This window comes from Asprobacillus argus (genome assembly GCF_032248395.1).
Lineage (GTDB): Bacteria > Bacteroidota > Bacteroidia > Flavobacteriales > Flavobacteriaceae > Polaribacter > Polaribacter argus.
Window position 1 is genome coordinate 173,015 of record NZ_JAVTTO010000005.1, and the last position, 94,082, is coordinate 267,096.

A 94,082-nucleotide genomic window follows, 5' to 3' on the forward strand; every position below is an offset into this window, starting at 1 on the left:
ATTCCTGAAGACTCCAGTGCCACAATCAGCACCAACGTATAAATGAAGTACTTTATAAAAGAAAAAACGGATCTAAACTTTCCTTTGTTCTGTTCATCTAATTTACTATTTACTATTTTACGCACTAGTTTTAATAACCAGTTTGTAAGCAGCATAATAAAAATGATAATCAGAATGGTTCTTACATCTAGATGTATATTTTCACCTATCTTGAAAGAATAGTCTAAAAACTCATTTAGTTTTTTCAAGTCCTAGTATTTTAACCACTTATACAAATCTTTATAGGTAGGTTTCTTTCCGTACATTAAGATTCCAACTCTGTAGATCTTTGCAGCAAACCATACCATGAATGTAAAGGTAAGCAATAATAATGCCATTGAAATCGCTAATTCATACCACGAAACTCCGAACGGAACTCTCATAAGCATTACTATCGGTGATGTAAATGGAATATATGAGAATATGGTTGAAATAGGTCCATGTGGATCATTGATCACAGTAGCAAAACCAACATATACACCTAATATTAAAGGTAGCATAATTGGCAACATAAATTGCTGTGTATCTGTTTCATTATCTACAGCAGCACCAACCGCCGCAAATAAAGAACTGTATAACATAAATCCTCCTAAGAAATAGAAAATGAATAGTACAAATAGTTTCAATAAAGGTAGTCGTAAGATCTCCTGAATGATCAATTCCATTTTTCCTCCTGAGGCTTGTTTCATAGTCTCTAGTTGTTCTGCCGATTGCATTTCGCTCATATCGACACCAAAAACAGCAGACGCAACAATAGATATTATCAGCAATAATACTCCCCAAATAAAGAATTGTAATAATCCGGCAGAAGCATTTCCTATAATCTTACCAAGCATTAACTGAAATGGTTTCACAGAAGACACGATGATCTCAATAATTCTACTAGTTTTTTCTTCAATAACACTTCGCATTACGGAAGTTCCATAGATCATCACAAACATCATTAATAAATATCCTGCAATGGCTCCGACTCCTATCTTTAATCCGTTATTTAATTTTGAAGATTCTTCTCCAGAGAAATTAATCATTTTAATTTCAGCCGATATTCTAGAAGCCTTTATTTTCTCAAGATCCATTCCGAAATTGGTCAATTTCACATTACGCAACTTACGCTCAATTTTGCCTTCAATATTATCCATAATAGACAATCCTGGTGTCTCTTTAGAGTAGTACTCTATAGAACCAGCCAACACCTCTAAACTATCGATCTTAGGAATAAATAATACACCATCAAATTCACCATCCTCTACTTTCTTCTTAGAAGACTCTATCCCTTGATCTGTATAATCTATATACTTGACAGTCTTTGTACTTTTAAAACTGTCATCAGAAAATAATTGTGAATTATCTACATATATAATGTTCTTAACCTTTTCATCATTTTTCTTCATTAAGAAAAAGACCAATGCTCCCATTCCCACCATGATTAGTGGACTTAAGAAGGTCATCATGATGAATGATTTATTTTTTACTTTCGCGTTAAATTCTCTTTTAACAATTAACTTTAGCTTTCCCATGATCTTAACTGTTTTTACCTATTGCTTGAATAAAAATATCATTTGCATTAGGGATCAATTCCACAAAATGCTGCACCTGTCCCTTACCAGACAAATACCCTAATAAATCGTTGGCCGAATTTCCTTCTGTCAGTTTAACATTCAAACACAACTCATCACTTAATAGCTTAAAATCAGCTGGAGATACATCAAACTTTTCTCTTAAAGTAGCTTCTACTTCCTTCGCGTTATCTGTATCCAATCCAACCTGAAAAGTATTGGTTCTAAACTCCCTCTTAATATCAATTAATCTACCATCCAAAATCTTATTTGACTTATCAATTAAAGCAATATCATCACAAAGCTCCTCAACGGATTCCATTCTGTGTGTAGAAAATATAATAGTAGCGCCTTCGTCTCTTAATTGTAAGATCTCATTTGCTATCAATTGTGCATTAATAGGATCAAAACCAGAAAACGGTTCATCAAAAATCAATAACTTAGGTTGATGCATAACCGTTACAATAAACTGGACTTTTTGAGCCATCCCCTTGGAAAGCTCTTCTATTTTCTTACCCCACCAGGCAGAGATATCAAACTTCTCAAACCAGTACTTTAACCTTTTTTTTGCCTCAGCTTTACTCAAGCCTTTTAATTGCGCTAAATACAATGCCTGCTCTCCTACTTTCATACTTTTGTACAAACCTCTTTCTTCAGGTAAATAACCTATATCTTCTATATGTTTAGGCTGTAAAGCTTCTCCATCTAGGACAATAGATCCACTATCTGGCAATGTGATTTGGTTAATAATACGAATAAGCGAGGTTTTTCCTGCTCCATTTGGACCTAGCAGTCCAAAAACACTTCCCTTGGGTATTTGAAGTGATACATTGTTTAATGCAGTAAAGTCTCCATACTTCTTTACTACATTATTAATTTCTAATAAATTCCCCATATAGTTTAGTTGATTTTTAATTCGTTCTTCAAGCGTAACAAACTTACTGTTTTAACATTAGTATTCATAATAAAAATTTGTTACAGATTTTCAGGCATTAATTACTCTTTTCTAGATAAACTCTTAAGAAATTATTAAAAAATACTATGCATGCATAATTTTTTTACTTATTTATTATGCACGCATAATAAATTTTTATATCTTTGATGCAATGGACAAAAACAAATCAATTGATCATCAATTAAGAGCGACATGGCAAGCGGTAGCAAAACTCTACAATGAGCAAGCTGCCAAGCATGATAGCACGATGGCCACCGCCTTTGTATTGCTTAATATTGATTATGAAAACGGTACTCCTTCTACTGCTTTAGGGCCACTTATGGGTATGGAGCCCACAAGTCTTTCCAGGATTTTGAAGAGTATGGAAGATAAGGGGGCTATCCGAAGAGAGAAGAACCCAGAAGATGGTAGAAGCGTAATTATCAAACTCACAGATTATGGAAAAGAGATGCGAGAGGTATCTAAAGAATCTGTGATCGTTTTTAATACTAAAATTAGAGAACATATAACTGATGAAGAAATGGAAGCATTCTTCAAAGTAACCTCTACTATAAACAAACTTATAGCTGACAAAATGATTTATCAGGACGATAAAATCGATAAAAAAGCTGTGTAAACAAATCAAAACAAATGACTAGAAGAATTAAAAAAGTAGCAATTATTGGCTCCGGTATTATGGGAAGCGGTATTGCTTGTCACTTTGCTAACATTGGTGTAGAAGTTCTTTTATTGGATATTGTTCCAAGAGAGCTAAATGATAAAGAGAAAGCAAAGGGATTAACTTTAGAAGACAAGGTAGTTCGGAACCGTTTAGTTAATGATGCATTAACTGCTTCGTTAAAATCAAAACCATCTCCTATTTATAATATAAAATTTGCCAATAGGATCACTACAGGTAATATAGATGATGATCTTCATATGATCAAAGATGTTGATTGGGTGATGGAAGTAGTTGTAGAACGATTGGATATTAAAAAACAAGTTTTTGAGAAAATAGAAAAATATAGAACACCTGGAACATTGATTACATCGAATACTTCAGGGATTCCAATCAAATTTATGAATGAAGGAAGAAGCGAAGACTTTCAGCAACATTTTGCGGTAACACACTTCTTTAACCCACCTCGATATTTAAAACTTTTTGAAGTGGTACCTGGTCCAAAGTGCAAACAGGATGTGGTTGATTTTTTAATGGTGTATGGCGATAAGTTTCTAGGAAAAACTTCGGTGCTTGCTAAAGACACTCCTGCATTTATTGGAAATAGAATTGGAATATTTGGCATCATGAGTTTATTCCATGTTGTAAAAGAAATGGGACTGACCATTGAAGAAGTAGACAAATTAACGGGACCAGTTATCGGTAGACCAAAGTCGGCCACTTTTAGAACTATAGATGTAGTAGGGTTAGATACCTTGGTACATACAGCTAATGGTGTAAAAGACAATTGCCCGAATGATGAAATGAGAGATCAATTTGTGATTCCTGATTTTGTCAATACCATGATGGAAAATAAATGGTTGGGAAGTAAAACGAAGCAAGGGTTTTATAAGAAAGTTGTCAATGATGGAAAAAAGGAAATTCTTTCTTTAGATCTAAACACTTTGGAGTATCGTACCAAGCAACGCGCCAAGTTTGCAACATTAGAATTGACCAAAACAATAGACAATGTAATTGATCGCTTTAAAGTATTGGTAGGCGGAAAAGATAAAGCTGGAGAATTCTATAGAAAAAGCTTTGCAGCGATGTTTGCCTATGTTCAAAATAGAATTCCTGAAATTTCGGATGAACTATACCGAATTGACGATGCGTTAAAAGCAGGATTTGGTTGGGAACATGGTCCTTTCGAAATCTGGGATGCTATCGGTGTAGAAAAAGGAATTGAAATGATGAAAGCTGAAGGAAAAGAACCTGCAGCTTGGGTGTTGGAAATGTTGGAAAAAGGGTCTAACTCGTTTTATTCAGTGAAAGAAGGCGCAACGCATTATTATGATATTCCTTCAAAAACACAAACAAAGAAACCTGGACAAGATGCATTTATCATCTTAGATAATATTAGAGAGTCGAAAGCAGTCTTCAAAAATTCTGGAGTTGTGGTCGAAGATCTCGGAGATGGAATTTTAAATGTAGAGTTCCAATCAAAAATGAATACAATTGGTGGGGATGTATTAGCTGGCTTGAATAAAGCCATCGATATGGCAGAAAAAGATTACCAGGGACTTGTCGTTGGTAATCAAGCTGCCAACTTCTCTGTAGGTGCCAATATCGGTATGATCTTTATGATGGCTGTAGAACAGGAATATGACGAATTGAACATGGCGATCAAATATTTTCAAGATACCATGATGCGCATGCGTTATTCATCGATTCCAACAGTTGCTGCCCCTCATGGGATGGCTTTAGGTGGAGGATGTGAATTATCTATGCATGCAGACAAAGTAGTAGCCGCAGCTGAAACCTATATTGGGTTGGTCGAATTTGGTGTTGGTGTAATTCCCGGTGGTGGTGGATCTAAGGAGTTCGCTTTAAGATCCGCAGACTCATTTAGAAAAGGAGATGTAGAATTAAATGTATTGCAAGAGAATTTTCTAACTATTGGTATGGCCAAAGTAGCAACTTCTGCTTATGAGGCTTTTGATCTGGGCATTTTACAAAAAGGAAAAGATGTTGTGGTTGTAAATAAAGATCGTCAGATAGCACAAGCTAAAAAACATGCGCTGTTGATGGCAGAAGCTGGATATACGCAACCTCCTGCAAGAAAAGACATTAAGGTTCTTGGTAAACAAGCTTTAGGAATGTTCTTGGTAGGTACGGACGCTATGGAAGCAAGTCACTATATCTCAGAACACGATAAGAAGATCGCTAATAAATTGGCCTATGTTATGGCAGGTGGAGATTTATCCGAACCTACCAAAGTTACCGAACAGTATCTCTTAGATATTGAACGTGAAGCGTTTTTAAGTTTAACTACGGAACGTAAAACTTTAGAGCGTATACAACACATGTTAAAAACTGGTAAACCTTTACGCAACTAAAAGTCGCGTAAGTATTGAGATATTAGCACTAAGTAGTTAGAAAATGCACAAAGTAGAAAATTTAAAGATGTGGCAGAAGTCAATTAAGTTGACAAAAGCTGTGTATACTTTAATTTCTGATGTATCTCCTGATGAAAAGTATGGTTTAAAATCTCAAATAAAAAGAAGTGCAGTTTCTATTCCTTCTAATATTGCCGAAGGAGCAGGAAGAAATTCTCAGAAAGAATTCCAACACTTTTTAAGTATTGCAAACGGTTCATCTTATGAATTACAAACGCAATTAATATTATTAGTCGAATTAAACTTAGTTGATAAAAACAAAGTACAACCAGTAATTGAGTTGTGTATTGAAATTCAGAAAATGAATTACTCATTTCAGAAAACATTAAAACCTCAATACTAAAGCCTCAATACTCAATACTACAAAAAATATGAAGACAGCATATATAGTAAAAGGATATAGAACAGCAGTAGGAAAAGCTCCAAAAGGATTATTCCGTTTTAAAAGAACAGATGAATTGGCAGCTGAAACCATTCAACATATGATGAAGGAACTTCCGCAACTGGATGTAAAACGAATTGATGATGTTATAGTAGGAAATGCTATGCCAGAAGGTTCTCAAGGTTTAAATATGGCTCGCTTAATCTCTTTAATGGGATTGAATAGTGTAGATGTCCCCGGCGTTACCGTAAATAGATTTTGCTCATCAGGATTAGAAACCATTGCCATGGCAGCAGCCAAAATTCAGGCTGGAATGGCCGAGTGTATTATTGCAGGTGGAGCAGAAAGCATGAGTGCAGTTCCAATGACCGGGTATAAAACAGAATTGAATTATGACCTTGTAAACTCAGGGCATGAAGACTATTACTGGGGAATGGGAAATACAGCAGAAGCTGTTGCCAATCAGTTTAAAGTATCTAGAGAAGATCAAGATGAATTTGCATATCATTCTCATATGAAAGCGCTAAAAGCGCAAGCTGAAAATCGTTTTCAGGATCAGATTGCTCCCATTACGGTAAATCAAACGTATTTAGATGCAAACGGAAAGAAAGCAACAAAAAGCTATACGGTTACTAAAGATGAAGGCCCGAGAGCTGGAACGAGCACAGCTGTATTAAATAAATTACGCCCAGTATTTGCTGCTGGTGGAAGTGTGACAGCTGGAAATTCATCCCAAATGAGTGATGGAGCTGCCTTTGTTATGGTCATGAGTGAGGATATGGTGAAGGAATTAAATTTAGAACCTATCGCTCGCCTGGTGAACTACGCTGCTGCTGGTGTAGAACCAAGGATTATGGGAATTGGACCAGTTGCAGCCATTCCAAAAGCGTTAAAACAAGCAGGATTAAAACAAGACGATATTGATTTGATTGAACTAAATGAGGCTTTTGCTTCTCAATCATTAGCTGTAATGCGCGAGTTAGATCTAAATCAAGATATCGTAAATGTAAATGGAGGCGCAATAGCATTAGGGCATCCTTTAGGATGTACTGGAGCAAAATTATCTGTTCAGCTCTTCGATGAGATGCGTAGACGTGAACTAAAAAATAAATATGGTATGGTTACTATGTGTGTTGGAACAGGACAAGGAGCAGCAGGCATTTTTGAATTTCTCAATTAAATTCTAAATGTGAAATTTTAAATGTTTGATTGTCATGAAAAAAGAAAATATAGTTCTGGATAAAAGTTTTGAATTTGCACTCATTATTATTGATTTATTCAGAAGATTAAAAGAGGAAAAAGAATTTATCATTTCTAAACAATTGTTAAGAAGTGGAACAAGTATCGGGGCTAATATACAAGAAGCAACAGCTGCTTTTTCAAGAAAAGATTTTGTACATAAAATGTCAATATCATCAAAGGAAGCTAGAGAAACTAGATATTGGTTACGGTTATTGGATAAATCAAAATTAACAAGTATAGATGTTGGTCAGCACTTAGAAAAAGTTGAGAATTTAATTAAAATACTCACCAAGATTGTAAAGACATCTCAAGAAAACAAATAGTAATTCAAAATTTAGATTTTAGAATTAAAAATTAAAGAACATGGAAACAATGAACAAAGAAATTTTACGCGGAGGACAATTCTTGGTAAAAGAATCAAATTGTGAGGATATATTTACTCCAGAAGATTTTTCTGAGGAGCAACAAATGATGAAGGAAGCGGTAAAGGAGTTTAACGATCGTGAGATTATTCCACATAAAGAACGCTTCGAAAAGAAAGATTATGCTTTAACAGAAGAAGTAATGAAGAAAGCTGGAGAGCTAGGTTTCTTAGGTGTTTCAGTTCCTGAAGAATATGGAGGTTTAGGAATGGGATTTGTTTCTACCATGTTAGTTTGTGAGTATATCTCTAGTGGTACTGGGTCTTTTAGTACTGCCTTTGGGGCGCATACTGGAATAGGAACCATGCCTATTACTTTATACGGAAATGAAGAACAAAAGAAAAAGTATGTGCCAAAATTAGCTTCTGGCGAATGGATGGGTGCTTATTGTTTGACAGAACCAACGGCTGGGTCAGATGCTAATTCTGGAAAGACGACAGCAACGCTTACCGAAGATGGGAAATCATATAAGATCAATGGTCAAAAAATGTGGATTTCCAATGCTGGTTTTTGTGATATAATGATTGTATTTGCAAGAATTGAGGACGACAAGAACATTACTGGATTCATCATTGAAAATGATTCGAATAATGGAATCACTATGGGTGAAGAAGAGCATAAACTAGGAATTAGAGCATCTTCTACACGTCAGGTTTTCTTTAGCGAGACCCTTGTACCTGTAGAGAATATGTTATCTGTAAGAGGTGGTGGATTTAAAATTGCCATGAATGCGTTAAATGTAGGACGTATTAAATTGGCTGGAGCTTGTTTAGACTCTCAAAGAAGAGTATTAAATCATGCTGTTAACTATGCTAATGAACGTAAACAGTTTAAAACACCTATTTCCGATTTTGGTGCAATCAAATACAAGTTGGCAGAAATGGCGACAAGTGCCTATGCAGGAGAGTCTGCTTCTTATAGAGCGGCAAAAAATATTGAAGATAGGATTAACTTACGAATGGCTGATGGAAATTCGCATCAGGAAGCTGAGCTAAAAGGTGTAGAAGAATATGCCATTGAATGTTCTATCTTAAAAGTAGCAGTTTCTGAAGACGTACAAAATTGTGCTGACGAAGGAATTCAAATTTTTGGTGGTATGGGGTTCTCAGAGGAAACACCTATGGAATCTGCTTGGAGAGATGCTCGTATTGCTAGAATCTATGAAGGCACAAATGAGATAAACAGAATCCTTTCCGTAGGAATGCTGCTTAAAAAAGCCATGAAAGGACATGTAGATTTATTAAACCCTGCGATGAAAGTTGCAGATGAATTGATGGGTATCCCTTCTTTTGATATGCCAGACTATTCAGAATTGTTTTCTGAAGAAAAAGACATGATCGATAAATTAAAGAAGGTCTTTTTAATGGTTGCAGGTTCTGCAGTGCAGAAATTTGGGCCTGAGTTAGAAGATCATCAACAATTATTAATGGCAGCGGCAGATATCTTGATCGAGATCTATATGGCGGAGTCTACCATTTTAAGAACTGAGAAAAATGCCAAACGTTTTGGTGAAGAGGCGCAAGAGGGGCAAATTGCCATGGCAAGATTATACCTATACAATGCAGTAGACATTATCAATAAAAAAGGAAAAGAAGGTATTGTTTCTTTTGCTGAAGGCGATGAGCAGCGTATGATGTTAATGGGATTAAAGCGTTTTACCAAATATGCAAATCAACCTAATGTGGTTGCACTGCGTAATGTGATAGCTGAAAAAGTAAAAGCAGAAAATAAGTACTGCTTCTAGATGATATATAAAATTTTCTTCAACTTAATAGGTTTTAGAATTTAGTTGTTTGTTTAAAAACCGTCATTTATTTGACGGTTTTTTTTTTGATTTCATTTTAAGGTGTATTTTTATGCGCTATAAAACGTAACTCAAGTTTTTCGTTGTCCATATGAAACAACTAAATCCATCTATAAAACATCATATTGCTATTGGAGTTCTTCTTTGTCTTTGGAGTTTCCTGTTTGCTTTTTTTGTTCGACCTTTTGAACATGGCACCATGGATTTGCAAGTTTGGATTCGCGTAAGTGTTGGTTTCAGTTTAGCTTCGTTATTTTCATATATAGTGGTCGCTATCTATCAAAAAATAGTATATCAGAAAATAGTCAAATGGAACAACGCTCTTGAAGTAAGTACGTATATTCTATTTTACCTTTTATATACGATCATTACATATACCTACTACAAAAGTGATATCATTCGGGGTAATTATGAGTTTTCTCAATTTTTTACTGATATTATTATCAATATTGCCTTGGTAGTAACTCCAATCATTTTCTTGTTAAGAAGGTATGCCATCAAATTGATTCCTAAAAAAGAAGAGTTTGTTACTATTAAAGGAGACAATAAAATGGACTTCTTAAAAATTAAAAAAGACGAATTGATCTGTGTTTCAAACTCACAGAACTATGTTGAGATTTTCTTCTTGGATAATGATCAACTCAAAACAAAACTGATTCGTAGTTCCTTGAAAAAAATCCAATATGAATTTGACTTTCTTATTCAAATTCACCGTTCGCATTTAATCAATCCATCACACTTTAAATCGTGGAAAGATTCAGTCACCATTTCTCTTACTCAAATTGAACTTCCAGTTTCGAAAAACTATAAAAACAGGTTACTTTCATTATAAATTTCATACCTGAAATCGGCTATTTTATACCACAAACTATCAATTGCACCCAAAAAGATAGTCTTTATACCTTGATCACATAATTGTAATTAAGTGTATTGATTTGATCTTATGTTTGGTCTCATCAATATAAAACTTAATCTCATGAAAAAGCTTGCTTGGATCGTTTTTGGAGCCTTATCTATACTTATTAGCTTCTATCCTTTTACCTATTATTTAGCAGACGAACCTGTTGCATTATTATTATCAAAATCAGCAGAATTGTTAAGCAGTAATGTGTACAATATTTTCTTTTATACACACATTACCTTTGGAGGAATTGCCTTACTAATTGGCTGGTTACAATTCAGTAAAAAATTGAGAAGAAAATACATGAACCTTCATAGATGGATTGGAAAAATCTATGTAGTCGCTGTTTTATTAAGTGGTCCGGCTGGATTCTACATTGCTTTCCATGCCACAGGAGGGCTTTCTCCGATATTGGGATTCTCCATAGGCGCTCTTATTTGGGTACTTCTTACAACGCTGGGTTATACTACTATAAGAAAAGGGAATGTAGAAGCTCACAAAAAATGGATGATGTACAGTTATGCTGGAACTTTTGGCGCTGTGACTTTACGTCTTTGGTTACCCATCCTGATCCTTATTTTTGGAAACTTCACGGAAGCTTACCAAGTAGTAGCCTGGCTAAGCTGGGTTCCAAACCTGATTGTTGTCTATCTGATTCTAAACAAGAAAGAAGTTCTTATTTCTCTCTATAGAAAGCTTCATATTAAAAAAGTCATTATCACAACAACTGTTTTGGCTGGAATAACATTCCTCCTTTCTTTCGCCAGTCCACAAACTTGGTTTTATCAAGCACCCAGTTTTAAAGGAAATCCTTTAGAAAAAGTGACTTCTTTAAATGGCTCCAGTTTTACTCAAGATAAGCTAAATGAGGTAGCGCAGTATCTCAAAGAAGAGTCTGAAACCACCAGTATGATGGTACTTGAAAATGGTAAAATTGTTTTTGAATATGGAGATGTTTCTGAGATCAGTTATCTCGCTTCTGCTCGCAAGAGTATTTTAAGTATGCTGTATGGGAAATATGTAGACAATGGTATGATTGATCTACAAGAAACAATTGGCAGTATAGGTCTTGATGAGGACGATGGATTATTACCTATAGAAAAACAGGCCACTGTAGAACATTTAATCACGGCGAGATCAGGGGTCTTTCATCCTGCTGCCAATGGAGGTGCTGATCTAAATAATATTAAAGAAAGAGGAAGTAAAAAGCCTGGCGAATATTTTGTGTATAACAATTGGGACTTTAACGCTGCGGGCTATATTTTGGAGAAGAAATCTGGCAATAGTGTATATCAAGAACTAGAACAGCAATTAGCAATTCCGTTAGGGTTTGAAGATTGGAATATTGAAAATCAATCGACATCAGTAAATGAAAAAAAATCGCGATACCCTGCACATCATATGCATCTTTCCACTCGAGATTTGGCTAAAATTGGACAACTGATGCTACAAGAAGGTTCTTGGAAAGGTAAACAGTTGATCTCTAAAAAATGGATTCAAAAAACGACCACTACAGTGACACCCATAGATACTGTAAATGCAAGATATGGAATAGATCCATCAACTCCCATGCAAAGAGCATATAGCTATATGTGGTGGCCATTTGAGCGATTTTACGATAATCCCGACTTTGACGGAGCTTATACAGCATCTGGTGCCTTCGGACATTTTATTACGATCATTCCCAAACGAAATGTTGTCATTGTACACAAAACCACAAGAGATCTTTTAACCTTAGCCGGATTCTCTAATAGAAAAAACACTCCAAAATGGCGTTACTGGTGGATCCTTAGAAATTTAATGTTGAATAGAAAAAGTATTTCCGAATTAGCAGAAGAAAAATCTGCAACTGAAATTATAGAATTCATCAAGACTGAGTACAATAATAAAGATTCCGAATATGCCATTTCTGAACGCCTTATTAATGAATATGGTTTAAAATTAGCAGAAGAATTGAAGCATGAAGACGCTATTAAATTCTACGAATTGAACCTAATTCTATATCCTAGTCATGGTTATTTTACACATCGAATCTATAAGTATTATGGACAAAGCCTTATGGCATTAGGGAGAAATACTGAAGCATTAGCAGCTTTTGAGAAAGCTTTAGAGTTCGACCCGGGAAACAGAATGGTATCTGGGATACTATCGAAGTTAAAATACTAGATATAAACGGTTGCAAATCATTATCCATATAATTATGAGAATTAAGAAAGAAGCGGTTCTTTTTTTATTGGTACTCAGTATCCAATTTAGTGCCGCTTTTTGTTCTTGTCGCAATTATAATCCTCAAAAAAAAACTCTCGAGACCAAATATTTTGAGAGGAATCATTCATTAATCACAAATAAAATTTTAATTAACACACATTATGAAAAGAACAAAACTCGCTAGAAGAATAATTTTTATCCTTTTTGCTATTATCGCGCTAACCACATTTACTTTTTGCTCTAGTCCACAAGACTGGTTCTATAAAGGCCCAGCTTTTAAGGGAACTGCCTTTGAGAAAAAGCAAAATTTACAAAACACAGGATATACAAAAGACAGTCTAAAAAAATTTACTAAATACTTAAGAAAGAGCTATCATACCACAAGTATGTTGGTCTTGCAAGGTGGAAAAGTCATTTATGAATACGGAAATACATCTAAAATCAATTACCTAGCTTCTTGTAGGAAAAGTATACTTGCCATGTTGTATGGAAAATACGTAGAAAATGGCACCATTGATCTAAACGAAACTATAGGTAGTATAGGCATTGATGAAGATGATGGATTATTACCCATAGAAAAGCAGGCTACTGTTGATCATATTATCACTGCCCGTTCTGGCGTATTTCATATTCCTTCCAATGGTGGTTACGATATAAATAATATAAAGAAAAGAGGGAGTGTTCAGCCTGGCGAATACTTCGTGTACAATAACTGGGACTTTAATGTTGGAGGATATATTCTTGAAAAAAAATCTGGCCATACTATATATGAAGAAATTGAAGAGCAATTGGCTATCCCTTTAGGTTTTCAAGATTGGCACATTAAAAATCAAAAGAAATCAAAGAAGAATGAAAAGTCCAGATATCAAGCTTTCCACATCTATATTTCTACTAGAGATATGGCTAAAATTGGACAACTTATGTTGAATAAAGGGCGATGGGATGGCAAGCAATTGATCTCAAAAGAATGGATTGAAAAAATTACGTCAACCATAACACCGCTCGATGTAGTAAATCAGCGATATGGATTAACGGAAGAATCTCCAGTACAACTGTCTTATGGGTATATGTGGTGGCTTTTCGAACAGTTTTACGACAACCCTGATTTTGAAGGTGCATATACTGCTACTGGTTGGGGAGGTCAGTTTATTACGGTGATTCCAAAACTGAATATGGTAATTGCTCATAAAACCAGAGTAGATTTACTAACTATTTTTGGCTGGGCCAATCATAATGTTTCTGATCCTGAGTATTATTCTATGCTGAACGAATTTATTGCCATAAAAAAATAAAAAAAGAGGTTGCCATTGGCAGCCTCTTTTTTTTATTTTAATCTACGCTTTTTTATTATTTCGATCGAATAATCACATCTCCGTGAAAATTCTTAAATAAGATTTCTGCGCCTCCTCCATTTATAGAGCCTGTCACCCATTTTTCAACCTTCACTCTATATGCATTTCCTCTACTCGATTCTCCTTTGGTAATTTTAGCTTTAGAAGGTTTTGTTTTTAAATCGAAGTCTGTATATACTTCTCCTCTATCTGACTTGATCTTTATATCAGCTTTGATCGTCTTTGGAAACGTAACATCTATATCACCATTCAAATTACTAAAAGCCATCGCAACTCCTGGTGTCACTTTTGCAAAGCTTATGGTTATTCCTCCATTTAGAGTATCGGCGCTTACCGATCCACTTATTTCTTTCAAAGTTATCTTTCCATTCTTATTGCTAACATCCATCACGCCATTTACATTTTCAACATAAATATCCCCATTATTGATCGTAGATATTTTTAAAGAAAAATTACGTGGTACTTGAATTTCAAAATCGGTGGTAATTTGAACTGGTGTCGATATTCTAACAACGTTATCATACTCAGTAGCCGTAAACTCCAAAGAATTATTCGATATTCTCTTTAAACCTGTTTTGCTTTTTTTGTTTCCATGATAATTGTAATGATCATTCGTTTTTCTTCTGGTCCCTTTCACAATCACTTCTTTACCAGAATACCCTTTTACACTAATCGAACCATTAATGATTCCCATTTTTAAAAGTCCTGTTTTCGCTGGGTTGGACAATGGAACTTTTATAGTTTCTTGAGCTGTTACATTTACAGTAAGTAAGAACAGCATACTTATAATTACTACTTTTATATTCTTTGTGTTCATGATTTTATTTTTTTACGATTGCGTCTCCGTTTAATTGATTAAAGTGTAAATGCACACTTCCCTTTCCTATTTTAAAATGTCTATTTGAGTTTACTTTATACTTTGTTCCTTTATTTCTTCGCTCCTTTAATTTATTGATTTTTGGTACAGCTTTTTCTACATCAAAATTGGTATAAAATCCACCATTCATAGTTTTATAACTGATCGTGGCATCTAAGCCATCTTTAAACTTAATATTGATATCTCCATTTATAGAACTATACCAACTTTCTTCTGTAGGATTATTAGCATAACTAATATTGATGTCCTTGTTAATTGCATCCACATCTGTTTTTCCCGACACATTCTTAAGATCAATAGCGCCATTAATGTTACGAACGATCAACAATTTTCCATGCACATTCTCTACCATTATGTTTCCATTGTTCACAGCTTTTACATCGATACTTGTGTTCTTTGGTATTTTTATCTTAAAATCTAACCGATACTTATACATTCGTTTAGACCTATGCTTATAATTTCTACGATAATTATAACTAAACTCTCTATGATCAAAACTTCCTGTCTTTAGATTAAAGTGAGAATAAGGAGAGTCCAAGTACACATAAATAGCATTGTCTTTTTTTGCTGATTTGATTCCAATTTCTTCCTTTCCTAATGCTAGATCCTTTTGTTCATCGGCTTGAATAGTTTTAATTACCTCTACTTGAACGGTGCTTCCGTTATACCCTACCACATCGATAGATCCATATACATTATCCACTACCAGGATATTTTCAGCTGAATTTGTTTCAAATTTTAGTTCTTTCCGAATCGTTTCGGTGCTTTTTAACTTTTTATCTTTCTGATATCGCTGCGCTGATACTGTGACCGCACAAGCGAGCATTATTATTGTTATTAATTTTAAAAATTTCATAATTCTGGGTTTTGATGCCTGCCTTCCGCAGGCAGGAATGACTTATTTATCTCTGTAAAAAGCGACCTAGGATTTGCCATTTACATCAACCTTATTTACATTCGGAATCAAATAATACTTTGTATACTTTCTTCCATTTTTTGTTTCGCGTTTGTATTTACATCTTTTTCCTTGATCAATTCTTTTAACGGTTTTACAGCCTTTTTTTCTTGTAAAACTACCATGAGGTCTGCTAGTTCTATTTGCACCAAAGGTGAACTCTGATGAATAATAGAAGACACTAAACCTTCTCGTACTAAAGGAATATCCGTATAGTTCTTTAGCGCTTCGATAGCCGACAATCGAACATTTACATTATCATCATTATTCAAAGTAGAAAACAATGCTTTTATAATAGTTTCTGTAACCGTATTTAACTTTCCAACTTCATTTACGGCTTGCAGTCTTTTATTTGCCGAAGGCTGATCTAATAAAGTTAATACCAATTCAGATCTTACTTTTTCGGTTTCTTTCTTCGCAATTTCAACAGAATCTTTGGCTGAACTATTTCCAATATTCAACCCATTCCCAATAAAAAAGCCGGCTACTAAAATTGCTAAGGTGTATGCCAATTGCTTTGGAAAGTTTCCAAAAAGCAACGTTTCAATACTCTTAAAAACCGATTCTTTTTGTGTTCTTTTTTCCTGCGCATTTAACATGGTATAAAACTTAACATCCATTGCCGATGTTGGTGTTGGAATTTCTTCTTCGGCCCCTGCCCAAAATACTTTTGAAGCTTCAAACTCTTCTTGATGTTGAGAGTTTTCACTTAAAAATTGCTCAAACTCTATATGCTTCTCCTCAGTTAAATTCCCTGATAAATAATCTACAATTACTTCTTTAAATTCTGTATACTCCATATCTATCTCTTTTCTAATGTTAGAAAAATTCCTTTTAAATCGTTCAATGCTCTATGTACTTTTAATCTAGCATTTCCTTCTGTACAACCTATGATCTCTCCTACTTCTCTATATTTTAATTCTTTAAACTTGCTTAGCACAATCAACTCTTTCTTGTCAGGCGGTAATAATGCTAAGGCCTTCCTTAACATAATTGTATCTTCTCGTTCGATGATCGCGCCCTGCACATCGTCTCCTCCACTAATAGCATACCCCACATCATCAATATCTCTATGCATATACTTTTTACTTTTTTTAAAGCTATCATAGCTCGCATTCCTCGCTATTTGAAATAACCATACTACAAATTTGCTCTCCTCTGTATAGGTATGTTTGTATTTCAATATCTTCATAAAAACATTCTGCACAAGGTCTTCGCTTAATCCAGCATCTTTGTTCATTTGATAAAAGAATCCAAAGAGTCTTTTTTTATAGCGCTCGTATAGCAATCCCAACTTCTGGGTTTCTCCTGCTTTTACACTTAGCATTAATGAATTGTCCGATAGTGTATCCAATATTATATTGTTGGTTGGTTAGATTTGAACAGATATACTGTAACATTTTAAAAACGTTACAAATTAGTTCTTTTATTTTTTAATTAGCGCTAACATTTTCCTTGCATTGCCATTTGTACCTCCTAATTCTATAGCTTTCTTATAATTTACAAGCGCTTTTTTATTCTGATAATCTCTATAATAGGATTCCCCTAAACTATCAAATGCATTTGCCGAACTTGGAAACTGTTGCGTATTAAATGTAAACACTTGAATTGCTTTCTCAATCCTTTTCTGATTTATCAATTGATAGCCTACATCGTTTACAAGGTTTTCAAAATTTAATTGTGCATACTCCTCTTTATTCTTCAAATGTACATACACGGTTTCAAATGCATTGATATCATCTTCTACACTTACTTGCAAAAGAGTTTCAAAAGCTTTATTTGCGACGTTCACAATATCACTATTAATAATACTGGCAATATGATCGATTATATTTTCTATGTTATAATAATTTCCTAAACCGTTGGATAGAAAAATGATACTCAGATTATCGTCGGGAAAGATCCTATACGCTGTAACGAGTGACCCTGAAAAGCCATAAGAATCATGCCTGTTAACAATATGTTTATCCCAACCATAGACAAATCTCTTATTCGACGCCGTATATGAAAACACCTCCCACATCTCGTCTAATGTTTCTTTATTGATTAATTCACCTGATTTTAACTTCTTATCCCAATCAATAAAAGCATTTATGGTAATATTCAATCCATTGGCCGCAAACATATATCTTCCTTTTAAAGAAGAGTGATCTATTTGTATAGTACCAGTTTCAAATGGAAAATAAGGAGTTACTCTGTTAGGCACAATTTCTTTAGAATTAGATGAAAAGAATATTTCTTCGTTTGCTCCGTCGAACTGATTCTTAATAATAAAATCTTCGAGCGATTCACCAGAAACCTTTTCAATGATCAATTGTAACAACCAAAAATTTGTCTGATTGTATGCATATTTTTCTCCTGGATCAAAGAGCTTCTCTTTACTAAAAACCAGTTCTTTTGCTTCTTTCTCTGTAAGTTTCTCCATCCTATTATAAGGAGCCATATCCGGTATCCCAGAAGAATGAGTTAGTAAATGTTTTATTTTAATGGTGTTCCAGGAAAGAGGTAAATCTGGTACATATTTTCCTATCGCATCTTCCAAGGATAATTTCTCTTTTTCAATCAATTGAAAAACGGCAACGGCAACGATCGGTTTTGTTAGCGAATACACCCTAAAAATAGACTGATCTAGTACAGAGCTGTTGTGTTCAATATTAGCCTTTCCAAATGTTTCTTTATACAGGACTTCTTCATCTTTAATAATCGCAAGAGAAACACCAGGTATTTCATGTCTTTTTTGAAGATGTTTGATGTAGCTATCAATTTTTTCTTTTTGCTTGTTGCTTAAAGGGACCGGCGAAACTTTGCCACAGGATGATGCTATAATACAAAGTAGCAGATATCCAAAAAAACGGGCCTTTGTTGGTGTAAATGTTCTCATTGTTTGTGTTTTAACAAACAGGTTAACAGTGCTTATCCAAAAGTGTTACAAAAAAAAAGAGATTGCTTTCGCAATCTCTTTATATATTATGTTAAGAATTCTTTATACTAAAGCTCCTAAGTAACGTTCCGCATCTAGCGCTGCCATGCAACCCGTTCCTGCTGCGGTAACCGCTTGTCTATATTCTTTATCCTGTACATCTCCAGCAGCGAATACTCCAGGTACATTTGTTTTTGTAGACTTTCCTTCAGTAATCAAGTATCCAGTTTCGTCCATATCTAAAACACCTTTAAAAAGATTCGTATTTGGTGTATGTCCAATAGCAACAAATACACCAGTTACTGGAATCTCTTTTTTATCACCAGTTTGATTATTAAATACTCTTACGCCTTCTACTACTTGTTCTCCAAGTACCTCATCAATCTCCGTATTGAATAACACTTCAATGTTCTCAGTCCTATTTACACGATGCTGCATTGCTTTTGAAGCTCTCATGTAGTCTTTACGTACCAATATGGTTACTTTCTTACAGATATTTGCTAAATAAGTAGCTTCTTCAGCAGCTGTATCTCCAGCTCCTACAACCACTACATCTTGATTCTTATAAAAGAAACCATCACAGGTTGCACAAGCCGAAACTCCTCCTCCAATTAATCTTTGTTCGCTTTCAATTCCCAGATATTTAGCTGTAGCACCGGTTGAAATAACAATCGTTTCAGCTTCAAGTTCTTTAGATCCATCAACAACCACTTTATGTATTCCTCCTACCTCTTTAGAAAGATCCACACTAGTAACCATTCCAAATCGTACCTCAGTACCAAAACGTTCAGCTTGTTTCTTTAGATCTTCCATCATGGCAGTTCCATCTGTACCATTTGCATATCCTGGAAAGTTATCTACTTCTGTAGTAGTCGTTAACTGTCCTCCCATTTGCATCCCAGTATACATTACTGGTTTCATATCTGCTCTTGCTGCGTAAATAGCAGCCGTATAACCTGCTGGTCCTGAGCCAATAATTAAGCACTTTATTCTTTCAATTGTGTCTGACATTATACTCTAAATTTTTACGAATACAAATGTAATTTTTTTTGATGTGTTCTGCGTTGATATCGGATATATTTTAACAATTAAATAATAGAGAAATCTAATTCAAAAACTGTAAGGCTTTCTGCAACTGATTTGAACTACTTTCCAGATTTTAATCGTACAATCCCCACATGTTCGACTCCCACATAGATATAACCGTCATTGCCTTGTTCAATAGCCCTAACTCTTCCTATGCCATTTAATAGTCTTTCTTCTTTGATTACCTTTCCATTCTTTAATATACAACGAGTAACATATCCAAATTTTAAAGAACCAACTAAAAGGTCTCCTTTCATTTTCGGATATTTATTACTATTTACAAAAGCCATTCCGCTAGGGGCTATTGATGGAGTCCAATGGTGTAATGGATCTTCCATTCCTTTGATGGATGTCTTATTCGTAAATTTTGACCCACTATAATTGATACCAAAACTCGCTTTTGGCCAACCATAATTCTTACCCGCTTTTATGATATTGATTTCATCCCCTCCTCTTGGACCATGTTCATGCGTCCAAATTTCGCCAGTAAAAGGATTTAGTTCCATTCCTTGTGGATTTCTATGACCATAACTGTACACCGCCTTTTTAGCGCCAGAAATAGCAACAAAGGGATTATCTTTTGGAATACGACCATCATCATGCAATCGATAGATCTTTCCTCCATCTCTAGAGAGGTCTTGTGGGTTTACATCTCTGTTCCCTCTATCTCCAATACTAAAGTACAGATAGCCTTCTTTATCAAAGGCAATTCTGGACCCAAAATGTTGACCCGCACGCGTATTGGGCGTCCCTTTATATAGCAATTTCTTTTGTGATAACATACCGTCTTTAAATACCGCTCTCATCAAAGCAGTATTACCACCTCCTCCTCCCGCTGATGAGACATATGTAAAATAAATGTAGTTGTTCTTCTCAAAATTTGGATGCAATTCTATGTCCATTAGACCTCCTTGCCCTTGTGTTTTCATTCTGGGTAGTCCATTAACCACCGTTTTCTTACCATTTTTAAAATGAACGATTCTCCCATGTTTTTCCGTAATTAGCATAGAATTATCTGGTAAAAAAGTGAACCCCCAAGGAATTCTCAATCCAGAAACTATTACTTCATAGTCATTTTCTTTTACTCTATTTTGACTTACAAAGGATGTCCCTATAAATAAGATACATAAGGTTCCTGTAAAAAGAAGTTTGCGCTGTTTTTTCATAAAAATGACATTAAATAGATTTCATTTCTGTTATAAAGTTCTATTATAAACTGTACATATCCAAATTTAATACTTGTAGTTTAAAAAATGGACATACAATTCAATACATAATCTTATCATTTCACTACATTTTCTTTTGACTAACTCGTATTTAATACTAGCTTCGATGCACTACTAAAAACTTACCACAATGAAAAAAATAATAATTGTTTTGTTACTGTTAAACACAACCAGTCTATTTGCTCAATCTGAAAAGGATAAAAATAAGGTTAGAAGAGCCTGTTTAAACTATATAGATGGCTTCTATGAAGGAGATACGTTAAAAATAATCAATAGCATTTCCCCGTCGTTATATAAGTTCGGTTATTGGAAAAACAAGAAAACAGGAAAGTATCGTGCAGATGGAAAGATGACCTTTCAACAAGCTTTAAACTATTCTAAAGGTGTACTTAAAACAAAGAAATTTGCTCCAAAAAGTGCTCCTAGAAAGGTAGAGATTTTGGACATCTCAAACCATATCGCTTCCACTAAAATAACTGCTTGGTGGGGAGTAGATTATATGCTTCTAGCGAGAGAAGGTGATAAATGGATGATACGACAGGTTCTTTGGGAAGGTCCATTAGACAAAAAGAAAAAAAAGAAGTAAAATTTGTACACCAACCTCTGGGTTAATTCTTCATTTAAAATATTGTGTAATCTTTTCGTTAAATAAAAAGATTATAGTAAATTTGCAGTCCGATTTTATCGGGGTGTAGCGTAGCCCGGTCATCGCGCCTCGTTTGGGACGAGGAGGTCGCAGGTTCGAATCCTGCCACCCCGACAAAAGCCAGCAATTTTTGCTGGCTTTTTCTTGTTAAAAATTGTATCTCTAAATGTATTTTAACCACCAGTAATTTTTCCTTGATTTATAATTATTATACCACCTACATAAAAAGTAAAAGAAAATAACAATAGCCACCCAAACTACATAAAGTCTTAATAACGAAGGTTGATAATATTCAGGCCAATTCTTCGGTCCTCCAGAGTTTGCCAAATCAAACCATGCTCCTTCAGTAATTCTAAAATAGAGCATCGAAGAAAAATGGATTACAGGGAAATGTAATATGTAAAAGAAAAAAGGTACTCTTCCAAAAACTTTTAAAAAGTCAAACAGTTTTGTTTTCCATTTCTCAAACAGGATAAGCAAAAGGAAGGAAGGTCCTAATGTCATTAGCAAGAAAAGTAAAGAAGGAGGGTATTTTTGTGTGTTTAGAAAGTCCATAAATGTAAACAATCCGCTTTTTTGAGTTTCCCATGCTCCCGTATCTCCGTATATATTACTTAACCTTAGCACAGTAAATAGAAGGATGGATCCTATACCCAGCCACCAAAGCCATTTTATTCGCTTTTCAGAACTCCAGGTCATGACTTGACCAAATACGAATCCAGCTGCCATAACACCTATCCATGGTAGTATGGGGTACACAACATACATTCCAAAACTATTATCTGAAACAAAAGGAATCCAACCTTGCTCATGAAAGATCTTCCAAAACCAATCAAAGCTTCCCAAATCATTTGGCGTAATTGAATTTAGCAAGTTGTGCCCAAATATGATCAACATTGAAACGATCAATAACATTTTATTCGAAAGTCTAATTAACAACGCCATGGCAATCATGGCAACACCAATAGCCCATATCACCTGTAAAAAGAATCCCCAACTATTCCAGATCATTTTCCAACTCCAGGCCCAATTGATAATAATCACCTCCACAAGGATCAACCATAAACCTCTTTTTACCAAAAAAAGGCTTACCTGGTTTTTATCTTTCACTTTTTGCAAATACAAATAGATCGATGTACCCGCTAAGAATACAAAAACAGGAGCACAAAAGTGCGTAATGAATCTAGTGAAAAAATAGCCCGAACTTGTTTCTGCAATGTTTTCAGGAGCAAAAGGTTCTAGGGCCCACATATCTCGGATATGATCGACAGCCATCAGGATAATGACCAAACCTCGTAAGATATCAATTGATGATATTCTTTTTCTTGTACTTTTTAAAGCGATAGTTGATTCCATATGTTTTGGTTGTATTCCATAAATGTAAGAGATGCAGCGCATTATAAATCTTAATTTTAACTTAAAATTATGAGAAGGCACTTTTCAGAACTTCTATGCGTCCCGATGTAATCACTTATGTATATGTCTTTTTTTATCATCTTAAAGTTATAAAAATTTAACATTAGTTTTGTTTAACCATATGATTGATTTCGTTAAACGTTTCGTATCTTTATAGTGTAATATTTAAACATCATGGCAACAAAGAAAAGCACTTCGAAAAATGACATCATTTCATGGTATATGGAACATGTTTTAGAAAAGAGTCAACAACCAGCATCTGTATTTAGTTTTGCAAAAGAGAATGACTTTCCTGAGTCTGATTTTTACAAGTACTTTGCGTCATTTGAAGCGCTAGAAAAAGGCGTTTTTAAAGCATTTTTTGATAACACCATTTCAGTTTTAGATACGTCAGAAGAGTATCAAAACTTCGATGCAAGAAACAAGTTATTGATGTTCTATTTTACTTTTTTCGAAAACTTAACTGCAAACAGGAGTTATGTTGTGCATGTACTTGGAAGTAAGAAAGACTTAAGGTCTTTAAAAGCTTTATCTGAGCTCAGAAAAAGTTATGTTCATTACATAAATCACCTTCCGATAGAGACAGTTGAATTAAAGCAAGAACAACTAGAAAAGATTCAAAAGAAGAGTATGCAAGAGTCAGCATGGATCCAATTACTCATAACACTTAAATTTTGGTTAGATGATATTTCTCCTTCATTTGAGAAAACAGACATTTTTATCGAAAAGTCTATCAATACAGGTTTTGATATTATAGATGTGGCTCCTTTAAAAAGCATCATCGATCTTGGGAAATTCTTATTCAAAGAAAAAGTTCAACTGTAATACACGACCATGAAAACTATAGACAAAATACCTACATCTAAAATTCAAAGAGCCTCTAAACTTGTGCAAACCGGCGCCAAAGTTGGTGTAAACTATTTAAAGTACTACGGAAATAGAATTACAAAGACCGAAGAAGACGCAAAAGAACAGTTAAACCTAGATAATGCAGAAGATATTTATGACGGACTAAAACAACTCAAAGGAAGTGCTTTAAAAGTTGCTCAGATGCTAAGTATGGAAAAGAGCATCTTACCACAAGCCTACGTAGAAAAATTCTCTTTAGCTCAGTTTTCGGTACCACCATTGTCTCCGCCATTAGTATTGAAAACATTTAAAAAGTACTTTGGGAAACATCCTAGTGAAATGTTCGATACTTTTAATGTGACATCAGTCAATGCAGCAAGTATTGGACAAGTTCATAAAGCTGAAAAATACGGCAAAGAATTAGCCGTTAAAATTCAATACCCTGGAGTAGCAGAAAGTATTGCTTCTGACTTGGCTCTTGTAAAACCAATAGCTATTAAAATGTTTAATATTAGAGGGAAAGATTCTGATAAATATTTTAAAGAAATCGAAGAAAAGCTGGTCGAAGAAACGAACTATATTTTGGAGGTAGCACAAAGTCAGGAAATTGTGGATAAATGTGCACATATTCCAAACCTTCGCTTTCCCAAATATTACCCTGAACTGTCCTCTGATAGAATTATCACCATGGATTGGATGAAAGGAGAGCACCTTTCAGAATTTACGAATCACAATACCAACCAAAAGCTGTCTAACAAATTAGGACAAGCGCTATGGGATTTTTATATGCATCAAATTCATAACCTGAAAAAAGTGCATGCCGATCCTCATCCTGGTAATTTCTTAATTTCAAAGGAAGGAGAACTAATAGCACTGGATTTTGGATGTATGAAAACAATTCCAAATAGTTTTTACATTCCATATTTTGAACTCGCCTCTAAAGAAAACCTAAAGGACCCAGAGTTTTTCTCAAAGAAATTGTATGAACTTGAAATCCTAAGAGAGGATGACACACCAGAAGAGATTACATTTTTTACAAATATGTTTCACGAATTGCTAAGCCTATTTACACAACCATTTAATACTGAAACTTTCGATTTCTCTGACCCAGTATTTTTTAACCAAATAGCCGAGTTGGGAGAACGATATAGTAAGAATACTGAGTTGCGTAAAATGAATGGCAATAGAGGATCTAAACATTTTATCTATATCAACAGGACCTTTTTTGGATTGTATAATTTGATGTTTGATCTAAAAGCAAAAGATGTTAAAATTAAAAACTTTAACAAATATTAAGTAACATCTCGCAACGTTAAGCTACTAATAGATAGGTTGCTAGCAACCTGTAAATGCATTTTTGATTAAATTGTAATGTTTTGTTAATTTTTGTTTAATCTTTTTGTTTTATTGTTAAACATTTTATATATTTGAGTATGAAGTCTTTAAGGAAATTGCTTTTATTTCGACTATAATAAACGGAAATACCATAAAGATAACTTATAGGATTATAAAAAATAAATAATACTATACCACTCTATTTCGAAAAATAATCAGTGCTTTGCATTAAGATTGGAGTACTTAAAGACAGCACTAAAAAAAGACAACATGAGTATAGATACTGTAGTACCTCAAAAAAAACGTAGTATAGAAGCGAGAATTGAAAGATTTTCGATAGATGAAATAGGAGACGATCATTTATATACCGGATTAGAAACACCCATGAAGGTGGACGCTTTTGATACTTCTGACGAAGAAAAAAAGAAAAAAATAGCCTTTCACTTTGCAAAAATCATGGATGTAATGGGCTTAGATTTAACAGATGATTCCCTACAAGGAACACCAGAAAGGGTAGCCAAGATGTATATTGAAGAAATATTTTCTGGTTTAAACCCTAATAATAAGCCTAAAGTTGCGTTATTTGACAACAAATACCAATACAATCAGATGTTGGTAGAAAAAAATATAACGTTTTACTCGAATTGTGAACATCATTTTGTTCCAATTATTGGTAAAGCACATGTGGCGTATGTATCTTCAGGAAAAGTCATTGGGCTTTCTAAATTAAATAGAATAGTTCAGTATTTTGCCAAGAGACCACAAGTTCAGGAGCGGTTGACCAACCAAATTGCAAATGAACTAAAAACAATATTAGATACAGAAAATGTGGCAGTTATTATAGATGCTAAACATTTATGTGTATCTTCCAGAGGAATTAAAGATGATACATCATCTACAGTTACCTCTTATTATGGTGGTATTTTCAACACACCATCTAAGATTAATGAATTGTTAAATCATATAAATAATTAGTATATGGATATTATAGAAAAAGCTTTAGAATTTGAGAACAGAAAGCACAAGTTTGTTACAACTAGTGACCGTATCTTAGCTTCAAGAGAAGTTAAAGGATTGATTCTTTCTTTAAACGAAATCTATAAGGAAACAAAAGATGCTGACCTTATGGATATTATGAAGAGACTTACTGTTATTAAGCAAAAAATAGAAAAAAGACTGAAGGGTAGACCTACAGCGGCTTAGAAATAAGTTACATTCAAAATACATCAATTAGCGCAGATTGCTGTGCTAATTGATTCTTTTAAATAGAAGTATCTATTTAGCAATAGTTCCCTCAACATTTTATTACAGCACTCATTTAAGTAATACACTATGTCTTCTATTTACGAAATACCTATTAACACCCTACAAGGAAAACCAATACACTTATCAGATTTTAAAGGCAAAAACATGCTTTTTGTAAATGTCGCCTCAAAATGTGGATTTACTCCGCAATATAAAGGGCTCCAGGAACTTCATAATTTTTATAAAGACTCATTGGTACTGATTGGCGTGCCTTGTAACCAATTTGGCAAACAAGAACCAGGAAATGCCAACGAGATACAAAATTTCTGTGAAATCAATTACGGTGTTACCTTTCTAATGACTGAAAAAATAGAGGTAAAAGGTAAAGATCAGCACCCTCTTTATGCTTGGCTGACTTCAAAGTCCGAAAATGGTAGAAAAAGCTCTTCTGTAAAATGGAACTTTCAAAAATACCTTATAGGAAAAGAAGGAGAGTTTATAGATTATTTTTACTCTATGACAAATCCAACAAGTAAAAAAATCACCAAGCACTTAATTTAGTCCATGAAAAAATTCACGCTCCTACTTCTATTTTTGCTTATTAATTTTGGTGGGTTGGCTTTGGGTAGTTGGCTAATGAATAACGGCCCTGAAACATCATGGTATCAAGATTTAAGTAAAGCCCCGTGGACACCTCCGGGGTGGGTTTTTGGTGCGGCCTGGACGACCATTATGCTCTGTTTTTCAATATATCTGTCCGAATTATTTAAAAATCATTATTCTTTAACTGCTTTACGTTTTTTTATTGCGCAAGTGATTTTAAACGTTGGCTGGAATTATGTCTTTTTTAATCAGTACGAAATCGCTGGCGGACTTATTGTTATTATACTTTTAACATCATTGATCTTTTATTTCTTTTTCACATTTAAAAAAGATGTTAAGAACTATAGCTATCTACTACTTCCATACATGATCTGGTTGTGTATAGCAACCTCTTTAAATCTATACATTCTAATTCATAACTAATCATGAAAATTTACAGGTTGCACAAAAAACAAAATCTTCCCATAACTCTAGATCAAGCATGGGAGTTTTTATCAGATCCTAAGAATCTAAAAACCATCACTCCAGATTATATGAGTTTTGATATTTTATCAGGCATTGATCGCCCTATGTACGCAGGACAAATCATTCAATATATTGTTACGCCTGTACTAGGTATCAAAACCAAGTGGGTTACGGAGATAACTCATATAGTAGATAAACATTACTTTGTAGATGAACAACGTTTTGGCCCCTATGCACTATGGCACCATAAACACTTTATAAAAGAGATTGATAGGGGCGTAGAAATGGAAGACATAATAGATTACAAAGTTCCTTTTGGAATACTTGGAAGACTGGTTCATCCAATTTTAGTAAAACCTAAATTGAAGGAAATATTTGCATATAGACAGAAAAAACTCGTTGAACTATTTGGGGAATATAAATAACACTATGGAAAACGTTGTTGTTTTTTGGTTTCGCAGAGACTTGAGATTAGATGATAATACAGCTTTATTCCATGCATTAAACTCTGGAATACCTGTATTACCCATCTTCATTTTTGATCCAGATATTCTATCTAAGCTACCAAAAGATGACGCACGTGTAACTTTTATTTATGAGACATTAGATCAATTAAATAGAACTCTTAAAAAGCAAGGTAAAGCTATTGCTATATACCATGGTACCCCTTTGAAAATTTTTAACGAGATTTTAAAAGAACATGATGTTTCTGCAATTTACACGAACCATGATTACGAGCCTTACGCTAAAGAAAGAGATAATAGTATTCGAGAATTCTCTCGATCTAGATCTATTAATTTTCACTCTTTCAAAGATCAAGTAATTTTTGAAAAAAACGAGGTAGTAAAACCTAATGGCACTCCTTATGTTGTGTACACGCCTTATTCAAAAAAATGGCTCGAGAAATATCAGATGACGACTCCTAAAACTAACACATCTGCCAACATGATCGAGCATTTTCTTACTTCCAAAGACAATCCTCAAGTATCATTACAAGATCTTGGTTTTACACCCTCGAAAGTAAAAGTAGCATCTTTTCATTTAGATTCTCTTTTGATAGATGAATATGAAGCAACTCGAAATTTCCCAGCCTTAGATCAAACTTCTAAATTAGGGACACATCTGCGTTTTGGAACCGTAAGTATTCGAAGAATTGTCGCTAAAGCGGCTAAACAATATAATAGCACTTTCTTAAAAGAACTGATTTGGAGGGAGTTTTTTATGCAAATACTTTGGCACTTTCCGCAGACAACAGACACCTGTTTTAGACCAAAATACGAACGACTAGAATGGAGGAATAACGAAGAAGAGTTCAAAAAATGGTGCGAAGGAATGACTGGTTATCCTTTGGTAGATGCAGGAATGCGTCAATTAAATCAGACCGGTTTTATGCACAACAGGGTTCGGATGCTAGTAGGGAGTTTTCTCTGTAAACATTTGTTGATTGATTGGCGTTGGGGGGAAGCATATTTTGCCGAGAAACTACATGATTACGAAATGGCCAGCAATGTTGGAAATTGGCAATGGGTAGCTGGATGTGGCGTGGATGCCGCTCCTTATTTTAGAATTTTTAACCCGACTACGCACATTCAAAAGTTCGATAAAAACCTGGTCTATATAAAAAAATGGGTGCCAGAATTCCAAGAATTTACCTATCCCCCTCCAATGGTAGAACATACATTTGCCAGAGAGCGTTGTTTAAAAATGTATAAAGAAGCTTTGTCTTAAAATCTTTGCAATTTAAAACAGGTCGATTATATTTGTCTCACCAATTCGGGATGTAGCTTAGTCCGGTTAAAGTGCTGGTCTGGGGGACCAGAGATCGGAGGTTCGAATCCTCTCATCCCGACAACCTAAAGCCATGAAGTTCTCGTAGAAAGTTTACTTTCTTAAGAGAGCTTTTTTAGTTTTAGTTAAATTAAAGCCTTGCTTTAATTTGCAACGTACTTATGGAGGATCATGAAATAATTCTCTCATTTCGACAAAAAAACATCTTTTTTGCTTCTTTTTTTTATTCTAAAATTTATATTTGCACGGTCAAAAGCCGATGTAGCTCAGCTGGCTAGAGCAGCTGATTTGTAATCAGCAGGTCGTGGGTTCGAGTCCCTCCATCGGCTCTTTAAAGCTCCTTTATATAAAGGAGCTTTCTTTTATCCATAGAATCCCCTTTATTTTTGCTAAATTTGTATCCACTTATTCGTCAAATTAATTACTCAACGCATGCTTATAATTGGAATAGCTGGAGGTACTGGAAGCGGGAAAACCACCGTAGTAAATCAAATTATTAATGAATTACCTGCAGATGAAGTTTGTGTGCTCTCACAGGACTCCTATTACAAAGCTACTAATGATCTTAGTTACGAAGAACGAACCCGGATCAATTTTGACCACCCAAGAGCAATCGATTTCGATCTGATCATTCAACATTTAAAAGATTTAAAAGATGATAAGGTAATTGACCAGCCGATCTATTCTTTCGTTACGCATAACAGAACTAAGGATACTATTTCTACGCACCCAAGAAAAGTGGTCATTGTGGAAGGTATTTTAATTTTTAATAGCGAGGAGTTGCGTAATTTATTTGACATTAAAATATTTGTACATGCCGATGCTGATGAACGATTGATTAGAAGGGTACGCCGAGATATTTCAGAAAGAGGTAGAGATATTGATGAAGTTTTAAATAGATATCAAGATACTTTAAAACCTATGCATCAACAATTTATTGAACCTACAAAGAATTTTGCCGATATTATCATTCCTAACGACAGGTATAATACGGTAGCCATAGATATCGTTAGAACAGTAATCAACGAGAGGTTATAATATGACTCTAAAACAAATAAAGAAACATATCGTTTTTAAGATCCTTACGAATAAGTATGTCTTAATATTGATCATTTTCTTTGTTTGGATGTTCTTCTTTGACGAGAATTATTATTTAAATAAAGAGTTCGACAAAGAGATCAAAGATTTAGAGAACATCAATGCCTTTTACACAAATAAAACACAAAAGAACAATAAAGAGATCAACAGTCTTAAAGACAGCTCTCAACTAGAAAAATTTGCTCGAGAGCAGTATTTATTGAAAAGAAAGAACGAAGACGTTTATATCATAGAACCTGATACTATTAAAAAGTAATGAGCCATTATTTATTTGAAGAATTTTCGCCTGTTTCGCCCGCTGCTTGGAAACAAAAGATTCAAGTTGACCTAAAAGGCTTGGATTATAATGAAACTTTATTGCATACATCAAGCGAAGGTATTGTTATCAAACCTTTCTATACCAGCGAAGATCGATCAGACTCAAAAATAACGGTCCCTCAAAAAGGGTTTAACATCTGTCAGTCTATTTTTATTGATGATGAACACATAGCAAACACCTTGGCTAAAGATGCTCTAAAAAGGGGCGCCAATGCTATTCAGTTTATCGCAAATCGAAAATTTGATTACAAGCAAGTACTTCAAAATATTGAGATCGAAAACACGTTGATCTATTTCAAACTTCAATTTTTAGATACATCTTTTATCGTTGAACTTTCTGAGCATAGTACATCTAACAACATTTATTTTCAACTAGATATTGTTGGGAATCTAGCAAGAACTGGTAATTGGTATACGAACTTACAGGAAGATTTCTCTAAACTTGAAGAAGTAGTACAAAAAGTTGACAATGCTATCATGGTAGACCTTAGTTTGTACCAAAATGCCGGAGCAAACATTGTTCAGCAACTTGCTTATACATTGGCACATGCCAACGAGTACCTTAATAAATTTTCAGAAGTATCTGCACGCAATATACATTTCACATTTTCAGTTGGAAGTAACTATTTCTTTGAAATAGCAAAGATAAGAGCATTTCGCCTTCTTTGGGATTCCTTGGTTTCCGCATATGGAATTTCGAATGTAACACCACATATTTTTACGCAACCCAGTATTCGAAATAAAACATTATACGATTATAATGTAAATATGCTGAGAACGACGAGTGAATCTATGAGTGCTATTCTAGGAAGCTCTGATACAGTGTCTAATATAACTTATGACGCTTTGTATCACAAATCAAATGAGTTTGGAGAACGTATTTCTAGAAATCAATTATTGATTTTACAACAAGAAAGTTATTTGGCTGAGGCACAAGATTTTGCTGAAGGAGCTTATTATATTGAAAAGATAACGAGTCAGTTAGCTGAAAAATCATTAGATTTACTAAAGAAGATAGAAAAAAAAGGAGGCTTTTTGAAACTCCTGAAAGAAGGTACTATTCAAAAAAAGATCAATGAAAGTGCCAATAAAGAACAAGAAAAATTCAATTCAAAAGAAATAGTCTTATTAGGATCGAATGTATTGCCTAATGATAAGGATAGTATGAAAGATGATTTAGAAATCTATCCATTTTTGAAAAAGAAACACATAAAAACGCTAATCTCCCCCATATTAATTAAGCGTCTTTCTGAATCTTATGAGTCAGAACGACTTAACTTAGAAAATAATAGGATAGATGAACCGAAGCCCGAGAAAAATTGAAAAGTTAAAGAGAGAACAAAAATCTAAAAAAGCAGCCATCAAGAAATTACGGAAAAGAAGATTTAATGATTTGTTTATAATTATTATGCCACTCCTCATTTTGGTAGTGGTTTTAGAAAATTATATTATTGGTTTCTTTTCAAGTAGTAAAACATTTATTTATTTTTTTGTTGCTTGTCTTATAATTATAGTGGGAATATATTTATTGATCATAAAATTGAAGATCGATAAAATTCAAAAACGAGTAGATATTATAAGTGAAGATTTATATAAACTGATGAAGTTAGATTCGAAGAAAAAGATATGACGCGAAAAAGCATAGACCATATAACACTTAAAAAGCAAAAAACCTCTTCAAAAAAGTTTAAGCATGAGGATTTTGTTGCTGGAATTGCGCCAAACCTTCGTGGTCCCTACTCAACCATGTATGTGAGGAGACCATGGACTATCAGACAATATGCGGGATTTTCGACCGCAGAGGAGAGCAACGCTTTTTATCGCAGAAATTTGGCTGCCGGTCAAAAAGGACTGTCTGTTGCTTTTGATCTGGCAACGCATAGAGGTTATGATTCCGATCATGAACGAGTACAAGGTGATGTAGGTAAAGCGGGGGTTGCCATTGATTCAGTAGAAGATATGAAAATTCTATTTGATCAGATTCCCTTAGATAAGATGTCCGTGTCTATGACTATGAATGGCGCAGTATTACCAATTCTGGCCTTTTATATAGTAGCAGCGGAAGAACAAGGCGTTCGTCAAGAACAACTCTCGGGTACGATTCAAAATGATATACTAAAGGAGTTTATGGTGCGAAACACGTATATCTATCCTCCAACTCCTTCAATGAAAATTATTGCTGACATCTTTAAGTTTACCAGTAATCATATGCCTAAGTTCAACTCTATTTCTATCTCTGGGTATCACATGCAAGAAGCTGGAGCCACTCCTGAGATCGAACTAGCATATACACTAGCCGACGGTTTAGAGTATATTAAAAAAGGACTAGAAGCGGGAATGGACATCGATAGTTTTGCACCACGTTTATCATTCTTTTGGGCCATTGGTATGGATCATTTTAAAGAGATCGCAAAACTGAGAGCAGGAAGAATGTTATGGGCAAAATTAGTACGCCAGTTTAATCCAAAGAATCAAAAATCTTTAGCCTTAAGAACACACTGTCAAACCAGTGGATGGAGTTTAACGGAGCAAGATCCGTTTAACAATGTAGCAAGAACAACCATAGAAGCTATGGCTGCTGTATTTGGCGGCACGCAGAGTTTGCACACAAATGCCCTAGACGAAGCCATTGCCTTGCCAACAGATTTTTCTGCTAGAATTGCGCGTAACACACAAATTTACTTGCAGCAAGAAACACATATTACCAAAACAGTAGATCCATGGGCCGGTAGTTACCATGTAGAACAACTTACCGAAGATATTACAAACAAAGCTTGGGAACTGATTCAAGAAGTAGAAGAGTTGGGTGGTATGACCAAAGCCATTGAAAAAGGCATTCCAAAAATGCGGATCGAAGAAGCAGCAGCTAAAAAGCAGGCAAAGATCGATAGTGGACAAGATGTAATTGTTGGTGTTAATAAATATCAATTAGCGCAAGAAGATCGATTGCATATTTTGGAGGTGGATAATGAAGCCGTTAGAATTAGTCAAGTAGAAAGGTTGCACCATGTAAAATCAAAAAGAAATGCTGCACGCGTTGTTCAATCTTTACAAGATCTGACGGATTGTGCAAAGTCAGGTGAAGGAAATTTATTAGATTTGGCGGTAAGAGCGGCAAGAGAAAGAGCTACGTTGGGTGAAATTTCAGATGCACTTGAAACCATATTTGGAAGGCATAAAGCTGTTCATAAAACCATTTCCGGAGTGTATAGTAAAGAAATAAAAGACGATAAATTATTTAAAGAGGCTACTGAGTTAGCAGATAAATTTGCTGAATTAGAAGGAAGAAGGCCTCGTATTATGATTGCAAAACTAGGACAAGATGGTCACGATAGAGGTGCTAAAGTAGTAGCTACCGGGTATGCTGACCTTGGTTTTGATGTTGATATTGGACCTCTTTTCCAAACTCCGAAAGAAGCTGCAAAACAAGCTATAGAGAACGATGTTCATATTTTAGGAATCTCTTCTTTGGCAGCAGGCCATAAAACATTAGTACCTCAAGTAATGGCAGAACTGAAAAGCTATGGTCGTGAAGACATCATGGTTATTGTTGGGGGTGTTATTCCTGCACAAGACTATCAATTTTTATTTGACGCAGGAGCCGTGGGTGTGTTTGGACCGGGGACTAAGATTGCTCAGGCAGCTATTGACATGATTACAATTTTAATTGATTCTGTAGTAGATTCTTAGTATCTTTTCAGCAAGAAACTGACAATCACATGAATAAAAGACTTACACTCGTTGTATTGATTCTTTTTGTCACCTCATTTTCATATGGACAAAAAGGACTTTCAAAAAACAAAAAAGCACTATTAACATCTATACAAAAGCATCAGACTGCACTTATTAAAATTAGTGATGAAATCTGGAGTTTGGCGGAAACCGCTTTTGAAGAAACACAGTCTTCGGAAATACTAGCAAGTTATGCGGAAAAACAAGGTTTTAAAGTAGAACGAGGTGTTGCCGAAATGCCTACTGCATTTGTTGCTACATATGGATCTGGTTCACCTGTAATAAGTATTTTAGGCGAATTTGATGCCTTACCAGGAATTTCTCAAAAAGCACAACCCACCAAGAATCCTTTAATAGAAGGGGGAAACGGCCATGGCTGTGGCCATAACTTATTTGGCGCTGGAAGTCTAGGAGCGGCGGTTGCTATCAAAGAATTGATTCAATCTGGAAAGATCAAAGGAACTGTGAAGTTCTTTGGCACACCATCTGAAGAAAAATTCTTTGGAAAAATATGGATGGTAAATGCAGGGCTATGGGACGACGTTGATGTCAATATCAGCTGGCATCCATCAGCAAAAACAGAAGCAGATGTGCAAAGTTCATTAGCTCTAATTGATTTTAAAGTTGAATTCTACGGTCAAGCAGCACATGCAGCTGCCGACCCATGGAATGGAAGAAGTGCTTCAGACGCTCTTGAGCTATATACTTCAGGAATCAATTATTATAGAGAGCATGTAAAGCCGACAGTACGTATGCATTATCACATTCAAGATGGCGGACAAGTAGTTAATGTTGTACCTGATTATGCTCGTCTTTGGGTTAGAGTAAGAGACACCAAACGATCTGGAATGATGCCAGTATATGAGCGTGTGAAAGAAATGGCAAAGGGAGCTGCGATTATGGCAAATGTTGATTATAAAGTATCCTTGATTTCAGGAATTTATGAAGTATTAGTAAATCGAGAAGGAGGAAAAATCATGCAGCAGAATTTAGAGTTACTAGGGCCCATTCAATATACTAATGAGGAAATTGCTTTCGGAAAAAAGATACAAGAAGTAACCAATAAGGAACAGGTAGGTATGGATATTACCATTAAACCGCTACAAGAAACCAGAGAAAACCCTGGAGGAGGGTCTACAGATGTTGGCGATGTAAGTTGGAACGTTGCTAATATTAACCTTGTAGTAACCACAGCTCCAAAGGATACGCCATGGCATTCGTGGGCTGTAGTTGCGTGTGGCGGAATGAGCATCGGTCATAAAGGTATGTTGCATGCATCTAAAGCTATGTCTATGACCATGTTGGATCTCTTTGAAAATCCGGACCTAGTACAAAAAGTAAAAGCAGAATATAAGAAGCGTAAAGGTAGTACTGTTTACAAAGCGATCATTCCAGAGGGACCACCTCCAATCCCATCTCAAAAAAAGTAAAAAATTCAACCCTCATCACACTCCTTGTAATGAGGGTTTTTTACATCTAAAAAATACTTTTCTTTAGCGTTTAATGCGTAAATTTGCGATACTTTTTAATTCCACTTTTTTCAGATGAAAAAAATCTTAGATACACTCTACTCTACTCGTTTAATGGCCGTTCTATTTTTTGTATTTGCAATAGCCATGGGAATAGCTACTTTTATAGAAAATGATTACGGAACGCAAACATCCAAAGCACTGGTATACAACACCTGGTGGTTTGAAGCGATCATGGTTTTCTTTGTAATTAACTTCTTTGGAAATATTTTTAGATACCGTTTACATAAAAAGGAAAAATGGCCTGTATTGATGTTTCATTTATCCTTTATTTTCATCCTTTTAGGTGCTGGGGTTACTAGATATATTGGTTACGAGGGCATCATGCTGATCAATGAGGGAGAAACAACTAATAAATTCCTCTCAGAAACAACGTATTTAAACGTGGTTGTTGATGACAATAAGCAACAAAAAATATATTTTCCTAAGGTATTACTATCTGCCTGGGGAAAGAATACCTGGAGCTATAACAGCGAATTTAAGGGAAAAGACTTTTCGATAAAATTAAGAGAATACATTCCTTGGGCAAAAGAAGAATTTGTCGAAGATGAAAATGGCATTGAACACCTTTTTGTAGTGGAGTCTTCTAGTGGTAGTCGACATGAGCATTATATCGAAAAAGGTACCATTCAGAATATTCATGGAATTTTGGTAGGGTACGACGTTCCAAATAACAACGCAAACATAAATATTAAAAGTGTAAATGATACGCTAAGAATACTCACCAAAAATGATGGTGATTTTCAAATAATGGCTACGCAGCAAAAGGGCATTGTAAAAAAAGATAGTCTACAGGCATTCAACCTAAGAGCCTTGTACAAGGTTGCTGGATTACCATTCGTTGTGCCACAACCTCCAGTAAAAGGGGCCAAACAAACGGTTAGGGGACCAAAAGACAATAAGAAATTTGATCAACTGGTTTTAGATGTAACTGTGGGCGGCGAAACAAAATCTATTGATGTCGTAGGAGGTAAATTCAATTCAGAAGGAACCAAAGAACTTACTGTTGGAAACCTAAATTTTAGAATGTTATACGGCTCAAGAATTTTAGAAACTCCTTTTAACGTGAAATTAAATGATTTTCAATTAGAGAAATATCCAGGGTCAGAAAGCGCTGCTTCCTATGCCAGTGAAGTTACTGTTATTGACCCTAAAGAAACATTTGATTATCGTATCTATATGAATCATATTTTGGATCATAAAGGATATAAATTTTTCCAGTCCAGTTATGATTTATCTGGTCCGGTAGAACAGACGCATTTATCGGTAAATCACGATTTTTGGGGCACGTTGATCACCTATATTGGGTATTCGTTCCTATATTTTGGATTGATTTGCATTTTCTTTGCCAAGCATACACGTTTTGATTTCCTTAAAAAGAACTTGGTGAAAATTAGAAAGAAAAAGGCCGCACTATCTTTAATTACCTTCCTTACTCTGGGAGGTTTAGTTTCTGCTCAGGAACACAACAGTCATACAACACACACGATGACCGAGCAACAGATAGACTCTATTCTAGAGGCAAATATTGTTGATCTAGAGCATGCTGAAGCTTTTAATAAACTTGTGGTTCAGGATGTGGGAGGTCGTATGAAACCACTGCATACTTTTTCATCAGAACTCTTGCGTAAGGTAAGCAAGTCGGAAACTTTTAAAGGTATGGAACCTAGTCAGGTGGTGCTTTCCATTTTAGAAAACCCAAAATTTTGGTTCGAAGTTCCTATTATTTATCTGGAAAGAGGGAATACGCAGGTACGAGAAATTTTAGGTATCGATAAAGATGCACAATATGCGCGTTTATCCGATTTTTTCACTCCGACGGGAGCTTCTAAAATAGGTCCTTATGTAGAAGAGGCCCAAAAGGAAAAGATTCAAAGTAAATTTCAAAAAGACGTGATCAAAATCGATAGACGTGTCGGTTTATTATATCAAGCTATCGGAGGAAGTATCTTTAGGTTCTATCCTGTTCCAGGTGATGAAAACAACACTTGGGTTTCTAGACTAGAAGCACCCAGAGCCAATATTACTGGGAAAGATTCTGTTTTTGTTAGAGATGCTTTCCCAATTTACCAACGTATTTTGTATAATGCCAAACGAACTAAAGATTATAGTAGTGCCAATGAAACACTCGGTTATTTAATAGGTTTTCAAAAAAAATATGGCGCAGCAGTATATCCTTCTGAAGAAAAGATTGACCTCGAAATTCGATACAACAAAGCAAGGATTTTTGTGCAATTGTCTAAGTACTATGGATTAGTAAGTGTGTTCTTGATCATCTTTGTGATCATGCAAATATTCTTTGATAAAAAAGCCCTGAACTATTTAATCAAAGGGCTTATTGGAATTATTGTGCTATTGTTCGCATTGCATATAGCCGGTTTAGGCAGTAGATGGTATATTAGTGGAAACGCCCCGTGGAGTAATGCGTATGAATCTATTATTTATGTAGCATTTGCAGTGATGCTTTTCGGTTTGTATGTAGGAAGGAAATCGGCGTTAACCATTGGCGCTGCAGCGTTCTTAACAGCTACGATCCTCGCATTTGCCCATCAAAACTGGTTAGACCCTGAAATTGCGAACCTACAACCTGTGTTAAATTCATGGTGGTTATTAGTGCACGTATCTATTATTGTGGCAAGCTACGGGCCTTTTGCATTAGCCATGATCTTAGGTATTGTATCTCTATTATTAATGATCTTTACTACAGCAAAGAACAAACAAAAGATGGACCTAAATATTAAAGAGTTAACCATTATTAACGAGATGGCTATGACCATTGGCTTAGTGATGTTAACCATTGGAAACTTTCTTGGTGGTATGTGGGCTAATGAAAGTTGGGGTAGATATTGGGGTTGGGACCCAAAAGAAACATGGGCGCTGATTTCTATCATGATCTATGCTTTTGTGCTACACATGCGTTTAGTCTCTGGTTTAAGAGGTAAGTATACCTATAACCTTTGGTCTATAATTGCATTTGCTTCTATCATGATGACCTATTTTGGCGTAAACTTCTATCTGTCTGGATTACATTCGTATGCAAGTGGAGATAAAGTGATTACACCTAATTCTGTATTTTACTCTATTGGATTTGTGCTCATCTTAGGAGTTTTTGCATGGTTTAAGCATAAAAAATATTATAAAAATTAAGAGAAAAGCGTACTTTTGTACTCCCTAAACCACTTCTATATATAAAGTGGTCTGAATTAAAAATTTACATATGTTTCATAAAAATATAAAATTAGTTTTAGCAGTATTAATATTCGCTTGGTCTGTATACGAATTCTATCAGGGCAATATTATGAACGGAATCTCTATCTTATTATTAGCTGGGATTTTTGTTTTGCTATACTTTAAAAACGAATTTATTCTACTTGCCTTTTTACAATTGAGAAAGCAAAATTTTGCTGGCGCTCAAAAATGGTTAGGATATATTAAAAACCCTACCGCTGCACTTACAAGAAAACAAGAAGGTTATTATAATTACTTGCATGGGATCATGTTAAGTCAAACCAACATAACACAAGCGGAAAAATATTTACGTAAAGCTGTTCGTTTAGGCTTAGCAATGAATCATGATCTTGCTATGGCTAAATTACAGCTCGCAGGAATTGCCATGACCAAAAGACGTAAGCGTGAGGCAACCAACTTAATGGCGGAAGCTAAGAAGTTAGACAAACACGGAATGTTGAAAGAGCAGATGCAAATGATGAAGCAGCAAATGAAACGAATCTAAATATGTTTTATTTAAGACATTACAAAACCGTTATATTTTTTAAAAGTATAGCGGTTTTTTAATATATATCTCCAATAATTGAAATAACACCTACCACTAGCAGTATCAGAATTCCCAAATATAAATACAATCTGCCCATAGGATCACCTTTCACCAAAGCTTCTTCTTCCATGTCGCTTTTTCTAACCGCATAAAACCCTACTAATGACAGCAGTATCATTAGGATTCCTGTAAGCATTATTTAATCCTAGTAATGGTAAGGTCAGGGTTGTATTGTAGTATAAATAACCCGTTATTATCAGAAGTGGCAAAGAGTTTTTTACTAAACTCAAATTTACTCTCCAAACGATATGAAATACCCTCCTTAAAAGTGTCTTTTAAATTATTTCCAGAGGCCAATCGCATTAATATATCATATGTTATGTCGAAGCCTTTGGTTGCATAATACGACGGAAAGGCATTATTCTTTTCCTCATATTGCTTGTTAAATACCTGAGCTGCGACTGATGTATCATCTACATAAATATCAGAAGTATAGGTAAATCCTAGTTTTGCCAACTTATCATTATCTATCTTATCATAGGTATTGGATTTGTCACAAGCAAATATTTTAATCACCGTATCTTCTGGTAAGACCTGCATTTCAGGTTCGTCCTTTTTCTTTTTTAGATTATCCTTTCTATCACCATCCTCTTCTTCATCTTCTTCTGTTGGTAAGCTGATCAAGCTATTGATCGCATCCGAAGCAATGGCGCTCTTGTCCGTCGCTAAAATCACCCAGTTTCCTACTTCCGCTTTTAAGGAATTAATAATATAATCTTTACGAATAAAGCCATTTGCAGCATGAATAATCTTTGCTTCGCCGATGGAATCATTCCGTAACAAAAACGATCTAATCTGGTTAGCATTTCTTCTTGAAATTGCTGTACTATCTCCAATGATTAAAATATTCTCGTTCGTATATGAAGTATCTATGTGCTTTAACAACACTTCTTGATGTACCGACTTGTCGGCATATGTTTTTATCAGCTTAGACGAAGAAAAGTCTTTTTGGCTTCTTGAATAGACTGGAAATACAACTTCGGTGCGCACTCTATTCGCAAGAATTGCTGCTTCATCAGAGTATAACGGCCCTATGATAACGTCATTATCATCCAGATCATTATCATTTAAGATCTCTCGTATCTTCGAATTCTTTTTTCCCGTGTCGAACAAAGACACATCGATAGTAACACCTTGACTTCTAAGAGAGTCGATAGCCACCTCAGCTCCTAAGTAAAAATCAGTAGTAATATTTGCTAGTCGATTAGTGGCAAAAATATCCTGTGCTTCTATAGTGTCAAATTCCACTGCTCTAAAAGGAAGTAAAATGGCCAACCTTAATGCAGCCCCGATTTGCACAGTATCTTGATAAAAGATTACCTCATCTTCATCTGTAACAGGTTTGATCTTGATGATCATGCCCAATTTCAGTCCTTCAGAAAGTTCGGGATTCAACTCTTTTAAAGAGTTTTCTGAAACATTATAATATCGTGTTAAGTTATAATAGGTATCTCCTTTTTTAACTGTGTGCAGTACAAATTGTTTCTTAAGTTCCTCAAGGTTTACCTTCAAAGAATCAATCTCCACAGGATCACTAACTCCAATAGTATCTTTTTTTACAGGAATTGTAGTAAAATCTTTATTTGGTATAATAATTACGGTATTAGGTCGTGGCCTTCTACTTACATCAGGATTTAAACGCAATAAATCTTTTGTTTTCATATCCAGTCGCTTAGCGATTACCTTCATGGTCTCGCCTTTCTTTACCGTATATGAAATATATTTTTTTTGCTGCCCACAAGATGTTGCGATGCATAAAATAAAAAAGACTACAAAGAGTTTAAATCTTCTCATAAATTATTCCCATTCAATTGTTGCTGGTGGTTTAGAGCTAATGTCATATACAACTCTATTTACACCTTTCACTTTATTTATAATATTGTTCGACGTTTTCTGTAAAAACTCATAAGGTAAATTCACCCAATCAGCCGTCATTCCATCTGTACTTTCTACCGCACGTAAAGCTACTACTTTTTCATAAGTTCTTTCGTCTCCCATTACTCCTACCGAGTTTACTGGTAGTAACATTGCTCCAGCCTGCCATACTTTATTGTACAATCCGTGTTCTTTCAATCCATCAATAAAGATCGCATCTACCTCTTGCAATATTCGTACTTTCTCTTCATCTACATCACCTAAGATTCTGATTGCCAATCCAGGACCTGGGAAAGGGTGTCTTCCTAACAGCTCTTTATCAATTCCCATAGATGCTCCTACTCTTCTTACTTCATCTTTAAAGATCATGCGCAACGGCTCCACAATCTTTAACTTCATAAAATCTGGTAATCCACCTACGTTGTGATGGCTTTTGATTTTTGCCGAAGGTCCTCCGTTAACAGATACAGATTCAATGACATCAGGATAAATGGTTCCTTGCGCTAGCCATGTCACATTTTCAATCTTATGGGCTTCATCATCGAACACTTCGATAAACGCATTTCCAATCGCTTTACGTTTCTTTTCTGGGTCTTTCTCACCAGCTAAGGCTTTCATAAATCGTGCCGAAGCATCTACTCCTTTTACGTTCAATCCCATTCCCTCATACTGCTTCAATACACTTTCGAATTCATTCTTTCGAAGTAATCCATTATTTACAAAGATGCAATACAAGTTTTTCCCGATGGCTTTGTTTAATAAAACAGCAGCTACACTCGAATCTACTCCTCCTGATAAACCTAAAACGACTTTATCGTCTCCTAATTGTGCTTTTAAGTTGGCTACCGTAGTTTCTGCAAAAGAATTTGGTGTCCAGGTTTGTGCTACTCCTGCAATCTTAACTAAAAAATTCTCCAATATTTGTTTTCCATCTGTCGAATGATATACTTCAGGGTGGAACTGAATCGCGTATGTTTCTTCTCCTTCTATTTTATAAGCTGCATTTTCTACATCGTTGGTGCTTGCCAAATGAACAGCATTTTCTGGTAATTCCTTAATTGTATCGGAATGACTCATCCAAACTTGACTTCCAACAGATACTCCTTCAAAAAAACGCTCTCCGTCTTTTATAAAGGACAAATTCGCTCTTCCATATTCTCTAGTATTAGATGGCGCTACTTTACCTCCTGAAAAATGCGCTAAATATTGTGCTCCATAGCAAACACCCAATAGCGGCTTTTTTCCTCTGATCATTGAAAGATCGGGGTGTGGTGCATCGTCCGACCTAACAGAGAATGGGCTCCCTGAGAGAATCACGGCTTTAAAATTGTCAATATTCGTTGGTAATTTGTAATAAGGATGAATTTCACAGTAGATGTTTAATTCCCTTACTCTTCTCGCAATTAACTGGGTATATTGCGATCCAAAATCTAAAATAAGTACGTTGTGTTGTTGCATGTGCAAAAATAGTACTTCAATTTAAATTTGAAACATTTGTAAACAGAAATTTTACAGCTTTTTAATATCTATACACTACAGCATTTATATTCATTCCAGCGCCCACAGATGCTAAGATGATCACATCTCCTTTTTCTACCTTTTGATCTGTGATTTTGTTCTTTAAAACTAAATCTAATAGTGTAGGTACCGTGGCAACAGAACTATTTCCTAGTTTATGAATACTCATGGGCATGATTCCCTCAGGGATCGGTTTCTTGTATAGTCTGAAAAAACGCTTGATAATTGCTTCGTCCATTTTCTCATTTGCTTGATGGATAAACACTTTTTTTACCTCATCAATCGAAATACCACTTTTGTCTAATGCTGCTTTCATTGCATCCGGGACATTATTTAAGGCAAACTCATATATTTTACGCCCGTGCATTTTTATATAGCGTACATCTGGATCTTCATTCTTGTCAAAAGAGTTTCCAAAAAACAAATGGTAGGCTTCCTCTTTTGCAAATGTTTGTGTTGCATGACTTATAATTCCCGAATCTGTCCCTTCTTTTAATTCAACAATACAGGCCCCAGCTCCATCACTATAGATCATAGAATCACGATCGTGTTTATCCAGCACTCTAGAAAGCGTTTCTGCTCCAATTACTAATGCCTTTTTTGCCATTCCAGATCGTATAAATGCATTGGCTTGAATAACACCCTCTACCCAACCTGGGCAACCAAATAAGATGTCATATGCCACACAATTAGGATTTTCAATTCCCAATCTATACTTAACACGTGTTGCCAAACTTGGTAAGATATCACTTTGAATTGCAGCGCTTTTTACATCTCCAAAATTATGTGCTAGAATAATATAGTCTAGTTCTTCCGGGTCAATTCCTGCATCTTCAATGGCCTTTAAAGCGGCAAAATAACCTAAATCCGAGGTATTGTATTCTGTCTTAGCATATCGCCTTTCTTCAATACCAGTAATAGACTTGAATTTCTCAATAATAACCTCATTGTCATGTGTAAAATCCGTTCCGTCCGAATTCAAGAAACGATGGTCTCTAAATTTTCCGTTCTCTTTTCTTATTTCAGGGATATAAGTTCCTGTTCCCGTGATAACTGATGAAAACATAATCTTTTTATTTAGTTAAGCTAGTTAACGACAAATGAACAAGTTTTCATACATCTATCCTACCCTTTCTGGGAGATTTTTCAAATTTTTATGGATTTATTAAAATTTTTAACTTTTACTAAGAATTCAAGGGAATTTTCTTAAAAAGATAAGAATATGATAATCTATAAATAAGAGGCATCAAATGAAAAGGGAAGTAACGAAACAACAGATTCAGTTTTTACAATTTTGCCTGTTTCTCCCATGAAAATAATCTCCATAGGTTCTTTTTGATTTACCTCATATTCCAACATGGTCTGTCGGCAAGCACCACACGGTCCTACTGGCTTATCTACTTTTGTATTTTGGGAAGTTGCAGTGATTGCTATTTTTTTTATTTTCACTCCAGGATAGCTCGCACCAGCTCGCCAGATAACCACTCTTTCTGCGCACATTCCAGATGGATATGCTGCATTCTCCTGATTGCTTCCTAAAATTACTTGATCGTTTTCTAACAATAATGCAGCTCCTACTCTAAATTTAGAGTATGGAGCGTACGAATTATGTGTTGCTTTTAATGCTTCAGCTAGTAAACCTCTATCTTCTTCTGAAAGTTCTGAAAGGTTTTCATAGACAACTGCTGAAGTAGATATGTTAATTTTCTTCATGTAATCAATGTCAAGAAAACTAAGGTACTAATAATCTTCATATATCTCTCCTAAATCGAAAGATAATGAGAAACGTAGTGAGTTCTCTAATGGGTTATTTACATCAGAAGAATTGATTAAGTAAGATAGGTCGATATTTAAAGCATTTGTTTTGAAACCTGCTCCTAATGTAAAATATTGACGATTTCCTTTTAACTCGCTCTCATGAAAATATCCTGCTCTTAATGCAAAGGCATTGTTATATAAGTATTCTGCTCCTAAAGCATATGTAAACTCCTTTAATTCTTCACTTAATCCTCCTGGTGCATCACCAAATGATTGGAAAATACCAGCTACCCAACCTACATTATCATCCTTACCATCGATAATAGCTCCTGTGTTATCTCTTGTTGGCGGTGTTGGTACTAATAATTTTGTAAATTCAAGATTTACCCCAATTACATTATAGTCATCTAAGATAAAATCGAATCCACCTCCAAATTTCAAGTTTGTCGGAATAAAATCTTCTTCTCCAGGCACATAAGAAACCTTAGGGCCAATATTGGCAATATTAAAACCTATCCTATATCGACCGTTAAACGTTCCATAATTTTCTTCTTCGGATTGATAATACCCAGAAACGTCTACTCCAAAGGAGTTGATCGGTTGTAAGTTCGATGTAGTTCCTGTAAAGGCAAGGTTTGATCTAAAATATCTAAGGCTAACTCCCATTGAAAAAGTTTCACTCAATTTTAAAGCGTACGTTCCCGATAAGGCAAATTCATTTGGATTAATGGTACCTGTAGGATTTCCCACATTATCCGTAAGATCTACTTGACCTAAAGAGAAGTATCTAAACTCTGCTCCCCAGGCAGAAGTCTCACTAAATCGGTTAATATAAGATGCTCCTCCAATAAAGATATCATCCGTAAGGTTACGCAACCATGGCGAGTAATTTACTCCTATTTGTATTTGTCTTGAGCTAAATGCTATTTTGGAAGGATTATGGAATAATGAATTTGCATCTGCAGACGTAGATACTCCAACATCACCCATACCACCTGCTCTCGCATCTGGCACAATTAATAAAAAGGGGGTTGCCGTTGTTATTCCATTTGTTGTTTGTGCATTTGCCTTTGACAAAAACATAACACACACTACAAGGTAAAATCCTAGTTTTCTCATACTTAATTCGTTCAGTTGGTTTTACAAATATCTAATAATTATTGAAGTATTACTAATTTTTCATATTTCTCAGCAATCAAATTACTTGTGGTTGACTTTACAATTAATTTGTATACGTATACTCCTTTTCCTATTTTATTTCCGAAATCGTCTAGACCATTCCAGGTTATATTTCTTGATAAATTCCCTGTTGTTTGTACACTTCTATTGATCGTTTTAATCAATTTACCAGAAACGGTAAATACTTGAACTTGCACTTCTAAGGGTTCATTTGGCTTGTTATGATTAAACCAAAATTCTGTGTAATTTACAAAAGGATTTGGATAATTTAATACATTCTCCAAATTTAAAATTGCATCACTCACCACCACAAAGTTCAACGTAGCTTCAGATGAATTATTGTAAGTATCCCATGCTTTTAATTTTAGAGTATGTGGCCCTACTTCTAAATTTCGAAGCTTATAGGTAACTCTACCTTTTGTAAAATCATTAAGCTCTGTTTCATAAAAGTCATTCAGTACGATCGGATTGGCTTCATCTCCATCTAGAATCGCAACAATATCATGATCTACAGCTGTTACTGAGGTGTTGATACCACTTTCATCTGACAGCACGGCTATTAAATTCGGTGATGTATTCGTATTTCCCCCATCAATAAACGATTCATCGTTCATGAACAATTTGATCTCTGGTCCTACATCATCTACGGGAGCATTTTCGTTGATTCCACCAACTACTACATCTAAATTATAACCTGCCTTATCTATAGCCTGATTCGTTGCATAAAAACTTAATTTCCCTTTTCCATACGCTATTCGCACATCTTTAGGGACTATAAAATCAAAGCTGAATGCTCCGTTCTCTACTGTAGCTTTTCCTGTAAATAATTTACTTTCCTGAGAGTCAAATGTCATGAATACTCCAAAGCCATCATTATCTAAAGTGGTTTTATCAATAGGTTTGTCATAAACTGTCGTTGACAAGGTTCCATTAAAATCGGTTAGTATTTGATTTGCATTATCTGTAACGACTCCTTCAAAACTTACTCTTGAAAGTGCTTTCAGAGTATCTAAAGACTGCGTCACATCTATACCGTTCATTCTGGTTATACGCACATTAGGTTCAGGAATAGCCAATCGCATAGCAGGGTCACCTAAGTAATAAATAAAGAACTTTTGAAAGTTTGAAAATTCATTTTTTGCTTTCGATAAAGATTCGGCTATAGTGAGGTCTTGATCTTCAAATTCTAACAATATTCGAATCAGGTCTTCATTGAAGTTCTGTCCGACGCTTATAAATACTTCTCTTGTCGTGGTAATCATACTCACCGCCCCACCTTGGGTGTTTTTAAACGTTAATTCACCTGCAGTTTCTCTATTAGGATTGTCAAATCGTGTAAACTCGCACGTAATCGTAATTAAAAGTGGGAGCGTATTTTCATTAAAAAATGATTGTATTTGTGGTCTTTCTAGAATTCTTTCACTGGCAAAGCCATCTTCCCCTCCATGCCCAAAATAGTCCAATACCAACGTTCCTCTTTCAATACTATTTGTTATCGCGTTGTTTACATCTGGATATCGCTCTCCTCCAGATGAGTTTTGTTGTGTAAAAGCATCTGCATAGATCTTGTTTACATTAAAAACAGGTTTATTTCTTTTAATGGAATCAGCAATGCGTTCCACTCCAGTTTGAATAGGTATATCTGATGTTTCATCAATATCATCGGAAAGTAATGTAATTACATTTCTCCAGTTACCTAAGGATTGTTCTGCGTAATAGCTTAAGATCTTATCTACAATTTCCTTCGCTTCTTGAATTGTAGATACAGGTATCCTACCCGTAGCAACATCAACAGTATGAGCACTAACCATTCCTCCCTCTACTGGATCCAACATTGCAAAGTAGTCATCAGATACATACGAATTTGCTAAATTGAAACTTTCGACCGACTCATACACCGGAACAATATTGTTATTACTGATTAACCTATCTTTATAATCATAGGAACTATCTCCAAAAAAACAGACATATTTCAATTTTTTATCAGCAGTTGTATTTGTCGTATAGATTCTTCTGATAAGGTCCCGTATTCCCGTGATATCTTTTGACCCTGAAGAGAATTCATTATAAATCTCATCCACTATCACCACTTTCGTGGTATAATTTGAGTTCGTCTGATGATAGTCCGCCAACCTTTGAGCCTCCCCAGAAAGTTCTGCGCTGGTAATAATTAGGTAATTAATATCTTGTAGAGCATGCAAATTCTGATTCGTTACCAATCCATTTGTTAAAGCTTCGGGAGTATAAAAATCAGATTGATTTACTACGATATATTCTTTAAGTGTACCTCCACTTTCCTTAAACACAAAATCGGTTCCAGTGGACTGATTTGCAACGCTGCTTGGGTTTATAGGATCGGTAACGTCCCAAAGTTGAAAAATGTTTGACGCATTATTTATTTGGTATTCTACAATATCCGTGGTATTGGCAGCGTCAAAACTTCTAAATGAAAATTGACTCTGATCCACCGTTAAATTTTTCTTTCCTTTAACTTCAATATAATCCAAATATGCTTTTGCTGAAGGATTCCCCCCATTATTGTAACGAATTGTGACAGATATATTCTCGGTATTCGTCGTAAGTGTGGCAGTTCTATCGGATGCATAAGCTAATGTAAGACCAGAAGGATTAACAGCCGTGTACGTAAGTGTATATAGGTTTTGTCCATTGACCGTTACATCCATAGACGATGTTAATGATGATATAGCTACTCCCCTTACTTTAACAGATATACTCTGTGTTATATCAAGTCCATTAAATGGTATTACAAATGTCCGTTCATTTTCAATACTAAAATCCTCACCAAACCATTGTCTTCCCGCAGCAAATAAGTTGACTTCTTCTTTTTCGTAAAAAGTATAATCATCGAAGGTATTAATTTGTAATGCTGCAGTTCCTGTAATCGGAGTTGCTCCAGAGATCCTTTTTCCATCCTGATTATCGACTTTTATAAAGTAGTACGCTTTATCTGAATATATGTTTTGTCTATGGGTTGCAGTATTAGTTCCAGGATTCACTAACCAATCGTGTGGACCCTTCGCATAAAAAAGAATAAAATCATTATTATTGAAAACTCCATCATCTTCACCTTCTATATATATAGCATTCTCTTGCAGATCTTCATACCTAAAATCACTATTTACTTCTGGCAATAAGTTTCCTCCGTTACCATATATATGTATTTTTTTGGGATTTAAATTATTTGTTGAAACACCTATTTGCCGTAATAAATTCGCATCAATTCTAAATACTCCTGTTGTATCAACCGAAAATTTATACCACGTACCATCAGATAGAACAGCATCGGAGTTTTGAGAATACCCTATAAATGACCCTGTGAGGCAAATAAAAATCAGTAGTTTTTCCTTCATAATACTTACCCAAATAACGGAAATAAAAAATAAATATTTTAATCTCTTGGCTTTTAAATTATACTAAAAATTAAAAGTATACGTTAAATTATTATTCAACGAAAATTGATGTTTATAAAAAACTCAAATGACGTTGCATAATTTCAATTTTGTTGTAAATTGCAAAGCTGAATCAAAACCCTAACGTTTTAGATAAAATATGAGAAACTTAGTAAAAGTTACAATTTTTTCAACTGCAGTTATCCTGATGACTAGCTGTAATTTTAAAAGTAAAAGTAAATCGTCCTTAACTGGGTGGAATTTCAATGATCCGAAGTATGGAAATTTCTTGAATGGAGATTCTTTTAAGGGACAAAAAACTCCAGAAGGAATGGTGGCTGTAGAAGGTGGTACTTTTACAATGGGACAGGTACAAGATGATGTAATGTTTGATTGGAATACAACACCTAAGCAAATGCACATTCGTTCATTTTATATGGATGAAACTGAAGTTACAAATGAAGAGTATCATTTATACTTACAGGTTACAAAACAAGTATTTCCGCCAGAAGACGAAAAATACAAGCACATATACAATGCAGCATTACCAGATACATTGGTGTGGAGAAAGAGTTTAGGTAATACTGATCTATTAATAGAGAATTACTTGAGACACCCAGCATATAAAGATTACCCGGTAGTTGGTGTTAGTTGGTTACAAGCTGTACAATATTGTAAGTGGAGAACCAACGCAGTAAACATGAAAACTTTAATAGATAAAGGGATCATGAGTAATGTACTTGCAGCGGATACTATTCGTAATTTCTTTGATACAGATGTATATCTAGAAAATCCTTATGCTTTATTTGAAGGTGATTCTGCAGCATACAAAAAAGGACTTCCAGTAAAGAAAATTCGTAAGAAAGGGGAGCCTAAGCCTGTAAAAGGTTCTTTCACAGGAAGACATGTTACTTCTTCTGACGGTGTATTAACACAGAAATTTAGATTACCAACGGAAGCTGAGTGGGAATATGCGGCAAAAGCAGTTGTTGAGAATAGAGAATATAATACCGTTAGAGGTAGAAAAAAATATGCTTGGAATGGCAAATATACTAGAGACAAGTCTCAGAGATATAAAGGAGATCAATTAGCAAACTTTAAGCAAGGTAATGGAGATTATAGTGGTGTTGCTGGCTGGAGTTCTGATGGTTCGGATATTCCAATTAGAGTAAAATCGTATCCTCCAAATGCATTTGGTTTATATGATATGTCTGGAAACGTATCCGAGTGGGTATCTGATGTATATAGACAAATTATAGATACAGAGGCAAATGATTTCAACTATTTTAGAGGAAACTATTATACTAAGAAATTAATTGATAAAGACGGAAAAGTAGTATTTGTGGGTGGTGAAGGTGCTCCTCAAGTTGCTTATGACACTTTGCCTAATGGCAAGATTGTTCCAAAAGAATTACCAGGTACTATTAAGTACATACCAATTACAAAGGAAGAAGCTTATTTCAGCGGTGACTATAGTAAAGCCGATAACTTAGGTAAAAATGATGGAGATTCAAATTCATCTAGAATTTATGATCTCGATGAAGATGATAGAACGGCAACTAAATCCAGAATGTATAACTCACCTCTTAAACCAACAGTTGAAAGAGATACATTAACAGGTAGAATGGTTAAAAAGTATGACGACGCAAAACGTTTCACTTTGATTAGTGATCAGTCAAGAGTTTATAAAGGTGGTGCTTGGAGTGATAGAGAATATTGGCTAGATCCTGCTCAAAGAAGATTTATGTTAGAGTATATGACCACGTATGATATTGGTTTTAGATGTGCAACAGATATTGTTGGTCCATTGGCTTACAAAAAGAGAAGAGCTAGAAACCCTGCAAGATAACATTCATTTCGAATTACAATAGAGCCTCATTGCTATAAACAATGAGGTTTTTTTATATTTATTAAATGAAAATAGAACAACTATATAACCTATATAAGAAGCATTATCAAGTAGATACAGATACACGAAAAATAAGGCCTAATAGTATCTATTTTGCCCTTAAGGGAAAGAACTTTAATGGCAATGCATTTGCTAAAGAGGCTATTAAAAAAGGGGCTTCTTATTGTATTGTTGATGAACAAGAATATGCGAATGACGAGAATATTATACTGGTCGAGGATGTATTGACTACATTGCAAGAGTTAGCAAAATACCATCGTAATCAATTCACATTCCCCGTATTAGCATTAACGGGTAGTAACGGTAAAACCACCTCCAAAGAACTAATAAATTGTGTTTTGAGCAAAAAATTTAAAACAGGTGCTACTTTTGGAAACCTCAACAATCATATAGGTGTTCCTTTGACCCTCTTATCATTCGACGCTAGCACAGAATTTGGTATTGTTGAAATGGGAGCAAATCACCTTAACGAGATAGCTTTTCTTAGCAATATTGCCAAACCAGATTTTGGGTATATCACAAACTTTGGTAAAGCACATCTTGAGGGGTTTGGAAGTGTAGAAGGCGTTATAAAAGGAAAATCTGAGCTTTATCAATTTATAGGAAACAACAAAAAGAAAGTTTTTGTCAATCCTAACGATAAAAAGCAGCTAAACTTAACAAAATATCTGGACACTATATTTTTTGACAAAACTATAGTTTTAAAAAGTGCAACCCCTTTTCTTACTATTGCTTTTGAGAATATTGAGATTCAGAGTAACCTTATTGGCGATTATAATTTTGACAATATAGCTTGTGCGATAACCATTGGGAACTATTTCGGAGTAAAAACTCTTGATATAAAAGAGGCTATTGCGTCCTATGTTCCCACAAATAATAGGTCTCAAATCATAGAAACTACTCAAAACAAAATTATTTTGGATGCTTATAATGCAAATCCTACGAGTGTCGAAGCGGCTTTAAAAAGTTTTTCTAACCTGGAGGACACTCATAAAGTTGTCGTTTTAGGTGATATGTTTGAGCTGGGTCAAGAAGCGGCAACAGAGCATCAAAAAATCGCTGACATGGCATCTTCCCTTGATCTTGATCTGTTGTTCTTTGTGGGTGAAAATTTTGAAAAAATAAAAGGCAATTACGTCACTTTCAATACTATTGAAGATCTAAAAGATTATTTAGCAGCATTAGAGATTAGCGGTGCGATAATCCTTATAAAAGGTTCTAGAGGTATGGCATTAGAGCGCCTTTTAACTATTATTAATTGATATGATTTCTATGAAATTCCAACAAGTTGTCTATGGGTCTTTGTATGATATCGGTTATCTTTAGCCCATTCTTCTTTGCTATTTTTTCCAGAATGTCTCTAAAATAAAAAGCTATGGATCCTATAAAATAAATAGGCGTCCCTTCGATTGGGTTAAAAGGAAGTATTCGAAACTTAAAGAACTCTTGAAATCCTTTTTTGATTATTTTCTTGATATACTTATCGTCCTTAAACTCGAACATGAACTTTGCAAAAGATGCTAAATACATATTAGGGTTGGGCTGTCTATAAAGGTTAAATTTAATATAATCGGCATCGAGGTTGAATTGACTATTAAACTCTTGAGAAATTCTCTTAGGCATTTTATTATAGTAAAAATCTCGTATAAGCTGTTTGCCAAAATGATTACCACTTGCTTCGTCCATGAGACTATAACCTAATGACGCTACTTTCATGTGCATCTTTTCACCGTCAAAATAACAGCTATTAGACCCAGTTCCTAAAATACAAACAATAGCAGGTTCTTTACCCGAAGCTGCATACACCGCAGCTAACATATCTTCAGAAATGGTGATAGCAGCATTTGTAAAAATTGTACTCATTACATCATTTAGAATAGCAACAGGTTTGGGAGTACCACACCCCGCACCGTAAAAATGAATCTGTTCAACCTCATCTTTAATATTAATCAATTGGAACATATTAACGATCCTATTGGTCAATTCTTCTTTAGCAACTACAGCTGGGTTCAACCCTAACGTCCGCACTCTAAAAATCTCCTTTTTATCAGAATCTAGTGCAATCCAATCTGCTTTTGTTGACCCTCCATCAGCTATTAATATCATTGTGTTTTTTTAATGTTAAGCCAAATATATCATAACAATTTAGGATATACAATAAATTAAATTTTCTCAATCGTTTTCGTATAAAAATATTTTAAAATAATTAAAAAATGTATGTTTGTATAAATTAATGAATTGTGATTTTTAAGAAAAAAAAACAGCCCATTATAGATTTATTTGACGACAACTTTGTCGATATACACTCTCATCTACTTCCTGGCATAGACGATGGTGCAAAAAGTATTAACAACTCAATTGAGTTAATACAGAAAATGCATTCCTTCGGGATTAAAAATTTCATTACTACACCTCACGTTCTGGGCGATTTATACCCTAACTCCACAGAAACTATAAAAGAAAAACTCTTAATTATACAGAAGGAACTGGCTAATAGAGGAATGAATGATGTTGCAATAAGAGCATCTGCTGAGTATATGATGGATGAACAATTTTCGGACAGATTAGAAGCCGGTGATATTCTTCCTTTAAAGGACAATCTTATTCTTGTCGAAATGTCCTACTTTAACGCTCCTTTGAATTTATATGATATATTATTCGAAATACAATTAAAAGGCTATAAACCTATTTTGGCACATCCTGAACGTTATAACTTCTATCATCAAGAATTTGCCAATTATTACAAACTCAAAAAAGCAGGGTGCTTATTTCAGCTTAATATATTATCTCTAACGGATCATTACGGAAAAGGTGTGAGGAAGATCAGTGAAAAATTGTTAAACCTAGGTATGTATGATTTTGTTGGAACTGACACGCATCATATAGGGCATCTGATTTTACTAGAAAAAATAAATAATAGCAAGGCAGACAGGGCCAAGCTTCTTGAGTTGTTTAATAAAAATAATTTCTTTATTTAAGCGTGTTATCTTCAATAATCTTTGCTAATTCTTTTGCTAATACTTTGTGAGCTGCATGATTCCAATGCCCTCTTTTATTAGTTACATTCCAATAATTTGGATCAAAAACATTCTTAGTTTGCAATTTTAATGTTTCACCAAGGTCGTAATACTTGAAACCCTTATTCTTTAAAGCTCCTGTAAAGGATTGTGGAAGCGCTATACTATCTCTATTAATAAATATTGCCTTACTGGGATCTATAAAATCCAAAATCCCTATAGATCTCTTTACTTGTTTCAGTTCATCACTTGTTAAACTATTCGTTTCTTGACTAGCCTTTTTTGGGTCACGCTGACCAAATTTACCAAACAATAACCCCATATAATCATTTTTCAAGCGCTTCCGAGCGATATTGGTCATATTCAATAAAGCAGAGTTTTGAATTGCTTTTTTAGATATCATGAATGCTCTTAGCTCCTCTTTGTTATAATTTACATCTATTATTGGGGAACCACTAATCGTATCGATCATTAACTTAGGTAAGAGAGGATCATTATTTTTTGCTGTTAAGTCTTCTAGAGAAATAAAATAAAATATCTTGTCTGGATTAAAATTCTCTACATATACTTTTTGATATATATACATATCGGGAAAAACAAATCCACTGCGACCCATATTTAATATCTCATACTTTCTATCATCTAAATCATTATTAAGTAAGTCTTCAGCCAATTTTCCAAAATAGTCCCTGCTAAACACTTGTAATGATTCTACAAATGAATCTCCAACTAGAGCAATTCTGACTAAATTATCCCTTTTTTTAATTTCTACAGAATTACCTAGAAAACCATGCTCATTATAACTTACAACACCAAAACCTTCATTAAAATAAACAAAATCCATATTCTTTCTCTTCGCTCTACCTAATTCATCAACAAACTCGGTAGATGAAACCTGGCCTAAATTTGAAGACCTCACAAAGAACTCACATACCAACAAAACCAGTACGGAACTAATTATAAAATATATAGTTTCTTTAAAAAATCTCATTGCTAGAATTGAAAATAAATAAACGGTAATGGATCTACTTGGACCATATAAATAACTGATACTACAAATAACGCAAATAGAATTCCCAACTTAATTCCATTCGATCTTATATCTAATATAAATGTATGTTTTTGTGTTCGGTATTCAACAGTATCTAAAAACAATGTCATGAGTGTATATGCGAGAACAATTGATAAAAACAACATCGAATTATCACTACTTTCCCAAAAAGCCATTTTTCTAAAAAACACCTTAACAGTAGCAAAATCAGTAGCTCTGAAGAACAACCAAGTTAAAAGCACCAACAAATACGTTCCAAAAATATTTAAAACATCTTTAACACTAAATTTTTTCAAATTAACACTTTGCACTTTCCTTCCCTTGAGCATCAGCTTATGAACAATTAAATAAAGTCCGTGCAGTCCTCCCCATATAACAAAATTCCAACTCGCACCATGCCATAATCCGCCTAATAGCATTGTAAGCATTAAATTACGATACATTTTTGTCTTCCCATTTCTATTACCTCCCAAAGAAAAGTATAAATAGTCCTTTAACCAAGAAGAGAGCGAGATATGCCATCTTCTCCAAAATTCAGTAATACTTGTAGATAAATAGGGTTGCTCAAAATTCTTCATTAATTCTATACCCAGTAGTTTTGCTGTTCCTCGAGCTATTTTGCTATACCCAGAAAAATCTGCATAAATTTGTATTGAGAATAAAAAAAGTGCCGCTAAAACCTCACCTGAACTGTAGGTTTCAATATTTCCAAATATATGATCCACGTATCTACCCGATGTATCACCTATCATAACCTTCCTGAACAATCCCATAACTATGAGCACGACTCCTTCCTTCATTTGCAAAAGGTTAATCTTACCTTTATTCTTTGACAGTTGAGGTAGTAAACTAGCTGCCCTTTCTATCGGACCCGCCACTAATTGCGGAAAGAAAGAGACAAACAATGCAAAATCGACAAAATTATCAGTTGGCTTTAATTTTCTTCTATATACATCTATGGTATAAGATAATGTTTGAAAGGTATAAAAAGATATACCTACTGGTAACAATATGTTTAAATGTAGAAAATCTAATTCGACTCCTAGGTCAGAAGATAACGACTGAAAACTATCAATAAAAAAATTAAAATATTTGAAAAAGAATAAGATTCCGAGGTTAGCAAAAAGACTAATCCCTAAAAAGAATCTTCTCTTTTTCTCAACATTGCTAGTAGCTAATGCCTTGGCTACAAAAAAATCTATTATGGTAGAAATTAGAAGTAACGAGCAAAATCTCCAGTCCCAATAGCCATAGAAAAAGTAACTGGCCAATACTAGAAAAATATGCTTTATTCTTTTGTTTGGAAGTGCATAATACAATGGCACTACCACACCTAGAAAAATGAAAAATATAATCGAGTTAAATAGCATTAGTATTTCTAATGTATGGGTAAAAGGTTACTTAAATATTTTCTTATACCATGGTTTTTCTTTTTCCGAAAGATCTCCATAACCATAACCATAACCATAACCATAACCATAGCCATAGCCTCCATAACCATAACCTCTTTTCGCGTTGGTATCGTTCAACACAATGGCCATGTTTGGCAGCCTTTTATTCGCATAAAGATCGTTAGGCACGGCCAGTAATCTTTTATCTAAATAATTTGCTCTAACTACATATAAGAAAGAATCTGAATATTTAGCTATCAGCAGCGTATCGGTAACTAGGTTCACTGGCGCAGTATCAACAACAATCACGTCATATTGCTTCTTCAACTCCGTAAACAATGCATCTACTCTATCCGACAATAATAGTTCTGCAGGATTCGGTGGAACAACTCCTGAAGAAATGATATCTAAGCCTTCTATCTGAGGTATTGTAAATTTCAATTCGTCTAAGGATAGATCGTTATTAGTAATATAGTTAGTTACACCTTTTCTATTTGGTATCTCTAAATACTCTGTAATCTTCGGAGCTCTTAAATCCATACCTAGGAGCAATACTTTTTTCCCTGAAAGAGCTAATCCAGAAGCCAAGTTAATTGAGACAAAAGATTTACCTTCTCCACTAGTTGTAGAAGTAATAAATATAGACTTGCAGCTATTAGTATTATTTGCAAGCATAAAATCCAAGTTCGTTCTTATAAGCCTGAATGCTTCCGCAGTACTTGTTCTTATATTCGTTCCGATAACAATTTTCTCCTTACTTAATGAGTTTGGAATATCTCCAATGAACGGTACTTTTAATTGCTCCTCTATATCCCTTCTTGAATGTATTTTAGTATCTATCAAATTAAATATGTAGATCGCTAGCACAGGAAGTAAAAATCCTAGTAAAAAAGATGCAAAATAAATGAAGTTTTTATTAGGTGATACAGGGCTATTGGTACCATATGCCAAGTCTATAATCTTCGCATTCGGGACAGCAACAGCCAAGGAAATATCAGCTTCTTCCCTTTTCTTTAACAAGTAAGAATATAGCTCTGCTATAATTTTTTGCTGCCTAATAATATCAATGATTTTCCTTTCCGCTCTGGGGATAGCCTTTATCTTTCCAAGCATCTTGTTTTTTTCACTCTCCAGCTGGCTTTTAGAAAGTGTTAATGACCCTTGATAATTTAATAGACCTTCTTTTAACCCTGAGCCTATTTGAGAGATTTGATATTCTATATTTTGAATCACTGGGTTTTTACTTGTTGCCGTTTCCAGTAATTTCTTTCTTCTTAAAACTAAAGTATTATAATCACTGATAGAAGTATTAATCGGTTCGCTCTCTATCATGATCGCAGGAATAATTTTAAATTTATCTTCTGAAGATGCTAAATTCTGATTAATTGAATTTATCATTCCTATTTTCCCATCAATCTCCGATATCTTTTTATCAGTTTCAGCTATATTTTCTAAAAATAATTGAGACTCTACACTTATGTTGGTAAAATTATTATCCAGTTTAAAATCCTCTATATCATCATCCACAGAAGACAGGTCTTTTGTTATTTTTGTTAGCCTTATTCCAATAAATTCTTTTGTTTTTTTTGCTACTTCATTCTTATCATTTATAGCATCTTGATTATACTGAAAAACCAGATCGTTTAAAAAATCTACCGCTCTTTGCTTGACTCTATCTCTTAAACTAATTCTAAGTACACTGGCATTCTTACTTACCGGAGAAATTCCAACTCTAGCCCTATAGCGATCAATAACTCTATCTATTCGACTTAAACTAATAAGTACCTCACTGTATTTTGACAGGTCATTCTTATCAATAACAAACCTTCCGAAACTACTTTCAATAGTGTCTCCAAAATTATACTGTCTAAAGTTCTGTTTCAGGTTATCATACAATCTATATTCAGTATTTGATACAATCGAAACGACAAAGGATGTGTCTGTTGCATAAAAGTTTTCATCTTTATCCAAAAAAGTAACAAAAACAGGTGATTTTTTATATACGTCCTGCTTTTTTATTCTTCCTTCAGACAAAAAATTAACATTTAGATCTAATTTTTTTATTACTTCGGATACGATTTGTCTAGACTTGATTACTTCAACTTCATTATCTATCCTTTTATTAGAACTACTTAAAATTCCAATATCCTTGAAAGCTGCTAACTCTTCCGACAGACCATTTTTTCTCTCATTCTTTATCATAATTACAGTCGTTGCACTATACTCAGGATGTGTATATCGCAGATATAAATATCCTAAAACCGTAAAAACAATAACACTTAGAAAGATCCATTTCCAATGAACTAAGTACTTCTCAATTTCTGATCGTAAACTTATATGGTTTTCGTTAAATTCGTTATAAGCTTGTTCTTGATTAGTTTTCATCATAATTATCTAGAAAGAATTGCCAATAATGATATTAAAATTGAGCCTATAGAGACAAATAGACCTGTATTCTGATTGTAAGATGCAGATTGCATTTTTGCCTTATTTGGTTTCACATACACCAAGTCGTTCTGCTGTAAATAATATACTGGAGAAGAAAAGACTTCATTGGATAAGAGATTAACATTATATATCTTTTTTACCCCTCCTTCTTCTCTTGTGACCTTTATGGAGTCCCTAACTCCAGATATATTTAAGTCTCCTGCTAACCCAATTGCTTCCATAATACTGATTCTCTCATTAGGAACGTTATATACTCCAGGTCTAATAACATCTCCCAGCACAGTAATCTTAAAATTTGTGATTCTTATATTAACACTAGGATCTTTTACATATTCAGGATCTAGCTTATCTTTTATTAAGGATATACCTTGCTCTTTAGTTAATCCCCCTATTTTAATATTTCCCAAAATAGGTAATACTATCTCTCCCTTACTATCTATCAGATACAGCTGTTGTTGAGGTGTTCCTATTGGGTTATTTGTAGTATTCGAAAAAGCAACAGCAGATAAATTAAACGGTTTAACTGCTTCATCATCTTTCGCGCTGATTATAATTTCTAATAAATCATCTGCTTTAAAAGTTGTTTTATAATTATTTGACACATTTTCTTGATCAATGGCACCATTCTGAAAATAGACAATCTTCTTCTTTGACACGCATGATGACAAAAAAAATAATACCAAAACAACAGAAATGTAATTAGAGCAAGTTCTTATCATGTTATATATTTTTGTGCGAAAATACAATTTTTATTTATTCTTTGAATTAATTAATATTCTAATTATGCATGGACTTACAAGGGGTTTACAAACCAAACACATCATAAAAGACATTTGTCCAAAACAGCGCTAACACGATATAATTCGCTATCAGTTAAATTTGAAGAGGACGGTAAGCAAAATCCTCTTTTAAACAAATCATCGGCGAATCCATTTCCATAGTAAATGGGATCTTCTAAAAATGGTTGTTTGTGCAAAGGGAACCATAAATTTCTATACTCTATGTTTTCCAATTGGAACAGTTCAATAATATTGGATTTTACTCTTTCAAAATCTTTTCCGACTATTGTCACGCAACTTAACCAAAAGTTTGAAAAAAAGTCATTTCCAGTCTCTTGTTGCAGTTTAAACACATCTTTGTTTAAAGTTTTTTGATAATAAGTATTGTTCTTTCTTCTTTGCTCCACCCTTTTTTCAAGGGTGCGAAACTGCGCAACCCCCATAGCCCCAAGAATATTACTCATTCTGTAGTTATATCCTATATCAACATGCTTATTGGAATTATCCAAATCTTTTGCTTGAGATGCATACATAATGGCATTTTTTTGTTCTCTTTCATTATTACAAATCAGCATGCCTCCTGAAGACGTTGTTATTATCTTATTCCCGTTAAAAGAATAAATACCCAAATGACCTAGCGTTCCACACTTTTGTTTCTTGTATGATGAACCCAGTGCTTCAGCAGCATCCTCTATAACAGGTATATTATACCTTTTTGAAATCTCTAAAAGTTTGTTCCATTTAGCGGGCATTCCATATGAGTCTACAACGACAATTGCTTTAGGTCTTTTCCCTTTCTTAATCCTATCAATTAAAGCTTCTTCAAGAAAATCAGGGCACATGTTCCATGTGTCTTCTTCACTATCTATAAATACAGGAACCGCCTTAAGGTATAAAATTGGATTCACAGTAGCGGCAAATGAAGAAGTTTGACACAATACCTCATCTCCCTCCGAAACTCCTATTAAAATTAAGGCCATATGCAATGCCGACGTTCCTGAATTCAGTGCTACTGTTCGCTTGTTAGCTCCGATGTATTTTTCCATCAAAGATTCAAACTCATCAATAAAATGCCCCTTAGTGGTAATCCAATTGGTAGTAATCGCTTTTTTGATGTACAATTCTTCTTCCCCATTCATATGAGGCTTACTTATATAAATCCTATCCTCCATAAAAAATAGTTTTAAGCATATACCCAATATCTTTTCCTAAACTATACTCTCTAATATATCTCTTATTTATCTCCACCTTTTTTTTCCATAAGAATGCCTGATCTATATGTAACGAGGCGTCCTTTAACATATTTTCTTCATTTCTGTATTCTAATGATGCTGGGCCAGTTATTCCAGGTTTAACAGATAAAATTATACGATCCTCTCCTTTCAATTTATCAGCATATCCTTTAATATCTGGTCTAGGCCCCACAAAGCTCATATCTCCTCTAAGAACATTAAGCAGTTGTGGTAATTCATCCAGTTTACGTTTACGTAAAAATGTGCCAACGGTACTGGCTTTACCACCCTTGATAGTAAAAGTTCTTAATTTAAAAATATTAAAGGGTTTTGAATGTATTCCGATTCGTTCCTGAACAAAAATCCCAGAAGATCTTGTATCTATGGCTGCAATAATTACTAACACAAGGATCGGTATGATTAATAAAAAAATGAGCAATAGACTTAAGAAAAAATCTAGTACTCTTTTAATAATTTTCTGGTTTTTAGACAAAGGAATATATTAATTACTTCTAGCTCCCTTTATAAAAACATTCTTAAGTGATAAGTATAAATATCTCAAATCAGTCTTTACCGGAGATTTTTGATATGCCTTTAAATAACGCATCTCAGAATCCATTATTTCATCCATAGTTTTTGGAAGGTCCGCGTAAAACGGTGGAATAAACCCAGGTTTCACCTTTACTCTTTCTTCCTGTAATTCTGTAGAATAAAGACCAAAAAAGTGAGGACTTAATGGTCGCACTCCGACAAGTTTCATATCTCCTTTTAAGATATTTACTATCATTGGAATCTCATCAATCCAAAACTTCCTAAAAATTCTTCCTTCAGGAGAAATTCTAAAGTCATCCTTTATTTTACCCCCTTCTTGAAGCTTGTTTTTACTGTAAATATACTCCTGTAAATACTCCGAAAAAGGATGCATTGTTCGAAGTTTGTAAACATTAAATCTTTTATTATTCTTTCCTATTCTATTCAGTCTAATAATTGGCCCGTATGAAGGATCATTATCAAATACTGGTTCCTCAACCTTCTTTGCAATAAAATATTGTGAATTCTCAATAGTTTTTTCGTCAACAATTTCAAAACCACAAGAATATAACCTTCCATAAGTCTCAGCTCTAGATAATACCCTACCCTTTCCCTTGGTCAAGTAAAAGTATATTTTTTTCGTCAAGCCTAGTTTGGGGAATACTCTTGTAAAAAGCGTATCAAAAAAGTATATAAAATAATTAATAACGGGCGGATACTTCTCCAATAAAGCTCTTCTTCTGTTCGGATACGTTTCTACAGTACCAAAAAACAATCCTGAATTAGGCAATCTAGAATTAATAGATTCGAAAAACTTATTTATATATCTAGCATCGTTAATTTTCTTCAAATTAATTATGTTAGAGACACTATTCTCTTCCAATTTATCTATATTAAATCTAGTTGCAGTAGATGTAATAAAAGTTTGCTTTTGAGCTATATCAAAATTCTTATTGATAAATGCTAAAACTTCCTTATTATTAATTTCATTCAAGATAAGCTTCTCAATTTCCTTCTTATCACTGGGGTGTGACCTGAGAACTTTGAGTAAAGGCTCTTCCTTTTTCTTTACATACGGGAGTTTGGTAAGTAGTTTTTTCTCCATTTTTTTTCTTTGTTTCTTGCAATTCAATCATAACTTTGAAACAAATATATTAAAAATTACTAAAGGAAGTACGATTTTACTTTTACTTAAAGATATTAAATAGTTCAATTAACCTAAACTTATAAGATGTATAACCTCCAAGTTTTCAATCAAATAAATAGAAAATACCAAGTGACAATCCTGGTAAAATATCACTATTACCTTGATAAATATCCCACCCTGATATAGCAGAAAGATCTATTGTCAGATTAAAGTTCTTAGTTACGGAAATACTATTTATCAATCCTAAAACAGAATAGATATTGGAGCGGTCGTAATCATGATTGTAAAAATAGCCTCCTCCGATATGCCCTATTAATTTATATTTTCTTTCTTTCTTTGTTTTGGAAAATAAATTCCTTATATCGATAAGAGCTTCTCCAAAATAAAAATCATAATATCGCCTTCTTTCGTGGCTTATTGTGTTGAAATATCTTCCTTGGTAACCTACTCTTGCTCCAAAAGTAGGACTGATCCACCTTCCAAAAGACACCCTCTGAAGTGCCGAATAATTTGAGTCCACAAAATCTTCGCTTTTAATTCCCGACATTTGTATTCCTAGATCAATACTAGCAAACCATCGGGCATTAAACTTCTCAACATCAATCTCCTGAGAGTTTACGATAGCAATACTTCCTAGAAAAAGAAATAATAAAAAGCGCTTCAATATAAAGGGTTTCATCTAAATTATTATTAAAATAGTCTTTTCATTTTATTTACTTCTGAAATTGTATCTCTAAAATCTAGGCCTATAATTTCTAAATACCACTTAAGCGAATTGTATCTAGGCCTATTCTCTTCATAGACCAAATTCAATGCATCTTCTCTTGTTAACATACCCTCTCTAACCTGATTACTTCTAAAGGTATCATTTTCACTAAAACCAGCGACCAATGTATATACGTAATTATAAAAGCTTGCTGTACCATCACCTATTCTCCATGTTGAGTTTGTATCAATAGAAGTTTCCCATTTGTAATCGTTGATAATAATATCTTCTATCGTTTTTTCGTCCCATTGCATATAATCAAACAAATGGTAATAGTCTTTCTTAGGAGCAACATAGCGAGAGGCAAACGACCCTAAGGAGTCCAACATGGACTGATTAAAATACCCTGGGCTCTTAATTAGATTTTTCCCGACAAATCCAAACAGTTTTAGCTGATTTTTTACTGATAATGAATAGATTTTGTCTTTCTCAAATTGAGGTGCCAATCCTCCAAATCCAGTTTTAAAGTCTGTATTTTCTAAATGATTAATCCCCCAAATATTCAATTTTATTCCGGTTTGCTTCTTTACTTTATCTGCATAATAAAAGAAGAACTTATCTCCCGCCATAAATAGTGGAATCATTCCAAGATCCGGTTTCTTTAACCAAGCTTTTATGTTCTTTCTAATATTGGCTCTTTTCCAATGTATATCTGCGGCCACAATAATATTCTCTACTCCCAATTCTCCACAAATTCTGGCAATATTTCTCCTTGCTAGATCAGTTACCATTCCCCAGTCATACGTAAATGCAATAGGATTCAAGCCAAGCTCTTTTTTAATAATATGCATTACATACATACTATCTCTACCACCGCTAAATGGCACCAGACAATCTGGCGAACCATCTTTACTTCTATAAGGTTCTACCAAAGCTTTCAATTCATCTAATGGCCTTGCTTGGTTCTTTTTCTTATAATTCTTACAATAGTTACATTCTCCTTTTTCGTCAAACTCTATAAACGGAAATGTTTCCGGCAATATGCAGGTTGTGCATCTTTTCAATTTCTTGATCTCATCCATTGGATAAATAAGCATTTCCTGGTCTTTTGCTGCTTCAGAGCTTAAATGAATGCTATTGAGATCTAAAACCGTAGATATTTGCTTCTTTCGAGACTTTTCGCCATGAACATGTATACTCCTCTTATTGCCCAAGTATTCTGTATCTCCTTTACTATCATTAATTTCAGAAAAGAGCTTCTTTTCAAACTTGAACGAGTTTAGGTCAACAGTAAAAATTTGATTTGCTTTAAGTTGAAATAATTCAAATTCTCCTATCTTACTTTCAATCTGTAGTTTTTTCAACAACCCATTAAGCATTGCTCTTTCCGAAGCGAAAAACACAATATCTTTATTATTATGAAGCACATATAAGGAGCCATTGTTTGTTGTTAAAACAAACTTTTCTATATCAGCAAAGGTCATGGCTAAAGAAGCTGTTCCGAACACCTTATTTACCGTTTTACAAACAGAGCTTTCTAGCGAAAATCCCTTGTTCAATTCGTTTCTGATTAATGATGGCAATACCTCTGTATCAATTTCATCTGCTCTAACTAATTCTGGATGTTCTTCCCACAACTCATCAACATTGACTACAATTCCATTATGAATACAAATAATATCATTTTTTATAACAGGTTGATTATTGGCATCCTCCAATTGAGTTCCATTGGTAACTAATCTAGCATGACCAAAAGCCAATTTATAATTGTCATTGTTCTTCTTACTGAATATATTCTTAAGGTTTTCCTCTACTCTATCTCTTTTAAGAAGTTCATTAGCAGGAATTGGGCCTTTCACTATTTCAAAACTATTTTTATCGTGATTTATAGTACATAAACCTGATGAATCTTTGCCTCGTGTTTCTGAAAGTTTTGCTAAAGCCTTTAAAGATTTAGTTAAAAATCTATTATCGTAGTGAGATTCTTTCTTAGTTATTACTCCAAATATTCCACACATATTAATACTACTAGTTAGTTCGAAAATAGTTTTGCGCAAATAAACTCAGCCGCCCTTCCTTTTCCAAAAATCGAAGGAAATTTTACTTTCTTATCTGCCGCAAAGGTATTATAAGTTTCTAGAATCTTATCATAATTTGCCGAAACTAATTTTGCCATACCAGTTTCTAAAATTTCTATCCATTCTGTTTCTGGTCTAAGAATAACACAAGGCTTATTAAAAAAATAAGCTTCCTTCTGTACTCCACCAGAATCAGTGATTACCATCTTAGCATTTTTCTCGAGGGCAATCATGTCTAAAAATGAAACCGGAGGTATCAATAGCAGCCCTTCATGCTCAATCACTTTTTTACAAAAATCCTCATCGGCTAATTCTTGTAATTTATTCTTAGTTCTTGGATGTAAAGGCAATACTACTTTCCTTTCCTTCGCTATTTCCATTAAGGCTTTAAATATAGCGGTAAGACTCTCTTCATGATCAGTATTGTGATCTCTGTGAATTGTAGCCAATACAAATGCATCAGAAACAAGATTATGATCTTCTAAAATAGTAGATCTGCTACTGGCCATCTGGGCAAAGTGCAAAGAGTTGTCATACATTATATCTCCGCAATGAAAAATTCCTGGATTATCTGGAGTAAAGGTTTTTTCATTCTCCTCACTAAAACCCTCTCTTACAAGATTATCATAGCCTGTTCTCGTTGGAGAAAACAAAAATGTGGAAAGATGGTCACAAACTATTCGGTTTATCTCTTCTGGCATTCTTCGGTTAAATGACCTAAGACCTGCTTCAATATGCACAATAGGAATATTTAATTTAGATGCGGCTGTTGCACCAGCTAAGGTAGAATTAGTATCTCCATATAGTAAAACATAGTCAGGCTGTTCTTTTAGAACTATTTCTTCAATACCTTCAATCATTCTTGCTGTTTGTACTCCATGGGAGCCAGATCCTACATTGAGATTATAGTCCGGTCTTGGAATATTCAACTCGGTAAAAAATACCTCAGACATATTGGAATCATAGTGTTGCCCGGTATGAACTATAATTTCTTTAATTCTATCTACATAATTGTTCGCGATTTCCCTGCTAATCGCAGCAGCTTTAATAATTTGTGGCCTAGCACCTATAATAGTCACTACTTTCATATTCTCTTTCTTTTTGTAATAGTCTATAAGAACTCTATTTAAAGATTTTATATTTTACAATAATTCGTTTAACAACATTCTTAGATTTGATCAGGATTTTATTGAAAAAATACTTTACGCCAGGATCGAAAAAAGTATCGGGATGCGCATTGATCATTATCTTATTTGGTAATTTGTTAGTCTGGAGCATTTCCATTAAATGTGCAGTACCTTCAATAGGAATATCAAACTTTGTTTTAACCTTATCTCGCACACTAACACTAGTATTGTTCCATCCCCAACCGTTATCAGAAATATAGAAAACTTCATCATAATCTATATCAAAGCTGGTCGCTCCTATAATTCCAAAATCTTTATAATCATACTTTTCCCAAATCTTTTTGTTATCCCATTTGGACATTGGGCTTCCATGCATACAAATAGTTTCTGCTTTGGCAAATTTCCTTATCATCTTCAAGCCGTTCTCAAAGTGTTTTATGGCTTTGTCATAATTCCCTTTCACCAATGTAAGATCTTCATAATGATATGCCACTTCATGACCTAAATCATGTACCTCTTGTATTACATCTTCCTTATATACTGATGAAATAATTCTAAAATAATACGTAGATTTTACCCCTATTTCATGTTCCATTCTAGCCATTTTAAGCGTGTTAGATGGATATCTATCTACGTCATGTCTAAGAATTAAAACCTTGTCAGGTACATTTTCATTGGTTAGATAATCATGTACTGTGGTAATGGCATATCCATTACTTAAAAAAGTCTGTAACAACTCAATAAAAGAATCATAACTAAATTCCTTACTTTTCATAATTATCCAATATTTTGTACATTATATTCATTAGCTCTTCTTGAGCGATTTTGCTTCTATCTACTTGGTTTGATTTTTCACTTGCATTCTGTACATAATCATAAATCTCCTCAACATCCCTAGATTTGAACTCCCAACCTTTATCCTGCATTATCTTATCAACTGTCAAAAAAACCTTTCCTGGGAAAAAACTAACTGATGGTTTTCCTAAAAGTGCAGCTTCCCTTGCAAAAGTCCCCGCCCCCGTTAACATGGCATCTGTATAATTACAAACATCTAGGCCATTTAATGGTTTTTCGGGAATAAAAATATTATCATACCCATCTGCATAACTCTTTTCTTCAGGATATCTTGGAAGAAAAAGAATATTATATCCTTTAAATTTTTCAAATAAATCAATTACAATGGTTTCTGAATCTAAAGGTACATATGATGCTTTTAAATTTTCAGGACGTATCGTGATAAAATCTTTAAATGGTAAGATATCTAGGAAGTTAGGATCAGGCACATAATCCGCTATATAAATATCTTCTTTGAAGCCATCAAACTTATTAATTTGACTCGTCTTTATTCTATATTTTTCTTCTAACTTACTAGAGTCAAAATAAGATGGAAAAATAAAATCAGTGCCAAATTTATACGCCGGCACCTTAAAAGAAATATCATTATCGCTAAAAACTATCGCAGGTTTTCTTCTTAATTTGCTTATGGTGGCTGTAGTGTTACCACCTAAAGAAAAACTTATATCGAATTTGGGGACCTTAATAAGTAGTGTTATGATTCTAGAAACTAGACCTATTACTTTTTTTATCCTATTTTTCCCTTTATGAGTACCAATAACCATCGTTTCTATGCCATAATGTTTCAACATAGGGACAGTCTCAAAAACATCTCTGGAAGTCAATATTAGTTCGTGGTCCTTTTCAAGTCTTTTTATGATCGGTAACAATACATTTACATGCGGTGTATTGTCAAAATCAATCCAGATCTTCATGTGCTTCTTCTTTTTTAAAATACTTTATGACCTTGGCTGGTGTTCCTACGGCTACGCAATAGGGAGGTATATCTTTTGTTACTACAGAACCTGCGCCAACAACAGCTCCTTCTCCAACAGTAACACCTGGCATTATTATGGCTCCTATACCTATATGAGCCCCATCCTTTATTTCTACTTTACCAGATTTAAACGGACAGTCCATAGCATACATTCCTGGTTTATACTTGGATAAATCTCTTTGATGTGTAAGAATCATAACCCCTTGAGTAATGGCCACTCCCTTACCTATAGTTACTAATGATGGCTCAGTGTCATCAATAACAACGTATCTCGAAATATGTCCTTTTTTTCCAACCTTAACACCTCGTAGTTTGTGAAGAAATACCGTAATGTGGTAAGGAAAAGTAAAAAATGCAATATTCTGCAGTGTTTTACTCCAGATCCCGAAAAGGATTGATTTAAGTGTTCTTTTATGTACTATCGACATCTTTTATTTTCTTTTTTTTATCAATTTAGCAGGTACGCCGCCATATACTCCATACTCTTCAGTATCTTTCGTGACAACGGCGCTAGATGCAATAATACAACCTTTTTTTATATGAACACCTGGCATTACAACAACTCTCGCTCCAATCCAAACATCATCTTCTATGATAGATTGTTGCATCACCTCTGTACCTTGTCTTTCCATGGGAATATCGGTAGAGTCATGTCTATGCGACATTCCTAAAAAAATGGTCTCTCTAGCCACCATTACATGATTTCCAATCTTAACATTGCTTAACCTCGTTTGCTCATTAATCCGGCAGAAATTACCAATTTCAATGTTCTTGCCACTTCCTATATATACATTTCTCATAACGCGACAATTATTACCGATTCGAATTACTCTTCTCAGCGTAAAAACTCTAAATCTATTGAAGAATTTACCCATTGGAAAAGAAATGTTAGGCAATTTACTAGCGATTGCATAGTATATCATGAGAAACAGTTTTTTCATAATAAGGTGTTCTTTTGGTTCCAATTATAAAAATTAATCCATTTCCAGATTTCGTTTCCAACATTAATCTCTCCCTTTAAATGTCTGTTATACTGTTCTTCAGCAATCTTGTAGTTGATCATATCAGAGTTAACTATCATATTTGAATTCAATATATCTTTGACATAAGATACAAATCTCTCTTCTCTAAACCAATTATCTGCTGGAGTGGCAAATCCTATTTTCTCTCTACGGTCAATAATACTTTTAGGAATTATAGATGAAAATTGTTCTCGCAATACAGCTTTGGTAATTCCTTTGTTCAATTTTGATGAGTTCTTCATCCCAATAGCACCTTCTACTACTCGATGATCTAAAAACGGAACTCTTGACTCTAAAGAAAATCGCATTGAGTTCGTATCTTCCCATTTTAATAAATGTTCTAGTTTATATTCAAAATGATTTATTAAGGAGTCAATTAAACTATTAGAGCCATACATTAAATCATTAAACGAAGATTCGTTTCGAAGGCTTTCTTCAAAACCACTTCTTAAATACCCTTTCTTACTTTGCATCGCCTTTCTTCTTAACGAGCTTGGTAGCATAAAGTACACAAAGTACTTAAGATGATTATTTGTCTTGTGATATTTCTTATAGATGGCAGATTCCTTTATGAATGTCAACCATTTTATGTTTCTAAATAATTCTTTAAGGTAAAATCCATAGAAGTAATCATATCCTGCCAAATACTCGTCTGCTCCTTGTCCATCTAATAAAACAGTAACTTTTCCTTGTACCGATTGCATCACTTTATACTGTGCATATATCGCTGGCGTGGAAAAAGGCTCTGAATGTGAATGGATTAAATCTTCCAAGTCATCCATAAAACTGTTAGCATCGGGAAACACAAAATTCATATTCTTTAATCTTCCCTGAAACTCATCTATGAATGGTTTCTCATTTTCCCTAGAAGTTGTATTATATACGGAGGAAAACGTATGAACATCTGAAATTCCAAATTCCTTATCCAATATAGAAACTAATGCAGATGAATCCAGTCCTCCACTTAGGCAAGCTCCTACAGGAACGTCACTTCGAAGTCTTAAAGAGACTGATGAGACTAGCATATCTCTAAACTCTTCCCCATTACTAAACGGTTTGTCAATATTATCTCTTAAGTTATACCATCTTTCAACGACTAGTCTACCGTTACTAAACTTAAAAGTATGACCATGAGGAACCTTCTTTATATTATTAAAAAAAGTGGTATCATCGTAATCAGTTCTATTGTATACAAAGTAATTATATATCGCGTTATCGTTAATCTTAGACTTCGCTACGTTTGGAAACTCTAATAAAGAATCTATCTCGGAAGCAAACGCAACTTTCTCACTATCTTCGAGATAATATAAAGGCTTAATACCAAAACGATCTCTAGCTCCAAACACATCGCCTGTTTCGTTATCTAAAATTGCAAAAGCAAACATTCCATTTAGCTTGTCCAGAAAGCTTTCACCGTACTCCGTATACAACGCCAATAAAACCTCTGTATCTGAATTAGAATTAAAAACATGTCCTTTTTTTAATAGTTCTTGCCTTAATTCAATATAATTATAAATCTCGCCATTAAAAACTATGGTAAATCTACCATGGACACTTGTCATTGGTTGATGTCCCGCTTTAGAAAGGTCAAGTATTGCAAGTCTAACAAAGCCCAATCCAACATTGTTAACACAATGAATCCCATTATCATCTGGTCCTCGATGATTCATTTTTCTTACAGTAGGCTTCAATAACTCTTCTGTAACTTTTGCTGAACTGTCCTTATATATTATTCCACAAATACCACACATATCACGTTTTGAGTATGCTTTTATAAATATTAATTATTCTTTTCGCAATGATATCTCTATCTAAATCTAATACTTTACTCCTACCATCTGTTCTTTTACCAAATGATAGTGCTTCTTCTATTTTTCTTGCAATTTTAACCTCATCTCTTTCAATAATATAACAACCTTTTGTATTGTCAATAACATCTTCTACATCACCCACATTAACAGTCACAATTGGAACATTACATGCCATTGCTTCTTTAATAACATTTGGGGAACCTTCCCACAAACTGGTTAGAAGAACAACATCGGCACTATTATAATAATACCCTACTTTTTCATGTGGTATGTTCTTTAAAAAGTGTAATTCATAATCAACTCCATCAATCAAATTAATTGCTTTTTCAGCCAAACAAAAATTCTTTTCTGGTCTGTCAGGATTTGAACCAAACAAAATATGTTTCTTTTCCCCACCCCATCCTGAAACAGGTATAACTTCTTCCTTTGTCATAGGAATAAATCTATTCAAATCTATCCCGTTAGGGATAACCTCTGTTTTTATGCCATAAGATTTTTTTGCTAATCCTTTCGATTTAACAATTACTCTCTTCCAAGAAAAAATATAGAATAATAGGTTTATATACTTAAAGTGTCTTTTTTCTAAAACGTCATTTCCCATGAGGGAAACGACAATATTCTTAGCCTTGCTAAGGGAAGCTAAAAAACCAGACATTGCGTAATGGGCATGTACTATATCGTAATGTTTTTCTCGAAGGACTTTATTAAGTTTCGGGATGGTTCTTAGGTATCCCTTTATTCCCTTTTCTTCTACAGCAAAAAAATCAACCTCAACACCATTTTCTCTCAAAGAGTAACCTTGATTCTTAACGGTCGATGTTATACCAGAAGTAGAAGTTCCACTACTTACGAAAAGTACTCTCATGAAAAAAACATTTCTTTTTGTTTACCAAGCTTCCTAATAACAAGAAATACAAAACATTCATAATATTAGAATGGACAAAAGTTTTAGTGTATAATAAATAATCGTAAGCTATCAATAAGGTGACTACAATAATTGCTAACCAAAGTACTCCTTGAATACTCTTTTTTCGCTTTTCTATCTTAAGCCTTCTTCTTGCCAAAAACAGCATACTTAAATAATAAAACAACAGAAAAAATGCCCCAACATAGCCTATTGACGGCAAATATACCATAATTCCTGTAAAATGACTCATTAAATATACTCCGTATCTGTACGTAATATCATCATCGTTAGATCTATCCACAAAAATGTCAGGTCCATCGCCTATTAAGTTAGTTTTTAAGCTTTTGGTCTTAAAACTTGCAATCATAGCTTCTCCTCCTCCTACTCTACCTACACCATAATCTATATCATCGAACCTACTACCCGTATTATAACTTGTCGCATAATCCATAATATGCTGCAAATCAAATCTTCCCCAAAATTTATAGTCAGGATTCAAACTAGGTAAAGCTCTTCCTCCTAAATAAACCAACAAGGGCCCAGATAAAACAAGTATGATCATGGATTTAAGTATTGAGGTTACCTTTCTGTTCGAATAGTTAAACTGATATAAAAGGTGAATGCCGAAAAGAACAACCGGAAGAATAAACCAAAAAGCTCTTTTATCTCCAACGAAAGCCATAAAAACATATCCCAATATTAGCGCCAAATATATTTTTTTTCTTTTGTAAAGAAACAGTGCATATAAGACTGAGATAAAAGTGAGGGGTACCATAGTGCTATAAGCTCCTCCTGAAAGGGAAAATGTACCAATATAATCTTCAGAAACACCTACTGTTAAATATTTCATGACACTGGCAATGGGTTGAATAGCAACTAGGATAAAAAGAAGTTGCGTTAACTTTTTAACTTCATCTTTTCTAAGACGAATATTTGAAATTGCCAAGAAAAACAGGTAGCCGTTCAGAGTATTTCTATAAAATGAGAAACTTTTAAAAATACTAGAAGCGTTAAAAACAGTAGATAAGAAAACTACAACAGAAAAACCGATAAAAATTACATGAACACTTCTATACGGAATATTAAAATTATTATTGTTCTTCATAAGAGCTATAGCAAATATGATATAGATAATAAGATCAATGGCACTTTTGTATAAAGTAGATGGGATTCCTACTATTGAAAAAACCCCTTGAAAGAAAAGTAATATAAGTAATGCTTTAAGTAAATTATACATCTTATTCTTTCTTAATTATATCTAAAATATATTCTGCTCTCTTATTCCAAGTATACTTGGCAAGAACTTCTTGTCGAGCTTTACTCGAAATTTGATCAGGGTTTGTATTTATTGCTTTTTGCAAACCTTCTTTCATGCTATTGTAACAATTGGTGTTAATTAATATAGAGTTGCCATCATTCAAAACCTCTTTTATGGTTGGATATGCATGGGCTATAATTAACCTTTCAGAAGCCATATACTCAAAAACTTTTAACGGAGAACAATAATTGATTGTTTTTACTTTATTAGACCAAAATGCCAAAAGTATATCCGAAGCATATAAATATAAAGGAATTTGTTTATGCTCAACAACTCCTATAAATTCTATATTACTCGCATGTAATCCTTTTGCTAGTTCTTTCAATTCTGGGATTTCTACATTTGGACCTCCAATTACTATTATGTCTACTTCAGGATAATCACTCGCTAGTTTTACAATGTTATGAATTCCTCTATCCTTATACAAACTACCTGCATACGTAACTCTTTTTCTTTTCGAATCTTTTATCTGAAGTAATTTTAAGGCTTCTTCTTTTTTAATTACATCCTTAAACATATTATCATCAATGCCATCATGATAATAGTCAAGCTTCTTGTGCTTAAAATTAAAAAATCGATCCCAATACTTATTCAGCTCTCCACTAATACTAAAAAACAACAAAAAATTATCCTTTTTTATCAGTCTCTTTAGAAAGAATTTAAAAATAATGTCTGCATATTTTCTTGAAAACAAATTGTTGTTATGTGATTCATATATGTAGTTATATCCATGTTGTTGTATTGGAAACACCAAGGTAAACTGCCTTACAAAAACCAAGCCTTCTAACTTATTCTTATTTAAGTACCTATTAAGAGCAAAGCTATATTTGATACTGGACGGTAATTTGTGATTTACATCAAAAAACTTCAATGTTACCCTAGGATCCAACTCAATAGAAGGTTCAGACTTGCTTTTAGGTAAAATCAATACAACTTTAGCTCCATTTTCAACAAATGCTTTACACATATTGAGTACTTGAATTAAATTCGCCTTTCTCGAATCTAACGAGCTTGTATGGATATATGTAATTTTATCTTTCATACTTTCTTCCAATTCTACTTTTTATCGAATCCATTCTATTCTTATCATTAAAATCTGAGACTATTTTTTCTCTAGCATTTCTTGCAAGCTCAAATCTTAATTTTTCATCAGTTAAAAGTCCAATAATTTCTTTAGCAAAAGCGTTTGAGTTTTGCTTAGCTATAATACCGTCTTTACCGTGTGCTATAATCTTCTCGACGTCTTCTACATCTGAAACAATTGCAGGCACTCCTCTTTCCATTGCTTCTAAAAGACTAAAATTTAAATATACAAGGTCCGCAGGTAATACAAATACAGAAGCCTGCTCGTAATGCTCCTTAGAATCTTTAGTCCATTCTAAGAGTGTGACGTATTTCTCATAACCCTTCTTAATTTTGGATTTGTATTTGTCAAGTTCTTTTTGAGATCTTGCTCCTATCAATACAAAATTTACATCCTTTACTTCAGCTACCACTTTAGGTATGGCATCTATAACAATATCCAATCTTCTCCAATCTTTAAAACCGTTTAAGAATAAAACTTTCTTTTCATCTCTTTCAAGATTACAGTCTAAAAAAACTTTCACTTTATTACTATCAAATACAATTTTAGATTTATCCTTTATTATGTTATTCAGAATTTCCAACATGTACGTTTCTCTATAGTATATCCATTCTACCATATTAAGTATTTTTTCTAGAAAATACTTCTTCATATTGGACATATTAGAATGATAATAATACAATTCTCCTCGTAAAACAGCAATGGTCATCGTATTATTAAATTTTAAAAGAACGGATTGATACCATTGTCTAAAACCCCTACCTTCAAAGTAAATCTCGCAATACTTTGGATTCTCTTTCAATATCAAAAACCCGAATTGCAGCAAATCGAAAACTATGTTTCTCTTTGATTTAATAATAGGGTACCCTGAATTAGGAGATTTATTCAGCTCAAAACTATAGAAGAATATGCTATATTCATTTTTCAATTGGTCTGCCCTTACAACCGTCTTTCGAATAACATGTTCCAGCCCCACAAATAAAGCAGTGTTTTTATTTGAACCCTTCTTCAACCTAATACATAACAAAATAGCTAGAAAAATTGTTGCGAAGAATGGCAGTAATAAAATGTTGAAAATCAACATCCCCCACTTAAAAACCCTTCGTTTAATTTTACTTAACATACATCCATCTTTTTAAAATTAATAACTTACGAATATATGATTCAACTTTTTGTAATGCTTTTGACTTTGAAGATAATCTCTTGAATACTTCGTCATCATTTTTATTCATAGCATTGAAATAAATATTGAACAAAAAGTACGTAACGGTAAAACATATGGCATATAAAACTAGTTTAAAAATAGAATCAATATCTCTAGCTATATAATAAAATGTTACTGTTGGTATTATAAAGACAACACTATAGTTCCAAAATCCCTTAAAATTATAAGGCAACTTAAAAGATCGGTTTAGTAGTATATAGATAAATAAGTTCCTCAAAAAATCACCAATTACTGTTGCTGTAACAACACCTATTAACCCGTAGTATTTCATACCTAGAATACCTCCAATAATACTAAAAATAATTACAGATTTTGACAATAAAGACAAATCCATGCGCTCTTTTAGCACCATTACCAAAGTGGTTGGGTACGCCAAAGAAACTATTACATTACTCAGTAACATTACTACTATCAGCATATATGCTTCTATATATTCAACTTTATATACTAGCACAATTAGTTGCTCTCCAAATACTATAAAAAGTAATAAAGGAAATGTGTAAATCGGCAAAAGTAGTTTTACAAACAAATTAAACAACACTTTAAACTCTTTATCATCTTCATTTACGTTAGTAAACTTTTGAATAAAAATCGGCCTAATTACAGATAACACTTCTTTTATAGGAAGGATTTTAAATACGTACTCGAATTGTTTAAAAGCAAATGAATAAAGTCCTAAAAAATATGTGTTTGCCATGGCTCCTATAATAAAATAATCCGAAGCTTTTCCTACAATACCAGCACCAATCTCGTTAAGTAATGAAAACAAACCATACCTTTTGATTCTATTTCGATCGAAAGCCAATCGTTTTCCAGTATGCTCTGCATTTAATTTTTTCGTGTAACTAATAAAAACGATAAACTCGCAAATAAAAATAAAGGCCAGAACAATCATTTCTATTCTAATCAAAAGCTCTACGGTCAAGACATCTAAAAAATAAATATACAGGAACGATCTTATAATGGTGGCAAACATATTTATTATAGAAGCTTTCTTATGTAACAATAATGCTTTTGTCGCTACATCTATAATGCTTTTTAAGAAATAGAGCACCACAATAAATATAAACTCTAGAAAGTAACCTTCTAACCCTTTCATATCGAATACAGATATGAACGCCTCTTTCCAAAATATAAGGAAAGCTAAAAAAACTAAAAAGACAGATAATGAAAGAAAGTAACTGTAATTGATAAGTTTTTTAATTCTAAAATGGTCTTTTGAAGCTAAGAATTCAGGTAAATACCTATTTAACACAGAATTAATCCCTCCTAAACTGAACATACTGATAATTAACACAGTGTTCATAATAAAATTAAACTCTCCATACAAAGAAACATCTAATTCTACAATCACAAAAATATTAACTATTAACGCAATGGTTTGAGTAATTATTTTAGTAAGATAGACCCAAAAAGTATTCTTTAAGAATATTTCACCATAACCTTTAGCCATCACAATTTATTTGAAAGGATGGTTAGCTAGCTCTTTTTTTGCAAAAGGATGATACTCTCCCTTTAAACCTATTGGGTTAGTATTTCGAATATTATGAACAATCTCTATGGCCTGTCTTGCTTCATTTAAACCATATCCTTTTCCATCAAGGATATCCTCATAAACTCGAGTATGCAAATCAGTAAAACCTCCGCTAAATTCTAGCTCTTCACCTTCTATAGTTATAGATCTATAAGTTCTTTGTCCCTTTTCTTTAATTGCCTCAGGTAAAACATCATAGTTAATAGACAAGAACCATCTAACCCTAGCTCTTTCAAATTCTAAGTATCCAGCTGCCCTATCATGTGTATGTACGTGTACAATATTGGCTTTTACCTTTCCAAAAATGAAGGATAACATATCATAAAAATGAACACCAATGTTCGTGGCAATGCCTCCTGATTTAGCCACATCGCCTTTCCAGGATGTATAATACCAATTTCCTCTAGAGGTTAAATACGTTAAATCAACATCAAATATTTTGTCTTTTGGCGCTGCGTCAATTTTTTTCTTTAAATCTATAATACTCTGATGTAATCTTAATTGTAAGATATTATAAACTTTCTTTCCAGATTCTGCCTCCATTTTCTGCAGGGCGTCTAAATTCCATGGATTCAAAACAAGAGGTTTTTCACAAATAGCGTCTGCTCCCCTTCTTAGCGCCATTCTTATATGAGAATCGTGCAAGTAATTTGGCGTACAAATACTTACATAATCGAGTTGAACTCCTTTGTCATATTTTAACTTCTCAATGTGTCTGTCAAAACGTTCAGTTTCAACAAAAAAATCGGCGTCTGGGAAATAACTATCCATAATACCAACACTATCAAATTTATCGAGTGCTGCTAAAAGGTTATTATCTGTATCTTTTATCGCCTTTAAATGCCTTGGAGCTATATATCCTGAAGCTCCTATTAATGCAAAGTTTTTCATATTGGTTTAATTGATTCCACAAAAATCCAAGACAATTTTGTCTTTATCGATTTCTAAATTTTTAAATTCGTCATGAGCAACTAAGAATACTATAATATCAGCTTTTTCAACTGCTTCACGATAATCATTTAACTTGAAAACGGAATGTTCTTTGATGTTAGGTTCTACAATATAGTAATTTTCATCATTTGCATCTTGCAATACTTTTTGAACTATATATTTTGCCGGAGATTCTCTAAGATCATCAATATTTGGCTTAAACGCCAACCCCATTAATGCTACACTGGGTTTAAAACCTTTTCTAAGCTGGAAATCCAATTTTGCGTTTTTCACTTTCTCGGCGCACCAAAACGATTTATAATTATTGACCTCTCTAGCTGTTCCAATAATTTTTGATTCCATCGGGTAGTCTGCCACAATGAAATATGGATCAACGGCAATACAATGTCCTCCTACTCCACAGCCTGGTTGTAAAATATTTACTCTAGGATGCTTATTCGCTAAATTAATCAATTCCCAAACATTAATATCAGCTTTATCGCAAATTAAAGATAACTCATTGGCAAAAGCAATCTGAACATCTCTAGAAGAGTTTTCAACCAACTTACACATTTCTGCTGTTCTTGCATTGGTTGCGTGCAATTCTCCTTTTACATATTTACTATAAAAATCAATCGCTTTAGTAGTAGATTCTTCATCTATACCTCCAATTACCCTATCATTATGGACTAATTCATACATAACATTTCCGGGAAGTACTCGTTCTGGGCAATATGCCATAAAGATTTGATCCTTTAAATCTGGTCTCTCCTGATAAATTAACTGTTGCATTTTTTCTGTGGTACCAATAGGAGAAGTTGATTCAATTATATAAAGATCACCCTCTTTCAACAACGGAATAATTCCCTTCGTAGCAGCCTGAACAAAGGAAATATCCGGCTCATGGTTTCCTTTAAAAGGTGTTGGCACAACGATCAGGTAAACATTGGCAGAAACTGGTTGAGTTGATGCTCTGAAATACCCTCCTTTTACAGCGTTAGCCACTACACCATCCAGTTCTGGCTCAACTATATGTATCTTTCCTTCATTAATAGTGTCCACAACCCTCTGGTTTATGTCAACACCATGAACATAGGTTTTATGTTGAGCTATCAAAGCAGAGGTAGGTAAACCAATATACCCTAAACCAATTGTAACAACTTCTGGATTCATTTACAGTTCTTTAATAAATTCTATTATTTTTTTACACGCTTTTCCATCGCCATAAGGGTTATGCAGCCTAGACATTTCATCAAATCTTTCATTATCTGAAAGTAAGTCTAGTGTTTCTTTCACAATGAGTTCTTGGTTTGTACCAACCAAGACCACCGTACCAGCATCGACGGCTTCTGGTCTCTCAGTAGTATCTCGCAATACTAATACAGGTTTCCCTAAACTTGGAGCCTCTTCTTGCACTCCTCCGCTATCAGTAATTATTAACTTGGAACGGTTCATTAACCAGATAAAATCCTGATAAGCCAATGGTTTAATCAACAATACATTTGATAAATTCTTCAATATTCGATTAACTGGCTCCTGCACTTTCGGATTTAAATGTACAGGATAAACAATTAAGCGCTCTAAATTATCTTCTGCGATCTTTTTTAAAGCACCACAAATCCTTTCAAAACCTTCACCATGATTCTCTCTTCTGTGACCCGTTACAAGAATCAACTCCCTATTTTTTAGTGTAATATTTATTTCCTTAATAAAATTGCTCGGTTCTTTATTCACCTTATCAACACTTTGTAATAAAGCGTCAATCACCGTGTTTCCTGTAACCAATATGGTATCTTCATCTATATTTTCCTTCAGCAAATTCTCTTTAGACCTTGTGGTTGGGGCAAAATGATAGTCACATATCCTACCAGCAACTTGTCTATTAATCTCTTCTGGGAATGGAGACCATTTGTTGTAGGTACGTAAACCGGCTTCTATGTGACAAACTTTAGCTCCACTATAAAAGGCTGCGATGCTCGCCGCCATGGTGGTCGTAGTATCTCCATGAACATAAACAAAATCCGGATTAAATTCCTCAAGTATAGGTTTTAAGCTAACAATTATTGTAGCAGTTAAATCATACAAGTTTTGTCCAGGTTTCATCAGATTAAGATCAAAATCTGGTTTGATTTCAAAAAAATCAAGAACTTGATCTAGCATTTCTCTATGTTGAGCTGTAACGCAAACTTTCGTTTCAAAGTCCTCAGAATGCTTTTGAAATTCCTTCACCAATGGAGCCATTTTAATAGCTTCAGGTCTTGTGCCAAAAATAATCAGGTTTTTTTTCATCTAATTCTTTCCAATTTGATAATATTCAAAACCCTTATCTTTTAATTCAAAGGAACCGTATTGATTGCGGCCGTCAAAAATTACAGGATTTAAAAGTTCTTTTTTAATCTTGTCAAAATCAGGAGATCTAAACTCTTTCCATTCGGTCAATAAAATTAAAGCTTGTACGTTGGTTAAAACTTCATATTTTGATTTACAGATCAATACATTCTCTTTATTATTGATATAAAAATTAACCGACTCTTGCGAAACTTTTGGATCATATGCTTTTATCTTTGCTCCACGAGAAATTAATTCATTAATCATAAAAATGGATGGTGCCTCCCTCATATCGTTAGTTCCTGGCTTAAACGTTAAGCCCCAAATACCAAAAACCTTTCCAGATAAGTCTTCGCCAAATCTTGATGTTATCTTTTGCAAAAAATATACTTTCTGATATTGGTTTATTCGAGAAACAGAATCTAATAATTTGGGTATATATCCGGCTTCTTTTGCAACTTTTTGAATGGCACTTATATCTTTAGGAAAACACGTACCTCCATAACCAACACCAGGATATATGAAATCATACCCAATTCTTTTATCTGAACCTATTCCTAGTCTTACTTGATTAATATCTGCATCAAGTTTTTCACATATAATAGCCATTTCATTAATAAAAGAAATTTTTGTGGCTAACATGGCATTGGCTGCATATTTTGTCATTTCAGCAGATCGAATGTCCATTTCCAAATACCTTTGATGCGTACGGAAAAATGGCGAGTATAATTCCTTCATTTTTTTTGAAGCATATTCGCTGTCCGATCCTATAATAACCCTATCAGGTTTCATGAAATCTGTGATCGCGGATCCTTCTTTTAAGAACTCAGGATTAGAAACAATATCAAAATCAACAATAGACTCTCTAAGCTTCAATTCTTTGGCCACTATCTCCTTTAAACGATATGCAGTCCCTACTGGTACAGTTGATTTATTAACGATCACCAACCTGGCAGTCATACTTTTTCCAATTTCTTTAGCTACTGAGAAAACAGATTGAAGATCAGCGGCCCCATCTTCCTTCATAGGGGTACCTACTGCTATAAAGACAATGGAAGCATCTTTAATGGATTCTTCTATAGATGTAGAAAAGTATATATTCTTTTGGCTTCTATTTTTCTTAATTATAGCCTCTAAACCAGGTTCATATATAGGGATTATTCCCTTCTTTAACTTACCTATTTTATCACTATCAACATCTACACAAACAACTGTATTCCCCATTTCAGAAAAACAAGCTCCTGAAACCAATCCAACATAACCCGTACCAATTACAACTATTTTCATTGCTAACCGCTTCCTATTATTTGTAGAGAATAATATTTATAATTGTGCATCTACACCACTATCTAAAACTCCTTTCACATCATATATGACACCATTATCAATTAGGAAGTCACACCAATCAACATTTAAAAATTCTTTATGCGCAACAGTCAGCACTATGGCATCATATTTAAACTCGGGAACTTGAGTCAACGATTCCAATTTATACTCGTGCATAACCTCATCAGGGTTAGCCCAAGGGTCGTAAATCGTTACACTGGTACCATACTCCTTTAAAGAACTTACCACATCCACCGCCTTAGTATTTCTAACATCTGGGCAATTCTCTTTAAAAGTAATTCCAAGTACCAGTATTTTGGCGTTTTTTATTCTGATATCCTTTTTTATCATCAACTTTATCACTTCAGAAGCGACGTAATCTCCCATACTATCATTCATTCTCCTCCCTGCCAAAATAATCTCAGGGTTGTATCCAAATTCCTGAGCCTTTTGTGCCAAATAATAAGGATCTACACCTATACAGTGTCCACCTACCAGGCCTGGCTTGAACGGTAAAAAATTCCATTTTGTTCCTGCCGCAGACAATACATCATGCGTATTGATATTCATCAAATTGAATATTTTAGCCAATTCATTCACGAATGCAATATTGATATCTCGTTGGGAGTTTTCAATAACTTTAGCAGCTTCAGCTACTTTAATGGTTGGAGCCAAATGCGTACCTGCTGTAATTACAGATCTGTATAGCGCATCTACTTTTTCTCCAATGTCAGGAGTGGACCCTGAGGTCACTTTTAAAATTTTCTCTACAGTATGCTCTTTGTCTCCGGGGTTTATTCTTTCTGGAGAATATCCGGCATAAAAATCTATATTGTACTCAAGGCCAGAGACCTTTTCTAAAACAGGAATACAATCCTCTTCAGTAGCACCAGGATATACAGTCGATTCGTATATCACAACATTTCCTTCTTCCAACACTTTCCCTACTGTTTCACTAGCTTTTATTAACGGAGTCAGAATAGGTCTATTATTCTTGTCCACAGGAGTTGGCACTGTAATAATATAATAGTTACAATCTTTAATATCTTCAAGTGAGGTAGAACAATACAGTCCTATTTCTTCGCTTGTATCTTCAACCAAAACAGATTGCAGCACCTCATTTTCCACCTCCAATGTACTATCTACACCAGACATAAGTTCAGAAACTCTTTCTTCATTAATGTCAAATCCTACAACCGAATACTTAGTGGCAAAAAGCCTTGCTAACGGCAATCCAACATATCCTAGTCCAATTATTGCTATTTTTTCTTTATTCATTATAATCATAAATTTTCCCAATACCATTTCACTGCTTCCTTTAGCCCTTTCTGCAATGAAAACTCGGGTTGGTAGTTTAATAATTCTTTCGCTTTGTCAATACTTGCATGAGAATGCGGAATATCCCCTGCCCTATTTGGTCCATGCTTAACTTCTATATTAGCTATGTTACCATCAAAACTAGTAAGATACTTTTTTAAATACCCAACTAAATCGTTTAGAGTATTCCTATCCCCATAAGCAACATTATATACAGTATTAACAGCCTCTTTATTTTCTGAAATAAGTGCTAGCAGGTTCGCCTGAACAACATTATCTATATAAGTAAAATCTCTAGAATAATTACCATCACCATTGATTACTGGAGACTCGCCATTCATTAATTGACTAACAAATTTAGGGATTACAGCTGCATAGGCACCATCTGGATCTTGCTTACGTCCAAAGACATTGAAATACCGCAAACCTATTGTATCTATACCATATGTTTTTGCAAACACATCAGCATACAATTCGTTTACATACTTCGTAACCGCATATGGCGATAAAGGTTTCCCTATTTTATCTTCTACTTTAGGTAGAGACTCTGAATCTCCATAAGTAGAAGAGCTTGCGGCATATACAAATCTCCTAACATTGTTTTCACTTGAAGCCTTTAGCATATTTAAAAAACCGCTCACATTGACCTCATTAGAAGTGATTGGATCTTTAATAGAGCGAGGAACTGAGCCTAAAGCTGCTTGATGTAATACATAATCAACATCGTAGGTCGCTTTTAGGCAATCTTCAATATTTCTAATATCACCAACTATTAAGTCAAAGTTTTCGTCAGGTATTAAATCAGAAATATTTTCCTTTTTCCCAGTGGCGAAATTATCGAGACAAATTACTTTGTTGCCCAAGTTTAATAATGCCTCACATAGATTAGATCCAATAAACCCCGCACCCCCGGTAACCAGAATTTTTTTCTTAGTTAAGTTTATTTTCATTTGATAAAAAGATTTATTCTTTTCAAGGCACGAAAATACAAAATTCTTAACGATAACCTTGAAAAAATAAAAAAGCTTCACAAATTTGTGAAGCTTTTTGAAAGTGGGCGCGAAGGGATTCGAACCCCTGACCCCTTGGGTGTAAACCAAGTGCTCTGAACCAACTGAGCTACGCGCCCTTGCATGATTGCGGATGCAAATATATAACCGTTTTTAATTTTACCAAAGAAAAAAACAACTTTATTTTAAATAACTTCAGCCACAACAAACGTGCTTCCTCCAATATAAAGAAGGTCGCTTTCTACTGCTTTATTTAAAGCTGCTTCATACGCTTCCTTAACTGATTCATAATCACTTCCTAATAAGTTATATCCTTCTGATTTTTTTCGAAGCTCCCTTTGATCTAATCCTCTTGGTATATCGGGTTTACAAAAATAATAGGTAGCTCCTTTTGGAAAAAAACGAAGCACACTATCAAGTTTCTTATCATTCACCATTCCTAAAACTATATGCAAATTATCAAAATCTTCCTGTCCCAACTGTTTAACAACATACTGTAATCCTTCACTATTATGAGCAGTATCGCAGATCACCTTTGGTCTTTGCTGGAGTATTTGCCATCTCCCTTTTAATTTTGTGTTTTGAGCAACCTTTTTTAAGCCTTCTTCAATATGGTCTTCAGAAATAGTAAAGCCCTGTACACGTTTTAAAGTAGCAACGGCTGTTTTAAGATTTTTGGATTGGCATGCCCCTAATAAGTCCGTCGAGTAATCAAAATCATAATCAGAGGCAACATCTATTTTAGCATTTACACTATCCGCTTTTCTTTTGAAAACTGGCATTACTTCTTCTTGCTCCTCTCCTATAACAACAGGAGTATTTTCTTTTATGATTCCAGCCTTTTCATAAGCTATCTCGGGTAATGTTTCTCCCAAAAATTGTGTATGATCATACCCAATATTCGTGATAACCGAAACTTCTGGAGCTATGATATTGGTCGAATCTAACCTACCTCCTAAACCAACTTCTATAATAGCTATATCCACCGATTCTTTAGCAAAATAACTAAACGCCATTCCTACGGTCATTTCAAAAAAAGACAACCCTTGTTGTTCTAAGAAACTCTTGTAATCATTAATAAAATCTACCACATAATCTCTGGGCACTTCTACTCCATTAATTCTAATCCGCTCCGTGAAATTCTTTAAATGAGGGGATGTGTATAAACCCACGTTATAACCAGCCTCTTGTAAAATACTGGCCATCATATGAGAGGTAGATCCTTTCCCGTTAGTACCTCCAACATGTATGGATTTGAACTGTCTTTCTGGAAAACCAAGCTCTTTAGAAAAAGCCAAAATATTTGTGAGATCTTTTTTAAATGCAGCAACGCCCTGTCTCTGATACATTGGCAGTTGCGAAAACATCCAATCTAAGGTATCTTGATAGTTCATTATTCTGTTAGTGAAAACTTATAAATTATCGTTCCTCTTTGTTTTATCGGTGCATTGTTGTCTGCATTCCATTTAGTCTTTAAAGCTGCTTCTCTAGCAGGTTTCAAGAGGCATTCAGCCGAATTTGTAGTTCCTTTCACTCCTGCAATAGCCTTTATCACTCTACCAGATTTATCAACTTCAATACTCACGACAACAATACCTTCTTCTTCACAATTCGGTTTTCTAATTGGTTTTGAAGTAGCATTTCTTCCTGCTAAATTATAGTTTTTATCGCCATCCGGGCCTCCTTGATTTCCATAATATTTAGAAGAAGACGGATCGCCATTTTTCTTTCCCTTCAGTCCTGGGTTTCTATCATCCCCTTCTCCCTTTGGTTTTCCATCAGATTTATCTCCATTTAATAGATTCTTCAGAGCATCTGTTGTCGCTTTTGAGGGCTTTTTAGGTTTCGGTTTTGGTTTCTCAATCGGCTTGTCTTTTTTTACTTCTTTCTTGGGTGTTTCTTTTTTCTTCTTTTTAGGTTTTTCTACTACAGGAGCTTCTTTATTATCCTGAGTAATCACCTTTTCTTCTACAACTTGCTTTGGAGTTTCTTTTACTTCTTTTGGAGGTGTCTCAACAGCTTTTTTTGGAGTGGTTTTTACTTTTTTAATTACATCTGGTTTTCCTTGACCAACATTTGAATTTCCAAAATTTATGGCGAGACCATATTCTTCTGGTGGATCTAAATATCGCATCCCAAAATTAAAAATCGCAATAATCAACAACAACATAATACTGGTTGTAATCACTGCGGATTTTCTTTTATGTTTTGTCTCAAATACTCGCATTATTTCCCTCCTTTTACAGCAAGAATCATTTTAAGTTTATTCTTATTCGCAATATCAATCACTTTCATTACTTTCTTATAAGGTACATTTTGATCACCTCTAATAACTACTGTTTTACTTTTATCTGTTCCTACTCTCTTTAGTATTTCAAGTTCTAAGTTTCGCTCAGAAACTCTTGCTTTATCAATATAAAAATTTGACTTACTTGTAACCGTAACTGCCACGGATGACTTATTTTCAGTTTTCCCTCCTGCCTTAGGCAACAAAACATCTATTGCACTTACCGTAACCAATGTCGAAGTTAGCATAAAAAAAATCAATAGTAAAAAAACAATATCCGTCATTGACGACATATTGAAATTTGGATTTACTTTATTTCTTCCTCTAATATTCATTATACTGGTTCGTTTAACAGGTCTAAAAATTCGGTAGATTTTGCTTCCATTTGATAAACAACTTTATCTGTTCTCACCACTATATGATTATAAGTAATGTAAGCAATGATACCTACGATTAATCCAGCTACTGTTGTTGTCATCGCTGTATACAAACCATCAGATAACATTTTAATATCTATCTGACCTCCTGAGTTAGCTATTTCATGTATAGCAACAATCATTCCAATTACAGTTCCTAAAAATCCAATCATTGGAGCCGCGCCCGCAATCGTTGCCAGTACGCTTACATTTTTTTCCAGTTGATATATTTCAAGTTTTCCTGCATTTTCAATTGCAGTATTAATATCTTCAAGGGGTTTTCCTATTCGAGAAATACCCTTCCCTATTAATCGAGCAGTGGGAGAGTTAGTGCTTTTACATAATGCGTCTGCCGACTCTAGTTTTCCATTGGAAACATAATCTTTTATTTGATTCATAAAGTTCTTATCAACCTTAGCTGCAGACTTGATTGCGAAAAATCGTTCAAAGTAGATATATAAAGCTATTGTAAGCAATAAGAAAAGAATGCTGATAATAATCAACCCTCCCATACCACTTTCCATAATTAACTTATAGATAGATAATGTTTTTTCTTCAGATAGATTCTCTACAATTTCTTTGCTCTCTTGAATAAATAATAACATTCTGGATTTTTAAAAGTTCTTTAATAGTAACGACTGAATAGTTTATAAATTGTTTCAAAAAAAACCCGAGAAAATCTCGGGTGTATATTTTAGAAAAGTGTTCGGGTGACCATAAAGGCCCCTGAACCTACTATAAAGCCAACTGCTGCTAGCCACGCTATCTTCTTCAAATACCAAAAGAAATCTATTTTTTCCATACCCATAGCTACAACTCCTGCCGCAGATCCGATAATTAGCATACTTCCTCCTGTTCCTGCAGAATAAGCAATAAAGTGCCATAATTCATTATCAATAGGTTCTGAGAACATTCCTAAACTTGCAGCGACCAATGGTACATTGTCAATTACTGCCGATCCAACACCTAATAACATGATTACTAGATCTGAAACACCTGTTCCGTGAAGCTCAGTTCCCATCATTGGTACCGATTCTTTTAAGCCATCAGCAAAATTGAATAGAATTCCTAATGATTCTAAAGCAGCTACAGCCATTAATATTCCTAAAAAGAATAAGATACTAGGCATCTCTATTTTAGATAATGAACTATGAACAGGACTGTGATAAGCATGCTCCTTTGATTCGTCCATAGAAGTGAAATCCGTTAGTGAGAATTTTGTTCTACTGAAAATTTCTGCAAATGTCGCAACAATTGCCAATGACAACATCATTCCTACATAAGGTGGTAAATGCGTTAATGTTTTAAAAATTGGCACAAATACAATCGCTGCTAATCCTAAGTATAGCATTACAGAACTGTACTTCCCAGGCTTTCTTTCCTCTGTTTCACCATCAGCTTCAATCTCTCCCTGAAAAGCCGGTAAAAACGTTGCAATAAAGGTAGGGACAACCATACATAATAGAGATGGTATTAATAGGTACTCTATAAGTCTAAGCGTTGTTACTTTCTTTCCTATCCATAACATAGTGGTGGTTACGTCTCCAATAGGTGACCAAGCTCCTCCCGCATTCGCCGCTATAATAATCAAACCAGCAAACCATATTCTCTCTTCTCTCTTTTTTACTATTTTCTGTAGTATCGATATCAAGACAATTGTAGCAGTAAGATTATCGATAATAGCCGATAGTATGAACGCCAGAATAGCGAATATCCATAATATCTTCTTCTTACTATGCGTTTTTACATAGGTCTTAATGGTAGAAAAGCCATCAAAATAATCAATGATTTCTACAATGGTCATCGCTCCTAATAAAAACACTAAGATTTCAGCTGTTTTCCCTAAATGATGTAATAATGTTTCTTCTACTAAGTGAGTTTTTGCTTCATGGGTTTTAGCTGCAAACCCATCAACTAAGGCATGATTACTTGAATCAAACCAATTGGAAAATGAATCAATTCCTAAAGCCACTATAGCCCAACAAACAGCCATCATGGCTAATGCAGGTATTAATTTATCAAGCTTTAAATTGTGCTCCAGTGTAATGGCTAAATACCCTAGGACAAATACGATAATAATTGCTGATTCCATACGTAAAAGTTTATATTAGTTGTTTTAATGCTATCTCAAATGCAGTCTCACTTATTTTGTTTTTTGACGCATTCTTTTTAAAAGTATCTTGTAAGGCATTTTTAATGGTGTTGGAGGTATCTTCAAATATGGCATCATCAGACATTTCTACTCTTCTTTCCATAAAATATGCAAAAACCCTTGCCATACCACAGTTTGATATAAAATCGGGTATCAAACTAACCTTTTTATCGATATCCTCCATAATGGGTCCAAAAAAGATTTCTTGATCGGCAAAAGGTACATTTGCTCCTGAAGAAATAACCTCTAGTCCCGATTCTATCATTGGGTTTATTTGCTCTTGTGTAATTAATCTAGACGCGGCACATGGCGCAAATATTTCGGTCTGCACATTCCATATTCTTTCATTGATTTCTTCAAAAGAAATCATATTCTCTGCAACTAAGGTATTACCATTCTTGTTTAAGAATAGTTCTTTAATCTCATCAAATGAAAACCCTTCTTCATTGATTATACCACCAACCCGGTCAATAATACCGACTACTTTAGCCCCCATTTGAGCTAAATAGAAAGCAGCAGCTGATCCTACGTTTCCAAATCCCTGAACAACAGCTCTTTTACCCACAACAGAACCTCCATAAATGGAATAATAATGTTTGATGGATTCTGCTACTCCAAAACCTGTAATCATATCAGCTACCGTATATTTTTTAAACACATCTGGTGAGTATTTTTCACTTTCAATCGCTTTAATGACACCATGTCTTAACTGGCCAATCCTATTTATTTTATCGGCCTCGGTTGGCTTAAAATGCCCATTAAAAACACCTTCTTGAGGATGCCATACTCCACTGTTTTCAGTAATCGGAATTACTTCATGAATCTCATCAACATTTAAATCACCTCCTGTTCCATAGTAACTTTTCAACAAGGGCGATACCGCCTGATACCAGCGTTCCAAAACGCCCTTTTTCCTTGGGTCATGTGGGTCAAAATTTATTCCAGATTTTGCACCTCCTATAGCCGGTCCTGAAACCGTAAATTTGACTTCCATGGTCTTGGCTAAGGACATTACTTCGTATTTATCCAGTCCTTTTCTCATTCTGGTCCCACCTCCTGCAGCACCACCTCTTAAAGAGTTTATAACAGTCCAACCTTCTGCCTCCGTTTCTGAATCTTTCCAATTAAAGACAATCTCTGGTTGCTTATTTTCGTACTTTTTAAGTAGTTCTTTCATTAAATAATTGTTTAGTTTTTGTGCCAGATTATAGGCACAGATAAAACAGTACCAAAATAAAAAAAATAAAGTACGTATTACGTATTATTTGGATTAAATATTACACCAGATGAATGATTTTTTTTAGCCCCAGTAACACTTTTTAAACAGTTCACTTTCCCCTCCATTCTAAGCAAACCGAGAAAAGCAAAAATAAGCGCTTCCTTATAATTGATTATTTCTGCCAATGGCTTCTCAAACTGCTGACCTGTATAATGAGTAACTCTCTTCATTAAAAAAGTGTTAAACGCTCCTCCTCCTGTTACTAATATTGAAGATTTTGATTTTAGCACGACACTCAGTTGAATCGCGATGTGTTCTACATAGGTACTCAAAATATCTTGAACTGATATTTTGTAACTATCAATTAACGGAAATATATTTTCCAAAACCCATTCATAACCGAGTGATCTTGGCGGTTCCAATTTGTAAAAATTCAAGTCATTCAATACCTGTAGCAATTCGTTGTATACTTGACCACTTGAAGCTACTCTTCCCGATTCATCGTAAGCCAAGCCTATTTTTTTTGAATAATGATTCAGCACAATATTTACTGGGCAAATATCAAAAGCTATTCGTTCCTTATTCTGATCAAAAGAAACATTGGCAAAGCCTCCCAAATTCAAACAGGCTCCATAATTCGAGAATAGAAATTTGTCTCCAATAGGAACCAACGGAGCTCCTTGACCTCCAAGTAAAACGTCTTGTGTTCTGAAATCACAAACTACACGCGTATTTGTAACGTTCGAAATTTCCTGACCGCTCCCAATTTGCAGTGTTAGTCCTTTTGCTGGTTCATGAAAAATGGTATGTCCGTGTGAGGCGATAAAGTCGACATCCGAAATTTCATAACTCTTTATAAACTCATTTACCGTATTTCCTATGTACTGTGCAAAATCACGGTCCAAGTTCTTAAGGTCCTCTTTCGTTTTATGGATCCCATTCTTCAGTTTTTGATATATCTGATCGGTATATTCGAAGGTATGGCATGCAATAATTTTGTAATCTTTTGAATCTCTTTTATTGAACTTCACATATACCGCGTCTAAACCATCTAGTGATGTCCCAGACATTAATCCTATTATCGATGTTGAATCATCATGCATATCCGTAAAAATATAAAAAGTATATTGAAAATATGCTAGTAAAAAAGTATCTTTGAGGACTTTTTTTACGAATTTAATAATTAACCGTATAATGGATTTTAATCTTACCGAAGAACATTTAATGATTAGGGATGCAGCAAGAGACTTTGCACAAACTGAATTGTTACCTGGAGTTATAGAAAGAGACGAAAAACAAAGCTTCCCTAATGAGCTTGTAAAAAAAATGGGGGATCTTGGATTTATGGGTATCATGGTTGACCCAAAATATGGAGGTAGTGGTATGGATGCTATTTCATATGTATTGATTATGGAAGAGCTTTCAAAGATAGATGCTTCAGCCTCAGTAATGGTTTCTGTAAACAATTCATTAGTATGTTATGGTATCGAAGCTTTTGGTACCGAAGAACAAAAACAAAAATATTTGACAAAACTTGCTACCGGCGAATTTATTGGAGCATTTTGTCTAAGCGAACCAGAGGCAGGTAGTGATGCGACATCGCAAAAAACAACTGCCATAGATATGGGAGATCACTATGTACTAAATGGGACGAAGAATTGGATTACCAATGGAGGTAGATCTGATGTGTATCTAGTAATTGCTCAAACTGATCGTGAAAAAGGGCATAAAGGAATCAACGCTTTTATTGTGGAAAAAGGAATGCCTGGTTTTGATATAGGTCCAAAAGAGGATAAATTAGGAATTCGCGGAAGCGACACGCACACCTTGCAATTTAATGATGTAAAGGTTCCTAAGGAAAATAGAATAGGAGAAGATGGATTTGGATTTAAATTTGCAATGAAAACTTTATCTGGAGGTAGAATTGGTATAGCATCACAAGCATTAGGTATTGCATCTGGCGCATATGAATTAGCGTTAAAATACTCTAAAGAGCGTAAAGCTTTTGGTACGGAGATCTGTAACCATCAGGCTATTGCATTTAAATTGGCTGATATGTACACAGAAATTGAAGCGGCTCGACACCTTGTGATGAAAGCGGCTTGGGACAAAGACCAAGGAAGCAATTATGATCTTTCTAGTGCTATGGCCAAACTATATGCATCTAAAGTGGCAATGGAACATACTGTGGAAGCTGTGCAAATTCATGGAGGAAATGGTTTCGTAAAAGAATACCATGTAGAGCGTTTAATGAGAGACGCTAAGATTACTCAAATTTATGAAGGTACTTCAGAAATTCAGAAAATTGTTATTTCTAGAAGTTTGATCAGAGGGTAATTAACTTTTGATAAAAAAAATCGAAAAGCTCATCATTATGGTGAGCTTTTTTTTATGATAGAAACTCCACATTATATAGGTGTAATCCTGATCCTGGAGCAATATTGGCTAAAGTATCTTTCCTATCTATTTTCTCAATAAGAGATTCTTCAATATCATTTAAGGATAAATTTCCTCTTCCCAATTCCACCAAGGCCCCCATCATCAATCGAATTTGATATCTTAAAAAACCTTTCCCACACACTTTAAGTACAAAACTTTCCTCAGGAAAGAAATTTGCCGTCAGGATATTATTTTCTACTATTTCACAACTATCAATAGTTCGCATAAGAACAGTGTCTTTAGAAGGTTTTGTGCAGTACAGTCCAAAATAATGCGTTCCTGAGAATAATTGTGCTCCCTTTTTCATTTCTTCTACATTTAGCCTACCAAAATCTATTAAAAAAGGTGCTGCATACGGATGATTTTTTCCTGCTGTCGAAAAATAGTAGTGATACTCCTTTATCTTGGGGCTTTGTATAATATTAAACTCTTCATCGGAAATTTCCTCAATGCTGAGCGCTCGAATATCTGCAGGAGAGTTTTTATTAAATGAACTCAGAAATGAAGCATTATCAACTGGTTCGTCTATAAACAATCGAAACGGGTAATCTGTTGAAGATACCTTGGCATCTGTTCTTCCTACTCCAACACTTTTACATCGGATTCCCTTAAATACAAACTTCAACGTTTTATCTAAAATAAAATGTACTGTCTTTAGATTTGGTTGTTTTTGCCAACCATGCAATCTGAAACCTAGATATTGAATTCGAACTAAATACGAATGCTTATAATTCATGCAATAAAAGTAGCTTATATTCTATAAAACAAAAAACCTCATTCTATTAAAAGAATGAGGTTTAAAAAGAAAGGCAGCGACCTACTCTCCCACATAAATGCAGTACCATCGGCGCTATTGGGCTTAACTTCTCTGTTCGGGATGGGAAGAGGTGAGC

Annotated in this window: 82 protein-coding genes, 4 tRNA genes and 1 rRNA gene (1 of these 87 cut by a window edge); 32 read left to right on the top strand and 55 right to left on the bottom strand. The window is 34.3% G+C overall.

Translation table 11 applies throughout. From position 1 onward, the window contains the following. The 3 genes in view from RQM59_RS13450 to RQM59_RS13460 are tightly spaced (at most 4 nt apart) and all read right to left on the bottom strand, a layout consistent with a single transcriptional unit that may run on beyond the window. Positions 1-248 carry the start of a mechanosensitive ion channel family protein gene (locus tag RQM59_RS13450; protein ID WP_349242640.1) on the bottom strand. Its footprint begins 589 nt before the window's first position, so 248 of the gene's 837 nt are visible here — the first part of the coding sequence; the start codon lies at positions 246-248; the stop codon falls past the left edge of the window. A gap of 3 nt (positions 249-251) precedes the next feature. Next, positions 252-1,556: an ABC transporter permease gene (locus RQM59_RS13455; protein ID WP_349242641.1), complete on the bottom strand. Its 1,305-nt coding sequence runs from the start codon at positions 1,554-1,556 to the stop codon at positions 252-254. A 4-nt stretch (positions 1,557-1,560) separates the two neighbouring features. Continuing rightward, on the bottom strand, positions 1,561-2,490 hold the full coding sequence (locus RQM59_RS13460) for an ABC transporter ATP-binding protein (RefSeq protein WP_349242642.1): 930 nt from the start codon (positions 2,488-2,490) through the stop codon (positions 1,561-1,563). A gap of 211 nt (positions 2,491-2,701) precedes the next feature. On the opposite strand from RQM59_RS13460, the gene RQM59_RS13465 reads away from it, so the two are divergent. From RQM59_RS13465 to RQM59_RS13505, 9 genes are all read left to right on the top strand, one after another. Continuing rightward, positions 2,702-3,166, top strand: coding sequence for a MarR family winged helix-turn-helix transcriptional regulator (locus RQM59_RS13465; RefSeq protein ID WP_349242643.1), 465 nt, complete (start codon positions 2,702-2,704; stop codon positions 3,164-3,166). Between the two features lie 14 nt (positions 3,167-3,180). Beyond that, positions 3,181-5,583 (top strand): 3-hydroxyacyl-CoA dehydrogenase/enoyl-CoA hydratase family protein, encoded by a 2,403-nt coding sequence (locus tag RQM59_RS13470; RefSeq protein ID WP_349242644.1) that lies wholly within the window; start codon positions 3,181-3,183, stop codon positions 5,581-5,583. A 43-nt stretch (positions 5,584-5,626) separates the two neighbouring features. Next, on the top strand, positions 5,627-5,986 hold the full coding sequence (locus tag RQM59_RS13475) for a four helix bundle protein (protein WP_349242645.1): 360 nt from the start codon (positions 5,627-5,629) through the stop codon (positions 5,984-5,986). Between the two features lie 28 nt (positions 5,987-6,014). Next, positions 6,015-7,205, top strand: coding sequence for an acetyl-CoA C-acyltransferase (locus RQM59_RS13480; RefSeq protein WP_349242646.1), 1,191 nt, complete (start codon positions 6,015-6,017; stop codon positions 7,203-7,205). A 34-nt stretch (positions 7,206-7,239) separates the two neighbouring features. Continuing rightward, on the top strand, positions 7,240-7,590 hold the full coding sequence (locus RQM59_RS13485) for a four helix bundle protein (RefSeq protein ID WP_349242647.1): 351 nt from the start codon (positions 7,240-7,242) through the stop codon (positions 7,588-7,590). Positions 7,591-7,630: 40 nt separating this feature from the next. Then, positions 7,631-9,433 (top strand): acyl-CoA dehydrogenase FadE, encoded by a 1,803-nt coding sequence (locus tag RQM59_RS13490; protein WP_349242648.1) that lies wholly within the window; start codon positions 7,631-7,633, stop codon positions 9,431-9,433. A 151-nt stretch (positions 9,434-9,584) separates the two neighbouring features. Beyond that, positions 9,585-10,325: a LytTR family transcriptional regulator DNA-binding domain-containing protein gene (locus tag RQM59_RS13495; protein ID WP_349242649.1), complete on the top strand. Its 741-nt coding sequence runs from the start codon at positions 9,585-9,587 to the stop codon at positions 10,323-10,325. A 144-nt stretch (positions 10,326-10,469) separates the two neighbouring features. Beyond that, a complete protein-coding gene (locus RQM59_RS13500) occupies positions 10,470-12,560 on the top strand; it encodes a DUF2306 domain-containing protein (RefSeq protein WP_349242650.1) in 2,091 nt (696 codons plus the stop codon). Between the two features lie 203 nt (positions 12,561-12,763). After that, positions 12,764-13,894, top strand: a complete 1,131-nt coding sequence (locus tag RQM59_RS13505; protein WP_349242651.1) for a serine hydrolase domain-containing protein — start codon at positions 12,764-12,766, stop codon at positions 13,892-13,894. A 55-nt stretch (positions 13,895-13,949) separates the two neighbouring features. On the opposite strand, the gene RQM59_RS13510 is transcribed toward RQM59_RS13505, so the two are convergent. The 7 genes from RQM59_RS13510 to RQM59_RS13540 form a co-directional block, all read right to left on the bottom strand. After that, positions 13,950-14,771 carry a DUF4097 family beta strand repeat-containing protein gene (locus tag RQM59_RS13510; RefSeq protein ID WP_349242652.1) on the bottom strand — a complete coding sequence of 274 codons (822 nt, stop codon included), beginning with the start codon at positions 14,769-14,771 and terminating at the stop codon, positions 13,950-13,952. 4 nt (positions 14,772-14,775) lie between these two features. Next, positions 14,776-15,687 carry a DUF4097 family beta strand repeat-containing protein gene (locus tag RQM59_RS13515; RefSeq protein ID WP_349242653.1) on the bottom strand — a complete coding sequence of 304 codons (912 nt, stop codon included), beginning with the start codon at positions 15,685-15,687 and terminating at the stop codon, positions 14,776-14,778. A gap of 107 nt (positions 15,688-15,794) precedes the next feature. Continuing rightward, the gene (locus tag RQM59_RS13520) at positions 15,795-16,586 is read right to left on the bottom strand and encodes a HEAT repeat domain-containing protein (protein WP_349242654.1); all 792 of its coding nucleotides are present in this window, start codon (positions 16,584-16,586) and stop codon (positions 15,795-15,797) included. A 2-nt stretch (positions 16,587-16,588) separates the two neighbouring features. Further along, positions 16,589-17,140 (bottom strand): RNA polymerase sigma factor, encoded by a 552-nt coding sequence (locus RQM59_RS13525; protein WP_349242655.1) that lies wholly within the window; start codon positions 17,138-17,140, stop codon positions 16,589-16,591. Positions 17,141-17,212: 72 nt separating this feature from the next. Further along, on the bottom strand, positions 17,213-18,667 hold the full coding sequence (locus RQM59_RS13530; RefSeq protein ID WP_349242656.1) for a serine hydrolase: 1,455 nt from the start codon (positions 18,665-18,667) through the stop codon (positions 17,213-17,215). A gap of 102 nt (positions 18,668-18,769) precedes the next feature. Continuing rightward, positions 18,770-19,717: a thioredoxin-disulfide reductase gene (gene trxB / locus RQM59_RS13535; protein WP_349242657.1), complete on the bottom strand. Its 948-nt coding sequence runs from the start codon at positions 19,715-19,717 to the stop codon at positions 18,770-18,772. Positions 19,718-19,851: 134 nt separating this feature from the next. Next, positions 19,852-20,958 carry a PQQ-dependent sugar dehydrogenase gene (locus RQM59_RS13540; RefSeq protein WP_349242658.1) on the bottom strand — a complete coding sequence of 369 codons (1,107 nt, stop codon included), beginning with the start codon at positions 20,956-20,958 and terminating at the stop codon, positions 19,852-19,854. A 190-nt stretch (positions 20,959-21,148) separates the two neighbouring features. Here RQM59_RS13540 and RQM59_RS13545 point away from each other — a divergent pair, with 190 nt between their 5' ends. Both RQM59_RS13545 and RQM59_RS13550 read left to right on the top strand, forming a co-directional pair. Beyond that, positions 21,149-21,604, top strand: coding sequence for a nuclear transport factor 2 family protein (locus RQM59_RS13545; protein WP_349242659.1), 456 nt, complete (start codon positions 21,149-21,151; stop codon positions 21,602-21,604). Positions 21,605-21,703: 99 nt separating this feature from the next. After that, positions 21,704-21,778 (top strand) — tRNA-Pro (locus tag RQM59_RS13550). Positions 21,779-21,826: 48 nt separating this feature from the next. Here RQM59_RS13550 and RQM59_RS13555 read toward each other — a convergent pair. After that, positions 21,827-23,020 (bottom strand): acetyltransferase domain-containing protein, encoded by a 1,194-nt coding sequence (locus tag RQM59_RS13555; protein WP_349242660.1) that lies wholly within the window; start codon positions 23,018-23,020, stop codon positions 21,827-21,829. Between the two features lie 234 nt (positions 23,021-23,254). On the opposite strand from RQM59_RS13555, the gene RQM59_RS13560 reads away from it, so the two are divergent. From RQM59_RS13560 to RQM59_RS13640, 17 genes are all read left to right on the top strand, one after another. After that, entirely contained in the window at positions 23,255-23,905 is a 651-nt protein-coding gene (locus RQM59_RS13560) for a TetR family transcriptional regulator C-terminal domain-containing protein (RefSeq protein WP_349242661.1), read from the top strand. Positions 23,906-23,914: 9 nt separating this feature from the next. Continuing rightward, entirely contained in the window at positions 23,915-25,225 is a 1,311-nt protein-coding gene (locus tag RQM59_RS13565) for an ABC1 kinase family protein (protein ID WP_349242662.1), read from the top strand. Positions 25,226-25,534: 309 nt separating this feature from the next. Further along, on the top strand, positions 25,535-26,239 hold the full coding sequence (gene folE / locus RQM59_RS13570) for a GTP cyclohydrolase I FolE (protein WP_349242663.1): 705 nt from the start codon (positions 25,535-25,537) through the stop codon (positions 26,237-26,239). A gap of 3 nt (positions 26,240-26,242) precedes the next feature. Beyond that, positions 26,243-26,467, top strand: coding sequence for a hypothetical protein (locus tag RQM59_RS13575; protein WP_349242664.1), 225 nt, complete (start codon positions 26,243-26,245; stop codon positions 26,465-26,467). 129 nt (positions 26,468-26,596) lie between these two features. Further along, the gene (locus RQM59_RS13580; RefSeq protein ID WP_349242665.1) at positions 26,597-27,070 is read left to right on the top strand and encodes a glutathione peroxidase; all 474 of its coding nucleotides are present in this window, start codon (positions 26,597-26,599) and stop codon (positions 27,068-27,070) included. Between the two features lie 3 nt (positions 27,071-27,073). Continuing rightward, complete coding sequence (locus RQM59_RS13585; protein ID WP_349242666.1) at positions 27,074-27,535, top strand: TspO/MBR family protein; 462 nt, start codon at positions 27,074-27,076, stop codon at positions 27,533-27,535. Positions 27,536-27,537: 2 nt separating this feature from the next. After that, entirely contained in the window at positions 27,538-28,002 is a 465-nt protein-coding gene (locus RQM59_RS13590; RefSeq protein WP_349242667.1) for an SRPBCC family protein, read from the top strand. A gap of 4 nt (positions 28,003-28,006) precedes the next feature. Then, positions 28,007-29,305: a cryptochrome/photolyase family protein gene (locus RQM59_RS13595; RefSeq protein WP_349242668.1), complete on the top strand. Its 1,299-nt coding sequence runs from the start codon at positions 28,007-28,009 to the stop codon at positions 29,303-29,305. Between the two features lie 46 nt (positions 29,306-29,351). Continuing rightward, positions 29,352-29,426: transfer RNA gene (locus RQM59_RS13600), tRNA-Pro, on the top strand. A 194-nt stretch (positions 29,427-29,620) separates the two neighbouring features. Then, positions 29,621-29,694: transfer RNA gene (locus RQM59_RS13605), tRNA-Thr, on the top strand. Positions 29,695-29,797: 103 nt separating this feature from the next. Continuing rightward, a complete protein-coding gene (gene udk, locus RQM59_RS13610) occupies positions 29,798-30,403 on the top strand; it encodes a uridine kinase (protein ID WP_349242669.1) in 606 nt (201 codons plus the stop codon). 1 nt (position 30,404) lies between these two features. Next, positions 30,405-30,719 carry an FtsB family cell division protein gene (locus RQM59_RS13615; RefSeq protein ID WP_349242670.1) on the top strand — a complete coding sequence of 105 codons (315 nt, stop codon included), beginning with the start codon at positions 30,405-30,407 and terminating at the stop codon, positions 30,717-30,719. Next, the gene (locus RQM59_RS13620) at positions 30,719-32,104 is read left to right on the top strand and encodes a methylmalonyl-CoA mutase subunit beta (RefSeq protein ID WP_349242671.1); all 1,386 of its coding nucleotides are present in this window, start codon (positions 30,719-30,721) and stop codon (positions 32,102-32,104) included. The genes RQM59_RS13615 and RQM59_RS13620 overlap by 1 nt, the downstream gene beginning before the upstream one ends. A gap of 303 nt (positions 32,105-32,407) precedes the next feature. Beyond that, on the top strand, positions 32,408-34,471 hold the full coding sequence (gene scpA, locus RQM59_RS13625; protein WP_349242672.1) for a methylmalonyl-CoA mutase: 2,064 nt from the start codon (positions 32,408-32,410) through the stop codon (positions 34,469-34,471). Positions 34,472-34,500: 29 nt separating this feature from the next. Further along, complete coding sequence (locus RQM59_RS13630; RefSeq protein WP_349242673.1) at positions 34,501-35,943, top strand: amidohydrolase; 1,443 nt, start codon at positions 34,501-34,503, stop codon at positions 35,941-35,943. Positions 35,944-36,057: 114 nt separating this feature from the next. Then, positions 36,058-39,189 (top strand): cytochrome c biogenesis protein CcsA, encoded by a 3,132-nt coding sequence (locus RQM59_RS13635; protein ID WP_349242674.1) that lies wholly within the window; start codon positions 36,058-36,060, stop codon positions 39,187-39,189. A 70-nt stretch (positions 39,190-39,259) separates the two neighbouring features. Further along, a complete protein-coding gene (locus tag RQM59_RS13640; protein WP_349242675.1) occupies positions 39,260-39,775 on the top strand; it encodes a DUF2892 domain-containing protein in 516 nt (171 codons plus the stop codon). Between the two features lie 58 nt (positions 39,776-39,833). On the opposite strand, the gene RQM59_RS13645 is transcribed toward RQM59_RS13640, so the two are convergent. From RQM59_RS13645 to porU, 7 genes are all read right to left on the bottom strand, one after another. Further along, positions 39,834-40,013 (bottom strand): hypothetical protein, encoded by a 180-nt coding sequence (locus tag RQM59_RS13645; RefSeq protein ID WP_349242676.1) that lies wholly within the window; start codon positions 40,011-40,013, stop codon positions 39,834-39,836. After that, on the bottom strand, positions 40,013-41,671 hold the full coding sequence (locus tag RQM59_RS13650) for a LysM peptidoglycan-binding domain-containing protein (protein WP_349242677.1): 1,659 nt from the start codon (positions 41,669-41,671) through the stop codon (positions 40,013-40,015). Before RQM59_RS13650 ends, RQM59_RS13645 begins: the two co-directional genes overlap by 1 nt. A gap of 3 nt (positions 41,672-41,674) precedes the next feature. After that, complete coding sequence (gene guaA / locus RQM59_RS13655) at positions 41,675-43,210, bottom strand: glutamine-hydrolyzing GMP synthase (RefSeq protein WP_349242678.1); 1,536 nt, start codon at positions 43,208-43,210, stop codon at positions 41,675-41,677. 61 nt (positions 43,211-43,271) lie between these two features. Further along, on the bottom strand, positions 43,272-44,336 hold the full coding sequence (locus tag RQM59_RS13660) for a 3-oxoacyl-ACP synthase III family protein (protein ID WP_349242679.1): 1,065 nt from the start codon (positions 44,334-44,336) through the stop codon (positions 43,272-43,274). Between the two features lie 164 nt (positions 44,337-44,500). Beyond that, positions 44,501-44,983: a cytidine deaminase gene (gene cdd, locus RQM59_RS13665; RefSeq protein WP_349242680.1), complete on the bottom strand. Its 483-nt coding sequence runs from the start codon at positions 44,981-44,983 to the stop codon at positions 44,501-44,503. A 27-nt stretch (positions 44,984-45,010) separates the two neighbouring features. After that, positions 45,011-46,147 carry a type IX secretion system outer membrane channel protein PorV gene (porV, locus tag RQM59_RS13670; RefSeq protein ID WP_349242681.1) on the bottom strand — a complete coding sequence of 379 codons (1,137 nt, stop codon included), beginning with the start codon at positions 46,145-46,147 and terminating at the stop codon, positions 45,011-45,013. 38 nt (positions 46,148-46,185) lie between these two features. After that, on the bottom strand, positions 46,186-49,578 hold the full coding sequence (gene porU / locus RQM59_RS13675; RefSeq protein ID WP_349242682.1) for a type IX secretion system sortase PorU: 3,393 nt from the start codon (positions 49,576-49,578) through the stop codon (positions 46,186-46,188). A gap of 199 nt (positions 49,579-49,777) precedes the next feature. Between porU and gldJ the strand changes: the two genes are divergently transcribed. Both gldJ and RQM59_RS13685 read left to right on the top strand, forming a co-directional pair. Continuing rightward, positions 49,778-51,466 (top strand): gliding motility lipoprotein GldJ, encoded by a 1,689-nt coding sequence (gene gldJ, locus RQM59_RS13680; RefSeq protein WP_349242683.1) that lies wholly within the window; start codon positions 49,778-49,780, stop codon positions 51,464-51,466. Positions 51,467-51,531: 65 nt separating this feature from the next. Then, positions 51,532-52,788 carry a UDP-N-acetylmuramoyl-tripeptide--D-alanyl-D-alanine ligase gene (locus RQM59_RS13685; protein ID WP_349242684.1) on the top strand — a complete coding sequence of 419 codons (1,257 nt, stop codon included), beginning with the start codon at positions 51,532-51,534 and terminating at the stop codon, positions 52,786-52,788. Here the strand turns inward: RQM59_RS13685 and RQM59_RS13690 are convergent. Further along, positions 52,781-53,632 (bottom strand): N-acetylglucosamine kinase, encoded by an 852-nt coding sequence (locus tag RQM59_RS13690; RefSeq protein ID WP_349242685.1) that lies wholly within the window; start codon positions 53,630-53,632, stop codon positions 52,781-52,783. The genes RQM59_RS13685 and RQM59_RS13690 overlap by 8 nt on opposite strands. 134 nt (positions 53,633-53,766) lie before the next feature. Here RQM59_RS13690 and RQM59_RS13695 point away from each other — a divergent pair, with 134 nt between their 5' ends. Beyond that, positions 53,767-54,504, top strand: coding sequence for a tyrosine-protein phosphatase (locus RQM59_RS13695; RefSeq protein WP_349242686.1), 738 nt, complete (start codon positions 53,767-53,769; stop codon positions 54,502-54,504). Here the strand turns inward: RQM59_RS13695 and RQM59_RS13700 are convergent. The 34 genes from RQM59_RS13700 to RQM59_RS13865 all read right to left on the bottom strand — a co-directional run bounded on the left by RQM59_RS13700 (position 54,497) and on the right by RQM59_RS13865 (position 91,853). Beyond that, positions 54,497-55,534 carry a hypothetical protein gene (locus tag RQM59_RS13700; RefSeq protein ID WP_349242687.1) on the bottom strand — a complete coding sequence of 346 codons (1,038 nt, stop codon included), beginning with the start codon at positions 55,532-55,534 and terminating at the stop codon, positions 54,497-54,499. The genes RQM59_RS13695 and RQM59_RS13700 overlap by 8 nt on opposite strands. Before the next feature lie 2 nt (positions 55,535-55,536). After that, a complete protein-coding gene (locus RQM59_RS13705) occupies positions 55,537-56,964 on the bottom strand; it encodes an MBOAT family O-acyltransferase (protein WP_349242688.1) in 1,428 nt (475 codons plus the stop codon). A gap of 27 nt (positions 56,965-56,991) precedes the next feature. Beyond that, on the bottom strand, positions 56,992-59,373 hold the full coding sequence (locus tag RQM59_RS13710; protein ID WP_349242689.1) for a GumC family protein: 2,382 nt from the start codon (positions 59,371-59,373) through the stop codon (positions 56,992-56,994). A gap of 2 nt (positions 59,374-59,375) precedes the next feature. Then, positions 59,376-60,152 carry a polysaccharide biosynthesis/export family protein gene (locus tag RQM59_RS13715; protein ID WP_349242690.1) on the bottom strand — a complete coding sequence of 259 codons (777 nt, stop codon included), beginning with the start codon at positions 60,150-60,152 and terminating at the stop codon, positions 59,376-59,378. Between the two features lie 101 nt (positions 60,153-60,253). Further along, positions 60,254-61,384, bottom strand: a complete 1,131-nt coding sequence (locus RQM59_RS13720; protein WP_349242691.1) for an aminotransferase class I/II-fold pyridoxal phosphate-dependent enzyme — start codon at positions 61,382-61,384, stop codon at positions 60,254-60,256. Then, the gene (locus RQM59_RS13725) at positions 61,374-61,937 is read right to left on the bottom strand and encodes a sugar transferase (RefSeq protein WP_349242692.1); all 564 of its coding nucleotides are present in this window, start codon (positions 61,935-61,937) and stop codon (positions 61,374-61,376) included. The genes RQM59_RS13720 and RQM59_RS13725 overlap by 11 nt, the downstream gene beginning before the upstream one ends. Positions 61,938-61,946: 9 nt before the next feature. Beyond that, complete coding sequence (locus RQM59_RS13730) at positions 61,947-63,080, bottom strand: sugar transferase (RefSeq protein ID WP_349242693.1); 1,134 nt, start codon at positions 63,078-63,080, stop codon at positions 61,947-61,949. 145 nt (positions 63,081-63,225) lie between these two features. After that, complete coding sequence (locus RQM59_RS13735) at positions 63,226-63,801, bottom strand: hypothetical protein (RefSeq protein ID WP_349242694.1); 576 nt, start codon at positions 63,799-63,801, stop codon at positions 63,226-63,228. 11 nt (positions 63,802-63,812) lie between these two features. Next, positions 63,813-65,846, bottom strand: a complete 2,034-nt coding sequence (locus RQM59_RS13740; protein WP_349242695.1) for a hypothetical protein — start codon at positions 65,844-65,846, stop codon at positions 63,813-63,815. Positions 65,847-65,860: 14 nt separating this feature from the next. Beyond that, positions 65,861-66,994, bottom strand: coding sequence for a non-hydrolyzing UDP-N-acetylglucosamine 2-epimerase (wecB, locus tag RQM59_RS13745; RefSeq protein WP_349242696.1), 1,134 nt, complete (start codon positions 66,992-66,994; stop codon positions 65,861-65,863). A gap of 34 nt (positions 66,995-67,028) precedes the next feature. Further along, entirely contained in the window at positions 67,029-67,808 is a 780-nt protein-coding gene (locus tag RQM59_RS13750; protein WP_349242697.1) for a hypothetical protein, read from the bottom strand. Next, a complete protein-coding gene (locus RQM59_RS13755) occupies positions 67,798-68,802 on the bottom strand; it encodes a DUF354 domain-containing protein (protein ID WP_349242698.1) in 1,005 nt (334 codons plus the stop codon). The genes RQM59_RS13750 and RQM59_RS13755 overlap by 11 nt, the downstream gene beginning before the upstream one ends. Next, a complete protein-coding gene (locus RQM59_RS13760) occupies positions 68,786-69,292 on the bottom strand; it encodes an acyltransferase (RefSeq protein WP_349242699.1) in 507 nt (168 codons plus the stop codon). The genes RQM59_RS13755 and RQM59_RS13760 overlap by 17 nt, the downstream gene beginning before the upstream one ends. 3 nt (positions 69,293-69,295) lie before the next feature. Then, positions 69,296-69,805, bottom strand: coding sequence for an acyltransferase (locus RQM59_RS13765; RefSeq protein ID WP_349242700.1), 510 nt, complete (start codon positions 69,803-69,805; stop codon positions 69,296-69,298). Beyond that, on the bottom strand, positions 69,802-71,637 hold the full coding sequence (gene asnB / locus RQM59_RS13770) for an asparagine synthase (glutamine-hydrolyzing) (protein WP_349242701.1): 1,836 nt from the start codon (positions 71,635-71,637) through the stop codon (positions 69,802-69,804). The genes RQM59_RS13765 and asnB overlap by 4 nt, the downstream gene beginning before the upstream one ends. A gap of 1 nt (position 71,638) precedes the next feature. Continuing rightward, entirely contained in the window at positions 71,639-72,562 is a 924-nt protein-coding gene (locus RQM59_RS13775) for a glycosyltransferase family 4 protein (RefSeq protein ID WP_349242702.1), read from the bottom strand. Next, on the bottom strand, positions 72,540-73,841 hold the full coding sequence (locus tag RQM59_RS13780; RefSeq protein ID WP_349242703.1) for a hypothetical protein: 1,302 nt from the start codon (positions 73,839-73,841) through the stop codon (positions 72,540-72,542). The genes RQM59_RS13775 and RQM59_RS13780 overlap by 23 nt, the downstream gene beginning before the upstream one ends. Before the next feature lies 1 nt (position 73,842). Continuing rightward, the gene (locus tag RQM59_RS13785; protein WP_349242704.1) at positions 73,843-74,964 is read right to left on the bottom strand and encodes a glycosyltransferase family 4 protein; all 1,122 of its coding nucleotides are present in this window, start codon (positions 74,962-74,964) and stop codon (positions 73,843-73,845) included. After that, positions 74,954-76,129 (bottom strand): glycosyltransferase family 4 protein, encoded by a 1,176-nt coding sequence (locus RQM59_RS13790; RefSeq protein WP_349242705.1) that lies wholly within the window; start codon positions 76,127-76,129, stop codon positions 74,954-74,956. Before RQM59_RS13790 ends, RQM59_RS13785 begins: the two co-directional genes overlap by 11 nt. Continuing rightward, on the bottom strand, positions 76,119-77,684 hold the full coding sequence (locus tag RQM59_RS13795) for a lipopolysaccharide biosynthesis protein (protein WP_349242706.1): 1,566 nt from the start codon (positions 77,682-77,684) through the stop codon (positions 76,119-76,121). Before RQM59_RS13795 ends, RQM59_RS13790 begins: the two co-directional genes overlap by 11 nt. A gap of 6 nt (positions 77,685-77,690) precedes the next feature. Next, positions 77,691-78,656, bottom strand: coding sequence for a Gfo/Idh/MocA family protein (locus RQM59_RS13800; protein WP_349242707.1), 966 nt, complete (start codon positions 78,654-78,656; stop codon positions 77,691-77,693). Between the two features lie 6 nt (positions 78,657-78,662). Continuing rightward, positions 78,663-79,868, bottom strand: a complete 1,206-nt coding sequence (gene wecC, locus RQM59_RS13805) for a UDP-N-acetyl-D-mannosamine dehydrogenase (RefSeq protein WP_349242708.1) — start codon at positions 79,866-79,868, stop codon at positions 78,663-78,665. Beyond that, on the bottom strand, positions 79,869-80,984 hold the full coding sequence (gene wecB / locus RQM59_RS13810; RefSeq protein ID WP_349242709.1) for a non-hydrolyzing UDP-N-acetylglucosamine 2-epimerase: 1,116 nt from the start codon (positions 80,982-80,984) through the stop codon (positions 79,869-79,871). After that, positions 80,985-82,310 (bottom strand): UDP-glucose dehydrogenase family protein, encoded by a 1,326-nt coding sequence (locus RQM59_RS13815; RefSeq protein WP_349242710.1) that lies wholly within the window; start codon positions 82,308-82,310, stop codon positions 80,985-80,987. Between the two features lie 36 nt (positions 82,311-82,346). Further along, a complete protein-coding gene (locus RQM59_RS13820) occupies positions 82,347-83,627 on the bottom strand; it encodes a nucleotide sugar dehydrogenase (RefSeq protein WP_349242711.1) in 1,281 nt (426 codons plus the stop codon). Between the two features lie 5 nt (positions 83,628-83,632). Next, the gene (locus RQM59_RS13825; protein ID WP_349242712.1) at positions 83,633-84,616 is read right to left on the bottom strand and encodes an SDR family oxidoreductase; all 984 of its coding nucleotides are present in this window, start codon (positions 84,614-84,616) and stop codon (positions 83,633-83,635) included. Between the two features lie 104 nt (positions 84,617-84,720). Beyond that, positions 84,721-84,795 (bottom strand) — tRNA-Val (locus RQM59_RS13830). 66 nt (positions 84,796-84,861) lie between these two features. Next, positions 84,862-86,070 carry a bifunctional folylpolyglutamate synthase/dihydrofolate synthase gene (locus RQM59_RS13835; protein ID WP_349242713.1) on the bottom strand — a complete coding sequence of 403 codons (1,209 nt, stop codon included), beginning with the start codon at positions 86,068-86,070 and terminating at the stop codon, positions 84,862-84,864. Then, positions 86,070-86,903 carry an energy transducer TonB gene (locus RQM59_RS13840; RefSeq protein ID WP_349242714.1) on the bottom strand — a complete coding sequence of 278 codons (834 nt, stop codon included), beginning with the start codon at positions 86,901-86,903 and terminating at the stop codon, positions 86,070-86,072. The genes RQM59_RS13835 and RQM59_RS13840 overlap by 1 nt, the downstream gene beginning before the upstream one ends. Next, the gene (locus tag RQM59_RS13845) at positions 86,903-87,298 is read right to left on the bottom strand and encodes an ExbD/TolR family protein (RefSeq protein WP_349242715.1); all 396 of its coding nucleotides are present in this window, start codon (positions 87,296-87,298) and stop codon (positions 86,903-86,905) included. The genes RQM59_RS13840 and RQM59_RS13845 overlap by 1 nt, the downstream gene beginning before the upstream one ends. Next, a complete protein-coding gene (locus RQM59_RS13850) occupies positions 87,298-87,984 on the bottom strand; it encodes a MotA/TolQ/ExbB proton channel family protein (RefSeq protein ID WP_349242716.1) in 687 nt (228 codons plus the stop codon). Before RQM59_RS13850 ends, RQM59_RS13845 begins: the two co-directional genes overlap by 1 nt. An 89-nt stretch (positions 87,985-88,073) precedes the next feature. After that, positions 88,074-89,471, bottom strand: a complete 1,398-nt coding sequence (nhaD, locus tag RQM59_RS13855; protein ID WP_349242717.1) for a sodium:proton antiporter NhaD — start codon at positions 89,469-89,471, stop codon at positions 88,074-88,076. Between the two features lie 10 nt (positions 89,472-89,481). Further along, on the bottom strand, positions 89,482-90,708 hold the full coding sequence (locus tag RQM59_RS13860) for a Glu/Leu/Phe/Val dehydrogenase dimerization domain-containing protein (protein ID WP_349242718.1): 1,227 nt from the start codon (positions 90,706-90,708) through the stop codon (positions 89,482-89,484). A 77-nt stretch (positions 90,709-90,785) separates the two neighbouring features. Then, complete coding sequence (locus RQM59_RS13865; RefSeq protein WP_349242719.1) at positions 90,786-91,853, bottom strand: anhydro-N-acetylmuramic acid kinase; 1,068 nt, start codon at positions 91,851-91,853, stop codon at positions 90,786-90,788. Positions 91,854-91,944: 91 nt separating this feature from the next. On the opposite strand from RQM59_RS13865, the gene RQM59_RS13870 reads away from it, so the two are divergent. Then, positions 91,945-93,087 carry an acyl-CoA dehydrogenase gene (locus tag RQM59_RS13870; RefSeq protein ID WP_349242720.1) on the top strand — a complete coding sequence of 381 codons (1,143 nt, stop codon included), beginning with the start codon at positions 91,945-91,947 and terminating at the stop codon, positions 93,085-93,087. Between the two features lie 52 nt (positions 93,088-93,139). Here the strand turns inward: RQM59_RS13870 and RQM59_RS13875 are convergent, their stop codons facing one another. Continuing rightward, a complete protein-coding gene (locus RQM59_RS13875) occupies positions 93,140-93,925 on the bottom strand; it encodes a tRNA pseudouridine synthase A (RefSeq protein WP_349242721.1) in 786 nt (261 codons plus the stop codon). Between the two features lie 68 nt (positions 93,926-93,993). Further along, a 5S ribosomal RNA gene (gene rrf / locus RQM59_RS13880) occupies positions 93,994-94,082 on the bottom strand; the annotation flags it as partial.

Excerpts from the sequence above, each read along its gene's own strand:
- RQM59_RS13735 (WP_349242694.1), bottom strand. The coding sequence starts at position 63,801 with ATGAAACCCTTTATATTGAAGCGCTTTTTATTATTTCTTTTTCTAGGA.
- RQM59_RS13470 (WP_349242644.1), top strand. The coding sequence starts at position 3,181 with ATGACTAGAAGAATTAAAAAAGTAGCAATTATTGGCTCCGGTATTATG.
- RQM59_RS13485 (WP_349242647.1), top strand. The coding sequence starts at position 7,240 with ATGAAAAAAGAAAATATAGTTCTGGATAAAAGTTTTGAATTTGCACTC.
- RQM59_RS13865 (WP_349242719.1), bottom strand. The coding sequence starts at position 91,853 with ATGCATGATGATTCAACATCGATAATAGGATTAATGTCTGGGACATCA.
- RQM59_RS13755 (WP_349242698.1), bottom strand. The coding sequence starts at position 68,802 with ATGAAGATCTGGATTGATTTTGACAATACACCGCATGTAAATGTATTG.
- RQM59_RS13715 (WP_349242690.1), bottom strand. The coding sequence starts at position 60,152 with ATGATAAGAACTTGCTCTAATTACATTTCTGTTGTTTTGGTATTATTT.
- RQM59_RS13455 (WP_349242641.1), bottom strand. The coding sequence starts at position 1,556 with ATGGGAAAGCTAAAGTTAATTGTTAAAAGAGAATTTAACGCGAAAGTA.
- RQM59_RS13700 (WP_349242687.1), bottom strand. The coding sequence starts at position 55,534 with ATGAGATTTTTTAAAGAAACTATATATTTTATAATTAGTTCCGTACTG.
- RQM59_RS13820 (WP_349242711.1), bottom strand. The coding sequence starts at position 83,627 with ATGAATAAAGAAAAAATAGCAATAATTGGACTAGGATATGTTGGATTG.
- scpA (WP_349242672.1), top strand. The coding sequence starts at position 32,408 with ATGACGCGAAAAAGCATAGACCATATAACACTTAAAAAGCAAAAAACC.
- RQM59_RS13705 (WP_349242688.1), bottom strand. The coding sequence starts at position 56,964 with ATGCTATTTAACTCGATTATATTTTTCATTTTTCTAGGTGTGGTAGTG.
- RQM59_RS13650 (WP_349242677.1), bottom strand. The coding sequence starts at position 41,671 with ATGAGAAGATTTAAACTCTTTGTAGTCTTTTTTATTTTATGCATCGCA.
- wecB (WP_349242709.1), bottom strand. The coding sequence starts at position 80,984 with ATGAAAAAAAACCTGATTATTTTTGGCACAAGACCTGAAGCTATTAAA.
- RQM59_RS13635 (WP_349242674.1), top strand. The coding sequence starts at position 36,058 with ATGAAAAAAATCTTAGATACACTCTACTCTACTCGTTTAATGGCCGTT.
- wecC (WP_349242708.1), bottom strand. The coding sequence starts at position 79,868 with ATGAATCCAGAAGTTGTTACAATTGGTTTAGGGTATATTGGTTTACCT.
- RQM59_RS13840 (WP_349242714.1), bottom strand. The coding sequence starts at position 86,903 with ATGCGAGTATTTGAGACAAAACATAAAAGAAAATCCGCAGTGATTACA.
- RQM59_RS13815 (WP_349242710.1), bottom strand. The coding sequence starts at position 82,310 with ATGAAAATAGTTGTAATTGGTACGGGTTATGTTGGATTGGTTTCAGGA.
- RQM59_RS13530 (WP_349242656.1), bottom strand. The coding sequence starts at position 18,667 with ATGAGAACATTTACACCAACAAAGGCCCGTTTTTTTGGATATCTGCTA.
- gldJ (WP_349242683.1), top strand. The coding sequence starts at position 49,778 with ATGAGAAACTTAGTAAAAGTTACAATTTTTTCAACTGCAGTTATCCTG.
- guaA (WP_349242678.1), bottom strand. The coding sequence starts at position 43,210 with ATGCAACAACACAACGTACTTATTTTAGATTTTGGATCGCAATATACC.
- RQM59_RS13710 (WP_349242689.1), bottom strand. The coding sequence starts at position 59,373 with ATGATGAAAACTAATCAAGAACAAGCTTATAACGAATTTAACGAAAAC.
- RQM59_RS13555 (WP_349242660.1), bottom strand. The coding sequence starts at position 23,020 with ATGGAATCAACTATCGCTTTAAAAAGTACAAGAAAAAGAATATCATCA.
- RQM59_RS13765 (WP_349242700.1), bottom strand. The coding sequence starts at position 69,805 with ATGAAAAAACTGTTTCTCATGATATACTATGCAATCGCTAGTAAATTG.
- RQM59_RS13595 (WP_349242668.1), top strand. The coding sequence starts at position 28,007 with ATGGAAAACGTTGTTGTTTTTTGGTTTCGCAGAGACTTGAGATTAGAT.
- RQM59_RS13760 (WP_349242699.1), bottom strand. The coding sequence starts at position 69,292 with ATGTCGATAGTACATAAAAGAACACTTAAATCAATCCTTTTCGGGATC.
- RQM59_RS13750 (WP_349242697.1), bottom strand. The coding sequence starts at position 67,808 with ATGAAAAGTAAGGAATTTAGTTATGATTCTTTTATTGAGTTGTTACAG.
- RQM59_RS13835 (WP_349242713.1), bottom strand. The coding sequence starts at position 86,070 with ATGAACTATCAAGATACCTTAGATTGGATGTTTTCGCAACTGCCAATG.
- RQM59_RS13515 (WP_349242653.1), bottom strand. The coding sequence starts at position 15,687 with ATGAAATTTTTAAAATTAATAACAATAATAATGCTCGCTTGTGCGGTC.
- RQM59_RS13645 (WP_349242676.1), bottom strand. The coding sequence starts at position 40,013 with ATGCTTACAGGAATCCTAATGATACTGCTGTCATTAGTAGGGTTTTAT.
- RQM59_RS13460 (WP_349242642.1), bottom strand. The coding sequence starts at position 2,490 with ATGGGGAATTTATTAGAAATTAATAATGTAGTAAAGAAGTATGGAGAC.
- RQM59_RS13640 (WP_349242675.1), top strand. The coding sequence starts at position 39,260 with ATGTTTCATAAAAATATAAAATTAGTTTTAGCAGTATTAATATTCGCT.
- RQM59_RS13795 (WP_349242706.1), bottom strand. The coding sequence starts at position 77,684 with ATGGCTAAAGGTTATGGTGAAATATTCTTAAAGAATACTTTTTGGGTC.
- RQM59_RS13590 (WP_349242667.1), top strand. The coding sequence starts at position 27,538 with ATGAAAATTTACAGGTTGCACAAAAAACAAAATCTTCCCATAACTCTA.
- udk (WP_349242669.1), top strand. The coding sequence starts at position 29,798 with ATGCTTATAATTGGAATAGCTGGAGGTACTGGAAGCGGGAAAACCACC.
- porV (WP_349242681.1), bottom strand. The coding sequence starts at position 46,147 with ATGAGAAAACTAGGATTTTACCTTGTAGTGTGTGTTATGTTTTTGTCA.
- RQM59_RS13500 (WP_349242650.1), top strand. The coding sequence starts at position 10,470 with ATGAAAAAGCTTGCTTGGATCGTTTTTGGAGCCTTATCTATACTTATT.
- RQM59_RS13505 (WP_349242651.1), top strand. The coding sequence starts at position 12,764 with ATGAAAAGAACAAAACTCGCTAGAAGAATAATTTTTATCCTTTTTGCT.
- RQM59_RS13690 (WP_349242685.1), bottom strand. The coding sequence starts at position 53,632 with ATGATATTAATAGCTGATGGAGGGTCAACAAAAGCAGATTGGATTGCA.
- RQM59_RS13630 (WP_349242673.1), top strand. The coding sequence starts at position 34,501 with ATGAATAAAAGACTTACACTCGTTGTATTGATTCTTTTTGTCACCTCA.
- RQM59_RS13545 (WP_349242659.1), top strand. The coding sequence starts at position 21,149 with ATGAAAAAAATAATAATTGTTTTGTTACTGTTAAACACAACCAGTCTA.
- RQM59_RS13790 (WP_349242705.1), bottom strand. The coding sequence starts at position 76,129 with ATGTTAAGTAAAATTAAACGAAGGGTTTTTAAGTGGGGGATGTTGATT.
- RQM59_RS13475 (WP_349242645.1), top strand. The coding sequence starts at position 5,627 with ATGCACAAAGTAGAAAATTTAAAGATGTGGCAGAAGTCAATTAAGTTG.
- RQM59_RS13490 (WP_349242648.1), top strand. The coding sequence starts at position 7,631 with ATGGAAACAATGAACAAAGAAATTTTACGCGGAGGACAATTCTTGGTA.
- RQM59_RS13720 (WP_349242691.1), bottom strand. The coding sequence starts at position 61,384 with ATGGAGGATAGGATTTATATAAGTAAGCCTCATATGAATGGGGAAGAA.
- RQM59_RS13495 (WP_349242649.1), top strand. The coding sequence starts at position 9,585 with ATGAAACAACTAAATCCATCTATAAAACATCATATTGCTATTGGAGTT.
- RQM59_RS13660 (WP_349242679.1), bottom strand. The coding sequence starts at position 44,336 with ATGTTTTCATCAGTTATCACGGGAACAGGAACTTATATCCCTGAAATA.
- RQM59_RS13780 (WP_349242703.1), bottom strand. The coding sequence starts at position 73,841 with ATGTATAATTTACTTAAAGCATTACTTATATTACTTTTCTTTCAAGGG.
- RQM59_RS13870 (WP_349242720.1), top strand. The coding sequence starts at position 91,945 with ATGGATTTTAATCTTACCGAAGAACATTTAATGATTAGGGATGCAGCA.
- trxB (WP_349242657.1), bottom strand. The coding sequence starts at position 19,717 with ATGTCAGACACAATTGAAAGAATAAAGTGCTTAATTATTGGCTCAGGA.
- RQM59_RS13685 (WP_349242684.1), top strand. The coding sequence starts at position 51,532 with ATGAAAATAGAACAACTATATAACCTATATAAGAAGCATTATCAAGTA.
- RQM59_RS13875 (WP_349242721.1), bottom strand. The coding sequence starts at position 93,925 with ATGAATTATAAGCATTCGTATTTAGTTCGAATTCAATATCTAGGTTTC.
- RQM59_RS13510 (WP_349242652.1), bottom strand. The coding sequence starts at position 14,771 with ATGAACACAAAGAATATAAAAGTAGTAATTATAAGTATGCTGTTCTTA.
- RQM59_RS13860 (WP_349242718.1), bottom strand. The coding sequence starts at position 90,708 with ATGAAAGAACTACTTAAAAAGTACGAAAATAAGCAACCAGAGATTGTC.
- nhaD (WP_349242717.1), bottom strand. The coding sequence starts at position 89,471 with ATGGAATCAGCAATTATTATCGTATTTGTCCTAGGGTATTTAGCCATT.
- RQM59_RS13620 (WP_349242671.1), top strand. The coding sequence starts at position 30,719 with ATGAGCCATTATTTATTTGAAGAATTTTCGCCTGTTTCGCCCGCTGCT.
- RQM59_RS13785 (WP_349242704.1), bottom strand. The coding sequence starts at position 74,964 with ATGAAAGATAAAATTACATATATCCATACAAGCTCGTTAGATTCGAGA.
- RQM59_RS13575 (WP_349242664.1), top strand. The coding sequence starts at position 26,243 with ATGGATATTATAGAAAAAGCTTTAGAATTTGAGAACAGAAAGCACAAG.
- RQM59_RS13850 (WP_349242716.1), bottom strand. The coding sequence starts at position 87,984 with ATGTTATTATTTATTCAAGAGAGCAAAGAAATTGTAGAGAATCTATCT.
- RQM59_RS13480 (WP_349242646.1), top strand. The coding sequence starts at position 6,015 with ATGAAGACAGCATATATAGTAAAAGGATATAGAACAGCAGTAGGAAAA.
- wecB (WP_349242696.1), bottom strand. The coding sequence starts at position 66,994 with ATGAAAGTAGTGACTATTATAGGTGCTAGGCCACAAATTATTAAAGCT.
- asnB (WP_349242701.1), bottom strand. The coding sequence starts at position 71,637 with ATGTGTGGTATTTGTGGAATAATATATAAGGACAGTTCAGCAAAAGTT.
- RQM59_RS13800 (WP_349242707.1), bottom strand. The coding sequence starts at position 78,656 with ATGAAAAACTTTGCATTAATAGGAGCTTCAGGATATATAGCTCCAAGG.
- RQM59_RS13740 (WP_349242695.1), bottom strand. The coding sequence starts at position 65,846 with ATGTGTGGAATATTTGGAGTAATAACTAAGAAAGAATCTCACTACGAT.
- folE (WP_349242663.1), top strand. The coding sequence starts at position 25,535 with ATGAGTATAGATACTGTAGTACCTCAAAAAAAACGTAGTATAGAAGCG.
- RQM59_RS13775 (WP_349242702.1), bottom strand. The coding sequence starts at position 72,562 with ATGAGAGTACTTTTCGTAAGTAGTGGAACTTCTACTTCTGGTATAACA.
- RQM59_RS13730 (WP_349242693.1), bottom strand. The coding sequence starts at position 63,080 with ATGGAGAAAAAACTACTTACCAAACTCCCGTATGTAAAGAAAAAGGAA.
- cdd (WP_349242680.1), bottom strand. The coding sequence starts at position 44,983 with ATGAAGAAAATTAACATATCTACTTCAGCAGTTGTCTATGAAAACCTT.
- RQM59_RS13580 (WP_349242665.1), top strand. The coding sequence starts at position 26,597 with ATGTCTTCTATTTACGAAATACCTATTAACACCCTACAAGGAAAACCA.
- RQM59_RS13540 (WP_349242658.1), bottom strand. The coding sequence starts at position 20,958 with ATGAAAAAACAGCGCAAACTTCTTTTTACAGGAACCTTATGTATCTTA.
- RQM59_RS13825 (WP_349242712.1), bottom strand. The coding sequence starts at position 84,616 with ATGAAAATAAACTTAACTAAGAAAAAAATTCTGGTTACCGGGGGTGCG.
- RQM59_RS13520 (WP_349242654.1), bottom strand. The coding sequence starts at position 16,586 with ATGGAGTATACAGAATTTAAAGAAGTAATTGTAGATTATTTATCAGGG.
- RQM59_RS13565 (WP_349242662.1), top strand. The coding sequence starts at position 23,915 with ATGAAAACTATAGACAAAATACCTACATCTAAAATTCAAAGAGCCTCT.
- RQM59_RS13615 (WP_349242670.1), top strand. The coding sequence starts at position 30,405 with ATGACTCTAAAACAAATAAAGAAACATATCGTTTTTAAGATCCTTACG.
- RQM59_RS13845 (WP_349242715.1), bottom strand. The coding sequence starts at position 87,298 with ATGAATATTAGAGGAAGAAATAAAGTAAATCCAAATTTCAATATGTCG.
- porU (WP_349242682.1), bottom strand. The coding sequence starts at position 49,578 with ATGAAGGAAAAACTACTGATTTTTATTTGCCTCACAGGGTCATTTATA.
- RQM59_RS13465 (WP_349242643.1), top strand. The coding sequence starts at position 2,702 with ATGGACAAAAACAAATCAATTGATCATCAATTAAGAGCGACATGGCAA.
- RQM59_RS13585 (WP_349242666.1), top strand. The coding sequence starts at position 27,074 with ATGAAAAAATTCACGCTCCTACTTCTATTTTTGCTTATTAATTTTGGT.
- RQM59_RS13560 (WP_349242661.1), top strand. The coding sequence starts at position 23,255 with ATGGCAACAAAGAAAAGCACTTCGAAAAATGACATCATTTCATGGTAT.